A 115343-nucleotide genomic window follows, 5' to 3' on the forward strand; every position below is an offset into this window, starting at 1 on the left:
GTGAATGACAATCAGATTTCTGTTCACTGGTCAGATCTACCGAAAGATGAGCTAACCCGTTTCTGCCAGGATGTCGATGCCGGCACTCAGGGTAATTTCCTCATTGCACCGGTCAAAAAACTGACCCGCCGCAAACGCGGTGAGCATTCCACAAAAGCCAAATGTGAGAACCCGGCCTGGTATCGCCCGGAGCATTATAAAAAGCTCTCCGGACAGCTCGGTCATGCCTACAATCGCCTGGTGAAAAAAGACAAAGAAACCGGGCAGGTCAGCCTGCGCATGCATGTTTCTCGTCACCCTCTCTATGTCGCCGGCCGCCGTAAGGCGGGACGTAAATATGGCTTCCGTCCGGAACGTCAGCGCCTGCTCGATGCGCTCTGGCCAGTGCTCATCAGCTTCTGTGATGCCGGCAAGCATACCGTCGGCATGTGTATCTCCCGTCTTGCAAAAGAACTCAGTGCAAAGGACCCAAAAGGCAATGTCATTCCTGAAACGGAGGTGACGGTGTCACGCCTTTCACGGCTTATTGAGGAACAGGTACGGTTTGGCGTTCTGGGCCTCGCAGAAGAACGCGCCTGGGATCGTGAATCCCGCACCTGGTTGCCAACGTATGTCTATATAACCCCCTTGGGATTCCAGATGCTGGGCGTCGATATGGACAAGCTGTTTAAAGAGCAGGAGAAGAAGCTCCGTCAGAGCGCCGAGCGTGAGCAGCTGATCCGGGAAGTAGTGATGAGCGAACATGATGATGTTCAGGCCCACTCTGCGCGGAAATGCTGGTCTGACCGTAAGCGTCGGGAGGCACTCGTTTACCGCCGCAAAAAAGGCGCGGAGCGTAAACGTGCCAACAATCTGATTAAGCTGCCGGCAGATGAACGACTCCATGCAATGTCTGAATGGATTTACCGCACCCTCCCGCCTGACGAAGCGTACTGGTGCACATCTGAGCGCCTGAAGGCTCTGGCCATCCAGCATCTTTACCAGCTGGATCTGGCGCTTTCTCCCCCGGACTAGTCACAGACGACACAACAGTCTTCTTGTTTACGGGCCCCTCACCGGGGCTTTTCGTGCTGGTTTTTTTCGGCCACCCTGCTCATTTTTCAACCTTCACTCCGTTCTCCTTCCGGTCACCATGACGTTCTGGGGGTCTGAGGGCCAATGGAACGAAAACGTACGCTAAGGAAATAACCAATTGTTATAATTGATATTATTCATTCTTCTCTATGAACTGAAAGCCCGCACTAAGCAATGTTTTAGCCTCAAATGACTTTTTTACCTACCCAACTAACGTAACGATCGCACATCAGGTCGTTTTTCAACCGCATAGTGACACCTGCACTCACATGCGAGAAAACACATATGATTTTGACTTCTTGTTTTGGTGGAGAGACAATACCCATTCATAGCAGGAGTACATAATGCCAGAAATTGCATCCCTACAACTTTTCAAAATACTATCTGATGAAACCCGCCTGGGTATCGTGCTACTGCTCAGGGAGATGGGGGAGCTGTGCGTATGCGATCTCTGCACAGCGCTGGAACAATCACAACCCAAGACCTCCCGCCATCTGGCGATGCTTCGGGAAAGTGGCCTGTTGCTGGATCGCAAGCAGGGGAAATGGGTTCATTATCGCTTATCCCCGCATATTCCTTCCTGGGCTGCCCTGGTGATTGAGCAGGCCTGGTTAAGTCAACAGGACGACGTACAGGCCATCGCCCGTAAGCTGGCATCGGCCAACTGCTCTGGCAGCGGTAAGGCTGTTTGTATCTAAAAATTTTGCCTGTACATATATGTTTTTACGAATATGAGGTGTTAAAGATGAAAATGTTAACGGTGTTTGATCCGGCGATGTGCTGCAGTACCGGCGTTTGTGGTTCAGATGTCGATCAGGTTTTGGTCAATTTTTCTGCTGATGTGCAATGGCTGAAAGGGCGTGGGGTTCAGATCGAACGTTATAACCTGGCGCAGCAGCCTATGAGCTTCGTTGAGAACGAAAAAGCGAAAGCATTCCTTGAGGCTTCTGGAGCTGAAGGGCTTCCGCTGCTGTTGCTTGATGGTGAAACGGTGATGGCCGGGCGATACCCAAAACGCGCTGAACTGGCTCGCTGGTTTGGTATACCGCTGGAAAAGGTGGGTTTAGCTTCCACCAGTTGCTGTGGTGGTAAAACTTCCTGTTGTTGAGTATGTCAGGAGGACATATGAAATTCTTAGAGAATATCCCGTCTTACCTGTTTTTCACCGGTAAGGGAGGTGTAGGCAAAACTTCGATTTCCTGCGCAACGGCTATACGTCTGGCTGAACTGGGAAAGCGTGTTCTGCTTGTCAGTACCGACCCGGCTTCCAATGTCGGTCAGGTATTCGATCAGACTATCGGTAACACTATCCAGCCCGTGACTGCTGTGTCTGGTCTTTCGGCTCTGGAGATTGACCCGCAGGACGCCGCCCAGCAATACCGCGCCAGAATCGTTGACCCTATTAAAGGTCTTTTGCCTGATGACGTTGTTAACAGCATCAGTGAACAGCTTTCAGGAGCTTGTACGACAGAGATCGCTGCATTCGACGAGTTTACTGGCTTACTGACTGACGCTTCTCTGCTGACCCGCTTTGATCACATCATTTTTGATACTGCCCCAACTGGCCACACTATTCGCCTTCTTCAGCTTCCCGGAGCCTGGAGCAGCTTCATCGAAAGTAACCCGGATGGTGCTTCCTGTCTTGGTCCAATGGCTGGGCTGGAAAAACAACGCGAGCAATATGCTCATGCGGTTGAGGCATTATCCGATCCTGAACGAACTCGCCTTGTGCTGGTCGCGCGATTGCAAAAATCAACACTGCAGGAAGTCGCTCGTACTCATGACGAATTATCAGCTATTGGCCTTAAAAATCAGTATTTAGTCATTAACGGTGTCCTGCCTGCGAGCGAAGCAGAACGTGATGCACTGGCCGCTGCAATATGGCAACGGGAGCAAGAGGCGCTGGCAAATCTTCCTGCCGGGTTATCTGATTTGCCGACAGACAACTTATACCTGCAGCCGCTGAACATGGTTGGTGTATCCGCATTGAAAGGCCTGCTCAACGAACACGCTGAGATAACATCGCTTCCTGAACAAAGCCCACAGAACAAGCCAGAGAATATGTCGTTGTCTGTCCTGGTTGATGATATCGCCCGCAGTGAACACGGTTTGATTATGCTGATGGGCAAAGGTGGTGTGGGCAAAACCACAATGGCTGCGGCTATCGCCGTCAGTCTGGCGGATAAGGGTTTTGATGTGCATCTCACCACCTCAGATCCTGCTGCACATCTCAGTACAACGCTCAATGGCAGCCTCAAAAATCTGCAGGTCAGCCGAATCAACCCTCACGATGAAACTGAACGCTATCGTCAGCATGTTCTTGAGACGAAAGGCAGGGATCTGGATGAGGCTGGGAAACGGCTGCTCGAAGAGGATTTACGTTCTCCTTGCACAGAAGAGATTGCGGTGTTCCAGGCGTTTTCACGCGTAATTCGTGAAGCTGGCAAACGGTTTGTGGTCATGGATACGGCACCTACCGGGCATACGCTATTACTGCTTGATGCTACCGGGGCTTATCACCGTGAGATTGCCAGGAAGATGGGGGATAAAGGTCATTTTACCACTCCGATGATGCAGCTTCAGGACCAGAAACGTACCAAAGTTTTGCTGGTCACTCTGCCTGAAACCACACCTGTACTGGAAGCGGCAAACCTGCAGTCCGATCTTGAACGTGCGGGGATTCATCCCTGGGGCTGGATTATCAATAACAGCCTTTCGATTGCACAGACGCAATCGCCGCTGCTTTGCCAGCGCGCCCTACAAGAGCGTCCTCAAATCGAGGTTGTGAAAAACCAGCATGCAAGCCGCATAGCGTTAGTACCGGTAATGGCTGCAGAGCCCACTGGCATCGAGAAACTCAGAGAGCTGGTTGTTTAATTTTTTTTGTATATACAGGGCGGCAAAGCCGTCCTGTCTGGAGGATTTATGTTACTGGCAGGCGCTATTTTTGTCCTGACCATCGTTTTGGTTATCTGGCAACCGAAGGGATTAGGGATCGGCTGGAGTGCGACGCTGGGCGCGGTACTGGCGCTGATCTCTGGCGTAGTCCATTTTGGTGATATCCCTGTAGTGTGGAATATTGTCTGGAATGCGACGGCGACCTTTATTGCCGTGATTATTATCAGCCTTCTGCTCGATGAATCGGGCTTTTTCGAATGGGCGGCGCTGCACGTTTCACGTTGGGGTAACGGTCGCGGGCGTTTGCTGTTTACCTATATCGTTTTGCTCGGCGCAGCGGTGGCGGCACTGTTTGCCAACGATGGTGCGGCATTGATTCTGACGCCAATTGTTATCGCCATGCTGCTTGCATTAGGTTTCAGCAAAGGCACTACGCTGGCATTTGTCATGGCCGCCGGGTTTATTGCCGATACGGCCAGTCTGCCGCTTATCGTGTCCAACCTGGTTAACATCGTTTCTGCAGACTTCTTTGGGCTGGGTTTCACTGAGTATGCGTCGGTAATGGTGCCGGTGGATATCGCAGCCATTATCGCCACGCTGGTGATGCTGCATCTGTTCTTCCGCAAAGATATTCCGCCAACTTACGACCTGGCTCTCCTGAAAGCACCGGCAAAAGCGATTAAAGATCTGGCAACCTTCAGAACCGGCTGGATAGTGTTGATCCTTCTTCTGGTTGGCTTTTTCGTCCTTGAGCCGTTGGGTATCCCGGTCAGTGCGATTGCTGCTGTAGGGGCTGTCATTCTGTTTGCGGTGGCGAAGCGAGGCCATGCCATTAACACTGGCAAAGTGCTTCGCGGTGCGCCATGGCAGATCGTCATATTCTCTCTGGGAATGTATCTGGTGGTCTATGGTCTGCGTAATGCCGGACTAACAGAATACCTCTCCGGTGTGTTGAACGTGCTGGCAGATAAAGGACTTTGGGCCGCGACGTTTGGTACTGGCTTCCTGACGGCTTTCCTCTCTTCCATCATGAACAATATGCCTACCGTGCTGGTTGGTGCTCTCTCTATTGATGGCAGCACTGCAACAGGCGTTATCAAAGAGGCGATGATTTTTGCCAACGTGATTGGCTGCGATCTTGGACCGAAAATTACACCTATTGGTAGCCTGGCAACGTTGCTCTGGCTGCATGTCCTTTCACAGAAGAACATGACCATCACATGGGGATACTATTTCCGCACCGGGATCGTCATGACTCTGCCTGTGCTGTTTGTAACGCTGGCCGCGCTGGCGCTACGTCTCTCTTTCACTTTGTAATGAGATACTGATATGAGCAACATCACCATTTATCACAACCCAGCCTGCGGCACGTCGCGTAATACGCTGGAGATGATCCGCAACAGCGGTATCGAGCCGACCGTTATTCTTTACCTTGAGACTCCACCTTCACGCGATGAGCTGCTCAAACTCATTGCGGATATGGGCATTTCCGTCCGGGCTTTGCTGCGTAAGAACGTCGAGCCGTATGAGGAACTGGGTCTTGCAGAAGATAAATTTACTGACGACCAGCTCATCGACTTTATGCTACAGCATCCGATTCTGATCAACCGTCCGATCGTAGTGACGCCACTGGGAACTAAACTTTGCCGTCCTTCAGAGGTTGTTCTCGATATCCTTCCAGATGCCCAGAAAACGGCTTTCACCAAGGAAGACGGTGAAAAAGTCGTTGATGATTCAGGTAAAAGACTGAAATAAAGACGAAGGGGGCATTTGCCCCCTTCATTATTACTTCGCCATTTCTTCCAGCAGGTCAATACCAACCGGCTCTTCGCTCTGTAGCGCTGTTAATGCAATACGCTTTGCATACTGCTCTTCCACATCAGAGATGAGAGGCAGCTCGCGGTTCGCCCTGATCTTCAGGAAAGGCGAAGACGGTTGAGCAGCTGCCAGGCTGTTATTAACGACCCATGCCCACGGCTCGATGCCAGCTCGGCGTAGATCCCGCTGCAGGTTAGCGGCTTCCAGTACAGGTGTCGTTTCGGCAAGCGTCACGATAATCACCTTCGTCTTCTCCGGGTCTGCTGCTTTTTCGCTATCACCTGTCTTCGATGTCAGAAAGCGAGAGAATTCGGCTTCATGCTGTCGCCAGAACACACTCATGCAATTGTTGAATGCCTTTACATCACTCATGTTCGTCCTCAAATTTTGCTCAGATTAACCCGGCTCTCATCTTCCAGAATTTTATAAACAGTGGAACGGGCAATACTGAGCCGGCGGGCAATATCTGTTGCACCAGTTCCCTGCTGATGAAGTGCCAGTACACTATTTCTGTCGATGATGCGCTTTCGGCCAAACCGGATACCTTTCAGCCTGGCCTCCTGCCGTCCTTCGTTCGTACGCTCCAGAATCCTCCTGCGTTCGGCCTGGGCTACAGCTGAAAGAATGGTCACAACCATTTTCCCCATTTCACCGTCGGTGCTGATCCCGTCGTCTATGAATCGGACCGCGACTCCCTGAGCGTCGAATTCTTTTATCAGTTGGATCATATCGGCAGTGTCGCGGCCAAGCCGGTCGAGTTTCTTCACCAGGATGACGTCACCTTCCTCCACCTTCATTCGCAGCAGATCCAGTCCTTTCCTGTCGGTAGAACTGCCGGATGCTTTGTCGGTAAATATGCGACTGGCTTTCACCCCCGCCTCTTTAAGCCCCTTGATCTGAATATCGAGGGACTGCTGGCTTGTTGATACCCGTGCGTAACCAAAAAGTCGCATAAAAATGTATCCTAAATCAAATATCGGACAGTGGGTGTCTGTTATAACAAAAAATCGATTTAATAGACACCTAGACAACACCATTTTAGTGTGTCCGAGAATTTATAATATTTCGGACGGTTGCGAAATTGTTAATTCATGACCATCAGGCAGGGAGGCCGGTATGCCCGTCGATTTTCTGACCACTGAGCAGGAACTGAATTATGGTCGCTATGTTGCAGAACCCAATGACGTGCAGCTGGCGCGCTATTTTCATCTTGATGAGCGGGATCTTGCCTTCATTAACCAGCGGCGGGGAAGGCATAACCGGCTGGGAATTGCGCTTCAGCTCACCACCGCCCGTTTTCTGGGCACCTTTCTGACAGACTTAACCCGGGTTCTGCCAGGTGTTCAGCAATTTGTCGCGGTGCAGCTTAATATTCGCCGTCCAGAAGTCCTTACCCGCTACGCAGAACGGGTTACCACCCTCAGAGAGCATACTGCGCTGATTAAGGAATATTACGGTTACCATGAATTTGGCGATTTCCCCTGGTCTTTCCGCCTGAAGCGCCTGCTGTACACCCGCGCATGGCTCAGTAATGAGCGACCCGGCCTTATGTTTGATTTTGCCACCGCGTGGCTGCTTCAGAATAAGGTCCTGCTGCCCGGAGCAACCACACTTGTACGTCTCGTCAGTGAAATACGCGAACGGGCAAATCAGCGGCTGTGGAAGAAACTGGCCGCGTTGCCGGACAGCTGGCAGACCGCCCGCGTGACGGAGCTTCTGGACATTCCTGAGGGGCAGCGTACTTCACCGCTGGAGCAACTGAAAAAGGGACCGGTCACCGTCAGCGGCCCGGCATTTACCGAAGCGCTGGAGCGGTATATCCGGCTGCGAAACCTGGAATTTTCCCGACTGAATTTTACCGGTCTGCCTGCTATACAACTGCGTAATTTGGCCCGTTACGCAGGCATGGCGTCGGTAAAATATATCGCGCGAATGCCACAGCAGAGAAAACTGGCCGTACTCACAGCATTCGTTAAAGCGCAGGAGACTGCGGCGCTGGATGAGGCCGTTGATGTGCTCGATATGCTGATACTGGATATCACTCGTGCGGCGAAGAAAACGGGGCAGAAAAAACGGCTCAGGACGCTTAAAGATCTTGATCGTGCTGCGCTAATATTGGCGCGGGCATGTTCATTGTTGCTGGATGAACAGGCTGACGATGCTGAACTGAGGGAGACCATATTCAACAGCATACCGAAAAGCAGGCTGGCAGAATCCGTCTGCAAGGTAAATGAGCTGGCCCGGCCTCAGAACAACAATTTCCATGACGAAATGGTGGAGCAGTACGGGCGGGTAAAGCGCTTTCTTCCGGCGGTATTGCGCGACCTGCATTTCCAGGCAGCGCCAGCCGGAGAACATACGTTGTCCGCCATTCATTATCTGACCGAACTGAACTGCTCGAAAAAGCGCATCCTGGACAATGCGCCTGAACATATTATTACCGGCCCCTGGAAACGCCTGGTATACGATGCGGAGGGCCGGATACAGCGTGCCGGTTACTCGCTTTGTCTGCTGGAGCGCCTTCAGGATGCACTACGTCGAAGGGACATCTGGCTCGAAAACAGCGATCGCTGGGGAAATCCCCGCGAGAAGCTGTTGCAGGGGGAAGAATGGCAGGCTCAGCGGGTCCCCGTTTGCCGGGCGCTGGGACATCCCACTGATGGACATAAAGGCGTGCAACAGTTGGCGGTCCAGCTAGATGAAACCTGGAAAACCGTCGCATCCCGCTTTGAAGGAAATGCGGAGGTTCATATTTGCCATGACGGTAAACATCCTTCCCTGACTATCAGCAGCCTGGAGAAACTGGAGGAGCCAACATCGTTGCATCGTCTCAACAGTCGGGTAAGGCTGCTACTCCCGCCAGTAGATTTGACGGAACTGTTGCTTGAAATAGATGCCAGAACGGGATTTACACGTGAGTTTACGCATGTCAGTGAATCCGGGGCCCGGGCACAGGATCTGCACATCAGCCTGTGCGCGGTCCTGATGGCAGAGGCCTGCAATATCGGGCTGGAACCGCTGATAAAGCACAATATACCGGCGCTGACGCGCCACCGGCTTAGCTGGGTAAAACAGAATTACCTCCGGGCAGAAACGCTGGTCAGCGCCAATGCCCGCCTGGTTGATTTTCAGTCCACACTGGAGCTTGCTGGCCGCTGGGGTGGTGGCGAAGTGGCTTCAGCTGATGGCATGCGCTTTGTCACGCCGGTGAAAACCGTCAATTCAGGACCTAACAGAAAATATTTTGGTTCCGGACGTGGCATCACCTGGTACAACTTCGTCTCTGATCAGTACTCTGGATTCCACGGCATCGTTGTCCCCGGCACATTACGAGATTCCATTTTTGTGCTGGAAGGCCTTCTGGAGCAGCAGACAGGGCTGAATCCGGTTGAGATCATGACAGACACAGCCGGTACCAGCGACATTATTTTTGGCCTCTTCTGGCTGCTGGGATACCAGTTTTCCCCCCGGCTTGCCGATGCCGGTGAAGCGGTATTCTGGCGAGTGGATAAATCGGCAAATTACGGTGCACTGGACGAACTGGCACGTGGTTGTGCCGATCTGTCGAAAGCCGAGGATCAGTGGGATGAGATGATGCGAACCGCCGGTTCGCTGAAACTGGGCACCATTCATGCTTCAGAACTCATTCGCTCTTTGCTGAAAAGCTCGCGCCCATCAGGGCTGGCACAGGCGATCATGGAAGTGGGGCGCGTCAACAAGACGCTGTACCTTCTTAATTATATTGATGATGAGGATTATCGTCGGCGGATCCTGACGCAGCTAAACCGGGGGGAAGGCCGCCATGCTGTGGCGAGGGCGATCTGCTACGGGCAGCGCGGTGAGATCAGAAAGCGCTATCGTGAAGGTCAGGAAGATCAGCTGGGGGCACTGGGCCTGGTCACTAACGCAGTGGTACTGTGGAACACACTTTATATGCAGGAAGCCCTGAGCTGGATACGCAGTAATGGAGAAGAAATCGGGGTTGAAGATATCGCCCGGTTGTCCCCACTGATGCACGGGCATATCAATATGCTGGGGCATTATACGTTTACGCTACCGGAGGATATTTTGAAGGGGGAACTGAGAGAACTAAATTTCAATTTAAACAATGAATTAACTTCTTAGCGTACGTTTTCGTTCCATTGGCTCTCAAACCCCTTCTGCTTGTCGTTATGGCCCCCAGTGGCCACTGTCTCTTTTTTTTACACAGAAATCCGCAAACGAATAAGTGAAGTAACCCGGAAACGAATAAAAGACATTCCGCAAAACAGTCTTACTTCACCGTTTTTATCTCTCTGTTCATTTCATTCCAGAGTAGATCTTTGTCTGCAGTCACTCTGTGGATAACGAAAAATGCCTTCGCATGCAGCGGCCTCACGGCCTCGCGCTCAGAACAAAATCAAAAGTACCTCCCGTCGCAAGCGCCGGGCCCCTTTCTGGCCAGAACCCGGCACCGCATACATACCTAACCCCTGCTAAACCGACGCCGCCCCGGCCCAAAGGGCCGGAACAACTTCGCTTTAAGAGGGATGTTGTAACTAGAAATAGCTATGGCTGTAAGTCGATTCGCGGTAAGTTCGCGGTACACGCTCGTAAGCGCCTCACGGCGCTAACGCGGAGATACAGCCCGTCAGCGGCCTCTGGCCTTGACGGACTCACTCCGACCGCGCACATTAGCAATCAGAAAGTTTTAAGCGGGTATGGCTTTGCAGGGAAAGGGATGGGATTGGCAGAACCTATCAATCCGTAACGGCTGATGCCGGTTACGACGCCCCTCACCAGAATCACCCGGTTCAGCTCCGGCTGGCGTCTCCATGCCGCTTCGCGGCATATATGTACCCTTTAAAGCAGGGTTGCCTAAATCCGGGAGCGCGATAAGCTTTAACGGGTGATTTTCAATCAGGATGAGAAAAATGGATATAATTCTTCCGGGAAACAAAAGCCAGGCTCGAGTCTGGGCAGAAACCATGATTAATCTGGAGGCCCGCAAACTCGTCAATACCGCTAATATTGTTGGCGCCCGACATCTGGGGGATGGATTGACGCGTCTCAAATTCATCGATGAAATTAAATCTGTCATTAATGGCGAATTTGAGCGTGCCCGGCGGGCAAAGTCTGACGAAGAGTGCATGACCTGCCTGCGTAACCTGCAGGCAGAAAACAGCAGTCTGCTTGAGCAGAGCCGGCAGCTCCAGACCGGTTATGCGAAACTATATGCCCAGATCAAATACGTCAGGGATGAAGACCGGATGGTCGGTTATGTCATCTCAGGAATTAAAGTGGTGCTGGCAGGTATGCAGGGCGTATTTGGCTTCGTGCTGACTTCCTCAATGACCCCCGTAGGCGTTCTTGCCGGGGCTATTCTGATTGTCGACTCGGCCAACACGATAACCCGTGAAGTTGGTCGTCAGTTCCTGAATGAACCTGACACGCAGGGTATGTTTGGTGATGGTGCTATGAACATCGCTAAATTCATGGGATTTGAACGATCAACAGGGTTAGGGATATACAACGGGATCGCGCTTGCAGGCAATATCTACAGTGTCTATGGATTAATGGCCAGACCAGGGACATGGCGTCTGTTTAACTATATCAGCACCGATTTTTACCGGAAAATCGACACCATGTCCCGGGGTAAACTGACAATGAAAATTGTGGGATGGGGGGTAAAGGCTAAGGTTGTTTTCGATCTGATCACTTCTGATGACGCTGGGAAATGAGATTCCGGCGGTAATGCCATGATTTATAGGCCAGCTTCAAAGGCATGGTAATCGTAAACAGAGTGCCAAGAACAAGAATAGCCACGCCAAAGGAAATTGCATGCACCCTCGAGCCAGCCAAAAGTGTGGCCACAAGAATCAGTAACATGACTGACAGCACCCATATCAGGGCCTTAAAACGGTTTGCCAGATCGTTCAGCAGAGTATCCATTTCCGTACCCGTTTTAGCTGAACTGGCCCGCAGTCGGACAATGTCCTCTTCACTGAAGCCGTGGTTCATCAGATCACTTTCATGGTTCATGCTTCTCTCCTTTTCCCTGCGGGAAGTTTAACATGCCCTGCGCTAATAACCAGTTAAGCCCGACCGATAACCTGACAGGTGGTTACGGCTATCAGCTCTTTCTCACTGATAGCCATCACGTCATTCTAAATCAGCCAAAAGTAGACTGTACCAGACCAATAATCCCCAGGTGGCCGGCGTAAGCATAATAAAAGAAATTACGCGGCATGAAACGCCTACGGCCCTCCGGACAGATTTGCCTGCAGAATGAAACCACTGCCAGGGGGAATGCCAGAGTAGGCAGCGTGGCCAGTAATAATGTTTCTGCGGGCATATCCAGGAGATGCGATAACCCGTTTAAACAAATCAGTGACAGCACGGCAGTGATGGCTGCCAGCCGCTGCACTCCGGGTGTATCGCTGCCAGAAACCGTTGCCATACTGATGGCCAGCGTTATTCCTGCCAGCCCGTAACTTGCCGGCTGCAGGGGCCAAATCATAAGGGCCAGGAGCAGATACCCGGCAAGCATTCCTTTCCGGCCGTGCCGGTACTGCAGGGCAAGCAACTGCGTGACGCCTGCAAACACGAACAGAATGTTCAGGGCCCACCAGGGCTGTTGATTCTGGAAGGCCAGGCTGAACACCGGCTGCGTTATGATTGCCCAGATCCACAGACGATTGGCTCTCTTCTGCAGTCGTTCCGGGGGGCGCTGTACGTTCATCGCCCATATAAGCGTGAACAGGGGGAAGGCCATCCGGCCAAGCGCATACATCACCGGCAAGGCAGACGACAGAAACACCGTATTGGTGTGGTCGATAATCATGGCCAGAAGTGCGAGAAGTTTGACCATATCGAGTGCAGCGGGACTGAGCTGGCTGGCGTTCCGGATAGTGGGAAGAATGTCGGGTAATGAATGATTCATGCTGTATATTCCCCTGGCGACACGCGGTTAACAGCCAGCCCTGAACATAATGCCAGAATGCCCTGCCGGTTTGCGTTGTGACCCTGACTCTGAGTTTCTCCAGAATCTTGCGCACCGCAAATTCTGATTTATCACGCAGCACGCGCATTGCACCTGCCACATCCTTATTCTGAATACAGATACTTAAAATATTAAAATCGTTCATGACACTCCCTTCCTTACTATATATATCGGCAAAAATATTGATATATTTAGATTAAGGAGTGTAATTGTTTATTATTTTACCATATTTTGCATGGAAAGATTTTTATAATTATAAAACATGTTGCTGCAAAATAACTTAATATACATCTCAACCTAAAACCGATTATTCCTGGCTGATATCCGAAGATTGAGCAGGATGAAGCTTTGCATAATCTTCTCGAAGCGATTTTGCCGCGGGTTTCCAGGCTTTCGCCCACTCATCATCCATTCTTCCTACACCAACAATCTTCAGTGCGACAGCATAGGGGGTGCGCCCTTGCTGTTTTGAAAGCCACAGGATGTGATCATCAATTCTGTCATCAGGTATATCGTCGATAATGGAATGGATAACATCGAGATCCTCTGGCAGCCACGGCTTTCCAGTACGGGGAAACACCAGGTCCGGTTCGCGCGGTTTCTTTACCTGCTCGTTTTTAGCGATCTGTCTGGCTTCTTTCTCCGCAGAAATGAGCCGTAGTCGCTCCTTAAGCCCACCCAGTGTGGCAACCGTTTTAATTAAATTTTCTCGCTGTTCGCGAGTAATGCTTTGCTCATCGCAGATCAGGTCGTTCAGGGTATCGATGAGTGTATCTACCCGATTTTCTGTTAATTTCATTTCCAGTTCTCGCTTAAGGCTACAACTCAGCATTCTATTAGATATCTATTTGATTTCGCATCCCTGTTGATCTCATAAATGCAGTCCATAGTCTCGATCACTGAGCATGGAAGCCTGATGCTAAAATGATATACTGATGTAAGAACAAATCTTACATAATGAAACGGAGGGGTTATGGCCCGTACAATGACGGTGGACGTGGGTGATGAGCTGCGTGAATTTATCGATTCCCTGGTTAAGGCCGGTGATTACCGAACCCAGAGCGAAGTCATGCGTGACGCGCTGCGGCTGCTGCGCGAGAAGCAAGCTGAATCACGCCTTCAGGAACTGCGCGATCTGCTGGCCGAAGGCATCAGCAGCGGCGAGGCGAAACCATGGAACAAGGATGCATTCCTGAATAATGTCAGGGCCAGGATGGCAAATGAAAGAGATTGAGCTGACACCAAAAGCAGAAGAAGATCTGGAGGCTATCTGGGACTACAGCTTCAGACAGTTCGGGGTTGTTCAGGCGGATGCGTATATCGGGCGTATAGCCGCAGTGTTTGATGTGCTGGCCATGCATGACATCGGCACGCATCGCGCAGAGCTGGGAGAAGATATCTGCTCGTTGCCGGTGGAACAGCACATGATCTATTTTGTGCCATCGCATTCGGTGGTTACGGTCATACGTATTCTCAGCCAGTCTCAGGATACGGCACGGCATGAACCCTGGATATAATCGGGCAAGAAACTTTAAATACATAAAAATCAATTACTTAGTTCGTGTAATCTATCTTATGTTAAATTTAGTCCGTCGTTCATTTAGTTCATAACAGGCCGCAGACTACGATTAATCGTAAGCGTCGTCTCAGCACCGTCTGGCAGATCCTGATATTCCTGAGAGGATAGTGGACACCAAATATGGTGGACGCTATCCATGAAATCATTAACCGCAGTGCGTAAAAAAAGCCCTAATTATCCCGTTGAGTTCAAAATCAAAATGGTTGAACTCTCGCATCGACCAGAGATCTCCGTAGCGCAACTCGCTCGTGAGCATGGGATCAACGATAATTTGCTGTTCAAGTGGCGCCAGTACTGGCGCGAAGGAAAACTACGTCCTCCTTCAACAACAGAAAACAACGTGCCTGAGCTGCTCCCGATAACACTTGATACCGAAGATGTTGTCCCTGCAACCTCCCCCCGGTCACAACCTGTAGCTGCTGCGGCACCTGAATCACTCAATATCAGCTGTGAAGTGACGTTCCGGCACGGATCACTCCGTCTGAATGGTGCCATCAGCGAAAATATCCTGAACCTGCTGATACGGGAGCTCAAACGTTGATCCCATTACCATCAGGGACAAAGATCTGGCTGGTCGCTGGCATCACCGATATGAGAAACGGCTTCAACGGCCTGGCGGCAAAGGTGCAGACGACGCTGAAAGACGATCCGATGTCAGGTCACGTTTTTATCTTCCGTGGGCGTAATGGCAGTCAGGTAAAGCTCCTCTGGTCTACCGGCGATGGACTGTGTCTGCTGACCAAACGGCTGGAGCGCGGCCGCTTCGCCTGGCCGTCAGCCCGGGATGGCAAAGTGTTCCTCACACCGGCACAGCTGGCGATGCTCCTTGAAGGTATCGACTGGCGGCAGCCTAAAAGACTGCTTACGTCACTGACTATGTTGTAGGCCTCTTTATCCTGGTCGACGCTGAATGAGCCTGGTAATATACCCGGTATGAACAGCTTACTTCCTGACGATATCGATGAACTGGAACGTCTCCTTGCCGAACAGGAGGCGCTGAACCGTGCCCTTCTGGAAAAGCTGAACGAGCGTGAACGCGAAATAGATCACCTGCAGGCGCAACTGGATAAGCTGCGCCGGATGAACTTCGGCAGCCGCTCCGAAAAAGTCTCCCGCCGTATCGCGCAGATGGAAGCCGACCTTAAGCAGTTGCAGAAAGAAAGCGATACCCTTACCGGCCGGGTGGATGACCCGGCCGTGCAGCGCCCGCTGCGGCAGACCCGTACCCGCAAACCGTTCCCTGAATCACTTCCCCGTGACGAAAAACGGCTGCTGCCGGCAGCGTCATGCTGCCCGGAATGTGGTGGTGCGCTGAGTTACCTGGGTGAAGATGCCGCCGAACAGCTGGAGCTGATGCGCAGCGCCTTCCGGGTTATCCGGACAGTACGTGAAAAGCATGCCTGTACTCAGTGCGATGCCATCGTGCAGGCCCCCGCGCCTTCACGTCCCATCGAGCGGGGTATCGCCGGACCGGGGCTGCTGGCCCGCGTGCTGAGTTCAAAGTATGCAGAACATACCCCGCTGTACCGGCAGTCAGAAATATACAGCCGCCAGGGTGTGGAGCTGAGCCGCTCACTGCTGTCGGGCTGGGTGGATGCATGCTGCCGGCTGCTGTCACCGCTGGAAGAGGCGCTTCAGGGCTATGTCCTGACCGACGGTAAACTCCATGCCGATGACACCCCGGTCCAGGTGCTGCTGCCGGGCAATAAGAAGACGAAGACCGGGCGGTTGTGGACGTATGTTCGTGATGACCGCAACGCTGGATCAGCAGTCGCGCCGGCGGTGTGGTTCGCTTACAGCCCGGACAGAAAAGGCATCCACCCTCAGACCCATCTTGCAGGGTTCAGTGGTGTGCTGCAGGCCGATGCGTACGCCGGGTTCAACGAGCTGTACCGCGATGGCCAGATAACGGAAGCCGCCTGCTGGGCTCACGCCCGCCGTAAAATCCACGATGTGCACGTCCGCACACCGTCGGCGCTGACGGATGAAGCCCTGAAGCGTATCGGCGAGCTGTATGCCGTTGAAGCGGAGATAAGGGGAATGCCGGCGAAGCGACGCCTTGCAGAACGTCAGCAAAAAGCTAAACCGCGGCTGAAATCCCTGGAAAGCTGGCTGCGTGAAAAGGTGAAAACGCTGTCGCGACACTCAGAACTGGCGAAAGCGTTCACGTACGTACTGAACCAGTGGCCGGCGCTGGCTTACTATACTGACGACGGCTGGGCCGAGGCAGATAACAACATAGCTGAGAATGCGCTACGGATGGTCAGCCTGGGCCGCAAAAACTACCTGTTCTTCGGTTCGGATCATGGAGGAGAGCGGGGAGCGCTGCTGTACAGCCTGATCGGGACATGCAAACTGAACGGAGTGGAGCCAGAAAGCTACCTCCGTCACGTCCTTAACGTCATAGCGGACTGGCCGATAAACCGGGTCAGCGAACTACTCCCCTGGCGCGTAGCACTGCCAACTGAATAACACATCCCCGTCAATACGGTTCTCGCTGCACGCTTACGATTAATCATACACAGATATAATCTTTCATTTGGTTTAAAAAAAACGCTCCCGATCGGGAGCGTAAGCCAGTGACTTCGGCGTCAAATGAGGGTCTGACAAGTGGAGCTGCGGGTTAATTCTGGGTGATCTGGCTGCGATGCTTTTCAGCCTGCTGCTGATGAATAACGGAAGATTGACCATTATTCGCCTTCTCATGCACAACAGCGGCTTTCTCATGCTCGTTCATTTCGGAAAATGATTTTGCTGTTTCGTTAGAAGCTGCTGGCTTGGATTTCATCATTTTTTTATGCATTTCAGCCATGTCCTGATGGGCAGCAGAATTGCCGTTTTGCATCATTTCATGGGACATTGCGGCCTGATCGTGACCGCTCATATCCATCATTTTCATGCTCTCCCCCTGAACTGCACTTTTTTCAGCGGATGATTGCATCTGATGGGCAGGCGCCTGGGCATTATTTACCTGGTCATGCATGTTCATTGTCTCTGCAGCCCAGGCAGATGAAGCGACAGCCATCATAGCAATAAAGGATACAAGGATCTTTTTCATGGTTGGGTCTCCGGTGTTTTCATACCCGAACAATCAATGCTTATAACAGAGAAAGCATTTGATCTCAGGGCTGGTTGATCATCACGCCAGGAACCGGGCGATTGAATTATCACGCTGTCCTGATTTATGGCTGATTATAAAAAACCGCCTCTGTTTATCGCGTGACTGAACGATGACATTTTTGTCACCTTCCGGGTTTCTCCTGAATAACGGTATTAATCCATTAACAGACGCACACTGAACACAATTTCCCGCCCCTGCTGTTCTGCTGACAGCTCGCCGCCGTGAGCATGAATGATCGACCTTGTAATTGATAATCCCAGCCCCGCGCCTTCCGTGTTGTAGAACCTTGATGAGTCTGCGCGATAGAACCGGTCAAACAAACGTTCCAGATTAGCGGGAACCTGGCCGGACATCGTATTCGTAATCATCACGTTCACACAGTCACTGTCACGCTCAAGGTGTATCGCTGTACAGGTGTTATCGGGAGAATACTTGATTGCATTGGAAAGCAGGTTACTGAAAGCACGTCGGAGCATATCGCTGTCTCCGGCAACAACGCCCTCTCCTTCAACCGTGATTGTCTTTCCTGTTTCGTCTGCCAGGGGCTCGAACAACTCACGTAATTCATTCAGTTCGGCTGCCAGATCCACATCATGTTTATCCAGCCGCAGCAGACCATGCTCTGAACGTGCCAGAAAAAGCATGTCACTGGTCATTCGTGACAACCTTTTCAGTTCTTCCAGGTTAGCGAATAAAATTTCGCGGTAATGCGAAACATCCCTTTCCTTAGCCAGTGCAAACTGCGTCTGCATCATCAGATTACTGACTGGTGTGCGCAGCTCATGCGCGATGTCAGACGAGAAATCTGACAGTTTCCGGAATGCCCCCTCCAGGCGATCAAACATATTATTGAACTCCTGCATGGTCTCAGAGATTTCCGGCGGAGCCAGATCGGGATTTAGACGCTGATCCAGGCTGTGTACAGTCATGGAGGAAGCCAGACTGGTCATTTCCCGTAACGGTTTCAGACCAATACGTGTGGTCAGCCAGCCCAGAAAAACAGAAATAAAGACCAGACCGATATTGAACCAGAACAGCCAGGTACTGAGTTTGTCCATAAACAGGGTGTGATACCCAGTATCCGTGGCAACCGTAATGATGACATGTTTGCTTTTACCCTGTTCCGGCGTCATGGCAACCCGCCGCGAGATACTGCGGTACACGGTGTTATTTTCTTCCGTCTGGATCATATAGTCGAGAATATCACCCGACTTATTAAGCAGGACCGCTGGAACAACAGAATTTTTGGCATAGAGTTCAACAATTTTTTCATTTTCCATGTTTTTTATAGAAATGAATAAACCATTGTGCCCTACCATCGCATCGTTTATTTTTTCTGATAATGACTTAATATCCGTTTTGTTCCGGAACGTCTCTGTTTTAAGAAACTCTTCGGTGAGCTGAAGTTTACCTGTCAGAAAATCGCGGTCCTGATTATCGAAATAGCCATTAAGGGTGCTAATCAGGATAAAACTTGATAACCACCATACCGTAAGCATCACCGCAGAAAAAATCAGGCTCAGGCGTGTGGTCAGGGAAATTTTGAACCTCACTCTTCTCTGATCTCCAGGACATATCCGGCACCGCGAACGGTATGGATCAGTTTTGGCTCAAAGTCATCATCAATTTTACTTCTCAGACGTCTCACGGCGACATCAATCACATTCGTATCACTGTCAAAATTCATGTTCCAGACCAGGGACGAGATAAGACTCCTGGGTAACACTTCTCCGGTGCGTTGCAGCAGCAACTCAAGCAGAACGTATTCTTTACCGGTGAGATGGATCTTCTTCCCCGAACGGATCACGGTCCGGCGCACCATATCAACGGTCATATCGGCGATGGTGCAGACTGTTGCGGCCTGCGAGCGTGCCCGGCGCAGTAGGGTTCTTACACGTGCAACCAGCTCCGTAAAATCAAAGGGCTTAATCAGGTAGTCATCTGCGCCAAGCTCCAGTCCTTTCACTTTGTCCCGCACGTTGTCCTTTGCGGTTAAAAACAGGACCGGTTCTTCGTGCCCGGACTCCCTCAGTGCGCTGATGATTTGCCACCCGTCGAGGAAAGGCAGCATCACGTCCAGTATTATCAAATCATACTGTCCCTTCGACGCGGCCCCGAGACCATCGCGGCCATTATTAAAGAGATCGGCCTGATAGCCTTCCTCAACCAGTCCCTGCTGCAGGTAACGACCTGTTTTTTGTTCGTCTTCAACGATTAAAATACGCTGCATGGTCAACTCGCTGATATGAAAGTAAAAATCTCACGCATGAGCTTTGGCTGTCCCCTAGCTGACCTGAGACGGAGCAAGCATTCCGAGCCACGCTACGGCGCCCAGAATGATAATCGCAACAACGAATTCTGTCAGGATGCTGTTTCGCATCAGGGCAACGCTGCGATCATAATTCCCTTCCCTGACCATAACTTCAAGCCGGGGACCCAGGTGAAACCGGTTTGCTGCAGCCAGAAGAAGCATCAGAACAAACAGAGCCGTCTTGGCAAGCAATATCCTCCCCCAGGAACTGTTGAATAAGGGAGTTAAGTTACCCTCAGCAATATACAGATAGTTGACCAGCGCACTCAGGATCAGGGCTACAACAATCACCGTTCCTGCCGTGGCAAATTTTGCCAGGGAGTCAGATATCACAATGACGCTCTGTGCATTATGCTCGTTTCTGCGCATCAGCAGGATAGCAAATGCAACCAGAGCACCTGTCCAGGCACCTGCAGCGCCGAGATGGGTCAGATCGCTCAGTAAATGGAGATAGTAATGCAGACCGTCATGCATAACGGCGTGTCCTCCCCAGGCAAGTGTAGCCAGCGCCACGCCCCCACTCATCGTCATCAGCAGGCAGGACAATACTCTCTTATTAGTGTAAAGGAACAAAGCACCGAGTGTGGTAAACAGGGCACAGAGCCTGACAATCCAGCTAATACCCACATCAGTTTCTTCTATCACCATCTCGATAACATGGATGGATAATTCTCTGAGGTCAGTTACTCCACTCATGGCATTAGATACCAGGAGCATATTAATGCCAGTAAGAATGATGCCTGTAACAACAGCAAAGGTTATAAACGACCTGAAATTAGTCAGGTTATAGGTTTCATGTCTGACACCGCTTATTCCATATATCTGAAAAAATGGCAATCCAAATATTACCATCAAATCCAGATAAAGAAGAAAACGAATAACAATCATAATCAGGTCGTTCATAATATTACTTCACTGTAAAGGTGTAATTACCGGTAATAGGGTGCGTATCTGAAGAAACCGCGCGCCAGTCAACACGATAAGTGCCAGCGGGTAAAGGCTCTCGCGGAATAATGACCATCGATTTAGGGTCAGCGCCTGGCGTCACTTTTGCCGCGACCGGCATCGGAGAATGTGATGACATGCCTTTCATACCCGTCATCGTTAATTTTGCACCTGAGAATTTCACGGTCAGATTTTCCGAGAAATTAAGCTGAATCTTTTCCGGGGCCGCTACGGCTGAATCAGCCTGTGGCACAGAGCTTTTTAATTCCGGATGGGCCATAGCAGAGAAAGCAACGCCCATAACGAGGCCACCTGTAAGAATGGCTTTATTTAAAATCGACATTTTATTTACCTGTTTAGTTGAGTGTTTTATATCAGTGCGTTAAAACCAGATTCTGGCTCCCGCCAGGAATACTACCTGATGGTCTTTCTCACCTTCTCTTTTCGCCATATCGGATGTTTTCCCGTAAAGTTGATTCCAGGAAACGCCTATATAGGGTGCAAACTCACGGCGTATTTCATAGCGCAGCCGGAGCCCCAGCTCTGTGTCAGTCAGTCCCCTGCCGCGACCCCGCGATTCATCATCCTGACTGTAGAAATTCACCTCATAGGATGGCTGGAGTATGAGCCGGTTAGTCAGTAAAACGTCGTATTCTCCTCCCAGACGAAGGGCTGCTTTTCCGCCATTACTGACAAAACCCGTAATTTCAGACTCAAAATTATAGAGTGCCAGCCCCTGAAAACCGACAGCAGCCCAGGTCCGGGCAGAAGCAGGTCTGAAATCCTGCCTGACACCCGCAACCAAATCCCACCATGGGCCAACCGCATGTCCCCAGAGTAACTGCGCTTCAGCCGCCTCCGTTTCCCCATTGCTTCGTTCACCTTCACTCTTTAGCCAAATCCGATCTGTGTCGCCTCCAATCCAGCTGTTAACACTCCAGCTGAAATTGTTGGTGTTATCCGACCGTTGCCATTCCAGTTGATCCAGCAGAACCAGATAATTAATCGCACTGTCGTGAATCGCATGCCCCTGTAAATTGCCGAATGCAGCCTTCCGGTCGGCATCGGTAACAGGCGGAATTGGCGTTCTGCTCTCAGTTACAATGGGCTCCATTGACGTCATCTCAGTGAAATTCTCATCTGCTGGCATCTGCATGGCAGACATGTCGTGCCCGGCGTGGGGATCTGCAGAGACGGAGCCCGCCGCAATAGAAAGCTGTGAGGTAAACAAACCGGCGACCAGAACAGGTATGGCCTTCAAATTTCTCTTCATTCGCATCATTCCTCCACCCGGACTTCACGAAACATTCCCATTTCCATGTGATAGAGCAAATGGCAGTGATACGCCCAGCGGCCAAGCGCATCTGCTGTCACTCTGTAACTGCGTTTTGTACCAGGGGGAACATCTATTGTGTGTTTACGAACCATGAAATTACCGTTTTCATCTTCCAGATCGCTCCACATACCATGCAGGTGAATGGGGTGAGTCATCATGGTATCGTTGATCAGCGTGATCCTGAGCCGCTCACCGTATTTCAGCAGCACCGGTGCGGCATCTGAAAACTTGATTCCGTTAAATGACCAGGCAAACTTTTCCATGTGGCCGGTTAAATGCAGTTCTATGGTACGGCCAGGTTCACGTCCGTCAGGATCCTCAAAGCGGCTTTTCAAATCCGCGTACGTGAGAACCTTTCTTCCGTTATTTCGAAGACCAATACCCGGATCATTTAATTTCGGAGAGACGCTCATCGCCTGCATATCAACCAGTGGGTTATCCGTTTCTGACGCAGGATGACTTTGCATACCCGGCATTCCGGCCATCCGGGAATGATCCATACCGGCCATGCTGCTGTGATCCATGGGCGCGGAGGATGTCCCGCTATCCGGAAGGTCAGCACCGTCCATAGACATCATCTCTCCGCTGTTATCCATGCCTCCCATCTGGCTGTGGTCCATTCCTGCCATATCATGTCCCATTCCCCCCATACCCATATCTTCCATGGTCAACAGAGGACGGGGATCGAGGGGGGGAACGGCAGCACTTAACCCCTCTCTCGTGGCCAGTGTCCCTCGAGCGTAACCGGTCCTGTCCATGGATTGTGCGAAGATGGTATAGGCCTCACCCTGAGGCTCCACAATGACATCATAGGTTTCGGCAACGGCAATCCTGAATTCGTCAACGGTAACCGGGTTTACATACTGGCCATCTGCAGCCACGACCGTCATTTTCAGCCCGGGGATACGGATATCGAAATAGGTCATTGCCGAGCCGTTGATAAACCGTAAGCGTATCTTTTCACCGGGACGGAACAGTCCGGTCCAGTTTTTCAGCGGGGCCTGCCCGTTCATGAGATAGGTGTAGGTGTAGCCACTGACATCCGCGAGGTCAGTCGGATTCATTTTCATTTCAGCCCACATTTTCCGATCGGCAATGGTGGCTGACAGCCCCCTGGTATTCACGTCGCGGAAAAAAGAGCCAACGGTTGGTTTATTGAAATTGTAGTAATCCGACTGTTTTTTTAATTTTTTCAGCAGGCTGTGAGGATTTTCATCGGTCCAGTCAGACAACATGACCACATGCTCACGATCGTAAGCAAACGGTTCTGGCTCCCTGGCATCGATGATAATGGCACCGTATACCCCCTCCTGTTCCTGCAGACCGGAATGGCTGTGGTACCAGTAAGTCCCGTTCTGCTTAACCTTAAAGGTGTAAACGTAGGTATCATCAGGCTCTATGCCCATAAAACTCAGCCCCGGAACACCATCCATATTGGCCGGAAGAATAATGCCGTGCCAGTGAATGGACGTCTGTTCATTAAGACGGTTTTTGACCTTCAGGGTAATGGTGTCACCTTCTTTCCAGCGAAGAACGGGCCCCGGCAGGCCTCCATTGATTGTTTTGGCCTGACGCTCACTGCCCGTGATATTGACGGCCGTTTCACCAATGGTCAGGTCAAACTGAGTACCCTGCAGGGATGCGGCAACTGGCAGGCTCAGACTGGAACGCGCATTGAAACTCCATACGCCAAGACTTCCGGCTACGCCAGAGAGGGTTAACCCCTTCAGGAAAGTTCGTCGAGACGTTTTCAACAGCATGCGCATTCCCTTATTTAAAGTATGGTTACTGACAGAATTCGAGAACCGATTTAAATTAAATTACTGGTTCATCCACTTACAATGAAATGAATCTAGCACACCTTAAGAAACAAATTCATTACAATCGTGTAATGTACATAGCTGTATTACATTTACGTCATCTTCCCCACAGGTTGATTATTTTTATATATGATCATAAGGACATCTTTTATGTACCTCAGAAGGTAATTACACATGAATATATTAATCACGACCACTGCGTTTACAGCTTTATTTTGTGGGGCAGCTTTTGCTCAGTCCAGTGATATTGCCCATGAAGCACATCGATTTGTTAATAATGCCTCAGCCGTCAGTCATGTGAATTCCTCGACGCATGAAAACTTACCGGACAGGGTTAATAAAAACAACACGCCCTCATTCTCTGAAATGAATGAACATGAAAGGGCCATTGTTGCTCATTCATTTATGAACAACAGCGCGTCCTATGCGCATCAGAAAATGATTGAGGAACATAAAAAAATGCTGTCCGGCAGTGATGCAAATTCAAAGACCTCGTCTTCTTCTTTTAACGAACTGAATGCCGGAGAAAAAGCCGCTCTCGTGCATGAGCAGGTCAATAATGCCGGTGCGGAAGCACATCAGACGCAGGCAAGAAAGCTTCGCGGGCTGTATTCGACCAGGTAACTGCAGGCGGGTTAGTGCTTAGCGTCAGGTGCGCAGCAGGGCTTTACTGACGGGTTACGTAGCAGGACATGAGCCCCATATTGCTCTGCCGTAACCTGTTTCAGTCCCGTTAATCATCACCGTCGGGCTGGTCATACAGTTCCCAGAGCTTCCGGAGCAAACGGGAAACAAGATATGTTACAAAAATGACGACCATCAACGGTGCTCCCGATTAACTGACAGATGACACGCCTCCTGAAAACCCCTAGCATACGCCGCAGTGTTCATGCTAACGGCGAATTCCAGTAAATGTATTCTACCGATGTCGTAAAAGAAAATGCCTACCTTTCAGCCACCCGCTCGGGGCTGGAATCGAACGAGATCGCTACTCTTCAGCGCTGCTTGCCTTCCCGGTTTAATCTGCGGCATTTGAAAAAAAATGAATCATTAAAACTCGTACTGCAAAAGAAAGCGGGAAAATCACGTGTCGTGGCCTATAAATTTACGTCCGGTTCATTTAATTACACGGCGTATCGTATATCAGATAAAAAGTTCTATAACCTTTCCGATACTTCCGGGAAAGGCAGTCTCGATTATCCGTTACCGGCCACAGCAAGACTCAGTTCGCCTTTCAATCCTGCAAGACTTAACCCGGTATCGGGAAAAGTGAGTCCCCATAATGGCATTGATTATTCCATGCCCATGAACACGAAAATAGTCAGCGTCATCGACGGAAAAATCACCCGGGCCGAATACAACAGTACCATGGGATATTTTGTTGAAGTAACGGGAAAAGCCGGTGTTAAAACTCGCTATCTCCACCTCAATAAAATACTCGTTACTAAAGGGGCCAGGGTTACCCGGGGAGACGCTATTGCGTTATCCGGTAACAGCGGACGTTCATCCGGTCCTCATCTGCATTACGAGCTGTTCATCAATAACAATCCTGTTAACTCACTGGCGTTCCGGACGGCGGCACCCGCTGATAACAAACTCGAACAGCATGCCTTTGCGCATGCCAGAGACTACGAACGATACCTGGACTGATAACGGGACCGCGACGCGGTCCCGTCTGCCGGATTAATTTTTTTTATCGTTTTCACTTCCGTGATGTTGATGATCTCCATGCCCCCCGTGACCGTGGAAAAGATGCATGAGCGGACAAAGCAGCAGTAACAGATATGGCCAGTAGCCTGCCACATGTGACCAGTGTTCGCGCAGGAGAGCAAATGCCGCAATCGCGGCGACAGCAATAAGCGCATAGGTTGTACTTTTCATACCGGACTCCTTCTGTTCGTAACAGCCCCTTCACTCAGTGTTATTTCCCGAGCCTGACACTTTTCAGACGCAACGCATTTGCAATGACGCTAACGGAGGAAAGGGCCATGGCCGCCGCCGCAATAACTGGCGACAGCAGTATTCCATACACAGGATAAAGCAGACCTGCAGCTACAGGCACCCCAAGAGCATTGTAGATAAACGCAAAAAACAGATTCTGCCGGATATTTTTCATGGTGATCTCTGACAGATGACGGGCCCTGTTGAGTATCATCAAATCGCCTTTGAGAAGGGTAACGCCAGCACTTTCTATTGCCACATCTGTACCCGTTCCCATGGCTATACCCACGTCAGCCGCTGCCAGCGCCGGGGCATCATTCACACCGTCTCCGGCCATCGCAACCACATGGCCAGACTCTTTCAGTCGGGTTATCACTGCTTTTTTGCCATCCGGCAGAATCCCGGCTTCAACCTCATCTATTCCCAGTTTCCGTGCGACTGCTTCAGCAGTAAGCTGGTTATCCCCGGTGAGCATAACAATGCGGATCCCCGCCTGACGCAAAGCTTTAAGCGCATCCGGCGTGGTTGCTTTCACGGGATCCGAGATAGCTATCAGGCCTGCAAGGTTCCCGTCTGTGGCCACATAGATAACGGTAGCGCCTTCCATCCGCAACGTATCCGCAACGGCCTTTTGATTATCAATAACGATACTGTTTTCCTGCATAGCCAGTTCATTACCAATAACAACCCGTTGACCTTCGACATCGCCTGAGACACCTTTCCCCGACGGGGCATTGAAATTACTGACGGCAGGTATCACGATCCCCTTTTCATGCGCGGCTCTGACAACAGCCATACCCAACGGATGCTGCGAACCTTTTTCCACTGCAGCTGTTACACGTAAAAGAGATATTTCCCCACCCGGACTGAGACTGATAATCCCTGTCACCGTAGGCGAACCTTCCGTGAGCGTGCCTGTTTTGTCGACAACCAGCGTGTCCACTTTTTCAAGACGCTCAAGGGCTTCGGCATTCTTGATTAACACCCCGGCCTGGGCGCCTTTGCCCACCCCCACCATTATCGACATCGGCGTGGCCAGTCCCAGCGCGCAGGGACAGGCAATAATCAGGACCGACACAGCCGCAATGAGACCGTGCGCCATCCTGGGCTCGGGCCCCCAGACAGACCAGATCAAGAAAGCAACAACCGCGATAAGTATCACCAGAGGAACAAACCAGCCTGAAACGCTGTCTGCCATTCTCTGGATGGGGGCACGCGAACGCTGTGCATCAGCGACCATCTGAACAATTCGTGAGAGCATCGTTTCATCACCGACTTTCTCTGCACGGATGATAAGACTACCTGTCTGATTAATCGTCCCCCCAATGACAGGGTCACCCTTCGTTTTGGTAACCGGCATAGACTCCCCGGTCACCATCGATTCATCCACAGTTGTTTTGCCTTCGATCACGATACCGTCGACCGGAATACTCTCTCCAGGTCTGATGCGGAGCTTATCGCCAGGCAGGACATCTTCCGCATTAATATCCGTTTCATGACCGTCATGATCCAGCCGTCTGGCGGTTTTGGGGGCAAGGTTCAGAAGCGCAGTAATGGCGCCTGAGGTTTGTTCCCGTGCCCGCAGCTCAAGAACCTGTCCCAGCAGAACAAGCACCGTAATAACTGCTGCGGCTTCAAAATAAACGGCCACCAGGCCATCCATGTTTCTGAACGATGCAGGAAACCAGGAGGGGAAGACGGTTGCAATGACGCTGTAAACCCAGGCTACGCCGGTCCCCATTGCAACAAGGGTAAACATATTCAGGGAGCGGTTACGTAACGACATTCCGGCCCGGGCGAAGAATGGCCAGCCACACCACAACACGACAGGGGAGGCCAGAAGCAACTGCAGCCATGTGTTGTACTGTGGCGGTACTGTATTCCTCAAGTCGGGAAACAGATGAGATCCCATTTCGAGTACCAGAACCGGAAACGCCAGCAACAACCCCAGCCAGAAGCGTCTTGTCATGTCGTGAAGTTCATCACTCGGCCCCGTGGATGCCGTGGCTACGAGCGGCTCCAGTGCCATTCCACAGACAGGACAGCTTCCGGGACCACTGCGGCGTATCTCCGGGTGCATCGGACATGTCCACACACCTTCAGAATTCTCTTTTTCCGCCTGGTTGTGAGGCTGTTTTATCTGATCAGGGCTGACTTCGTGATGATCGTGGTGATGGTGATGGGAATGTTCACTGGCATCTTCGGTAAAATAATGATCGGAATGGGCTTTAAATTTGCTCTCACAGCTGGCGGAGCAGAAATAAAGCTGATGGTCCTGGTATCGAATGCTGCTGTGCGCCTTGTCAGGCAGGATGACCATCCCGCACACGGGATCTCTCACCTTATGCAATACGTGGCCCTCGTCCGGGGATAATGTCTGCTCAGAAGCAGTCTGGTTGTTGTGTTGCACTGCATTGTCATTTTTCACAGTAACTCTCCTTATGCATACCGAAGCATCTTCTGTCTTCAGGGTATGTCATGGATGCGATTACCACGAATATCGCCGGCACAGGAGTGCCTGCTACCGGCGTCCCGTTATCAGCCGTTCCGCTGACTATTCGATTCGCTGGAAGACTTTTTTACTTCCATCCGGTGAGAATGCGATAACATCGTAAGCCTCTTTTCGGGCTCCCATCTCCATTCCAGGACTTCCTGCTGGCATACCGGGGGTGGCGAGACCGTATATACCCGAACCAGACTGCATTGCCTTATGTATCGTTGTCGCAGGCACATGGCCTTCAATGATCAAATTACCGGCAACCGCGGTATGACAACTTCGTAGTCCTGCAGGAACAGCATGCTTTTCTTTCAGGGCTGACAGCGCCTGATCATTCATGACGTGAGTTCGTACTTCGAACCCGTCTTTTTCCATCGCTTTGCCCCACAGGGAACAACAGCCACAGTTTTCAGATTTGTACATATCAATCACTTTTTCACTCGCCATCGCGGGTAGTGAAAGGCCGAGAGCCAGCGCCATTAGAACCACTTTTTTCATACTCACCTCTGTATATTATCGATATAAACCCTGACGTCAGGGTGAATCAGTAAAGAAGGACACCCACAGGGGGTGCCCTTTCAGGTTCAGGACACGCTTTTTTTATGTCTGCGCAGCCAGATTAATTTGTAGGCGGCAGGAATAATGAACAGGGACAGCAGCGGAGCCGTGATCATCCCACCAATCATGGGTGCCGCAATACGGCTCATGACTTCTGAACCTGCGCCGGTTCCCCAGAGTATTGGCAGCAGACCCGCAATGATCACCGCCACGGTCATGGCTTTCGGCCGGACACGCAGTACGGCACCATGATAGAGGGCTTCATCAAGACCTTCCGGTGTGAACGTCTCTTTACGGGACAATTCCGGGTGCGCTTCAATGGCATGACGCAGATACATCAGCATGACCACGCCAAACTCTGCTGCCACCCCGGCCAGGGCGATAAACCCGGTTCCGGTCGCCACTGACATATGGAAGCCCTGCCAGTACAGGAACCATATTCCGCCAACCAGGGCGAACGGCAGGCTCATCAGGATCAGCAGGGCTTCGTCAACCCGGCGGAATGCCAGATACAACAGGATGAAAATGATCATCACCGTCATCGGCACCATCAGCTTCAGTTTCTTGTTGGCATGCTCAAGCAGTTCAAACTGTCCGGAGAATGCCACACTGGTTCCCGGTCTCAGTTTCACTTTCTCGCTGATGGCCGTCTTAATGTCGTTAACCACCGACACCATGTCCCTGCCGCGGGCATCAACATAAATCCAGCTGGCTGGCCGGGCATTTTCGGTTTTCAGCATGGTTGGTCCAGAAACGACGTTAATATCCGCGACATCGCCCAGCGTGATCTGCTGCTTCATCGGGGTCAGGATCGGCATCTGTTTCAGCGCCTGCGGACTGTTCCGGTAATCCTGCGGGTAGCGAATGTTAATAGGGTACCGGGCCACCCCTTCAACCGTCTCACCCACCATAGCACCTCCGATTGCTGAAGAGACGAACAGCTGGACATCACCTACCGTCATCCCGTAGCGGGAGGCTTTCTCCCGGTTGATATCGATATCGATGTAGCGCCCGCCCTCAAGTCGCTCAGCCAGGACAGACACCACGCCAGGCACGGTTTTGGCTACCGCCTCGATACTCTGCGCCGTCGCGTCGATATCGGACAGAACAGTCCCGGACACTTTGATACCTATCGGGCTTTTGATCCCGGTTGAGAGCATATCAATACGGTTACGGATAGGCGGCACCCAGAGGTTTGCCAGACCCGGTAAACGGACTGTCCTGTCGAGTTCATCAATAATCTTGTCAATTGTCATGCCGGGACGCCACTGATCCTCAGGTTTGAGCTGGATCGTGGTTTCCACCATTTCGAGCGGCGCGGAATCCGTTGCGGTCTCTGCTTTACCGGTCTTGCCAAATACAGAAGCCACTTCAGGAACGCTTTTGATTAACTTGTCTGTTGTCTGCAGGAGCGCTGCAGCTTCTGCCGGAGAGACGCCAGGCAAGGTCGACGGCATATACAGCAGATCGCCCTCGTTAATCTTCGGCAGAAATTCACCGCCCACCTGACTCAGTGGCCAGATAACCGTGAAAATGGACAAGGCCGCAACCAGCAGGGTTGTTTTTGGCCAGTGGAGGACCCGCAGCAGCAAAGGATGATACGCTTTGATCAGCACCCGGTTCAGGGGGTTACTTGTCTCGGCAGGAATTTTCCCCCGGATCCAGAATCCCATCAGAATAGGAATGACGATGATGGCCAGTGCGGCCGCTCCCGCCATGGAGTACGTTTTCGTGAATGCCAGCGGGCCAAACAGACGACCTTCCTGCCCTTCCAGGGTAAAGATAGGAATAAAGGACAGGGTGATGATCAGCAAGCTAATGAACAACGCGGGTCCCACTTCCACGGAGGCGTCGGTAATCACCTTCCAGCGGGTGGCGTTGTCAATCTGCTCACCCGGATGCTGATGATCCCACTCCTCAAGCCGTTTGTGCGCATTTTCAATCATCACAATGGCGGCATCCACCATCGCACCGACGGCAATCGCTATCCCTCCCAGCGACATGATATTGGCGTTCAGTCCCTGGAAGTGCATGACGATAAAGGCGATACACAGGCCAAGCGGCAGAGAGATAATCGCCACCAGGGCAGAACGTACGTGCCACAGGAACAGAGCACAGACGATGGCCACCACGATAAACTCTTCCAGAAGTTTGGAACTGAGGTTATCAATCGCCCGGTCGATTAACTGGCTGCGATCGTAGGTGGTCACGATTTCAACGCCTTCCGGCAGGCTGGCCTTCAGCGTCTCCAGTTTATCCCTCACTGCCGTGATAACGTCGCGCGCATTTTTACCCGACCGCAGGATCACCACGCCGCCAGCGACTTCTCCCTGGCCGTTCAGCTCGGCAATACCACGCCTCATTTCGGGCCCGGTCTGCACGCGGGCAACATCCCGCAGATAAACCGGCACGCCGTTCTCACCTGTTTTCAGGACGATGTTATTAAAATCATCAATGCTCTGAAGATAACCGCTGGCACGGACCATATACTCCGCTTCGGCCATTTCAACGGATGAGCCACCGGCCTCCTGGTTAGACGATTCAAGTGCCTGTTTCACTTCGGGCAGGCTGATACCGTACTGGGACAGTTTTACCGGATTGACCTGAATCTGGTACTGTTTCACCACGCCGCCAACCGAAGCGACCTCAGCCACGTTCGGGATGGTTTTCAGCTCAAATTTCAGGAACCAGTCCTGCAGAGAGCGCAGTTCTGAAAGGTCGTGTTTTCCGTTGCGATCGACAAGGGCATATTCAAATATCCAGCCCACTCCCGTGGCGTCCGGGCCGATTTCAGAGCTCACACCCGCAGGCAGTTTGCCCTGAACCTGATTCAGGTATTCCAGCACGCGCGAACGGGCCCAGTACAGATCGGTGCCGTCTTCAAAAATGACATACACATACGAATCACCGAACTGTGAAAAGCCACGCACGGTTTTTGCGCCAGGTACGGACAGCATGGTGGTGGTAAGCGGATAGGTGACCTGGTTTTCTACAATCTGCGGGGCCTGTCCGGGATAGCTGGTTTTAATAATGACCTGCACATCTGACAGGTCAGGCAGCGCATCGACCGGCGTGTTAATTATCGTCCATGTGCCCCAGATGCTGAGAAACAGTGCGCCCATCATGACCAGGAAACGGTTGGCGACAGAGCGCCGGATAATCCATTCAATCATCGTCGTCTCCTCAGTGCCCTGAATGCATATTTACAGGCTGCTCAGACATTGCTGGCATACTGTTTTCTGTTTTTTCAGGGTGGCGCATACGTTCCAGCGCGCCCGTAATATTGGCTTCGGAGTCAATGAGGAACAGGCCACTGACCACCACGGTATCGCCTTCATTCAGGCCGGAGCCAATGCCGGACTGTTGCTGTGATTCATGCAGAACGTGGATCTGTTTCGGCACAAACTTGCCTTCATCATCAACAGTAATCACGCGCTGTTCTTTGCCGGTATCGATAACGGCCTGGCTTGGTATCAGCAGCATCTCCTGGCTCTTGGTATTCAGTTTCAGATAGGCATTCATGCCCGGCTTGAGAAACTCATCCTTATTAGAAACCTGGAGACGGACCTGAAGCGTACGGGTTGTCTGATCCACGCTGGGAAGAATGTTCCATTTTTCGACATGGAATGTTTTATCCGGATAAGCCGGTACCGAAATTTCAAACTGCGACGTATCTTTCAGCAGATAGGCGATAGATTCTGGCACTGCAGCGCTGATCCAGACCGGGTCCATCCCCTGAATCTGAGCCACTACTTTATCTTTCGAAATATTCATTCCGGTGCGCAGGTCAAACGCAGTAATGACACCATCAATAGGTGCTTTAATGGTAAAACGGGTCTGGATTGTGCGGGTTGAACGCAGCCTTTGAATATCCTCTTCCGGCATACCAGCCAGACGAAGTCGCTCCAGAACCCCTTTTATCTGGGTTGACGTACCGCCTGTACCGGATAACAGCAGGAACTCACTTTGTGCCTCAACCCATTCAGGAATGGTGATATCGATAAGCGGAGTGCCTTTCTTCACATGATCGCCAATCGTCAGGGGATACACTTTTTCGACGAAACCGTCAGAACGCGCCTGCACAATGACAAACTGATACTCGTTGTAACTGACATTAGCCGGGATTGTCTGGGAATAATTCAGCATTCCTCGCGTAACTTTTTGCGTTTTTAATCCCAGATTCTGAACCTGGGTTGGATCGATACGGATCCCGCCACTGCTTTTATCGCCACTTTCATCAGCATATTTCGGCACCAGGTCCATATCCATAAAGGGAGATTTTCCGGGTTTATCAAATTTGGTATCCGGTTTCATCGGGTCATACCAGAAAAGTACCTTTCGCTCCGGTGCCTTTTGTTCGGTTTGTACTGTTTTTTGTGATGAGTTTACATACTGCCAGGCAGTAACCGATATCAGCCCCCCTGCTATGAGGCTGCTGATAATTATTGCAGCATATTTTATCTTTAAAGAAGCCATACAATTTCTCGCTGAAAAATCAAAACACCTGGCATATGCGCCCGATCATTCATTCACAGTAATCCCTTAATGAATGTTCAGGCGCACTGGATGTATTCGCTCCGGACTGATAATCAGGATTGCGTAACGTTAATGCTTTTGAGTAAGGAGATATTGCCCTGCTGAATAAACGAGAAATCGACATGGTTGCCGGTTTTCAGGGCATTGATAGCGTCGTCTGCATTAACAAAAGTGAAGCGCATGGTCATTGCAGGCCAGCCCACAGCAGGGATTGCTTCGTGCGAAATGGTAATCTTTTTACTATTCATATCAATGTCTTTAACGACACCGGTGCCCTTGATAACCTGCTGTACCGAAGCATCACTGGCAGCATTCATATCGCCATGCTGATGTGTTTCAGCATGAAGACCGGCAGAAAACATGACAGAGAAGGCACCAAATAAAACGGCTTTAAGTGAATTACGCATTTTTAATTTCCTGATTAATTAAATAAATTTACTCTACCCAACCGCCACCCAGCGCGGTAAACAGATTAATTTCGTTAACCTGTCGGGAATAGGTAAGATCGAGAATGGTTTGCTGCGTAGCGAAGAGGGAACGTTCTGCATCCAGCACTTCGATGTAACTGACAGCACCACTTGCATATAATCCTCTGGCACGCTGGAGAGTTATCTGAAGTGAATCAAGATAACGCTGCTGTGACTCAAGTTGCTGGCTAAGGCTGTCGCGCAGCGCAAGCGTGTCGGAAACATCCTTAAAGGCTGACTGAATTTTTTGTTCGTAATTAACCACCGATTGTTGCTGGCGAATTTCAGCCAGCTTCAGATTGGCTTTATTCCTGCCAGCATTAAAAATAGGAATTTCAATTTTAGGGATAAAATTCCACATTCCACTTCCTGACGTAAACAGGCTTGACAGCTCCGTACTGCTTGCGGAAAGACCACTGGTCAGGGTAATGGAGGGGAAAAAGGCCGCTCGCGCTGCGCCAATATTGGCATCAGCCGCTTTCAGCTGATATTCCGCTTCCATAATATCCGGTCGCTGCAGCAAAATTTGTGAAGATAGATTTGGTGGCAATTTTACTGGTGCGATCTCCCCGCCTTTCATCCCTTTTTCTGACGGAAGTGCGCGGTACGTTCCCAGCACCAGTTGCAGGGCATTGTTTGCCTGAGCCAGATCGCCTTCTCGTTTGGCTATTTCGGCGCGGGTACTTTCGATTTGTCCTCTCGCCTGTTCAAGTGCCAGAACGTTCGTACTCCCGGTCACGAGCTGTTGCTCAACGAAAGCATAGGACTGTTCATAATTTTTCAGCGTTTCCCGCGCAATACGGAGTTGTTCGTACGCCAGTTGCTGGCTGAAATAGCTCTGTGAAACGTTGGAGACCAGCAGGATGTGTACGGCACGACGGGCTTCTTCGCTGGCAAAGTAGTTCTGGCGATCAGCCTCACTCATGTTCTTAAGTTTGCCAAAAAAATCGAGCTCATAGCTGAGCTCCAGACCCGCGTCGTACTCCTGTGTGGTCGGCTTGTCACCTTTCAGACCACCGTTGTATGTGATCCCGGATGAGGCATTCAGTTGGGGATAACGATCTGCATCCGTGACGTTGAACTGGGCCCGGGCCTCTTCAACCTTCAGGGCAGCCATTCTCAAATCACGGTTATTATTCAGGGCTTCACCGATCAGCCTGCTGACCTGGGGATCGACAAAAAAGTTTCGCCAGCCCGTATCCTGATAGCTGTTTACCGCAGGCGTCAGACTGTTTTTAGACAATGAAAACTGCTGGGGAACCGGAGCTGGCGGACGCTGATATTCAGGTGCCAGAGAAACACAACCAGCCAGGATGAATATGGTACTGATGCTGAGTAATTTTAATTTGAACATAACGCTTCTCGTACAGGCAGACCTGGTAAATGGTTCAAACGAAGTCCAGAGTATTGATAGGGATACTTTACCGAACGCTCTCTGTTTGCCGGGTGACAGGATAATGACAATGTTGTCATTTTTGCTGTAATCCGTTGATAACGATCGTGGGCGCAATAAAATGACATTAGCAGCCAGCCGGGGAGCATGATGAAAATATTAATCGTTGAAGACGAAATTAAAACAGGTGAATATCTCAGCAAGGGGCTGACAGAGGCGGGGTTCGTCGTGGATCACGCTGATAATGGTCTGACCGGATATCATCTTGCCATGACAGCCGAGTATGATTTAGTCATCCTGGATATCATGCTGCCTGATGTAAACGGCTGGGATATCATCCGTATGCTGCGCAGTGCCGGAAAGGGGATGCCGGTATTACTGCTGACGGCCCTTGGCACGATTGAACACAGGGTCAAAGGACTTGAGCTGGGTGCGGACGATTATCTGGTGAAGCCCTTTGCGTTTGCTGAACTGCTCGCCCGGGTAAGAACCCTCCTCAGGCGGGGAAACACGATGATCACGGAAAGCCAGCTTAAAGTGGCTGACCTCTCGGTTGATCTCGTATCCAGAAAAGTCAGCCGCGCCGGGAACCGCATTGTGCTCACCAGTAAAGAGTTCAGCTTGCTGGAATTCTTCATTCGCCATCAGGGAGAAGTTCTTCCCCGCTCCCTGATTGCCTCTCAGGTCTGGGACATGAATTTTGACAGCGACACTAACGCGATTGATGTCGCAGTAAAGCGACTCCGCGCTAAAATAGACAACGATTACGGGACAAAACTGATCCAGACAGTGCGGGGCGTGGGCTACATGCTGGAGATCCCGGATGCATAGCAAACCGTCCAGACGACCTTTCTCACTCGCTCTGCGGCTGACCTTTTTTATCAGCCTGTCCACAATACTGGCGTTTATCGCCTTCACCTGGTTTATGCTGCATTCTGTTGAAAAGCATTTTGCCGAGCAGGATGTCAGCGATCTGCAACAAATCAGCACCACACTGAGCCGTATACTCCAGTCCCCGGCAGATCCGGATGAAAAAAAAGTAAGCAAAATAAAGGAATCAATTGCCAGCTACCGCAACGTTGCCCTTTTGCTCCTCAATCCCAGGGGTGAAGTGCTCTTGAGCTCAGCTCAGGGGGCGGCACTACGCCCGGCAGTGAATTCAGCAGATTTTAGCGAGCACAGCCGCGCACGGGATGTCTTTCTCTGGACGGTGGAGGATCCTGCGGGACCGATGGATACCGGGTCCGGAATGAAGATGGAAACATACCGGATTATCGCCTCCTCTGGCCAGGCGATATTTCAGGGCAAACAGCAGAACTATGTCATGCTGACTGGCCTCTCCATTAATTTCCATCTCCATTACCTTGATGCGCTGAAAAAAAATCTGATTGCAATCGCTGTTGTGATAAGCCTGCTGATTGTTCTGATCATTCGCATCGCTGTCCGTCAGGGGCATCTGCCCCTTCGTAATGTCAGCAATGCCATTAAAAGCATCACCTCCGAGAATCTTGATGCGCGGCTGGAACCGACACGGGTTCCCATTGAGCTGGAGCAACTGGTTATCTCGTTCAATCATATGATTGGAAAGATTGAGGATGTCTTTACCCGCCAGGCCAATTTCTCTGCCGATATCGCGCACGAGATCAGAACGCCCATCACCAATCTGGTGACACAGACTGAAATCGCGCTGAGTCAGGATCGAACCCAGAAGGAACTTGAGGATGTCCTCTACTCCAGCCTGGAAGAGTATAACCGGATGACCAAAATGGTCAGCGACATGCTGTTCCTGGCGCAGGCAGACAATAATCAGCTGATACCTGACAGGGTCATGTTTGACCTCAGAGCGGAAGTCATGAAAGTCTTCGAGTTTTTCGAAGCCTGGGCCGAAGAACGCAATATCACGCTCAAATTTGACGGGATGCCCTGCCTGGTTGAGGGAGATCCACAAATGTTCAGAAGGGCGATCAATAATCTGTTATCCAATGCCCTGCGTTATACCCCGGAGGGACAGGCAATCACCGTCTCAATAAGAGAGCAGGAGAGCTTTTTTGACCTTGTGATTGAAAATCCGGGGAAACCGATCCCTGAAGAACATTTATCAAGGCTGTTTGACCGTTTTTATCGGGTGGATCCATCCAGACAACGAAAAGGAGAAGGCAGCGGCATCGGCCTTGCGATTGTGAAGTCAATCGTGGAAGCACATCACGGAAGAGTGCAGGTGGAATCAGACGTACGCTCCACGCGTTTTATCTTATCCGTGCCCAGACTGGAGAAAATGATCCCGGAAACCCAATGCTGAAAATAAAGATGTAAATGACAAAGATGTCATTAGCCTGTCATGCAGCAAACAGAAGCCATTCGATATAATTAGTGCAACTTATCAGGAAGGCTGGATTGCTTCATCAATACCCGGCGTCAGAGTACGCCAGGAAATGAATATCCAGCCCTCTTCCGGAGAAATAAACGCTGCCGAACTTGTTTCAGTTATGGAACTGAAAACACCGGTTGTACTTCCCCGGACATCACTAATTCAGAAATGGAGAGTTATCATGAAAAATATCGTATTAGCATCCTTGCTGGGCTTTGGTTTAATTTCATCGGCCTGGGCCACTGAAACCGTGAATATCCATGATCGCGTCAACAATGCACAGGCTCCTGCTCACCAGATGCAGTCTGCTGCGGCTCCTGTCGGGATCCAGGGGACTGCTCCTCGTATGACCGGTATGGACCAGCATGAACAGGCCATTATTGCTCATGAAACCATGACGAACGGCTCGGCGGATGCGCACCAGAAAATGGTGGAAAGTCATCAGAAGATGATGGGAAATAACACGGTATCCACGACCGTCCCGTCAACGTCTTACGCGGCGATGAATGAGCATGAAAGAGCAGCGGTTGCCCATGAATTCATGAATAACGGGCAATCCGGCCCACATCAGGCCATGGCCGAAGCGCACCGCCGCATGATCAATGCAGGCTGAATGCGACGGTAGTATCCGTGCTGTTACCTTTTCCCTGATAGATTTTCCTGAAACAACGTTGCTACATTTTTGCCCCCCGTCAGGGGGCTTTTTTGTCTGACTCAGCTACACTTAACCGGTACCTGTCTGAAAGGAATTATTATATGAAAATCAAAAACACCCTTTTTGTAATATTAATGTTATCCCTGCCAGCCATTTCTGCTGAACATTCGGAAATGAAAATGTCAGATATGCACTCATCGGCATCATCACAGGAATATATGGCTGGCATGAAAAATATGCATGAAAAAATGATGGCCGCCGTTAATGAATCCAATCCCGATAAGGCCTTTGCAAAAGGTATGATCGCACACCATGAAGGGGCAATCGCAATGGCTGAGACCGAGCTCAAATACGGAAAAGATCCGGAAATGAGAAAGCTCGCGCAGGACATCATTAAAGCTCAAAAAGGTGAAATTGAGCAGATGAATAAATGGCTTGACAGTCATAAATAATGAACACTGGAGTGTTGTCTTGCGCACCCTCTTAGGGTACCCTCGGACACGAAAACATATAGTACTTAACTAATTAAAAACCCGAATAATTTCGGGTTTTTAATGTAACTTTCTTTTCTGAACGGAAATAATAGTCATACAATTTAATTTTTTTGTAATTATTCCTACTTTTGATCAGGTACTGGACGATGGATAACGACTCCCGCCTGAGAGGGAAAATCCGTCTGGTTACCTGGCGCTATACTTAACCGATTGATCGACATGCCATGCTGGTAAAATATTAAAATCCTCCCCCATAAATCTGAACCACATGACAGGATTGATAGTCAGGCAGTATTTCACATTCATTGCTAAAAATAAAAATAAGCATGCATCTTCTCGAAGATTAATTACCTTCCATCTTGTAAAAAAGAATCAAATCCTCTAATAATATCTCGATTCCCGCTTTTTTTAATACATCTTTCCGCTCGGCATATATTTTCCTCAACATATCTTCAAACCCCTTGCCAAGATGAATTTGTTTATGGCAGTTGCAACATAGTGATATGATATTCTCTTCCACATCCAGTGAATTCTCAAAATAGTCTTGCTTTGACATCGGGACAATGTGATGAGGTTCTGTGTAATTTAGGGGAGAGTTTCGCCTTCTGAACGTTGGATGGTCGCAATTAATTTCACATTTATAATCAGCTTTGTTAAGCGCATTTTTTGAAACAGATTTACTTCTTGGGTATGAGAGTCCATTTTTGACTTCTATTGCAGCTTTCTTAGGTTTCGCTTTTTCGCTATACTCAAATGTCTGAGTAACGTCAAAGTGATTACTTTCTTCTAGAGCAGTGATCAAATCATTATCTGAGTAAAAATCAATGCTTGAGCTTTCGTTCGTACTAAAAAAATCTAGTTCTTTTATTGCCTGAACAAGTTCTTCACGGATAGTCCATAAATTTCGCTTTGGGTTTCCTTTAATTTCTCTACTTTTCATGACTGTAATGAATTTTGTCCCGGAAGCAATCTTTCCGACTCCTTTAACCTCGAATCGGCCAAGCTGCTTCTGAACTCTTCCACCCAACCCATTGATTACACCATTAGCACTCATACTGTGCAGGTCGTACTTCTTGCCGATATCGAAACATGTACAGGAATGGTCTGGCTCAATGAACCATTTTTTTAACGCTGCAATACTTTTGTCATCAAAAACTTTTTTATCCCTTAATAAAATCTTCCATTCTTCAACGCTAATATCTATATCACAGACGTATTCACCATCAATTACTTCACATATTTTTTCAATCATGTCCATAACTCTCTTGTAACACAGGCTTTGTAATAATGTAAAATCCGTTACACGGCGTTGTATGTAATGTCATTGTCTCTTGGACTCCTACAGTCCAAAACAACTTTGTGTTTTGTTGTCCAAAAACTTTTTGTTGCCGTGAGTTCTCACTGAGATAAATCCCGCCTTGAGCGTATCACATCAGCAGACTTCCTCTCAACCTTATGGACTTAACCCGGTCATTCTTCACGACAAAGAAAGTACGGCATTTTACATGACGAAGAGACGGTCTCAGCTTCACATGACCGGATAACATTTTTAATGTACTTCATTATTACGGCACGGGTGTTCAACGAGTATTTTTAAATATTAATCATTTTGTTTAACGGGTGGATACCTACAAATTTTAACATTTACTAATCAAGATAGCAGTTATACGTACTTTCCCGGCAAAAATCCTGAGGTTTACAGATTCCCTCACCGTAACAGACCCGGTCATTCCCCTGGTCCTCCGGAGAGTCTAGTACGAGTGATAAACGTGAATTCCTGTACCTGAAGTTCAGCCGCTGGCAGATAAGTCGTGAACTATAATTACACTCAGTCAGATCCAAACACCTTTTCATCTGCATATATACTTTGTACATACCAGGAGATTACATGCAGGCACCCGGTATACCGGAGAATGAAGAACAGAGGCTGAAGTCCCTGTATATTACCGGCCTTCTTGATACCCGTGACGATGAGCGTTTTGAACGCCTGACGCGGCTGGCCCGCAAAGCCTTTCAGGTCCCGGTGGCCCTGATAAGCCTGCTGGATCGCGAGCGCCAGTGGCTCCTCGCCTGCCAGGGCGTCGGCGTGCGCGAAACTCCACGTGATATTTCGTTCTGCGGGCACGCCATTCTGCAGGAAGGGCCTTTTATCATTCACGATGCGGCTGCCGATGCGCGATTTCACGATAATCCCCTGGTTACCGGTGAGCCACACATCCGGTTCTACGCCGGCCAGCCGGTGAGCCTGCCGGACGGCACGGTGGCCGGCACGCTGTGCCTGATCCACACCGTTCCCCGCGCCTTCACGGATGAGGACATTGCGTCCCTCCGGGACCTGGCCTGTATCGTGGAGGACGAATTCGAGGCCATCAGCATGGCCATGACGGACAGCCTGACGGGCATTCCCAACCGGCGCGGGTTTTACCGCGCCGGCGAAAAACTCTTCCGCGCAATGAACCGGCAGGATGCGTCGTTCAGCCTCATCTATTTCGATCTGGACAGGTTCAAACCGGTTAACGATCTCTGGGGACACGCGGAAGGTGACGAGGTGCTGAAGATCTTTGCCGGCTTTTTACATCAGCACCTTGAACCGGGTGAAATAGCAGGCCGCCTCGGCGGGGATGAGTTTGCCGCCCTGATCCGGCGAAACGCTAACACTCAGTCTTATCTGCACGCGCTGAGTGCCAGTCTCGATCATTACAATGACACCTCGGGCAAGCCCTACAACATCAATTATTCCTTTGGCGAACTGATCAATAACGCAGACCATTATACGACGCTGGCGGAGATGATCGGTAAATGTGACGAAGTGATGTACCTGAAGAAAAAAAGAAAGACCCTGTCGCGGAAAACAGAACCGTGACGTTCTCCTTCCCGGCTGATCCCCTGACCCGGGGTTCAGCCGGACGGCATGAACAATATATTTAACCGCAGGACGCATAAAGTCATTTATATTTGCTCATGGTGCAATAGTCCACTCATCGCAACAATTACTCGTTTTTTGTGTCCATGCTGCAATAATTCCTCTTCTCCACTTCTGAGATCCGAAAAAAGGTAGTTCCGGATCACGGCGATTTTCTGCGCTGATTTGTGAAACGAAAATTAAAAATGTGCTACACTTTAAGTAGTTAGATAACTTTCACCCTCTCCGCATCAGACCGACCTGACGAGTAAATCCTGTTAATCTGTTCATCATCGCTTCCGAAAACTTTGCTATTATGAATTTTTCGGAAGTCAAAAAGAGTGAGATCCGGTAATTGCGGGCGGTGACTGTTATTCTGCTAATCAATGCAGGCGGGCAACGGAATGTTCTGCTGGCGATGATAAATAAATAGAACTAATAGATATTAAATAATAAGGAAGTTGATTATGAATATGAAAATTACACTGAGTGTTTTATTTGAGGCTCTCATAATCCTTGGGCATGACAGAGTCTGGATGGAAGAATCGGAGTTTGAGCACATATACGGATACGGCTGCTACCTTGAGATACACACTTGGGACGATCGCACAGTTGCCTGGTGGGATGATGCTGATGACACATGGTATCTGTCCACAGAAGTCGATGTGATAACTCCTTTCCTTGGCCCTCTCCCAAAGAAAGAAGGAGAGCTCTCCGAGGAAAAATGCTTCCAGTTAATGACTCTTGGTCGCTACTGATAGCCGACAGCAGCATTTAATGAGTGGTCGGCTGGACACCCTCTGGCGGCCACATGTCACTCGATAGTGTAGTCCGGCGGGATTTCTCCCTGAAGATGATCCAGACATTAACGTAAAGGATACAGGAACGATGTGTAAACTGACCGGTTTTATAATGGGGCTGACGATCCTGCTGGGTGTGACTGCACGGGATGCAGGGGCGGCAACGCTCAGTGAAATGCGGATGGTTAATGCCAGTCAGAAACCCGGGATGGTGATTATCTGCAGCCGGACCTCGGAGATTCCGCAGAAAGGTGAATCCCCCGTTCGTATAGAAAGTCTCCTCAGGGGCGTGGTACTGCAGAACGACGGTGATCGCATGATGTTTGACGTGACCTATACACAGCGAAACGCTGAAGAGAGTATTCCTTTTCGTACGGAAAAATACCAGCTGACCACTGAGCTGGAAGCCACCCGCCAGAAAATGGCCATCGATCCTGAGACGATAGAACTATCGCTTCCGCGTGCCCGCGGTCTTGAAGAAACTTTTCTCTCGGGGATGAAAGCAAGCCCGGTTTCGTTTGAAGATTACACCAATTATCGTGTCAAATCTGCTACCGAGTATCTGATCCTGCCGGGTCCGGCATCCCCGGATGCACCGGTGATGCACTGCACACTCTAATGACAATGGTGACATAACATGATGCCAGCACTGCCAGGCCATAGCGGGGCTTTTTCCTCTGCTCAGCTGCCGGTGGCCATCGATTACCCGGCCGCGCTGGCACTGCGCCAGATGGCGCTCGTTCAGGACGAACTGCCGAAATACCTGCTGGCGCCGGAAGTGAGCGCCCTGCTCCACTACGTGCCCGATCTTCACCGTAAGATGCTGCTGACCACCCTGTGGAACACCGGCGCCCGTATTAACGAAGCACTGGCCCTGACCCGGAGTGATTTTTCCCTGGCCCCGCCCTACCCGTTCGTGCAACTGGCAACCCTCAAACAGCGGGTGGAGAAAGCGGCCCGAACGGCCGGCCGTGCTCCGGCCGGCAGCCAGCCTCATCGTAACGTTCCGCTTTCCGATCCGCAGTATGCCCGCCAGCTGGAAATGATGGTGGCCACCCTGAAAATACCGCTGGAACGCCGGAATAAGCGCACCGGCAGAACGGAAAAGGTGCGCATCTGGGAGATCACCGACCGTACCGTTCGCACCTGGCTGGGCGAAGCTGTTGAAGCGGCAGCCGCCGACGGGGTGACGTTCTCCGTGCCGGTGACGCCACACACGTTCCGCCACTCCTACGCCATGCACATGCTGTATGCCGGAATTCCGCTGAAGGTGCTGCAGAGCCTGATGGGGCACAAGTCGATCAGCTCGACGGAAGTCTATACAAAGGTATTTGCGCTCGATGTTGCTGCAAGGCATCGTGTGCAATTTTCAATGGCAGAGGCTGATGCTGTTGCCATGCTGAAAAAAAGATAACTAAATTTGTCAAAATTTACAGACAGTTGTAATGACATCCACTTATTCGATAATAAATTAATCTTGCGTTACGTGAAAACTGACAGGGGTCCAGGCTGTACCAGGCCGGAATTCACGTAACGCACTTTACGTCTTCTTCATTACTTACCTTTTCGTTCCGATCCTGTTCATCCCTGCATTGCCCCCTTTTCTTCATAACGCATTTCACTGTTGCCGAAAGCCCATGGGGTCGACTTTGCGACCGCGGCCGCACTCAGAAGGATGGCCACTTTAACCGGCGCCACCCTGGCGTACCTACTCGTCCCCGAAGTGAGAGCCCTACTCTTCTATATGCCGGATCTTCACCATTAAATGCTGTTCTCTACTTTCTGGAACACGGGAGTGCGGATCAGTGAATCCCGGACGCTGCCCCCGGAATCCTTTGATCTCGGTGGGTTAAGACCCTTTGTGAAAGTACTGGGCTAAGGGCATCCGCCCTGACGAACAATATTGACTAAGTGATGAAAGTAAACATATCGCAGTGAAGATGTTGAGCAGACTGCCCGCTCTTCCACACACCGCAGTCAATATCAATACTCCGGTAGGCCTATCCGCATATCGCAGTCAAGGCAAGCAAAACCTAAACGGAATGATGAATCAGTATAAATTGACTGTGGTATGCGCTCTGCATACCACAGTCAACAAACTCTAAAACGGCATTCCTCAGTCATTTCCCGGTTTCACGCTGGCGAGCGCTTTTGCTAGTTTCTGAGGATCAATACCTGCAGCCTTCAGGGCTTTAATAACTTCGTCATAGTTCTGCTCAGGTACTTCCTCTTCCGGCTCACGGGGAACAACGACCTTGCTACTGATGAGTTTCGGATTACGGTAATGCACGCTGAAGTAGGTGGCCCGGCCGCGTTTGAATTCGGTGTAATCCAGATAGCCGATATCCTTCAGCTGCGCCATGGCTTTGCGCACCGTGTGGTTCTGCGTGTAGAGGTTAGACGTCAGGTTGAGTCTGTCTCGCATACGCTTCATGGAGATGGGGGCCGGATTCTGTGGCAGACTTTCAATGTAGGTATAGAGTGCCTGTGCGGACTCCTTGCGCTGCAGGGCATCAATGGCTTTCAGACGCAACAGGACCCGCCTGTCCATCTGATAAAGCTCAAAGAGCTTGGGCTCTGCCCTGATCTCCACGACATCGGCAGTGATGTCGTAATAGGCAGACTGAACCAGGTGCGTAGTCCACCCTTTCGTTTCACTCTGAAACTTGAGGGTTACGGATGCCAGCTTGAACAGGGAGTTGCTTATCCTGTCACGCATTTTCTTGTTAGAGCGCCGGGAGTCAAAGCCACACATTTTAACAAACTCAACAAAAGACAGCTTGAGCGTGTCATCCTTAACGCCAAAATCATACATTGAACGGATGATTCCAAGCCAGACTTTGAAGTCCGTATCCATATCGAGGCGCGATCCGGTGATCCTGACATCGGTATACCCTTCACTCCGGGCAATGGACAGCTGTACGAGCTCCTCAGTCGCATCCGTGACGTTTTTGCGGTTCGTCTTACTCCTAGAGGTCGATTTGAGGGTAGGAACGAACAGACCAAGCCTCATGAGCGCAACAGGCTGAACAGTACTGGCGCTGTTGACATCCAGCTTAACAACTTCACCCGTTGTCTTATTGACCTCCTGAAGATTCAGGGGTAACTCATTATTTTCCATAGCCATTTTATTAACCCGCGGTTATCCACAAACGAAAGTATATACGCATATCACAGTCAACGGAAATACATACCCCAGTTAATACAATTGCATACCGCAATAGTTGATCTCGCACACAACAGTCAACATACCACACACCACAGTTAATGAAGATAGTCTCCAGGCTCAGGCGTAGCGGGGCGCTAAACGATCCGGGGATCTCTTTTTGATCTCAACATGATCTCCTTAAGGATCAATTACTGGATCGAAATATGGAATAACAGCCAGCATCCAATACATATGGACCACTGACATGACACAATGTGAATCTTGGTACAACAACCCAGTAATACAACACCAGGAAAGGCAATAGTCTTGACTGTGATATGCAGAAAAATGCATGTCATTACTCTTCCCTATTCCTATTCAGCTTCATACCGCAGTCAATAATCTGCATACTATAGTCAATTCCTTACCATTCAGTTCCTTCCAGTGGAGCTTCGTTAGCTTCAGAGCGTCAGCCACACCTTGTTAGTACGGAGTAATTCCGCTTCCTCGACGCATGCGCCTACGCGCGCATACTTTCTGCGGCGAGCGGATGATATTGACTGAAGCATGCGGCAGCCTTTCAGGCGGATGCTGAACTGAACAAGACTATATTTTGATCGGCTTTGCAATATTTAAGACGGTTTGCAACTTTAATGTTGCTTTGCGCCTTTTACCAAGATTTAATAGATTAATGCAAAGATAATAATAAGGAACAAAGAATGGGACTGATGGAAACGCTTGACCAGTGCATTACGGCCGGTCATGAAATGACGAAAGCTATCGCGATTGCACAGTTTAACGATGATAGCCCGGAAGCCAGGAAAATTACCCGTCGCTGGCGTGTGGGTGAGGCCGCCGATCTGATTGGCGTTTCTTCTCAGGCAATCCGTGATGCAGAAAAAGCAGGACGCCTTCCCCATCCTGATATGGAAATGCGTGGACGTGTAGAGCAGCGGGTGGGCTACACCATTGAACAAATCAACCATATGCGGGATGTATTTGGCACCCGTCTGCGCCGTCCTGATGACAGCGTTCCGCCCGTCATCGCGGTGGCAGCACATAAAGGGGGTGTCTATAAGACATCTGTATCTGTACATTTGGCACAGGACCTGGCGCTGAAAGGGCTGCGAGTACTGCTTGTCGAAGGGAACGATCCTCAAGGCACAGCCTCCATGTACCACGGCTGGGTCCCTGATTTGCATATCCATGCCGAAGACACACTGCTGCCTTTTTATCTTGGTGAGCGCGATGATGCAGCCTATGCCGTCAAAGCCACCTGCTGGCCGGGTCTCGACATCATACCTTCATGCCTGGCTCTGCACCGCATTGAGACAGAACTAATGGGAAGGTTTGACAACGGGAAACTGCCGACAGAACCTCATATGATGCTTCGCCTGGCCATCGAAACAGTGGCCCATGATTATGATGTCATTGTTATCGACAGTGCACCGAACCTCGGTATTGGTACCATCAATGTCGTCTGTGCTGCAGATGTACTCATCGTGCCAACGCCAGCAGAGTTATTTGATTACACCTCTGCCCTTCAGTTTTTTGACATGCTGCGCGACCTGTTAAAAAACGTGGACCTGCAGGGTTTTGAACCTGACGTTAGAATTCTTCTGACCAAGTACAGCAATAACAATGGCTCACAGTCACCCTGGATGGAAGAACAGATCCGCGATGCCTGGGGAAGCATGGTACTGAAAAACGTTGTTCGCGAGACCGACGAAGTCGGTAAAGGTCAGATCCGTATGAGAACGGTGTTTGAGCAGGCTATCGATCAGCGCTCATCTACAGGAGCCTGGCGAAATGCGCTGTCTATCTGGGAGCCTGTCTGTAATGAAATTTTTGATCGCCTGATTAAACCTCGCTGGGAGATCAGATAATGAAACGTGCACCAGTCATTCCAAAACATACCGTAAAAGATATCCGCCCCGAAACTGAACCTTCAGCGGCACCCGCTGCACCGATGGTTGATTCATTAATTGCACGGGTTGGAGCCATGGCCCGCGGGAATACCATTCTGCTTCCGGTTTGTGGCCGGGAAGTGAAATTTATTCTGGAAGCGATCCCGGGCGAGAGTGTTGAGACGGCATCAAGAGTCTGGTCAGGTAATGAACGTGACCAGGAACTACTGACCGAAGACGCGCTTGATGATCTGATTCCCTCTTTTATGCTGAGTGGTCAACAGACGCCTGCGTTCGGACGAAGGGTAGAAGGTGTCATTGAAATTGCTGATGGTAGTCGCCGTCGTAAAGCCGCCATACTGACATCATCAGATTATCGTGTTCTCGTCGGGGATCTCGATGACGAACAGATGATGGCTTTATCACGGCTGGGTAATGATTATCGTCCTGTCAGCGCTTATGAACGGGGCAACCGTTATGCACAGCGGTTGGAAAATGATTTTAACGGCAATATCTCTGCTCTGGCTGAAGCTGAGAATATTTCCCGTAAAATCATCACGCGTTGCATCAACACGGCCCATTTGCCAAAATCAGTGGTTGCCCTGTTTACTCATCCTGGTGAACTTTCCGCCCGCTCTGGGGAGACGCTGTACAAAGCATTTTCGGGAAAAGAAGCTTTATTGTTGCAACGGACACAACAGCTTCATGAGCAAAAGAAAGCGGGAGTTATCTTTGAATCCGAGGAAGTTATTGGTTTACTGACGGATGTTCTGAAAGAGCCATCAGGTAAAAAAGTAAACCTTAATACCCGTCATCAATTTGTACCTGGTGCGACAGCCCTATACAAAGGCGATAAGGTGATTTTTAATCTCGATAAATCTCGTTTGCCTGCCGAGTGTATCGAGAAGATAGAAAGCATACTGCGCGACTTACAAAAAGTTTAGCCTGTTTAATGATACACGCGAGAGTCTTCATTAATTTCCAATATCCTTAATGCGTTACATGCTGCTTCGGAATATATACATCCGAAGCAGTTATTTTCTGCACTATAGCCCAGTGTTGTTAAAAAGATCTGTTTACTTCTCCCAACCTGATTGTTACCACAATCTAAAGATCCAGTTTTTTCTAGTTTTCCTTAACTAGTTCCGCAGTTCACCCCTCAACCTGCATATCAGAACTCAGACGGTAACCCATCCCGGAATACTGATTTCATACACCAGATTAACTGGGACCACGGTCCCACTTCCTACTTGCGTGTCAGAACTCACCCGTCAAGCCCGCTTGGAATATCGATTCCACACGCCGGATTTAACTGGGACCACGGTCCCACCTCCTACTTGCGTGTCAGAACTCATCCTTCAACCCCGCCTGGAATATCGATTCCACACGCCGGATTTAACTGGGACCACGGTCCCACCTCCTACTTGCGTGTCAGAACTCATCCTTCAACCCCGCCTGGAATATCGATTCCACACGCCGGATTTAACTGGGACCATGGTCCCACTCTATTCAGCTGTTTCTATCACAATACAGATTTTGAGATTGTTACTGTGATTCCTGTATTAGGTGCGTAAGAAGATTATGTTCGTTTTGTTCCCTGGTGCTTCCTGGCTCACTCGCGGGCTTCGCCCTGTCGTTCGGCTGCGGCGAGCACTACTGGCTCTCTCAGAAAAGCAGAATTTATCTGATCCTCGCAACGGGAATATCTTTCCAGCGGGTGGTGTACGCAGGGGAGAGCATATCGCGTTTCATTTGCCATGATGGCGCTATCCCTCGCCCGGAAAACCAGATCTGTCCCAGACCGGAATGATTAATGCCATCGAGAACCTTCATCAGCTCAGAGCTGTGAGGACGTGGCGGACGTTCGTCGAACAGCTGCAGCTGCGAAACTCCGGAGCCGGTGAAGTCATTCAGCATCACACCGGCTTTGGCATACAGGTGCCCATCCTTCCAGATACGCTCCAGAGCCGTTGTGGCGGCCGCAATAATGTCCCGGGTGTCCTGAGTGGGTGTAAGCAGTTTCTCCGTGGCCACGTTGCCGTAGTAAGGCTCTTTAACGGCGAACGGAGACGTTTTGATGAAAACGGAAATATGCCGGCAGTACTGGCGCTCTTTCCGCAGCTTTTCAGAGGCCCGCTCTGCGTACTGACAGACAGCCTGGCGGAGCGAATCGTACTCCGTGATTTTCTCTCCAAAGCTGCGGCTGCAGACGATCTGCTGTTTCGTCGGTGGTGCTTCCTCAAGCGACATGCAGCTTTCCCCGTTCAGTTCGCGTACTGTTCGCTCGAGAACGACGGAGAAATTTTTGCGTATAAAGGCCGGGTTCGTCAGGGCCAGATCGAGCGCGGTCCTGATACCCAGTACATTAAGTTTGCGTGCAATACGGTTTCCCACGCCCCAGATCTCTTCGACCGGCTGCAGTGAAAGCAGTTTCCGCGTTCGCTGAGGATTCCCCCTGGTCAGGGCGAGCACACCACGAAACTGTTTCCACTCCTTTGAGGCCCACTGGGCTGATTTTGCCAGGGTTTTCGTCGGCCTGGCACCCACGCCGATGGTCAGACGGGTACAGTCATACACGTGCTGGCGCAGCTGCCGGCCGAAGTCCTCCAGGTCCATGCAGTGCTCAACGCCGGTCAGGTCGAGGAACATCTCGTCAATCGAATACTGTTCCACCCTTGGGGCCAGCTCCTCCAGGCAGCTCATCACGCGCGCTGACATCGAGGCATTTATGTGGAATAGAAAATCAATATAAATAATGCATGCTTTAAAAGATTACTATGAACTAAAAACATACGTCCGAAATTGTTACCATATCTCAAGATTCACAACTAATAATTTCGTATATTAATCCTCCAAGGCAGGTAGTCAGCTATGGAAGGTGCGAATAAGCAGGTCATTTCTTCCCAAGCTGACTCGCTGATTAAAATTTCGCGGATCTGGGCCGATTTTTTTCCCGCAAACACATCGAATCAGCCTATTTAGGCTATTTTTTCCACCATTTCTGGCGTTATTTCAGGTTTTTACTGAGATCTCTCCCTCTGACGTATCATTTGGTCCACTCGAAACAGGTTGGCCAGGGTGAATAACATCGCCAGTTGGTTATCGTTTTTCAGCAGCCCCTTGTATCTGGCTTTCACGAAGCCGAACTGCCGCTTGATGATGCGAAACGGGTGCTCCACCCTGGCACGGATGCTGGCTTTCATGTATTCGATGTTGATGGCCGTTTTGTTCTTGCGCGGATGCTGCTTCAAGGTTTTTACCCTGCCGGGACGCTCGGCGATCAGCCAGTCCACATCCACCTCGGCCAGCTCCTCGCGCTGTGGCGCTCCTTGGTAGCCGGCATCGGCTGAGACAAATTGCTCCTCTCCATGAAGCAGATTACCCAGCTGATTGAGGTCATGCTCGTTGGCCGCGGTGGTGACTAGGCTGTGGGTCAGGCCACTCTTGGCATCGACACCAATGTGGGCCTTCATGCCAAAGTGCCACTGATTGCCTTTCTTGGTCTGATGCATCTCCGGATCGCGTTGCTGCTCTTTGTTCTTGGTAGAGCTGGGTGCCTCAATGATGGTGGCATCCACCAAAGTGCCTTGGGTCATCATGACGCCTGCTTCGGCCAGCCAGCGATTGATGGTCTTGAACAATTGACGGGCCAGTTGATGCTGCTCGAGCAGGTGGCGGAAATTCATGATGGTGGTGCGATCCGGCAGGGCGCTATCCAGGGATAATCGGGCAAACAGGCGCATGGAGGCGATTTCGTACAGAGCATCTTCCATCGCGCCATCGCTCAGGTTGTACCAATGCTGCATGCAGTGAATGCGTAGCATGGTTTCCAGCGGATAAGGTCGCCGGCCATTACCAGCCTTGGGGTAAAACGGCTCGATGACTTCCACCATGTTTTGCCATGGCAGAATCTGCTCCATGCGGGACAAGAAAATCTCTTTTCTGGTCTGACGGCGCTTACTGCTGAATTCACTGTCGGCGAAGGTAAGTTGATGACTCATGATGAACCCTGTTCCATGGCTCCAGATGACAAACATGATCTCATATCAGGGACTTGTTCGCACCTTCCCTAAGGAAGCCGAAATGCGTGACGACGAGCGTAATAACAGCCTGCTCAGGAGCATGCGGATACACATTGCTGAATGGGAGGCAGGACGCGCCACTCCGGAAGGAAGCCGGTTCATGTTTATCTGGCTTGTCATGTACCTTGGGACCGCGTGGCCGGTTCTCGCGTACTGCCAACTACTATGGGCGCTGGGTTTCCTGGTTATCTGGTTCTTTTCGAGTCAGTGGATATGCAGGCGAATTGTCCCTCGCTACAACGAAAGCTGGGCGGAGGTATTCGACAGGAAGCTTTCTGCTTATGAACCCCTGAACCTTTCTGCCTGGGAGCACCTGAAGCGTCAGACCGAAACGGAAGGCCTCACGGTAAGCAACGTCAGAAACTGGTATCAGCTGGAAGTGATGAGCGTCTGGCCAGAAAAGAAACCAGGCCTGAAGTTCCTCAGGAAGAAAAACTGCGCCGATAGCAAAAAGGACGAAGTGAATGAAGCATAAAACAGCAATCACACTCTCTCTGGCCCTGTTGTTCAGTACACCTCATCTTGCTGCCGCCGGGATGGTCAGCGCGCTGGACTCTTTATTTGGGCCTGCGACCGGACGCGGTGAAGAAAGCTTCCAGGTGGCAAAGAAAAAGGCCCTCGCTGATAAAGACCCCTGGCATGCCTGGCTGGAATTGTCTGCCAGTGACCCAGGCGATATCTCCAGCGATATTCGTGAACAATACAGCGAACTGGCAGCTTCACTGGTTCTGAGTGCAGCCCGGAAAAATAATCCGGATGCACTGGTCCTGGTGTTCAGCCGGGATGACGCGCCGGGGTTTGTTGGCAGCCGACCCGAGCTCTATGAGCCACTCCTGATGCTCGCAGAAAAAGCAGCAGGAAACCGGAAGGACAAAGAGCTGTTAATGACAGCCGGGGACATACTGCAAAAAGGACAGTGGACAATCAAAGACAGCCAGCGCGCAGCGGGTTACTACTCACGGGCCTGGCTGGCAGGAGAGAACAGCGCACCTGCAAAGATTTACTCCATCTACCAGGAGCTGCAGGACCCTGGCAGCGCTTATCTCTGGCAACTTCGCTGCATCGGCAACTGCCGTATCTGGCAGGATGAAAGCCACTCTCCGGTGACCCAACTCCTGAACCCCCGCCAGATTCAGTGGATTCAGAAACAGGCACGGGATAAGACCGTCATAACCGTTAACGGGCTGGCAGCCCTTAAGGAGCTGCAATGAACATAATGTCCAGACGCCTTATGGCAGCAGGCCTGACCGCAGGACTACTGCTCAGCACCTTAACTGCGCATGCCGGTAAAAGCCCGGGTTCTGGCTCAAGGTCTTTCAGCTCGTCCTCAACCAAAGGCTCTGCTGTACGAAGTTCCCCGCGACCGTCGACGTCAGGACCGGTCACGTATAAAAGCGCTGTACCCGTGACGCCGGTCAACCGCTTCAACTCGCGGACACCTGAAAAAACCGGCAGATACCGTTCTGTTTTGTCTCAATCGCAAACCCTTCCTTCAGAAAAGCTGCAGACAGTTATTCGGGAGAAAGAACGAAGCGGACCGGGCTGGATGGGAACCGCGCTGCTGGTCTGGTTATTGAGTCAGCACGACCTTTCCTCCTCTGATAAGGAGTGGGTAAATCAACAAATTGCGCAGGCGAAAAAAGAGAACCAGCAGATTCCGCCACCGCCTCCAGAACTGTCAGATGTGGCATTCAACTGGAGCTATCCATCTGCGTTTAAACCAGGGGAAAAAGCGCTGATCGCCGTTAGTGCAACACAGGGCATTGCCGGTAAATCAGTCCCTGTTACCTGTGTAATGAAAGGCTCTTACGGCGTTAAGGACGGTGAAATCAAAGGACGGCGTGGTCTGGCAGACCGGTGATGAACCGCCTTCAGCATGGCTGCTTAAGGTAAGCGGTGGGACAAAACAGGATGTGTCGCCGGGTATTGTCTCCACGCTGACGGACGAACAGAACGTACAGCAGCTGCGCGAGCAAATGCTGGCAGACCAGGTTCGCAATGAAGAAGCCGGACGGAGCAGGCAGCCGGAGTCGTTGCTGGCGGAAGTTCCACAGGAAGAGGTGATCAGACTGAAACCGGAAGACATTAACCCGCGTAAACCGGAACCACTCAACCCGGATGCGGATGTGATCGCCAGGGTCAGAGGTGAGGAAAACACCGATGGACAGGAAATAAAAGCCGCTGCAGGCGTCAGAAGCGAGCTGGAAGGTGCTGACAAGACCGCTGGTGAACAGTCGCGGGCATCGCGTGTGATTGCAGATCTGGCAAACGTAGAGCGCGACATGCTCAGGGCGGCAGAAAATACTGAACGCGGCCGCACGCTGGAGCGTGAAGAACAAACCCTCACCCGAACCATTCAGAAAGAACGTTAATCCCCCTTTTAACCATGAGAATCAGACAATGAAAGCAAAAAAATTAGCCGCATTAATAGTTACAACATACATTAGCTTTATTTCAACGGCACACGCTTCAGCACCTCAGCCGGTATTCAGCCCGGAGCAGGAAGCTCGTATCGGCGAAATCGCTGCCGACTATCTGGTATCTCACCCGGAGATTCTGGTGACCGTCAGTAATAAGCTGCAGGAACAGCAGGAAACACGTAAGCAGAAGATGTTTGCACTCAACGTCATGGAGAATCAGGCGAACCTTCTGCATGATCCGGACACCCCGGCTTACGGGCCTGATACTGCAAAGGTCGCGGTGATTGAATTCTTTGATTACCAGTGCGTGTTCTGCAGCCGCTTCGCGCCGGAACTGGAGAAGGTCATGAAAGCGCAGCCGGACGTCCGCTACCTCTTTAAGGAGTGGCCAATATTTGGTGGTCGCTGGGAAGCTTCACTTCAGGCTGCACAGCAGGGGCTGACGGTCTGGCAACAGAAAGGGCCGCAGGCCTATGTCACCTATCACAATGCCATCTACGCCACCGGCCATAATGAAGGCAAGCTGACGGCAGAGGATATACTCGCGGCAGCGTCAAAGGCAGGGCTGGCCGCCTCTGTGCCGGGCGACCATACCGCGTCCCTTGAGAAAAACAGTAACCTGGCAGAGGAACTGGGGCTCACCGGAACGCCGGGGATCGTCGTCATGCCCGTTAGCGGGGCGACTCCCGACACCATCACGGTTTTCCCGGAAGCCGTAACCGCTGACAGACTACAGGCCGCGATAAGAAAAGCCTCCCGGTGACAATGACCCTCACTCGTATTTTCAGCGGAATGGCTTCGTGATGCCGTGTTGAGCGCAGTCAAATCATAAGGGTCAAATTGCAGTTGGACTAAATTTAGGCTATATTAAGTCCTGATTTAACGACAAGGCTCCCACAATGAAAGTTGAAACAATCTCTTTCGTCAAAAAAAATGCAGCATCCCTGGACCTCTCGGAACCGATTCTGGTTACCCAGAATGGTGTACCAGCTTACGTTATTGAGTCCTATGACCAGCAACAGGAGCGGGAAAATGCCATAGCACTTCTTAAACTGCTGACGCTATCTGAACAGGACAGAGCGGAAGGAAAAGTGCTTACCAGAGGTCAGTTGCTTGAGGGATTGTAAGGACGCTTTCCGCTTAAGGTGAAAAAATGGAAAAAAAAGTCGTTAAAATTGAATACACGGAAACAGTGAAAATTTGCCTGTCAGAGATCGCATCTCACCTTACACAGTCAGACGTTGACCCTGCTCCCGTCCTGGCCGAAATACTGGATCAGTATGAGCAGCGCGTGAGTCTCTACCCCTATGGCTGTCAGAGTTGTCCGGAACTGCTTAAAATGGGTGTCTCAAAATATCGTGAATGTAATACGGCAAACGGATACCGCGTCATTTACTCTGCAGAAGATTCTGTCGTCACGACACACGCGATACTTGCGCACAAACAGGATATTAAGCAACTCTTGTTCAGACGCCTTATCAAGGCCTGATAAATAATCAGCATCCCGTATGCAGTCTCTTATTCAAAGTGATGGCCGGCGGATTTGCCAGCAGGCTGACACTGCTTGCCTGGCCGGCCGCAGGGCCTTTCATTATGAGAGTACGAATCGGAGAACCAGCGTAGCCAGATACAGCTGACACAGGAGCTGGAACATTCTCCATCCCCATATGACATATCGCCATTTGCGTTTCTCCCTGGCATCGGCTTCTGCAATAGCCGTGTTGGCGCTGTTTTTTTTCCACCACTCTCTGTACATGCTGCAGAACAACCAGAGCCACAGAGCAAGCAATAATGTCATAATCATTTTTTCAAACACAATGTCCATAACGTTGTGTCCTGTAATTGCATAGCGTCTCCTTTCTCGGCATTCACAGGAAAGACTAGCATAAAGCATTCAGATAACCGGGGCGAAAGGAAAAGGGACGTGGGAAAGGACGGGATACTGCGTGGTGGCTAAACGAGTGCTGACGTATACACGCCGGACGGGTTCAGGAACCACTCAGGATAAGCACTGACGAGGCATGGCCAAACCAGCTTCTGAAAAAGGGCTCCGGACAAACAGAGCTTTCCGGCACTATCTGCGTGACAACAGTAAAACCAGTTCCTGCAAATAATACGCTGCATCGCGGCAGATATCGGGATGCAGCAGGAATGTCAGCACAATCAGGATAATCTCCAGGATCATCATCTTTTTCATTTGTCTTTCAGCAGTCCGGGATCACGGAGACCGGTATGATCTGCCAGGTCCGGCAGACGCTATTTTTCCGACATTTGCATTTTATCGCGGAAAGTCAGATAGCCTACCAGACTGAGAATGGCTAGCAAAAACAGAATACTTGTACCCGTCGCGCCCAGACCAATCCCCCCGTTCCCGGGAGGCTGCGACAGCAAATCACCGCAGGAAGCCCCGAAGGGGCGCGTCAGAATATAGGCAATCCAGAAACAGAGCACGTTGTTTGCCCTGAACAGATAAAAAGCCGCCGCCGTCAGCCCAATCAGAGCGCCGAACAGTGCTGCGGCATTCAGATAGCCAAGATCCATGCCTTCCGCCAGCCAGTCACCCGCGGCGGTACCCAGAGAAAAGGTAAAAAGTATGGCCACCCAGTAGAACATCTCGCGTTTACGGGTGGTGATACTATGAATTGACAGGGTTTTCTCTTCGTTATGCCAGAGTACGAAAGTCAGGATCAGCAGCGAACCAAACACCCCACTGGATAAAGAAAGAGGTACGCTGAAATGGTCTGTCAGGTTGTCCGTCAGCAGCGTGCCGAACACACTGATGAGCAGTACCGTCAGCCAGTAAAGCGCCGGCACATAGCGCGTCGCGCGCATCTGGAATACAAGGACAACCACAAATAAAAAACAGGTCAGCAGGGTGGTGTAAGTCAAGCCCCAGCCGAGATCCATGTTTAAATAATCGGCGAAGGTTTCACCTACGGTGGTGGACATCATTTTGATGAGCCAGAAGAAAAAGGTGACTTCCGGCACCTTACTGAGCCCTGTGGTTCTGGAGTGAGTCATCATTTTGCAGCCCTGTTCAGCAGTGTGATGAGTTCACTCTACGGACGCCAGATTAGCTCTACCTTAGGAAAGCAGCTTATCTTCTTGGATATGACGATCTCCTGACACAGGCCTGACGTGTAGCCAGCCAGGGATGACCGCATCGCTCAGGGTTCACAGCAGCAGGAGAAGGATTACGGACCGGTAAGAGGAGGCTCAGGGAGATGGCCACTCAGGATAATAACGGAGTGAACGGGTGCCCGGATTTATCTGTTCCAGAGCAGATCCAGTATTGCGAGACCTTCGCCCTCATGAAAAAGTGACAGGACAGCCTTCACTATCATGACGGTAATAATTAATACCAGCAACGGATTCATGTGCATATGGTCACCTGCCAGCGGTCCCTGAGCTGACACAATGTATCAGAAAAGAGATCCCCCGATCGGCCAGTAAGCACAACGGGATAATCAGAGTCACATTTTGTCTTCATCGTAAATGCGATGACACCCGTCCGTACTGAACCCGGCAGGTTTATGATGGACGGCTCCATCCGTCAGGATAATGCAGACGGCAGGCATCCGGTATGACGCCAGGTACAGAGATACTACGGGCCCGCGCGCTGGCCGAGAGGCAACCGGTCATTCTGCCGCCCGAAGGTACCAGAAACGGGGATCCGTTTTGTAAGGTTTATCCACAGGAACCGGGGATAAGGGTGTGGGTAAGCGCGGCGATGTATGTCAGACAGGTCGACTCAGGTAAAAAAATGCCTGCTTCGGGAGCAGGCAAACAGGCGCTGACGGCATGCACGCCGTCAGCAAAATTTTATAATTTCCGGCAGCAGGCTGTTTGTTTCCGGAAATCGACCGAGTATGTAGGCTATCCACGACATTCGCGGAACAGGTCGCTTTCCGGAAGATAGGCCCCGGTGGTGATGTCCCAGAGCCCCAGTACGGACGCGAAAAGGTTATCGTGGGAATATGTCCTGTTAACGGCATTATGCTGCAGACACGCGGCGTTAATATTTTTAGCAGCAATGAAGCCTGGCGACATCCAGAGCTGCATCGGGATGTGCGTCTGCTGATCCGGTGCCAGTTTGTAGGGGGTACCGTGCAGATACAGTCCGCTCTCTCCCAGAGATTCGCCGTGATCGGACACATACAGCAGTACGGTGTTGTACTGTTCGCTGTATTGCTTAAGCTTTTCAATCATCTGCGCTAACACATAGTCGGTGTGGCGAATGGTATTGTCGTAGGTATTAACCAGCTGTTCCTGCGTGCAGTTTTCGATATCGCTGCGCGCACATTCCGGCATGAAGTGACGATGCTCTGCCGGATAACGCTGGTAATAGGTCGGTCCATGGCTGCCAATCATATGGAAGGCGATCAGCTTGTCTCCGGCCATTTTGCCGATTTCGGTATCCAGGTTTTCCAGCATAACATCGTCATAGCAGGTTTTACCGTCACACAGTTTTTTACTGATACCGGGATTAATTTCGACAGTCGGGATACGGCTGCATACGCCTTTACACCCGCCATCGTTTTCTTTCCACAACAGCGAAACCCCCGTTTTCTGCACGATGTCGAGGACATTTTCACTGCCGGCAGCCTTTTTACCATCGTAATCCGTCCGGTTCATATCCGAGAACATACAGGGCACCGAGACTGCGGTCGCCGTGCCACAGGAACGCATATTCCTGAACGAAATAACGCCATCGATTTTGCTGGTAAAGGCATTTGTGTCACGCGGGTAGCCGTTCATGGAGAAATTCTGGCTCCGTGCCGTTTCGCCAATTACCAGGAACATCAGCGTGGGTTTACCATTCCGGGTAACGCGCCTTGCATCATCCCCCAGCGTCCGGAAAGGCATTTTCGTCGTAAAATAGGTATCCTTCACGTAATGGAAAGTGCTGTACGCATAGTTTGCCGGGATAATTTCTTTGTTCAGCGTCGGGTTATTGCGCCCGACAGAAGCATAATCCTGGTAATACAGAGCGGCAACACCTGCAATCAGGATCAGCGAAGCGAGCATGGAAAGCAGCCGGTGGGCAACCCCTTTGTACCATTTGTCTGCATATTCAATTTTAATCAAAAACAACAGGATAGCCGGAAGAATGCCCATGAAGACCAGCCACAGCACCAGTGAGCCATTCAGGTAGGAATGCGCTTCCTGTGGGTTTGTTTCCAGTATATTTTCGATCATGGACTGATCAAACATCACTTTATATTTCAGTGTGGCGTAACTCACCACCGAACCGGTGACCAGCAACAGGGCAAAGAAGGGTTTGAGCAGGTAGCGAACCGAGAAGGGCATAAACACAAAGTTAAGCGCTGCAACCAGCACAAACGGAATGGAGATGACGAACCCCGCCCTCACATGTTCAAGACGGCTCAGGATATCGTAGAAATGCAGCAACACCGGCCAGTTAAGTAAGAATGCAAAAACGAGTGCCAGAAGTAAAACCAAGGGGATTACCCTCATCCTGAAAAGTACGGGCATTACGATCTCCATCAATAATATGTCCCCGCCCGGGGTCACAGGTTGCACCAGAAAAAGGGCAACAGGTTATCAGACCCGGCGGTTCCTAAGCGAAACTATTTTTTAATGACTAGTACCCAATCAGTGAGTTATCTCTGGTATCCGGCCTGAGTCGCCGGTAGCGGTATTGGGATACAAAGCGGAGCAGCCAGCTGGCCGTTTACCGAAGGGAAAAGATGAAGACGTCCTTCAGACTGCGCAACAGGGGAAGCAGCGTAGTCCGGAGTTCCGCCTCCTCTGTTCAGACAGTACCGGATATGACAGCAGCACGGCTGCCACCGGCATTACTGTTACGGGTTTCTTGTTAAGTTATTAACTTAATATGATATTAAATGTCAGTCAGATTCAGGCGATCGCGGGCCGTGCGCAGGCGCGCTTCGCCGCGGCGATCGTACTGCTGGGTGGTGGTGACGCTGGCATGCCCCATCGCGTCCTTTACCGTGATGAGATCCTCGCCATTATCGAGCATGGCGGTGGCAAAAGTTCGCCTTAAATCGTGCGGGGCACATTTTGTAACCCCCGCCTGGCGCTGGCGGACCTGCAGGACGTGATACACCGCCTGGTCGGTCAGCCGGTCGTTCGTCAGGGTGTCAAAGCGGCGGATACGGGTGAACAACGGCCCGTCTTTTTCTCCCCGCACGTCATCGATCCACGTCCTTAGCCGCTGCCAGGTGCCCGCCGGCATATAGGCCAACCGCTCCTTGTTTCCCTTACCCAGCACCCGGAGCGCCCGCTCATCTGTGACAACGTCACGCAAATCCAGCCCTACCGCCTCTGACCGGCGCAGGCCGCAGCCGAGAATGACGGCCAGCATTGCCGCATCGCGTACCCCGATGCTGGAGTCATCGGCCTCGCAGGCACCAAACAGCGCCCGTATCTCCTCCGGCGGCAGGGCCCGGCCGCGCGGCAGGCGGCTGCCCCTAAGGTTACGCACCGCCCGGATGTGCTGGAAGCTCTCGACGTCCATGAGTTTCAGCATCCAGGCTTCCTTCGCCACCCCCTTGAGTGCCGAAAGATAGGTGTTGACGGTCGCCGTGGCCCGGCCGGTGTCGCGCAGGAGCTCGGTCACGGCCATAACGTGATGACGGCGCAGGCTGCCCCAGCTGCAGGACTCCAGGGACGCGGCGCCGAGCATGCCGGCAACAATACCGAGGAACGAGGCCATGGTCTGCCGGCTGCGGGGGGAATTGAGGGAAAGCAGGTAGGCCCGGGCGGGACCGACCGGGCTTTCAGTACCAACCAGCGCCGGCAGGAAATCCACATCAAGCGGAATGACCGCCGGTGGCGGGAGCTGCTCGGGTTCATCGTCAGGCATCAGTGTCATCCGGGGCTCCGTCCGGGCCGGAAAGCGTCCGGCGCGCTGCGTGAAAAATCGGGGAAAAGTATACGCCAGAGCGTACCGCATAGAGTCTACTTTCTCAAACGTACATTTTAATAAGCAGAAAAAACTGAAACCATTCTTCGGTCATTGCAGCTCGAACAGCTGTTGACGGTCAGATTCGGGTAGGTGCCTGTACGCTGTAACGCTGCTAATTTAGGGAAGGTGCGAACAAGTTCCTGATATGAGATCATCATATTCATCCGGAGCGCATCCCAGAGGGACATCATGAGCCATCAACTCACCTTCGCCGATAGTGAATTCAGCACTAAGCGCCGTCAGACCCGAAAAGAGATTTTCCTCTCCCGCATGGAGCAGATTCTGCCATGGCAGAATATGACCGCTGTCATCGAGCCGTTTTATCCCAAGGCGGGCAATGGCCGACGGCCCTATCCGCTGGAGACCATGCTGCGTATTCACTGCATGCAGCATTGGTACAACCTGAGCGACGGTGCCATGGAAGATGCCCTGTACGAAATCGCCTCCATGCGCCTGTTTGCCCGATTATCCCTGGATAGCGCCCTGCCGGATCGCACCACCATCATGAATTTCCGCCACCTGCTCGAGCAGCATCAACTGGCCCGTCAATTGTTCAAGACCATCAATCGCTGGCTGGCCGAAGCAGGCGTCATGATGACCCAAGGCACTTTGGTGGATGCCACCATCATTGAGGCACCCAGCTCTACCAAGAACAAAGAGCAGCAACGCGATCCGGAGATGCATCAGACCAAGAAAGGCAATCAGTGGCACTTTGGCATGAAGGCCCACATTGGTGTCGATGCCAAGAGTGGCCTGACCCACAGCCTAGTCACCACCGCGGCCAACGAGCATGACCTCAATCAGCTGGGTAATCTGCTTCATGGAGAGGAGCAATTTGTCTCAGCCGATGCCGGCTACCAAGGAGCGCCACAGCGCGGCTTTGTTGAATAAATAAGATTTCGTGCGAACGACCCTGTAGCTGGCTGGATTTCCATTCGCCTTCACCAAAGACCTTCAGCCCGGTGGAATCAATCACCAGGTGTGCGATTTCACCCCGGGTGGACGTTTTGAAACTGACATTAACCGACTTTGCCCGCTTACTGACACTGGTGTAATCCGGGCAGCGCAACGGAACGTTCATCAGGGCAAAAATGGAATCAATAAAACCCTGCGCAGCCCGCAGGGTCAGCCGGAATACGCGTTTAATCACCAGAACGGTGGTGATGGCGAGATCAGAATAGCGCTGGGGCCTTCCTCGTGATGAAGGCGTTGCCGACTCATACCAGGCCTGAATCGCCTCATCATCCAGCCAGAAAGTGAGGGAGCCACGGTTGATGAGAGCTTTGTTGTAGGTGGACCAGTTGGTGATTCTGAACTTTTGCTTTGCCACGGAATGGTCTGTGTTGTCGGGAGGATGCGTGATCTGATCCTTCAACTCAGCAAAAGTTCGATTTATTCAACAAAGCCCTTCATAACATTAAAGCAGGGCCTGCCCTGCAAAATGACCAATCCCCAAAGACAAAAGCATAGCCATGGTACTCCAGAACGTAATTCTTATGATCGCCCTGACAGGAGAGGCTTTACTCAAAACCGAAGATATATAGCCAAGGACCGCCAGTGAAAAAAGGGTGGAAAGGATTATCAACAAAAAAGCCAGTTTCAGAGGGGAGAGCCATGCCACGATTAAGGGTAACACCGCACCAGCGGAAAAACTCAGGGCAGAAAAGACAGCTGCCTGTAGGGGCTGTGCAGAATTTATATCCGTCAACCCCAGTTCTTCACGGGCATGAGCATCCAGGGCATCTTTGACCATAAGTTGCTCTGCAACCTGCCGGGCAAGCTCTGGCTCCAGTCCACGTTGCATATAAAGTGAAGTCAGTTCCCGCACCTCTCCCTGATAATCAGTTTCCAGCTCCCTTTTTTCCTGGGCAAGTGCTGCGTTTTCGGTATCCGCCTGAGATGAGACGGAAACATATTCCCCTGTAGCCATTGACATAGCTCCGGCAACCAGTCCTGCAACACCTGCAAGTAAAACACCGGAAGGACTGCTATTTGCAGATGCAACCCCAAGAACAAGGCTCGCTGTCGAAACAATTCCGTCATTTGCCCCCAGTACAGCTGCCCTCAGCCATCCCACTTTTTCGATACTATGTCGTTCAAGATGCATATATTTTTTCCTTCAAATACGCATACTCATCGGAATTACGGATAAATAGAAAATGCATTGACGGATAAATGCGCGGTTATAGTCTGTTTTAGCCAACCATTACAGGGCATCTTATCCATCATAAACCTACAGCACTATTCGGTAACGGGATTTTTCCTTTGGCTACGAACGGTGAGGAAGATATGCAGCAACCCCATCGCACCATGTGCCCAGAAATAGGTTTCAATAAATACAGTCAGAAACTTATGCACATGCAGGACGGTTTCTGTCAGCACAGGTGACGTGCCAAGAGCAGTATTGAGAGCAAACCAGAATCCACCACATAATGCAACGCCCAATAGTGCAAGTACACCAAGCCCCTGAACCAGAGCAGCAATCCCACCAGCATGAGCTTCAGGAAGACGGAATGATATCAGCATTTTGATATCTTCAACCACACCTCGAAAATCAAGGACCACCCAGGCAAAATAGTAACGAAATCCTCGTTGTGTCAGCATCCATGCAAGCATGACAAACCCAAGGACAATCAGTGATAACCCAGTGATTGACCTGCTCCCCGTTGATTAGTACACCCCGATGTTAGTAATGTCTTCATAAGCCACATGAGGACATCCCCATGAAGAAGCGTTTTTCCGACGAACAGATCATCAGTATTCTCCGCGAAGCCGAAGCTGGGGTACCCGCCCGTGAACTCTGCCGCAAGCATGCCATTTCCGATGCCACGTTTTACACCTGGCGTAAGAAGTATGGCGGTATGGCGGTGCCTGAAGTTAAGCGCCTGAAGTCGCTTGAGGAAGAGAACGCCAGACTCAAGAAGCTGCTTGCCGAAGCCATGCTGGATAAAGAGGCGCTTCAGGTGGCTCTTGGGCGAAAGTACTGACGACAGACCAGAAGCGGGAAGCCGTGATGTTGATGTGTGATGCGACCGGTCTGTCGCAACGTCGTGCCTGCAGGCTTACAGGTTTATCCCTGTCGACCTGCCGCTATGAGGCTCACCGTCCGGCTGCTGATGCGCATTTATCAGGGCGCATCACTGAGCTGGCACTGGAGCGCAGGCGTTTTGGCTACCGTCGTATTTGGCAGTTGCTGCGCCGTGAAGGGCTTCATGTTAATCATAAGCGCGTGTACCGGCTTTATCACCTCAGTGGCCTGGGCGTAAAACGCAGAAGACGTCGTAAAGGGCTGGCAACAGAACGTCTGCCGCTGCTCCGTCCGGCGGCGCCCAATCTGACCTGGTCGATGGATTTCGTCATGGACGCACTTTCCACCGGTCGCAGGATCAAGTGTCTTACCTGCGTCGATGATTTCACAAAGGAATGCCTGACGGTCACTGTTGCCTTTGGGATTTCAGGCGTTCAGGTCACGCGTATTCTGGACAGCATTGCACTGTTTCGAGGCTATCCGGCGACGATAAGAACTGACCAGGGGCCGGAGTTCACTTGCCGTGCACTGGATCAATGGGCCTTTGAGCATGGTGTTGAGTTGCGCTTAATCCAGCCGGGCAAGCCAACGCAGAACGGATTTATTGAGAGCTTTAACGGACGATTTCGCGATGAATGTTTGAATGAGCACTGGTTCAGCGATATCGTTCATGCCAGGAAAATTATTAATGACTGGCGGCAGGATTATAACGAATGCCGCCCGCACTCCACGCTGAATTATCAGACACCGTCTGAATTTGCAGCGGGCTGGAGAAAGGGTCATTCTGAGAATGAAGATTCCGACGTTACTAACTGAGTGTTGTATCTAATCGTGGGGGCAGGTCATCACAACTATACACTTACGCCCAGTGTGGATGGGTTCAACAAACTAAAATTGCAAACCCGATTAACTGAGGAATTGAGCGCTCTCGAAGAGGAGTTGCTTTCGGGTAGCTGTCAACCATTGCAAAATGGTAAACAACATCCTTTGGGTCCCCAACTGTGTGGCCACTGTAGTGACTGTGGTGGGTGATAGAACTGGTCACATTGATGCCAGACTTTTTCGTGCCGCATGTATGGCACACTGAATTTGATTAAGACCTGCTGAAATGAAACCGGAGTGCTTCAGCTACAGAAACTGACCAAATCGTATACCCCAAGCAAGATCTGAATACCATCCGAACAATATCTCTTTTAGGTATACCTGATAAAGACCATGATACAAAGTCTCAATAGGGTTCAATTTAACTCTATTGACAACAAAAATCCGCAATGTATCATATGGGTATCAAATTAATACTTAAAAGAGAATTCATAATGAATGTCCGTATCTACTGCCGAGCATCTACTGAAAGCCAGCATGCCGACCGTGCATTGGTAAGTCTGCGCGAATTTGCGCATAGCAAAAAATGGCAGGTAGCCGGAGAATACATTGAAAATGCCAGTGGTGCTAAGCTGGAGCGTGTGGAACTGATGCATCTCCTTGAGGAAGCACAACCCGGCGATCTGCTTCTCATCGAATCGATTGACCGTCTCAGCCGCCTTAAACATGAAGAATGGGCTGAACTCAAAGCTACGCTGAACAGTAAAGGGCTGGTGATAGTATCAATGGACTTACCGACCAGTTGGCAGATGGTTGAAATGTCCGGCAACGACCTTACCAGCGGCATTCTTCGGGCAGTCAATGCTATGCTGATCGATATCCTTGCGACAATGGCACGACAAGATTATGAAACCCGCCGTAAACGCCAGGCACAGGGGATCGAGAGAGCAAAACAGGCAGGTTTGTATACGGGAAAAGAGAAAGATATGGAAGCCCGTGAAGTGGTACGTGAAATGTTGGCACAGAACGTTAAACCAGCTCACATAATGAAAGCTGCTGATATCAGTCGTGCAACGTTCTACCGGATCAAAAAGGAATTGGTAATCTAGTTCAAAATAAGTGTATTAGCTCGAAGTGACAGTTACCGTAGACAAAGTACAATCAAATCTGACTGTCCGCTCTGAGCAAATAGCAGACTGTTACCATGTGCAACTGAATATTTTGCCACTAACATTACATCCCTATTGCGAACCCTGGATCTGATATCTTTAAAACAACAATATACTCCACTTTATAAATCGTAACTCAAGAGATTACTTTGCAGCCAGAACACTCAAGACTTTATCTTCGTCCTGTAAGCGCATTAGATACCTCGCCCATGGTGATGCTGCCAACTTACTGATTTAGTGTATGATGGTGTTTTTGAGGTGCTCCAGTGGCTTCTGTTTCTATCAGCTGTCCCTCCTGTTCAGCTACTGACGGGGTGGTGCGTAACGGCAAAAGCACTGCCGGACATCAGCGCTATCTCTGCTCTCACTGCCGTAAAACATGGCAGCTGCAGTTCACTTACACCGCTTCTCAACCCGGTACGCACCAGAAAATCATTGATATGGCCATGAATGGCGTTGGATGCCGGGCAACCGCCCGCATTATGGGCGTTGGCCTCAACACGATTTTCCGCCATTTAAAAAACTCAGGCCGCAGTCGGTAACCTCGCGCATACAGCCGGGCAGTGACGTCATCGTCTGCGCGGAAATGGACGAACAGTGGGGATACGTCGGGGCTAAATCGCGCCAGCGCTGGCTGTTTTACGCGTATGACAGGCTCCGGAAGACGGTTGTTGCGCACGTATTCGGTGAACGCACTATGGCGACGCTGGGGCGTCTTATGAGCCTGCTGTCACCCTTTGACGTGGTGATATGGATGACGGATGGCTGGCCGCTGTATGAATCCCGCCTGAAGGGAAAGCTGCACGTAATCAGCAAGCGATATACGCAGCGAATTGAGCGGCATAACCTGAATCTGAGGCAGCACCTGGCACGGCTGGGACGGAAGTCGCTGTCGTTCTCAAAATCGGTGGAGCTGCATGACAAAGTCATCGGGCATTATCTGAACATAAAACACTATCAATAAGTTGGAGTCATTACCTGTCTTGTGATAAATATCCTTAACAGACGGCGAGCTCGTCCGCCCATTTTGTTGCGGCCTGCATGGTTTCTATAACAGTGAACTCGCTGATATTGAGGGTATTACATATTTTCGCGGTTTCCTCCCAGTTAAGTTTCTCATAACATAACGACAGGGTCAGTATGTCAAAAAGTTCACCTTTATGTTCACAAAGCGCGGCAGTTACGTTTTGCGGGATTGAAATCTGTTTAATTAAATCGTCCATGGGGAGTTCAAGAATGACATCCAGCAATGAAAACAGACCGCATATAAATGCGTTATAGGATAATGAAACATTATTTATTTTTCCGGCAATTAATTCGCAGAATTTTCCGCGAACCATGCTCAGATGATAAAGTTCACTGATGCCGGAACGCCCCATATTTGAAAGGGCGGCCACCGCAACAAACCGCCGGAGTTCATTGCCCCCCAGATACATCAGCATTTCTTTCAGGGTAAGATTGTCCGCCTGAATTATGCCATGTGATTTAAACAGCATGTTTCTGACGTAGCGCATGATTTTATATGACAGCGTCAGATCGGTTTTAAGCAGACGTTCGACCGCGGCAAAGTCCAGGTTTTCCCTGTTCACCTCCATCATCAGCCTGGAGAGTGGCAGGGGGTTCTGGGAAAGGCATTTATTTCTGAGGATTTCCGGGCGACTGAAGAAAAATCCCTGGAAAAGCGCGAAACCCGCCCGGCTGTAAAGCTCAAACTCGTCCCTTGTTTCCACTTTTTCAGCAAGGAATTTTATGCCCTGCAGAAGCTGACTTTTTCTGTGGATATATTGCCGGATATCTTCATAGTCATTGTCTCTGACATCAAATTTGATGACAGAAATATACTGCATAAAGCGGTCCCATTCATCATCCATCGTGAAATCATCGAGCGCAAGCTGGTAACCCCTGTCGTGCATATCCTTTACGGCACAGAAAAGCGCATCATCCGGGACTGCATTTTCCAGAATTTCGATGACCACTTTTTCATTCGGCAGCGTATTGCCCAGTCCGTTAATGATCATCTGGTGCGGCACATTAATAAAAGAACTGTGATTGTTGGCTATACGGGGAACAGGGATGCATAAAAACTGGTCAGAAATCATTCTGGACGTGGCGTATTCTGGTGAAACATCGGGAAAGGCATTGTTCATTCCGTCCCTGAAAAGCAGCTCATAAGCGACGGTCTGCATTTTTGTGTCAAAAATAGGCTGGCGTGCGATAAATGAATACATATTCCCGGTCCCCAGGTCAGCGTTATAATTTTTAGAAATGTAACCTTTCCAGGCACTGTTGCAAAGTTAGCGATGAGGCAGCCTTTTGTCTTATTCAAAGGCCTTACATTTCAAAAACTCTGCTTACCAGGCGCATTTCGCCCAGGGGATCTCCATAATAAAATGCTGAGGCCTGGCCTTTGCGTAGTGCACGCATCACCTCAATACCTTTGATGGTGGCGTAAGCCGTCTTCATGGATTTAAATCCCAGCGTGGCGCCGATTATCCGTTTCAGTTTGCCATGATCGCATTCAATCACGTTGTTCCGGTACTTAATCTGTCGGTGTTCAACGTCAGACGGGCACCGGCCTTCGCGTTTGAGCAGAGCAAGCGCGCGACCATAGGCGGGCGCTTTATCCGTGTTGATGAATCGCGGGATCTGCCACTTCTTCACGTTGTTGAGGATTTTACCCAGAAACCGGTATGCAGCTTTGCTGTTACGACGGGAGGAGAGATAAAAATCGACAGTGCGGCCCCGGCTGTCGACGGCCCGGTACAGATACGCCCAGCGGCCATTGACCTTCACGTAGGTTTCATCCATGTGCCACGGGCAAAGATCGGAAGGGTTACGCCAGTACCAGCGCAGCCGTTTTTCCATTTCAGGCGCATAACGCTGAACCCAGCGGTAAATCGTGGAGTGATCGACATTCACTCCGCGTTCAGCCAGCATCTCCTGCAGCTCACGGTAACTGATGCCGTATTTGCAGTACCAGCGTACGGCCCACAGAATGATGTCACGCTGAAAATGCCGGCCTTTGAATGGGTTCATGTGCAGCTCCATCAGCAAAAGGGGATGATAAGTTTATCACCACCGACTATTTGCAACAGTGCCCGATGGAGATCGACTCAAGCTCTTGGAGCTTGTATCCAACGATCCTCGCCCATTCCTCATTGAAGACGGTTTCACCGCTCTGGACATTCCACTCCCAGGTGCCGACCCGGGTGCCTTCAAGAATGGCACTCAATCGAGACCTCTCCATAGACAGGTCTTCTGTCATCGCGCGGGCCGCCGCTTCTGCCCGGGACCGACCCGACACCAGCAAAAACATCAGCCCAGCCAGCATGGCACTGAGCAAGACACCGGTTACCGCGATCAAGATCGGTAGCCCTCTGTCCACCCGTTGCAGAAGGCTCGTGCTGCCATGCACGCGAACGGTCCAGGTTTGTCCCATCATGCGCAGCCGATGCACCGATTCAAACCTTGGACGGATATCGGTACGCCCTGAACTGCCAAAGTGAGTTCGTGTCGCTTCAACCATCTCTTCGCCGTCGAAGATGTCGATGATCAGGTCACGCTCCTGCTCTCCGAGGAGACCCTGCAGGAAGTCTGTCATGCGAAACGATGCATAGACCCAGCCGCACAGTTGTTCCCGGCGCTCTGCTACGGTTGCCGCTGGCTGGTCAGTAGCGTAGATCGCCTGGTAGATCAGGAACCCCGACTGCTCCTGAACCCCCGTTTCCTGCTGGAGACGCACACGCCCCGAAAGCGCGATGGCACCCGTATCTACCGAGCGCTGCATGGCCTCGCGCCGCACGGGTTCTGAATACATGTCGAAGCCGAAGGCACGCAGGTTGCGTCCCGAAAACGGCTCCAGATACACGATCGAGGAATACAGGTCTCGTTGGCCTGCTGGTTGCACCGTGTAAGAGGGAAAGCCTTCGGCGCGGACCTGATCGATGTGGGTTTGCAGATCGGCAGGCCGGATGGCCCTGGCGAAGCCCACGCCTTGGATGCCAGGCAGGTACTGGTCCAGAGCCTGGCGATCGGAATACCTTCGGAAATCTTCACGTCCGACATCATCATGCACATCAAAGAACCCGGCCGTGCCCCGCAGGACCTGCTGGTAGGTGGCCATGCGGTTCTCGATGCGCTCAGCAGCCTCCCGGGCGCGGAAGTCGAAGTAGACCTGTTGTCGTTGATCGACGGACTCGACGATGAGTTGGTAAAGCACTACGGTGGAGCACAGGCCGCTCAAAAAAACCACAAGAGGGATTAGCCTCGGCGACAGTCGGCTTGGTTTGCCAGAGGGGATCATTCGCTATGCCGTCTTGTTGATTTCCCAAAGCTTAAACTTAAAATCTACTGGATTTGACCCCATAGGTCCAGACACTTTTTCCCGCTTAGGATTGTGATACCCGACTGCGCAGAAATTCCCGGGGTGAACGGTATCCCAAGGCGCTGTGCGGGTGGTGCTCGTTATAATGCTCAAACGCGATAGCCAAATTGCCTACCGCTGTTCGGCTATCCGGTTTTGGTAATGGTGCCAACTTACTGATTTAGTGTACGATGGTGTTTTTGAGGTGCTCCCGTGGCTTCCATCTCCATCAGTTGTCCCTCCTGCTCAGCTACTGAAGGCGTGGTGCGTAACGGTAAAAGTACTGCCGGACATCAGCGCTATCTCTGCTCTCACTGCCGTAAAACATGGCAGCTACAGTTCACTTACACCGCCTCTCAGCCCGGTACACACCAGAAAATCATTGATATGGCCATGAATGGTGTTGGATGCCGGGCAACCGCCCGCATTATGGGCGTTGGCCTCAACACGATTTTACGTCACTTAAAAAACTCAGGCCGCAGTCGGTAACCTCGCGCATACAGCCGGGCAGTGATGTGATTGTCTGCGCTGAAATGGACGAACAGTGGGGCTACGTCGGTGCTAAATCACGTCAGCGCTGGCTGTTTTACGCGTATGACAGGATACGGAGGACGGTTGTGGCGCACGTCTTCGGTGAACGCACTCTGGCCACACTGGAGCGTCTTCTGAGCCTGCTGTCGGCCTTTGAGGTCGTGGTATGGATGACGGATGGCTGGCCGCTGTATGAATCCCGCCTGAAGGGAAAGCTGCACGTAATCAGCAAGCGTTACACTCAGCGAATTGAGCGGCATAACCTGAATCTGAGACAACATCTGGCAAGGCTGGGACGGAAGTCACTGTCGTTCTCAAAATCGGTGGAGCTGCATGACAAGGTCATCGGGCATTATCTGAACATAAAACACTATCAGTAAGTTGGAGTCATTACCCCGGTTCTAAATGAAATAAGTATTTCTATATATTTCAGTAGGTAACCAATAATTAAATCGCTCACTATTCATACTGGTGTAAAACCCTGCATGCCGTGTATTATTTGGTTTTTTGTGTTAGTTATCCACATTAAGTTGATTCTTAGGTTGATGTTCAACGTAATGAGTTGCTATTAACTACTTTAATGATTTTTAGGGAAAAAAAAGATAGCATGTGTACAGGTGAAATTTATATATTTGCTAGAAATAAACAGCGTGTTAGGGAAGGTGCGAACAAGTCCCTGATATGAGATCATGTTTGTCATCTGGAGCCATGGAACAGGGTTCATCATGAGTCATCAACTTACCTTCGCCGACAGTGAATTCAGCAGTAAGCGCCGTCAGACCAGAAAAGAGATTTTCTTGTCCCGCATGGAGCAGATTCTGCCATGGCAAAACATGGTGGAAGTCATCGAGCCGTTTTACCCCAAGGCTGGTAATGGCCGGCGACCTTATCCGCTGGAAACCATGCTACGCATTCACTGCATGCAGCATTGGTACAACCTGAGCGATGGCGCGATGGAAGATGCTCTGTACGAAATCGCCTCCATGCGTCTGTTTGCCCGGTTATCCCTGGATAGCGCCTTGCCGGACCGCACCACCATCATGAATTTCCGCCACCTGCTGGAGCAGCATCAACTGGCCCGCCAATTGTTCAAGACCATCAATCGCTGGCTGGCCGAAGCAGGCGTCATGATGACTCAAGGCACCTTGGTCGATGCCACCATCATTGAGGCACCCAGCTCGACCAAGAACAAAACGGCCATCAACATCGAATACATGAAAGCCAGCATCCGGGCCAAGGTGGAGCACCCATTTCGCATCATCAAGCGACAGTTCGGCTTCGTGAAAGCCAGATACAAGGGGTTGCTGAAAAACGATAACCAACTGGCGATGTTATTCACGCTGGCCAACCTGTTTCGGGCGGACCAAATGATACGTCAGTGGGAGAGATCTCACTAAAAACTGGGGATAACGCCTTAAATGGCGAAGAAACGGTCTAAATAGGCTGATTCAAGGCATTTACGGGAGAAAAAATCGGCTCAAACATGAAGAAATGAAATGACTGAGTCAGCCGAGAAGAATTTCCCCGCTTATTCGCACCTTCCTTAGCACTGGTGTAATTTAATCACGCGATAATAAGGCGAATTGTTAATAGCCAAAGCATCTACGTACCCACACAACAGGCGAGCAGCCTAATTATAAAACGAATCTACCAATAACTGATCGCTCAGGTTATGTAGGTGGTGGGTATATAGTTTATTTTGTAAATCATGAGTATAGCTATGAACCATTATGATGATTTGCAGAGGTTTAAGGATAAGACCCGCAACCAAAAATACGAATTCAAGGATCTGTCGGCGCAGAACCTCTCTCCTGACCATGGAAGTTGGGCGATCATGAATCAGCTAGCTCCTGCAACAGAGGAGTCTAAACTGGCGATGGGTGGTCACGTTTCGCTGCCGCAACCGCAGGCTGTCGCCCCGGATGTCTTCGCGAGCGACGAACGTCATGAGCGCGTCGAAAGTATCGATACTATCGACAGTATTGAAAGCGCCGAAACCAGCACCGAAACCAGCACCGAAAGCGTTCTTCCTCCTGTCGACACAGACTTACCGGCGGTGACCGCCCCGTCTATTTTCCGTGAAGTTGCCGGACAACTTGCATCGCAATCGGCGGCACCCGTTGCGCCTTCTGCCCAACCGGCGGCTAACCCGGTTGTACCAACGACCACCACCGCACCTGCTCCGTCTGCGACAGCGCCTGCTGATTATTCCCGGCTGTTTGCAACGAAAGCGCCAGAAGCAAAACCCACCGTAGAAAAAAACCAACCTTTACAATCTTTGCTAGAAAGGATCGCTTCATGCCGTTGATTTGTGTTTGTTCACCGAAGGGTGGTGTTGGGAAAACGACGCTCACGGCTAATCTGGCTTACGCCCTTGCGCGTTCTGGCAGTAAGGTCCTGGCGCTGGATTTTGACGTGCAGAACGCACTGCGTCTGCACTTTGGCGTGCCGCTGTCTGACGAGCGCGGTTATGTCGCCAAATCAGCCGAGTCCTCGGACTGGAGTCAGTTCGTATTGACCGCAGGCGGGAATATCTTTGTGTTGCCTTATGGCGAAGCCAGCGAAGATCAACGCCTGGTATTTGAAGAACGTCTGACGAATGACGAACATTTTCTGATTCGTGGCCTCAACACGTTGCTGAATTATCCGGGCCTGATCATTGTGGCCGATTTTCCTCCCGGTCCCTCTGCTGCATTGAAAGCCATGTCGCGCCTGGCCGATCTGCATCTGGTCATCATGCAGGCAGATACCGCCTCTCTTTCCCTGTTGCCTCACGTTGAAAATCACCGTCTGACCGGGGATGTCCTCAATCGAAAAGCGGGCCATTACTTCGTGCTCAACCAGAGCGACAACCGTCGTCAGGTCAGCCGGGATGTCACCGCATTTATGGAACAGAAATTAGGTAATCAACTTTTAGGCGTTATTCATCGTGATGAAAGCGTCATAGAAGCGAATGCCTCGCAGCAGTCGGTTTTCGACTTTAGTCCTGCATCCGCCGCTGCATTCGATATCGAACTCATTGCAAAAAGAGTCGCCGGAATCTTAGGCGTAAAAATCGGAGACGGCACGGTTCACAGTAAACCGAAAATGTCTGGCTTCTAATTCGCGCAGGGCAACCTATGAAAAAGTTCCTTTATGTTTTGCTGGTACTGGCAATGCTACCTGTTGCGCTGCTGGTCATCATTACGCCTATGGACAGCCAGAAACAGTATATTTTTGGTCTGCTCAGTATCGGTGTGCTGTTTTTAATGGGGTTTAGCAAAAAACGCAGTGTGTCTGTCATTATGGTGGTCATGTCGATTTTATTATCGACGCGCTATATGTATTTCCGCCTGACGCAAACCCTGCATTTTAATTCCGAAATTGAAACCATTCTTGGGATGGGGCTGTTTCTGGCGGAGGTCTACGTCTGGGTCATGTTGCTGCTGAGCTATCTGCAGACGGTCTGGCCGTTAAAACGCGAAATTGTGCCGCTGCCGGATGATATGACCCAGTGGCCGACGGTGGATGTCTATATTCCTACCTATAACGAACCACTGGATGTGGTGCGTGATACGGTGCTGGCGGCGCAATGCATTGATTATCCTAGCGATAAGATGAATATCTACCTGCTGGATGACGGCAAACGCCGCGAGTTTGCTGTTTTTGCCGCAGACGTTGGCGTCGGGTACATCACGCGTAACGACAACAATCACGCCAAAGCCGGTAACCTCAACCACGCCATGAAGCTGACGCAGGGTGAGTTGATTACCGTGTTCGACTGCGACCACGTTGCGACACGCATCTTCCTGCAGGCGACGGTGGGTGGTTTCCTGAAAGATCCGAAACTGGCGCTGGTGCAGACACCGCACTATTTCTACTCGCCGGACCCGTTCGAGCGTAACCTCTCCGTTGGACGTAACATCCCTAACGAAGGGTCGCTGTTCTACGGACCGATTCAGCAGGGCAACGACAACTGGAACGCCACCTTTTTTTGCGGCTCCTGTGCGGTGATTCGCCGTAGCGCGCTGGAAGAGATTGGCGGTTTTGCCGTAGAAACCGTTACCGAAGATGCTCACACCGCACTCAAGTTGCAGCGCCGTGGTTGGGGCTCGGCATTCCTGGATATCCCACTGGCTGCCGGTCTGGCGACTGAACGTCTGGTGCTGCACGTTATCCAGCGTACCCGCTGGGCGCGTGGGATGACGCAGATTTTCCGTCTGGATAACCCGCTGTTTGGTCGCGGCCTGACTATCCAACAGCGCCTGTGCTATCTGAGCGCCATGCTTTACTACCAGTTCGCGCTGCCGCGTATTGCGTTTTTGACCGCGCCGCTGGCCTATCTGTTGTTTAACCTGAACATCATTCACTCCTCAGCGAGCCTGGTTTTCGCCTATGCGCTCCCGCATCTGTTCCTCGCGATTTACGTCAACTCGCGCATGAACGGGCGGCATCGCTATAGCTTCTGGGGGGAGATCTACGACCTGGTGCTGGCCTTCCACATTGCATTGCCGACTGTGGTGACGATGTTTTTCCCGAAACGCGGCAAATTCAACGTGACCGACAAGGGTGCGCTGCTGGACGTGGGGTACTTTGATTTTAGCGTGGTGCGCCCGCATTTGATTATCGCCCTGCTGCTGGCGGCCGGAGTGATTGCCGGTATCGTTCGCGCCTGTGCTCATGACTACTTTGGCGTGGATCCGCGCGTTATCGCCCTAAACGTCGGTTGGGGGTTGTACAGTCTGATCTTTCTGTTGGCCGCGATTGCCGTTGCGCGCGAAACCCGACAGACGCGCAAAACCATTCGTATTGATGCGGAAATCCCGGTACTGCTCCACCATGCCAGCGGCGTGGTGTCGCGCAGCCATACCGCTGACCTGTCGATGGGCGGCTGCCGTATTGTGGCACCGGATGATCGCCATCTCGATGATGAGATTGAAGAGATTGAGCTGCTGCTGCAATCCGGCGCGATCCTCATTCCGGTAAAAACCATCGCCACGGATGAAGAATCGATTCGTCTGATGTTTGAAGACATCCCGCTCGCCCGCCGTCGTGAACTGGTGCGCGTGGTGCTCTCCCGTGCGGATGCATGGATTCACCCACCGAAACCTCAGGACAACCCGTTCCGTTCGTTGGGAACCATTATGCGTTGTGTGTTTGACCTCTTCTGGCTGACCTGGAAAGACCGTCGAGAAAATCGCCGTTTGCGCGCCAGCCAGGACCAGGCCGCTTCCCAGGAGGAGGGCAACGCATGAAACGTCTGACAACACTGGCTGTGCTGGTCGGCGCACTTTTTATGATGCCGCTGCATGCCGAAGACACCTCCATCGAGTCGCTACTGAAATTAAACGAGCCGGCGGAGACGCCACCCGTGCCGCCGCCGGGCGCACCGGTATTTATTCCTTCGGTGGTTAACAGCATCAGTCTCGCGCAGATGGGTTTCCCGGAAGGGATTTCCCTGACGGGTGGTCAGTTCCAGGGGGGCGCCTCCTTTACCCTGCCCGTGGACCAGGTGATTACCACGGCGCGCCTTGAACTGAACCTGAAAGTGTCGCCCGCGATGGTGGCGCGCAATGCCACCATGCAGTTGATGCTAAATGGTCAGCCGCTGGGGACGGTACCGCTGACCGTGACCGACAGCGACACCGCGCGTTATCAGTTGGATATTCCCTCCGCACTGATGGTGTCGAGCAACAACCTGAGCTTTAAAATCAACGATGGCGATGCCATGCAGTGCCAGCGCGACCTGAGCGATAAATATCGCGTCACCATCATGGCGGATTCCCGTTTCGAGCTGGAAGGGCAGCAACTGGACATTGGCGCTGATTTAAGCCACTTCCCGCGCCCGTTCTTTGACAGCATGCAAATGACCCCGGCGGCGATCGCCATGGCTTTCCCGGCGAAGCTCAGTGGCGATACCTTAAGCGCCAGTGCGCTGATCTCATCGTGGATGGGGATCCAGGCAGACTACCGTGGCGTGTCGTTTGCCGCCTATCATGACCGCTTGCCGGAAAAGAACGGCATCCTGATTGGTCATCCGGGCGAGCAAATTGGTGGCCTGACGCTGCCGGCTACCGAGCAGCCGCTACTCAAAGTGGTCGATAACCCGGCAAACCCGGTTTATAAGCTGCTGCTGGTGGTGGGTAAAGATGATGCCAGCCTGCGTGCGGCGGCATGGCGTTTAACCCGTGGCAATTTCGCCATGCAGACGCCGTCGGTGGATGTCACCACCCAAACGATCCCGGCGAGTAAACCTTACGATGCGCCGCGCTGGATCCCTACCGATCGTCCGGTAAAACTGTCAGAACTGATCCGTAAAGATCAGAGCCTGACCACCACGGGGCTGTGGCACGATGCGTTGCGCGTAGCATTCCGTGCGGCACCGGATCTGTTCCTGTGGGATGGCGAAACGATTCCTCTGCACATTGGTTACCGTTTCCCGACGGAAAGCTGGATTGATGAAGACCGTTCGTGGCTCAGCATGACCATGAACGATACTTTCCTGCATAACCTGCCGGTGAATAAGCAGGGGGCGCTGGAAACGTTGTGGCATAAGCTTGGCGGTGATGCGCGCCAGGAGAAGTTTGATATGCCGCTGGAGCCGTACATGATCTATGGCGACAACCAGCTCTCGCTGTACTTCAACATTCAACCCAAGGCGAGCGCCCCGTGTAGCGTGCTGCTGAACAATAACATTAAGAGCCGTATCGAAGACGACTCGTGGATTGATCTCAGCCATACGCGTCACTTCGCGCTGTTGCCGAACCTCTCTTATTTTGTGGGCGCGTCCTTCCCGTTCACCCGGCTTGCGGATTATTCGGAAACGGTGCTGATGCTGCCGGAAAAACCGACTGAAACGCAGATTGCCACGCTTTTAGATATGGCGGCACGTTCCGGTAACGCGACGGGAACGGCGCTGGGCCGCAACCGCGTGTTGCTCGGCGTACCCACTGGCGGGGCGGGTGTTGAACTGCTAAACGACCGCGATGTGCTGGCGGTCACGGGCCTGGATCAGCATGACTTTAACCGCGCGATCCTCAATACCTCGCCGTTTGTGATGCACGACTCGACGTTGGGCGTACGTGAGCCAACGACCTGGGAGCGTATCAAACGCTGGATAGCAGGGGACTGGGCATCAGACGGGCTGGAAGCCGACCGCTACTTCTCCTCCAACGAAGCTTGGCGCGGGTTTGTCAGCTTCCGTTCACCGTGGAATAACGATCGTCTGGTGGTACTGGCTATCGGCAGCAATGACGAGCAGCTCTCACGTCTGCACGGTGACCTCGCCTCAGCGAAAATTAACGCCGGGATCCGTGGCGACGCAGCGGTGATCACCAATGAGAACGGCGTGCGCAGCTTCCGCGTGGGTGAGCAGTTCCCGAGTGGCGAGATGCCAACGCAAATGCGGGTGATTTGGTATGCAAATCAGCACTCGGCGCTGCTGGCGATTTTAGGGCTGCTATTTGGTTGTATCGTTGGCTCGGTGCTCTTTGTCTGGCTGAGAAACCGCGCGAAACGACGTCTGGATTTGGACAACCGCAAATAAGAGGGTGACAAGAATGATGATAAAAACCGCCCGCCGTTTGACGACGCTGTGCCTGTCCAGCGCGCTCACTTTCGGTATACCAGGGCTGGCCCATGCCGCCGCGAATGATGCCGCGCTTAAAGCCTTATTTGACCAGGCGAATTACTGGCATGAGAAATCCCACGATGACCTGGCGATGGAGTCGCTGCGTAAAGTGTTGATGGTGGATGCCAATAACACCCAGGCGATGTACCTGATGGCGTTATGGGCGCAGCAAAATGGCGATCTGCAAGTCTCGTCCCAGTGGCGTTCGCGGCTGGCGCAGGTTTCTCCTGACGATCCGGGGTTGCAGGCGCTGGATAATGCCAAACAACTGACGCAGGTTCCGCAGGGGCAATTGAGCCTTGCCCGCCAGCAGGCGCGCAGCGGTAACGTACCGGCGGCGCTGGCGACCTGGCGCAGCATGTTTAACGGCGATACGCCGCCACCCAGCCTCGCCCCTGAGTACTACCAGACGATGGCGGGAGATAAAACTCTTTATCCGCAGGCCGTGTCGCAACTGAAAAATTTCGTGATGCATAACCCGCAGGATACCTCGGCGCGCATTGCACTCGGCAAAATCCTGACCTGGCGTGAAGAGACACGCCGCGACGGCATTTTGTTGCTCGAACCGATGGCCAGCGGCAGTAAAGAGGCCGATGACGGGTTGCGTCAGGCGCTGTTATGGCTGGGGCCGCAGGCAGGCGATGAGCGCTTCTACGACACCTGGCTACAGCGGCATCCGCAGGATACTGATGTCCAAAACTATTACCGTAAAAATGTCGGCGGCGCGGCGAAAGGCGCGGGCTATACCGCGCTGAACAGCGGTGATAACAGTGCGGCAAAAAACAAATTTGAGCAGGTGCTGCAAACCAACCCTAACGATGCTGACGCCCTTGCCGGGATGGGCTACATCGCCCAGCGTAGCGGTGATTACAAAGCGGCGGCACAGTATCTGAATCGGGCAGCCAGTCAGGGCGGGGATGCTTCTGATGAGCGTAAAAATCAGGCCGCAGACGCGGCGTTTTACGGTCAGCTCGCCCAGGCTCAGCAGGCATTGAAAGAGGGTAATATTAGCCAGGCGCTGGCGCTTTCGGCCCCGCTGGCACAAGAGAGCGGGGAGCGTGGCACGGCAGGAAAACTGTTCCGTGCTTCTGTACTGCGGCAGAACAAAGACTTTTCGCAGGCCGAACAGACCCTGCGAGGTCTTCTCAACGAGCAGCCGCAGAACGCCCCGGCAAGGGAAAACCTCTATTACGTCCTGCGCGACCAGAATAAAACGGAAGAAGCGCAGGCGATGCTGCGCACTTTACCCGCCAGCCTGCAGGAAAAACTGCAGCCGCGTGTGGTCGCGGGGGCGCCTGGCGATCCGATTCGCCGTCAGGCACAGCAACTGGTCCAGGCCGGTAATACTGACCAGGCGATTTCGGTACTGCGCCAGGGCGTTGCCCGCGTGCCGGATGATCCGTGGTTGCGTCTTGACCTTGCCCGCCTGCTGCAAAAATCCGGGCAGGAAGGTGAAGCGGCCACGGTGATGATCCCGGCGGGTCGCGATGGTGCTAACAGCAATTCACTGTACGCCGCTGCGCTCTATGCCAGCGAAAGCGGGGCCTGGCAGCAGGCCAACTCTCTGCTGGCGCGTATTCCGCCGTCCAGCCGTAATAGCCAGATGCGCGATCTGGCGGAAAGTGTGAATTACAACCTGCAAATGGCGACGGCAGAACGTTACCTTTCACAAGGGAACATGACCGCGGCGTCCAATACGCTGAAAGCGCTGGCCAGTCAGCCGCCGAAAAGCCCGGTCGATGCAGGGAAACTGGCGCGGATGCTTGCCCGTTCGGGTGACATCACCACCGCCGTATCGCTGGTGCGCAACAGTATTAAAGATGGCGTAGAAGGCAACGCCGGGGATTATGCCGATCAGATAGCGGTACTGAACCAGGCGGGGCTTACTCAGGAAGCGCAAACCCTGATGTCGAACCCGGAGCTACAGGCGCGCAGTACGCCTGCTCAGCTTGCGGGGATCCGCAATGGCTACGTGATTAATGAAGCCGACAAACTGCGTGAAGAGGGCAACTACGCCGCGGCGTATGACAAGCTGATCCGTGCGCTGCAAAGCGACCCGCAAAACACCGATTTGATGTTCGCCATGGGCCGTCTGTACCAGACAGGCAAAATGAACAAAGAAGCGGGCGTGCTCTATGACTACCTGATGACCCGTGATACCGAGGATCAGGCGGCACGTGTGGGGGCTATCGACGTTGCGCTGTCCGAGAATAACGTGCAGAAAGCTACTACCCTTGCCAGCGGTCTGCGTAGCGACAGCTCACCGGAACGCATGCTGTTGCTGGCGCGTCTGGAAGAGGCAAAAGGCAACCACCAGCAGGCGATGACCTACTTACGTAGCGCACGCGGCAAGCTGGTGGGGCTGGAGTCGTCTAATAGCGCCGCTACGCCGACGATTGGCGGCATACTGTTGGCAGATAATCCGTTTACTACCACCAGTAAAACGCCGCCGCAGTCGAGTTCTCCACAGGCGTTGTACGGCACTATTCTGCCGTGGCAGGTCGCGCAAGTGGCTCGTGAGCCGGGGAGCAGTTTACCGGGCACAACCCGTACCGATTTGCCGGTCGAGACCGCGCAAAGCCGCACGCTGCGTCAGGTTGATAACATGATGCAGGAGCTTGATGAGAAGAAAGGGATGTGGTTGCAGGGCGAGGTCGATATCCGTGGCCGTGACGGTGAGTCGGGCACCAGTAAACTGACCGAAGCCAAAACGCCGCTGACCTGGTCAAGTTCGCCGTTTGGTGAGTCGCGCTTCGAGTTTACCGCCACGCCGATCACCCTGAGTGCCGGGAGTGCTTCTGGCGATGCCTGGCGACGCTATGGCTCGAACCCGCTGGCGAATGCGGCATCAAATTTAGCATCGACAATCAATAATGAGATCAATTCGCTGGCGAGCATGACAGCAGATCAGAAAGCGCAATATTTGGTGTTGCATCCGGCTGCCGCTGCATTGGATGGGCTTAGCGAGGTCTCTTCGGCCGATTTTGGTCAATTCACATCGAGAGGTTTGACGAACCTTGCCGCGCTAAATGCCGCAGAGGGGGGGGCGCTACGAAACTATCTGAACCGTTCCTCACTAAAGGCTGACGTCTCGCAGCCAGGCGATGTTTCAACAGACTCGCAAAATGGGAACGGTGTAGAGCTTAATATGGCGCTTAGCGGTGACAGCTATCGCCTGGATATTGGCAGCACGCCGCTGGGCCAGGATCTGAATACACTGGTCGGTGGGGTGAAATGGTCACCTAAGTTATCTAACTACCTCTCATTGATCTTCACCGGCGAGCGCCGCGCCGTGACTGATAGTTTGCTCTCGTATGTTGGTTTGAAAGACGCTTACTCAGGCAAAACCTGGGGCCAGGTGACTAAAAACGGCGGTACCGTGCAATTAAGCTATGACGACGGTGACGCAGGCTTCTTCGTTGGCGGTGGTGGTTACAGTTACATTGGTGAAAATGTGGCGAGCAACACCAGTATGAACGCAGACGCCGGAGTCTATCTGCGCCCATGGCATGATGATTTCCGTCAACTGCAAACAGGTTTAAGCGTCAGTTGGATGGATTTCTCGAAAAACCTCAGTTACTTCACTTTCGGGCAGGGCGGCTATTTTAGCCCCCAAAATTATGTCAGCGTGTCATTGCCAGTTGATTTTTCACAGAAAATTGACAACTGGAAGCTTAGCCTTGGAGGCTCTGTGGGGTATCAATCCTACACCCAGGATGCTAGCAATTACTTCCCGACAGACTCCGCAATGCAAAGCGCTTTAACAGATTACGTGAAAACTGGTTTTGCAAAAGAAGCGCAGTACGGCAGCAAATCGCAAAACGGGATTGGCTATACCTTCCGGGCAGGGATTGATTACAACCTGAACAAGAACATGACCGTCGGCGGTAGGGTCGGTTACGACACCTTTGGCGACTATAACGAAAGTACTGCCGGGATCTGGTTCCGCTATATGTTGGGAGATAAATAATGACGTCGAGTACGGCTAATCCTTTACTGCTGTCTTATTTTCAACGGCAGCAAACGCCGGCCGGTTGGTTTGACCTGCTGTCGGTAATGGTTGATGGCATGGTGAGAAACGTGGGGGAAGCGGAAAGCCAACCCTTCTTGCGCCAGATGGGGGCATCGCTGGCGGAACGTTTTCCTCTGCCTGCCTCACAAACCATCGGCGAACTCGAAACCAACATCAACGCGCTGCTTGCGGAGTTTAATTGGGGCTATATTGATATTGATGCCAGCGAAGAGGGATTATCGTTCCGCCATCAGGGGTTACCGGTCTCCCGGGATGAGAACAGCCAGACGCGTTGGTGTTACGCATTTTGCGCCATACTGGAAGGGCTTTATTCCCGTTGGCTGCAGGGACAGGGCGGGCAATCGCATCTCGCTTTTAGCCGCGAACGGCTTTACTCCGTATCGGACGTTGTGTTCCGCTACGCTAACCCACAATGAGTCTGAGTATGTTTAAACGCGTTTTCGCCATGATGGTGATGATGGTTAGTGTGCTTTTTTCCTCGTTTTCACAGGCGGGACAGGCCTGGGAAGCGTACAAAGCGCGCTTTCTGATGACGGATGGCCGTATTGTTGATACCGGCAATAAAAACGTCTCTCACACGGAAGGCCAGGGTTTCGCCATGCTGATGGCGGTGGCCAGCAATGATAAAGCGGCGTTTGACCGCATCTGGGGATGGACAGATAAGACGCTCAGGAACAAGGACAATGGTCTGTTCTACTGGCGTTTTAATCCCGTCGAGCCGGATCCGATTGCCGATAAGAATGACGCAACGGATGGCGATGCGTTAATTGCATGGGCGTTGTTAAAAGCCAGTCAGCGCTGGAATGATAACAGCTATGCCACCGCATCGGATGCCATTACCCAGGCGATGATTAAACATACGGTGATCAATTATGCGGGTTATCGGGTGATGCTGCCGGGGGCGAAGGGGTTCAATCTCAACAGTTATGTGAACCTGAACCCGTCCTATTTTATCTTCCCGGCATGGAAAGCGTTCGCCAACCGTAGCCATCTGGTGGTCTGGAATGATCTGATCCGTGATAGCACTACACTGCTTGGCAAAATGGGCTGGGGTCAATCGCATTTGCCTACCGACTGGGTATCACTGTCGGCGGATGGCAAACTGAGCCCTGCTAAAGAGTGGCCGCCGCGCATGAGTTTCGACGCCATTCGTATTCCGTTGTATCTCTCATGGTGGAACCCGCAAAGTTCGCTGCTGACGCCGTGGCGCAACTGGTGGCAGGGTTATGATCGTAGCCGCACCCCGGCCTGGGTGAACGTTACAACCAACGATACCGCCCCGTACAATATGAATGGCGGTTTGCTGGCGGTACGTGATTTGACGATGGGTCAAACGTCTGGCGAGCCGCAAATCAACGCACAGGATGATTATTATTCTGCCAGTCTGAAAATGTTGGTCTGGCTGGCACAGCAGCAACAGTAATTTTCCGCTTTTCCTGGTGATATCTCCTCACCCTCTCCCTTGAGGGGTGAGGAATCCCCACAAAAATGCGAGCACGAACGGTCCCCTCTCCTCTTTGGGGAGAGGGCCAGGGCGAGGGGAAATAACCTACTGCGGATAGGGCACCCAGTCGCCGCCGTTCAGCCGAACATACGGCTTATTCTGGTACTGAATCACCACGGCGTTAGCATTTTCTGAAATCCCCCTTTTAACCATGAGAATCAGACAATGAAAGCAAAAAAATTAGCCGCATTAATAGTTACAACATACATTAGCTTTATTTCAACGGCACACGCTTCAGCACCTCAGCCGGTATTCAGCCCGGAGCAGGAAGCTCGTATCGGCGAAATCGCTGCCGACTATCTGGTATCTCACCCGGAGATTCTGGTGACCGTCAGTAATAAGCTGCAGGAACAGCAGGAAACACGTAAGCAGAAGATGTTTGCACTCAACGTCATGGAGAATCAGGCGAACCTTCTGCATGATCCGGACACCCCGGCTTGCCATTGTGGCGATGCTTCTTGCTCCGGCAGAGCCGTGGCTGATGCCATGCAGTTCAAGTACCTGGCTGCGTAATACAGCCCGTCTGCCGTCTGGCTTTTCAGGACGGTTTTTCCAGTATTTGTAGCTGCTGCGATGAACCCCGAACACATGGCAGAGAGTGGCCACAGGATAACGCGCCCTGAGTTTCCCGATTATCGAGAACTGTTCAGGGAGTCTGACATCAAGAGCGCGGTTGTAGATTCAATTGGTCAACGCAACAGTCATGTGAAAACATGTAGTTGCGGAGGATTGTTGGATGAGACGGACATTTACAGCAAAGGAAAAAACATCTGTTTTTGAACTGTGGAAGAACGGAAAAGGCTTCAGTGAGATAGCTAATATCCTGGGTTCGAAACCAGGAACCATCTTCACGATGTTAAGAGATACTGGCGGCATAAAACCCAATGAGCGCAAGCGAGCTGTTGCTCACCTGACGCTGTCTGAGCGCGAGGAAATACGAGCCGGTCTGTCAGCTAAAATGAGCATTCGAGCCATCGCTACAATGCTGAATCGTAGCCCTTCGACAATCTCACGTGAAGTCCAGCGTAATCGTGGCAGGCGCTATTACAAAGCCGTTGATGCGAATAACCGGGCCAACAGGATGGCTAAAAGACCAAAACCGTGCTTACTGGATCAGAATATGCCGTTGCGAGAGCTTGTTCTGGAAAAGCTTGAGATGAAGTGGTCCCCAGAGCAAATATCAGGATGGTTAAGGCGAGCGAAACCGCGTCAAAAAACACTACGAATATCACCTGAGACAATTTATAAGACGCTTTACTTTCGTAGTCGTGAAGCGCTACACCACCTGAACGTACAGCATCTGCGCCGATCGCACAGCCTCCGTCATGGCAGGCGCCATACTCGCAAAGGTGAAAGAGGCACTATCAACATAGTGAACGGAACGCCAATCCACGAACGTTCCCGGCATATCGATAACAGACGCTCTCTGGGACACTGGGAAGGCGATTTAGTCTCGGGTACAAAAAACTCTCATATAGCCACACTTGTAGACCGAAAATCACGTTATACGATCATCCTGAGACTCAGGGGCAAAGACGCTTTATCAGTGAATCAGGCTCTTACAGATAAATTCCTGAGCCTACCACCTGAACTCCGGCGATCACTGACATGGGACAGAGGAATGGAGCTGGCCAGACATCTGGAATTTACTGACAGCACAGGAGTTAAAGTTTACTTCTGCGATCCTCAGAGCCCCTGGCAGCGGGGAACAAACGAGAACACTAATGGGCTAATCCGACAGTACTTTCCCAAAAAGACATGCCTTGCCCAATATACTCAGCATGAGCTGGATCAGGTTGCAGCTCAGCTAAACAACAGACCGAGAAAGACACTGAAGTTCAAAACACCTAAAGAGATAATTGAAAGGGGTGTTGCGTTGACAGATTGAATCTACAGTAGCCTTTTTTAATATTTCATTTTCCATTTCAATACGTTGTAGCTTTTTCCTGAGCTCACGGATTTCAATTTGTTCCGGGGTAATGGGGGAGGCTTTTGGTGTTTTGCCCTGCCGTTCATCACGTAATTGTTTCACCCATCGCGTCATTGTGGAAAGGCCGACATCCATAGCGCTGGCTGCATCTGCCACGGTGTAGTTCTGGTCAACGACCAGTTGAGCGGATTCGCGTTTAAACTCTGCGCTGAAATTTCTTTTTTTCATTATGACACCTGTGTTGTTCTGAGGTGAGCATATCACCTCTGTTCAGGTGGCCAAATTCAGTAAACCACTTCATCTGACGACGGATTGCCTCCCTTTACCTCGGTGCATAGCCCTCTTCCGCCAGTGTTTTCATATGAATGGACTAGGAAATAAATTATGCTGACTCATTATTTCTGGCCATAAAGGTTCTGGCAGTGCCATCTTTCGGGTCAACAAAGGTAATATCTTCAGGATCACGACGAGGGCTGGCCAATGACAGAAATATTACGGGTTCTTCAAGAAGGGTTGGTAATGCATGGACAACATTACGCTCGAAAAAAAGCACGTGGCCGGGGGCAAATTCGGCTTCGTCACGAGGATCTTCCATCCAGAGCGTCCCCATGAATCCCTGAATAACCTGACGCCGGAGGATCACCTGCTGATGGCTGAAAAACCGGAACTCTCAAAAAGTGCGTGGAACTAAAACAGGTGTGCATTACTCCACCTCATGTTGAAGAGACCAGACTGCATCAGAAAATTGCACCATAACTGAGCAAGCCGCATCCCATTGGTGCAAAAGTGTCTCCAAAAATAAATAATCCATTGATTTAACTGTGCTTTAAAAATGGCATGAATTTTTCATGTCGGGTATATGCAAGCAGGGGCAACCCTTAAGCCTTGAATCCATTAAATATCGACAGGTAATGAAGCCTGATTGTCCTAATAAGGACAATCAGGCTTTTTTATTAATGCAGAGAGCAAACATACGTGCAAACTATTGATATTGGAATTTTGCTTTCCACAGAAGGTACCTACAGCCACCTGGCGAACAGCACACTGCTTGGTGCGCGCCATGCCTTAGAGGAAATCAATGCCGATCCTGCTTATCCTTTTCAGCTGCGGGCCCGACATATCAACCCTGCGGGTGAACTCGCAGCCTACAGTGAAGCGGTGAGCACCTTTATCGCTCACGGCATCCGCCATATCTTCGGAACCATTACCTCTGCCAGTCGGAAGGAGATTATCCCGGACCTGGAGCAGCATAACCTGCTGCTGTGGTATGGCTGTCCTTACGAGGGGTTCGAGAGCTGCGAGCAGGTCGTATATCTGGGCGGTTGTCCGAACCAGACTCTGCTGCCACTCCTGCGGCTGGCGCTGGATATGTTCGGAAATCGCTCCTGGCTGATCGGCTCTAACTACGTCTGGGGCTGGGAAAGCAATCGTATCGCCCGTGAGGTAGTGGAAGGTTCCGGCGGTACGGTGGTGGGCGAAAAATATCTGCACCTGAGAAACAGCAACGTGACCGAGTTGATTGAGGCGATTCTCAGCACAGAGGTAGATTTTGTGCTCAATAACCTGGTAGGCGAAACCTCTTATGCGTTTCTGCGCGCACTGGACGAGGCCTGTCTTCGCGATCGGCGGACGTTAGCGGTGCTCAGCTGTAATTTTACCGAAGCCGAAGTCGCCGAAGTCGCGCCACTAAGGGCGGTACGTTTGCTTTCCTGCGGACCGTTTTTTGAGAGCGTCGATCTCGATTTTTGCGCGCGGCAGCACCTGCAACATGGCGTACAGCGCATCTCCCACTACTATATCGGCGGCTGGCGGGCAGTAAGGCTGTTTGCCAATAGCCTGCGCGAGGCCGGAAACAGCGAGCCGGGTGCGGTGCTGGCGGCACTGCATCGTCAGCACGACGTTGATTCTCCGGGCGCTCGCTCAGTAATGGCTCGAAACAACCACGCCTGTTTGCCCTGCTACATCGCTGAGTTGCAACAAACTTGCTTTCAGATACTGCATCGCGAACCGCTGCCGGTTATGCCCGATCCCTATCTCTCCGCGACCGAGCTACGTGAAAGCCGAACGGTTGCAGCCAGACCTGCTCTGAGGATTGTTAAATGAAAACGCTGCTGTCCCCGGATTTAGATGCTCAGCCGCTCCTGCTGGTAGACTGTGAAGCAAGGAGTCGCGAAGCGCTGGAAAAAAACCTGACGCGGATGGGTATCCGCTGGCATCACCTGACCGGAGATGAGGCTTTACCTCCTCTCACCCCCTGTGCAGTACTGGTGGAACTGGAGGCATTCGCCAGCCCGCTAACCCTGAGCCAGATCAATCTGGCGGGAATACCGGTGATCGCGCTGACCTCACATGAGGGACTTTACCAGGTACAGCGCGCGCTGGAGTTAGGGGCAACAGCGCTCCTTACCAAGCCTATTACACAGCGAGCCATCTATACCACCCTGATGATGGCAGTGGGGCTGCGTCAGCAGTTGCATGACATTCAACAGCAACAGATGCTACTGCGCCAGCGTCTGGCAGCAATGCCGCAGATTACCCAAGCTCTGGCGGCCCAGATGCAAGCGGAAAGTATTGATGAACAACAGGCATGGGTTCGCCTGCGCTCGGAATCAATGTGTACGAACCAGTCGGTGGCACAGGTGGCGCAGAAGTGGCTGCTACGAATGTCGTCCGGCAAGCGGGGAGCACAATGAATAGAGTCGGATATTTTCTGCGCCGGCCAGCCCTGCTGCTCTCGCTGCTGTTTATTCTCCTGGTGGTGATGAGCGCGCTGTTTGCCCCCTGGCTCACCCCCTTCGATCCCGATGAACAGTTTGTCGAGGGACTGAGCCTGGAAGGCGCACCGCTTTCTCCCAACAGCACTTACTGGCTGGGAACCGATCTGCTGGGACGCGATCTCTTCTCGCGTTTAATTTACGGAGCTCGTACTTCGTTACTCATCGGTGTTGTCGCCAACGGCACTGCAGTACTGATCGGCGTCCTGGTAGGGCTTAGCGCAGGTTATCTGCAGGGGCGTATCGGAGGGCTGCTGATGCGCTTTACCGATCTGATGATGGCGTTTCCCGCACTGCTGCTGGCGATTGCCCTGGCGGCGATTTTCCAGCCAAGTGTCTGGATCGTGTCCCTGGTGATCGCCATGGTGAACTGGGTGCAGATCGCCAGGGTTATCTACGCCGAAACTAGCGCGCTTAGCGCCCGCGACTTTATCGCCGTGGAACGCACCCTGGGGGCCGGAACGTTGCGTATTCTCGGCGTGCATTTAATTCCACATCTGGCGCCAACGGTGCTGGTCTGGGCCACACTAGGCATCTCCACCACAGTCCTGCTGGAAGCTACTCTATCGTTCCTCGGGGTGGGGGTACAGCCGCCAACGCCGAGTTGGGGCAACATCATCTTTGAAAGCCAGAGCTATTTTACTTCGGCTCCCTGGCTGGTGTTCTTTCCCGGCGCGGCGATTGTGCTGCTGTCGCTCTCTTTCAATATCGCTGGTGACGCCCTGCGCGACGCCCTCGATCCCGGCTTAAAAGGACGAAACTAATGCTATTTCTGGGAAAACGTCTGTTGCATGCCGGGCTGATCCTGCTTGGCGTTACGTTGATCTGCTATTTGCTGCTGTTTATGTTGCCCGCCGATCCAGCGCGCCAAATCGCCGGGCGCAGTGCCACGCCGGAAGTAGTCGAAAACATCCGCCATCAGTTGGGGTTGGATCTGCCGTTTTATCAGCAATATTGGCGTTATCTGCAGGGGCTGCTGCACGGCGATCTGGGACGCTCGTTTATTCAGCGCAGCGAAGTGAGTGAACTGGTTTCCGCCCGTATCGGGCCGTCACTGCAGCTGATGGCGGCGGGTATTCTCTGCGAGTTGGTACTGGGGATCGCCCTCGGCACCCTGGCGGCGTTAAAACGCGGCGGGCTGGCGGACCGGCTTCTGATGGCGCTCTCCTTTATCGGTGTTTCGGCGCCGCAGTTCATCGCCGCGATGCTTTTTCTCTATCTTTTCGCCGTGGTACTCAACTGGTTCCCGATGGGAGGCTATGGCGGCTTCAGCCATCTGGCGCTACCGGCGCTAACCCTCGGCCTGCTCGGCAGCGGCTGGTATTCACGCATGTTGCGCTCGTCGATGATTGAGGTGCTGCATCAGGATTTTATCCGTACCGCGCGGGCCAAAGGGCTGGGCCGAACCCGCGTACTGCTGCGTCACGTGCTGCCGAATGCCGTGCTGCCGCTAATTCCGATGATAGGCATTGATATCGGCATTTTTATGGGCGGACTGGTGGTAGTCGAATCGGTCTTTGGCTGGCCGGGTATCGGTCAGCTGGCCTGGCAGGCGATTCAACAGGTGGATATCCCGGTGATTGTCGGGGTAACCACCGTGTCAGCGGTTGCCATTGTTGGCGGCAACCTTATTGCGGATCTGGTGCTGCCGTGGGTCGATCCGCGCATTGATGTCAAAAAGTAGCAGGGGAAGATGATGAAAAATGCGTTATTGACAATGGCGGTGGCCGCGGCCTGTTTCTCTTATGGCGCGCAGGCTGACGAGAAGACCGGCGGCGATATCGTGGTGACCTACCAGAACGACGTGGCGACCCTCGATCCGGCCATTGGCTATGACTGGCAAAACTGGTCGATGATCAAAAGCCTGTTCGACGGCCTGATGGACTATCGTCCCGGCACCACCGAGTTGGTGAACGACCTGGCGGAGAGCTACGCCATTTCCGAGGACGGCAAGGTCTACACCTTTGTGCTACGCAAAGGGGTGAAATTCCACAACGGCCGCGAGGTCACGGCGGCGGACGTGAAATATTCTCTGGAACGCACAGTCAACCCGAAAACCCAAAGTCCGGGCGCCGGGTTCTTCAGTCCCATCGCGGGCTATGACGAGGAGGCCAGCGGTAAAAGCACGACCCTGAGCGGTATCGAGGTCGTCGACGATCATACGGTAAAAATCACTCTGAAAGAGCCCAACGCCACCTTCCTGCATGTGCTGGCGCTGAACTTTGCCTCGGTGGTTCCCCGTGAGGAGGTGGAGAAATGGGGCGCCGACTTCGGCAAGCATCCGGTCGGCAGCGGCGCGTTTGAGCTCCAGGAGTGGAAGCTGGGCCAGGAGCTGATCTTCCGCAAAAACCCGAACTACTTTAAAGCCGGCGTGCCGCGGCTGGATCACATAAAGTTCGAAATGGGACAGGATCCCTCGGTCGCTCTGCTGCGGCTGGAAAAAGGCGAAGTGGATATTGCCGGCGACGGCGTACCGCCCGCACAGTTTCTGTCGTTTAAAAACAACCCGGCCTATAAGGGCCTGATGGTCACCGGCGACCAGTTGCAGACCGGCTACGTGACGATGAAAACCACGCTGCCGCCTTTCGATAATCTCAAAGTCCGCCAGGCGGTGAACATGGCGGTCAACAAAGATCGCATCGTGCGCATCATTAATGGACGCGCGGCGCCGGCCAACCAGCCACTGCCACCCGCCATGCCCGGTTATGACAAGGCATATCAGGGTTTCAGCTACGACCCGGCAAAAGCGAAGCAACTGCTCAGCGAAGCGGGTTTCCCCAACGGTTTTGCTACCGAACTGTACGTGATGAATACCGATCCGCAGCCGCGTATCGCCCAGTCTATCCAGCAGGATCTGGCCAAAGTGGGCATCCACGCCAGCATCAAATCCCTGGCGCAGGCGAATGTGATTGCGGCGGGCGGCTCCGCCAGCCAAGCGCCGATGGTCTGGTCCGGCGGCATGGCGTGGATCGCCGATTTCCCGGATCCCTCCAACTTCTATGGCCCGATCCTCGGCTGCGCCGGGGCGGTAGAGGGCGGCTGGAACTGGGCGCGCTACTGCAACAAAGCGCTGGACGCGCAGGCGGCCGCGGCGGACAGCATGGTGAAACCCGACCAGCAGGACGCGCGCATTGAAGCCTGGCGCAAAATCTTCATCACTGCAATGGATGACGCGCCCTGGGTGCCGGTATTCAACGAGAAGCGCTACACCGTACATTCCGCACGCATGGGGGGCGAGGACGCTCTGTATGTCGATCCAGTGCATGTACCAGTCAACTACGACTATATCGGACTGAAATAATTTGATGGCGCCGGGATGGCGCCGCTGCTTAAAGGAGAGTCAGGATGTGCCAAAATTGTCTGGTGAAGACCATTCATCATGCTCAACATCATTTCGGCTGGGATAACAGCCTGAGCCCGGTCCTGCACGTAGCTTCCGGCAGCCAACTGGAGTTTCACTGCCTGGATGCGGCTAACGGCTGGTTCAACGCCGGTTCTACCGCAGCGGATATCCCAACGCTGCCGTTTGATAAGCTCAACCCGGTCAGTGGCCCGGTCTATGTGGAAGGCGCTCAGCCGGGCGATGCGCTAAAGGTGACGCTGGAATCCTTTCGTCCCAGCGGCTTTGGCTGGACTGCGAATATCCCGGGCTTCGGCCTGCTGGCCGATCAGTTTTCTGATCCGGCGCTGACGCTGTGGCAATATGACCGCCAGGGCTTAACCCCCTGCGCCTTTGGCCGATATGGCCGCGTACCGCTGAAACCCTTCGCCGGTACCCTCGGCGTCGCTCCCGCCGCCGCGGGCCATCATTCGGTGGTGCCGCCGCGCCGCGTGGGCGGCAATCTGGATATTCGCGATCTGGCCGCTGGCTGCACATTATGGCTACCGGTGGAAGTAGAAGGCGCGTTGTTTTCTATTGGTGACACCCACGCCGCGCAGGGCGATGGTGAAGTCTGCGGCACGGCGATTGAAAGCGCGATGGACGTGGTGGTGAAGCTGGAAGTGGTTAAAGATATGCCGCTGAAAACGCCGCGTTTCGCCACCCCTGGCCCAGTGACCCAACATCTGGATCGGCACGGCTACAGCGCCTTCACCGGCATTGGCCCTGACCTGATGACCGCCGCCCGCGACGCGGTAAGCTATACCATCGATGCGCTGTGCCGCGAACAAGGGATGTCGGCGGAAGAGGCCTATATGCTCTGCTCCGTGTGCGGCGATCTGCGCATCAGCGAAATCGTCGATCGGCCTAACTGGGTGGTGTCGTTCTATTTTCCCAACAGCGTGTTTAATTAGGAGCGTTATGTCAGCAGTCCTATTTCCGGCGCCGCTGCTCTCGGTCGAGCGCCTGTCGATCCAGTTTGGTACACAGCGGGTGGTGGATGACGTCAGCTTTGCGCTCTGGCCGGGAAAAACTCTGTGCATTGCCGGCGAGTCGGGCAGCGGTAAATCGCTGACTTCGCTGGCGATCATGGGTTTGCTTCCGGAGGAGGCACAGATTCCAGGCGGCGCGATTATTTTTGATAACCAGGATTTGCTCAGCCTGCCGGAGCGGCAAATGCAGCTGCTGCGCGGCAAGTCGGTTGCCATGATTTTTCAGGAACCGATGACCTCGCTCAATCCGCTGATGACGGTGGGCCAGCAGCTGGAAGAGACGCTGCAACGCCACGAAGTGCTGGGCCGCCGTGAACGGCGCAGCCGGGTCAGCACGATGCTGGACGCGGTCAAAATCAGTCATGTGGAGAAGCGCCTGCAACAGTATCCGCACGAGCTTTCCGGCGGTATGCGCCAGCGGGTGATGATCGCCATGGCAATGCTGTGCCAGCCACAGGTGCTGATTGCCGATGAGCCGACTACGGCCCTCGACGTCACTATTCAGGCGCAGATCCTCGAGTTGATGCGCGAACTGCAGCAGGCGTTTTCCACCAGCCTGCTGTTGATCACCCACGATATGGGAGTGGTGGCAGAAATGGCCGATGATGTGCTGGTCATGAGTCACGGCAAAATCATGGAGCAGGCTCCGGCAAAAACGCTGTTTACCTCGCCGCAGGCGGCTTATACCCGCCAGCTGTTGCAGGCGGTACCGGTGCTGGGCCAGGCGCCCGCGCTGGCGCCGGTCGAGGCGACTCGACCGTTGCTCAGCGTCCGCGACCTCAGCGTGCGCTTTCCGGTGCGCGGCGACGGCCTGCGCGTGCGTCGCGAAGTCCATGCCGTCGATGGCGTCAGCTTCGATCTTTTCCCCGGCGAGACGTTGGGCATTGTCGGTGAAAGCGGCTGCGGTAAATCGACGACGGCAAAAGCGCTGATGAATATGGTGCCATTTAGCGGCAGCGCGCAGCTTAACGGACAGGAGCTGCACGGCCTGAAGGACGAGGCGTTAAGAGCGGTACGCCGCGATTTGCAGATGGTGTTTCAGGATCCCTGGGCGGCGCTCAATCCGCGCAAAACTATTTTCGACCTGGTTGGGGAGCCGCTGCTGATTCATGAGCAGATGCCCGCAGAACAGCGCACGGAGCGGGTGGTGCAGCTATTGCAGCAGGTCGGCCTGCCAGCGGAAGCGATGCGGCGTTATCCGCACCAGTTTTCCGGCGGCCAGCGCCAGCGCATTTGCATTGCCCGCGCGCTGGCGCTGAACCCGAAAGTGATCATCGCCGATGAATCGGTTTCCGCGCTGGATGTTTCAGTACAGGCGCAGGTGCTGACGCTGCTGGAAGATTTGCGTCAGCGCTATCGGCTCAGCTATCTGTTTATTTCCCATGATATGGCGGTGGTGGAGCGCATCTGCCACCGGGTAGCGGTGATGTTTGGCGGCCAGCTCGTGGAGATCGGCCCACGAGATCGAGTGTTGCACCATCCGCAGCATCCTTATACTCAGCACTTGCTCAGCGCCGTTCCTATACCTGACGTTCAGCAAAGACGGCAACCCCGAGCCACCAGCGCAATGCCGATAAGACCAGAACCGATCAAACCCATCGGCTATCAGAGAGTACCGCAGCGCTTTACCGATTTTGGCGACGGGCACCTCGTCGCCTGCTGAACAAAAAAGCATTCAAACCGGCGGATTTCCGCCGGTGGCAACACTGTTGCCACACAACTCGACGAAAGGCCATTAAACTGGAAAAGTTAGCACATAGCAGGACATAGAGCCGGTCTAAAATGCCCTAAATGCAACGTACCGTATCTTTTATTGTTAGACAAAACCGGAGGTAAACATGCTTAAACCGTCTTCTCCCTAGTGGTGTGATCTCACCACGCGGGAATTCAGTAAACTGGATATGGCGAATATCGTCGCCGTACTACCTATTTGCGCCGTAGAACAACACGGAGCTCATCTGCCGGTTCGGGTGTTTGCTGCCATTAATGCCAGCATTATTGAGCGAGCTGTAGAATTACTGCCTGCCAATTTACCGATGCTGGTGTTGGCCACTTTGCCTGTAGGTAAATCTGACGAACACCTAGCTTACCCTGACACACTTTCGTTGCCATATGATGTTCTGGGGAAAGTGTGTTTTGAAATGGCTAAAAGCGCCTGGCGCACAGGTATTCGCAAGATCGTTTTCTGGAATTCACAAGGCGGCCAGCCCTAATTGATGGAAATGGTTTGTCGCCAGCTGCGCATTGAATTGGAGATGTTTGCCGTCGGTGCCAGCTGCTTCCGCCCCAAGACCTCCGAGGTGTAAGGCGCGTTGAATATCGGGAAGAACCGGCCCGAGGCTCGTAATGGGGGCGCGCAGATTAGCGCCAATCAGCACAATGCTGACGTACAAGCCCCAGCGGGAAGTTGTCCTAGTGGGGTTGGAGGGGGAAAGCGCAGAAGACACGGCAACCTCATAACATCAACGAGCCACAAGTGACGTAGCCCTAGTGATGCGTTGGTTGACGTTAACGCTTACGCGAGATTCGGAAGATAGGAGACGGATCCGTATATCACCACATCCCTTAAAACCCGGCGATCAAACCAGCGCCGGACCGGAGTGTCCTTGACTACACCTCGCCCGAAAGGGCGAGATAGCGGGGTAGAGCTAACCAGGACAGGGGGCAAACGGGCAGAATTTATAGTCCGGTAACCGGCTACGTCGGGCTTTCGGCGCCATTTGACTCCACAGACGCATGTAACCTCATCTGGCGCCTCCATGCCGCAAAGCGGCATTCAGAAGACTGGCTGCGCACTGCTCGCCAGTCCGGACCTGATGTTCAGTCCAGGGGCTACGGTTCCGGATGAAACCCGCCTCCGGTTAAGATATATTCAGCTCCCAAAACAAAGGAAAAAACTCCCCAGTGAATCTGACAGAAAAATCAGCACATTTGGCGTGGTGCGCCTTGGTGGCGCTGGCGTTAGCCAGGCAAAACGGTGACGTTGTGTCACCGGTACAGGAAAATCTCTTTCTCACCCGCTGGCTGGCGACAGCACTGAAGCAACGTCGTTTTTCGCGTGACGTGGCCCCTGACATCGAGTGGCTTCTGAAACAGGGCCGACAGCTGGGCGTCAATGCTAAACTGGCCCGTAAGCTGAACTACCTCTGGCGTTCCAGCTCCGGGGAGTTGTCTGCGCAGAATGACCTGTTCCGGTTGACCCATGCTCTGGAAACGGCGAAAGATATGTGCTGGAACTACCGACTATGCAGTTACCCTGAATGACAGCATAAACGGCATTTATCTTTCACGCTCCAGTCTCGATGCTGCTTTTGATGACGATGGTCGACAGATAAATCCTTTGATAGGGGTCCGCTTGGAAAACGGAAAATATCCTACGTTAAGCCTGTTTTTTGAGCTGGCATGACGGGCAGTTGTGAGCGATAAGCAGACCTTCATTAAGCAAACGGAGGTTGATATTTTCCTGTTGAGGAAAAGTGCTTATCACTACTCATACTAAATTTTAGCCTTAGCGCATTTGGCTAAGAATGATACGGTCAAACGGCTTTGTTGAATAAATCGAACTTTTGCTGAGTTGAAGGATCAGATCACGCATCCTCCCGACAACACAGACCGTTCCGTGGCAAAGCAAAAGTTCAAAATCACCAACTGGCCCACCTACAACAAAGCCCTCATCAACCGTGGCTCCCTCCCTTTCTGGCTGGACGATGAAGCGATTCATGCCTGGTATGAGTCGGCAACGCCTTCATCACGGGGAAGACCTCAGCGTTATTCTGACCTTGCCATCACCACCGTCCTGATGATTAAACGCCTGTTCCGGCTGACCCTGCGGGCTGCGCAGGGTTTTATTGATTCCATTTTTGCCCTGATGAACGTTCCGTTGCGCTGCCCGGATTACAGCAGTGTCAGCAAGCGGGCAAAGTCGGTTAATGTCTGTTTCAAAACACCCACCCTGGGTGAAATCGCACACCTGGTGATTGATTCCACCGGACTGAAGGTTTTTGGTGAAGGCAAATGGAAAGTCAAAAATCACGGCAAAGAGCGCCGTCGTACCTGGCGGAAGCTGCATCTGGCCGTTGACAGCAGAACACATGAAGTCATCTGCGCGGACCTGTCTCTGAACAACGTCACGGACTCAGAAGCTTTCCCGGGTCTTATCCGGCAGACACACAGAAAAATCAGGGCAGCCGCAGCAGACGGCGCTTACGACACCCGACTCTGTCACGATGAACTGCGGCGCAAGAAAATCAGTGCCCTCATCCCGCCCCGAAAAGGAGCGGGTTACTGGCCCGTAGAGTACGCAGACCGTAACCGTGCAGTAGCGAATCAGCGGCTGACCGGGAGTAATGCCCGGTGGAAATGGACAACAGATTACAACCGTCGCTCGATAGCGGAGACGGCCATGTACAGGGTAAAGCAACTGTTCGGAGGTTCACTGACGCTGTGTGATTACGATGGTCAGGTAGCAGAGGCTTTGGGCATGGTGCGTGCGCTGAATAAAATAACGAAGGCTGGTATGCCAGAAAGCGTGCGTATTGCCTGAAAACCCGGTCAGCTACAGAGTCACTCGTCCTGAAGCTGATTTATTCAACAAAGCCTCAGATCACGCGTATTCTGGACAGCATTGCACTGTTCCGAGGCTATCCGGCGACGATAAGAACTGACCAGGGGCCGGAGTTCACTTGCCGCGCACTGGATCAATGGGCTTTTGAGCATGGTGTTGAGTTGCGCTTAATTCAGCCGGGTAAGCCAACGCAGAACGGATTTATTGAGAGCTTTAACGGACGATTTCGCGATGAATGCCTGAATGAGCACTGGTTCAGCGATATCGTTCACGCAAGGAAAATCATTAATGACTGGCGGCAGGATTATAACGAGTGTCGTCCACATTCAGCACTGAATTATCAGACGCCATCAGAGTTTGCAGCACGGTGGCGAAATGGAAAATGTGAAGGTAAACAAACCGACCTTACTAACTGACGGTTGTATCTAATCCTGGGGGCAGGTCACTCGCTGTACGCTTACGGAAGAACTTCTCCGGGATGTGCTGTTTCAGGCGCGCCACGATGTCCCTCTGCGTCAGCCTCTCTGTGGCCAGCTCGCCCGTGTTGTGGTCGTGGTAGCGAAAGCTCAGCGTGGCACTTCCGGCGTAGTGCGCCAGCCGGGAGCCCGCTATCGGCGGCTTTTTCAGGTAACGCCCCAGGTATTTCACGGTGTTTTTGCCACCGTCCGTCTTTTTTGACATGTAGACGTGCCAGTAGTCGCCTCCGGCCGTCAGTATCAGACTGCGCCATTGTGATTCGGTGGTGATATGTGACAGGGACGGCGGCAGGGCCACGCCTTCGAACTAGACGCTCAGCAGAAGCTGGCGGATATTCCACATCCAGCGGGCGCGCATGGCATCCTTACGGAAGCTGATTTTCTTCCACTTCCCGTGCTCATCGATACCGCCACAGGTGACGGAGACGTGGACATGAGGGTGCCAGTTCTGCCTGATAAAAATGTCAGGGCAGGTCTGCGCGAATACGCCTCATTGTCGCTACATTTTCTCCCTGGCATATAGCGAATTTATTGCCAACGCTGCCGCTGCGGTGCGATTGTCCACACTCAGCTTTGGAAATACAATTTCAAGGTGTTTATTCACGGTTCTGGGGCTAAGGTTTAAAATATCGCCAATTTCGCGGTTTGTTTTTCCCCTGGCAATCCACAGGAGGACTTCGGCTTCTCGTTGCGTCAGCCCTAGGTTGTTTTTCAGGCGTTTCACCGCTTCGACTTCTTCATGTCCTTTGATCTCTTCAATACGTAGCAAACTTTCTCCTTCAGCGGTCCGGCGTGAAAGATAGAATTTCAGAGCGATGCCTTGCGATGAAAGATCTAAGGGTATTTTTAAACCTTCCGTATTGTTCAGCCAACCGATGATCCGGTTTACTATTTTTTTATTGGGTTCATACCCGGTATCGCTGAAGTTTTTCATCAGTTGCCATGCATTGGGCGTGGCCCAGCGTAGTTGCCCCTCTTTGCTAAAAACACATAAGGTCTGGCCAACGGAATCCATCGCGCTATAGGCACTGACCGTTAATTTTGAGTTCCGCAAGTGGGTACGCATTCTGACAACCAGCTCTTCCGTGCGTATCGGCTTAATTACGTAATCGACCACCCCGGCATCAAATGCATCAACGATATTCTGCGTATCACTCAGGCCTGTCATGAAAATAATCGGGGTATGCCGCAGCCCCGGATTTTGCCGCAGGCGCTTACTGGTTGAAAACCCATCCAGATGCGGCATTACGGCATCAAGCAGAATGATATCCGGGGTTATCTGGCTGGTTATCGAAAGGGCTTGATTACCCTCCAGAGCGACCAGAACGGTAAAACCGGCTTCATCAAGCGTGTCATTCAACATACTTACCGTGTTGATATCATCATCGACGATAAGTACCGTCGGCTTTGCTATTGCCATTTTTCTCTCCCTCCGGGCGTTCAAGACTCTCGACTATCTCTTTGAATCGAAAGCGCCTCAGCAACTCGGCAAATTTTTCGCCCTCGGCTTTGCTGATCTGGTTAGCGGAAATATGTTTGTCCAGCAGTTCACGAAACCCTCTCACATAACCCAATCTGGCCATCTCTTTTAACGACTCAATCTGGACACGGGTAAGCTGCGAGCGTGGTTCATGTATTTCCGGCTGCTTTGGCGGCTGACATTCCGTGCGCCACTGGAGATGCAATATTTCACCGATGTTCTCCAGTAGTAAAGGGAAACGCAGCGGTTTAACCAGGTAGCGAACTTCCCCTTCGCCAGTGAAATGGCGGCATTTACCCTCATCCGCTTCCGCAGAAATCATAATTACCGGCGCTAATTGTCCCTTATTACGTAACTGACGTAGCAGTTCCCACCCCGACATTTCAGGCATTGCAACATCCAGAAGAAGAAGGTCGATATGATTTTGCCGGGCTAAATGTAGCGCGACATGACCATTTTCGGCTGTTAGCAGCGTGAAGCCTATGGGCGTGAGTAAATCCATCATCAGCTGCCGATGGGATTCATCATCGTCAACTACCAGCAGGGTGTGTCGCTTGCCTGGATATCCGGTGATTACCGCAGGCTCGGCGGGTTGGTAGGCATCCCCGCTATAGCTTGGCAGCATCAGGGTGAGTTTAAACGTTGTGCCTTCGCCACGGATGCTTTCCACCTGGAGATCGCCACCCATGATATAAGTCAGAAGCCGGGTAATCGTCAGCCCAAGGCCCGTCCCGATCCGACGACTATCGCCGGATACGCGTTCGAAAGGCTTAAAGATGCGTTCCAGGTTCTCAGGGGCGATGCCGATGCCGGTATCGTGAACCGAGAAAAACGCCACCTCGCTACGATACTGGAAATCGAGGGTTACACTGCCTCTGTCCGTGAATTTAACCGCATTAGAAAGCAGATTGATAAGAATTTGCCGGAGGCGTTTCTCATCCGTCATCACCGCCTCGGGCAGCCAGTGTGGGGCGTTGTAGTGAAATGTCAGTCCTTTATCGCTGGCCTGTTGTTCAAACATGGCGACCAGTTGCTGCACCAAATCGCCAATGCGCACTTCTTCACGATATATTTCTAATTTTCCCGCTTCAATTTTCGAAATATCCAGTAATCCCTCAATTAGATTAGCCAGATGCTCGCCGCTTCTGCGCATAATACCGATACCGCGCTGCCGGGCTGGGGGGATATCATCAGCACGTTCGAGTAATTGCGCATAACCCAGCATCGCATTGAGCGGCGTTCTGAGTTCATGAGTAATGCCGGTGAGATAGCGGCTTTTGGCCTGATTAGCATCGTCGGCATCTTCCTTTGCCTGCTGCAATTGCCGGTCCGTCGCTTCATGGGCAATAATTTCTTTCATCAGACGGTCGCTTTGCAGGCGCAATTCCTCTTGCGCAATCTGGCGACTTTTATTTGTCAGGACAAATAGCCAGGTGGTGACGCCGGTTACGATAAGCAGGATAAAAAAAACTTTCCATAACGCCGCGGCGAGAAGGTCCTGCTCGCTGCCGAATTCATCGCGCATCTGAGCGAAAACCAGCATCAAAAGCAGACCGATGACGGAACTGAATAACAGCAAAATGCTGATAAAACTCCACACTCTGGGATCAATTTTGCGTAATGATTTTTCTTTAATAAATATCCCGATAAGCTTTGAAGCCTGTTCCGTATAGCGCGCATGAGGTTTGCAAGTATCGTTGCACTGGACATCGAGAGAACAACATAGTGAGCAAATACTGCCCTGATAAAAAGGACAATAGCTCATCTCTGGTTTTTCAAAATAATTACCGCAGACACAGCATTCCGTTGCCGTGACCTGCACCGGCGTCCGGGAAAAATAGTAACGTCCGCGAGTCAGCCAGGCGATGAAGGGGGCGGTGATAAACGTCAGACACAACGATAACATTGAGGCAAAAACCTGTAGAGGATGACCAAGCCATCCCATCCAGGCTGAGAGACCGCAGAGCATGGCGAGCGTCATCGAACCGATGCCGACAGGATTGATATCGTAGAGATAGGCCCGGCGAAACTCTATTTCCGCGGGTCGTAATTTAAGCCACTTATTTAACGTGAGATCGGCAACCACGCTGCCAAGCCAGGATGTGGCCGCCACCGCATAAATGCCCAGGATATCCTCAAATACGCGATAAACGCCAAGTTCCATCAATAACAGAGCAATACCGACATTAAAAAACAGCCACACGACGCGCCCTGGATGACGATTGGTCAGGCGCAGGAAAAAATTAGACCATGCGATCGAGCCGGCATATGCATTGGTGACGTTAATTTTGAGCTGGGAGAGCACCACAAAAATACCGGTTAATGCCAGTAGCGTTGATGATGAATGGGTGACATAGCTAAATGCCACCAGATACATATGGGTGGGTTCGCTGGCCACTTCCGCGCCGAGTCCGTAATTAAACGCCAGCACGGCGAGGAAGGAGCCGAGCAGGATCTTGATGGCGCCGATGACAACCCACCCCGGACCTGCGGCAATTACTGCGCCATACCATCTCCAGCGGGCCGGATGTTGTGGCTTTGGTAAAAAACGAACCTGATCGACCTGCTCTCCCACTTGACTTACCAGTGAGAGCAGTACGGAACAGACGGCGCCGAGCTGAAGGAAATCGAAAGAACCATCGCGGGCTGTAATAAAACCAGGGAAGTCGATCCAGTTTTGCAGCACATGATGTTCACGTATTAAAATGAAAATAAAGGGTAATAGCTGTAGCGCCAGCCAGCAAAACTGGGTGAACTGCTGAAAACGGGAAATAAAAGTGAACCCCCAGGTGACGAGGGGAATAACAACAACGGAACCAATCAGATAACCAAAGTGCAATGGCAGGCCAAACAGCATATTAAGCGCCATCGCCATAATAGCGGCTTCCAGGGCGAAAAATATAAAGGTGAAAGAAGCATAGATTAACGAGGTCACCGTGGAACCAAGGTAGCCAAATCCGGCGCCGCGGGTCAGCAAATCAATATCCAGGCCGTTTTTTGCGGCATTAATGGCAATCGGCATTGATAGCGCAAAGATAATAATGCTAACTAAGATAACCGCCACCCCCACATAATTAAATCCATAGGTTAACGTCAGCGCGCCGCCAATGGCTTCAAGCGCCAAAAAGGTAATTGCGCTGAGCGCTGTCATAACAACTCGCTTTGCGCTCCAGCGTCGTGCCGAGACCGGCGTATAGCGGAGCGCAAAATCCTCGAGAGTCTGATTGGTCACCCACTGGTTGTAGCGTCTGCGCGATTTAAACGCCTTTTGCTGAACGGTCATTCACTGCTCCTGAAATGATAAAAATGCTGAACTTAACCACAGGCGCGTCTTAGTATTTTCTTGTTATCGCGCACGTGAGCATGTCTTGATTATGAGAATTAACCAATACGTTAAATGACGTAGCCGCTGCGTTACCTCGCGCATTGTTGGATTGCTGGACTCTCTCGCATGATAGCCCCAGTTGAGATGAACCATAACGATTATGAGGGCTACCATGAACATTCGTGATTTACCCCAGCCACATAGCAATATGAAAATCCCGAGCCCAGGCCGGTTTCACCAGGCGTGCCTCAAAGCGAAACTTTTGGCGATTGCCGGCCTGATGATGGCAGCTAATACGGCCATCGCCGCCCCGGCGACGTCAGTGGTTAATACCACGGGCCTGGCGGTCACCGACAATAGCGTCAAGGTCGGGATACTGCATTCATCCACAGGCACGATGGCCATCAGTGAAACCGGCTCGATTCAGGCTGAAAAGCTGGCTATTGAGCAGATTAACGCTGCCGGAGGGGTACTGGGGAGAAAAATTGAATATGTACAGGAAGACGGGGCCAGCGACTGGCCGACCTTTGCAGAAAAAGCGCGTAAGTTACTGGTCAGTGATAAGGTCGCCGCTATCTTCGGCGGCTGGACTTCGGCTTCCCGCAAAGCCATGCTGCCGGTACTTGAGCAATATAACGGCATGCTCTATTACCCAACCTTTTACGAAGGGCTTGAGCAATCGCCAAACGTTATTTATACCGGACAGGAAGCTACTCAACAGATAATCTCCGGCATTGATTGGGTAGTTAAAAATAAACATGCAAAAACCTTCTACCTGCTTGGCTCTGATTATATTTGGCCGCGTACTGCAAACAAAATCGCCCGTCACCATATTGAAAAGCTGGGGCTGAAAGTCGTTGGCGAAGATTATTACCCACTCGGTAATACGCAGTTCAATTCGGTTATTAACAAAATAAAACTCAAGAAGCCTGATGTTATCTATGCCATTGTTGTCGGCGGTTCGAATGTGGCCTTCTATAAGCAATTGAAGGCGGCGGGGATCGATATGACGCAGGAGAAACCGCTGCTGCTGACCATCTCCGTCACGGAAGATGAGATCCGCGGTATTGGCGGCGAAAATATCGTCGGCGCCTATGCCTCGATGAAGTATTTCCAGAGTATGGATAATCCGGAAAATAAAAGCTTTGTCGCCGCATTTAAAAAGCGCTGGGGTAATGACATGGTTATCGGCGATGTCACTCAGGCGGCCTATCTTGGCCCATGGTTATGGAAAGCGGCGGTTGAGAAAGCTGGCTCGTTCGACGTGGACAAAATTCGTAAGGCCTCGCCCGGTATTGAGTTCAAAGATGCGCCGGAAGGGTATGTACGCATCCATGATAACCATCATCTGTGGTCCAAAACGGTTATCGGTCGCGCTCGTGCGGATGGGCAGTACGACGTGATTTATCAGACGCCAGAACTTATCGAACCGAACCCATTCCCGAAAGACTAACCGACGCTTCCCCCCATATAGCGTGGGGGGTCTTTGACTTCACCGAGGATACTTCCATGTTCAGCGATTATAACTTGGCCGATTTGGCTTCCATTTTTGTCATGCAGGGGTTTTCGGGGCTCAGCCTGTTCGCCGTGTTTGTTCTGATGTCGCTTGGACTCGCTATTATTTTTGGCCAGATGGGCGTGATTAATATGGCTCATGGCGAGTTCATGATCCTGGGTGCTTATGTCACATGGTTGACCGGTAAGTTTTTCAGCGCTTATCTGCCTTCAATCTTCGGCATCTACTTCTTTGTTGCCATTGCCCTTGCTTTCCTGTGTACCGCCTTGCTGGGTACGCTCGTTGAGAAAATCCTGATACGGCATCTGTATAAACGCCCCCTCGACACGCTGCTGGCGACATGGGGTCTGAGCCTGATTCTACAGCAGTGCTATCGTTCGCTATTTGGTCCCCGCGAAGTCGGCGTTGACTTACCTTCATGGCTAATGGGGTCGTATCAGTTTGCCGACAATATTGATATTCCTGTTAATGGGGTATTTGTTCTGCTGCTGACCGTAGTTATTACCGCTTTTACGGCCTGGCTGATTTATTTCTCCGCCTGGGGAATAAAAGTCCGCGCGGTGGTACTTAACCGCCAGATGGCCAGCGCGGTGGGTATTAATACGGCTCAGGTCGATAGTCGAACCTTCGCACTTGGGTGCGGCATCGCCGGGATCGCCGGAAGCGCCTTTACCATGATCGGCTCAACAGGTCCAACGGCTGGCCAGCAGTATATCGTTGACACCTTCCTGGTGGTGGTGTTTGGCGGCGCGCAAAGTTTGCTCGGCACGCTCGCCTCCGCATTTGCCATTTCACAATCGCAATCCACGCTGGAGTTTTTCCTGAGCGGTTCAATGGCGAAGGTGATTACGCTACTGATCGTGGTCGGCATTCTGCTATTGCGTCCGCAAGGTCTTTTCGCCAACCGGGTCCGCCGCTAGGAGTTTATGATGAAACGCATGCAAAATTATCCGCTACTGGGTATTGCCCTGGTGATAGGCCTTATTTTTATCGTCATGCCGCTAACCCTGGATCTTTTCCGTTTAAACCTGATCGGTAAATACCTGACTTATGCATTTGTTGCCGTCGGGCTGGTACTTTGTTGGGGCTACAGCGGTATTCTGAGCCTGGGGCAGGGCATCTTTTTTGGCCTCGGCGGTTATTGTATGGCCATGTTTCTCAAGCTGGAAGCTTCCTCGCCAGCGGAAACAAAAATGCAAACCACCCCGGGCATCCCGGATTTTATGGACTGGAATCAGCTAACCGCTTTGCCCTCGTTCTGGCAGCCATTCCATTCTTTTAGTCTGACAATTCTGGCTATTTTAATCGTGCCCACTATTTGCGCATTGATTCTCGGCAGCGCAATGTTTAAACGCCGCGTTGGCGGTGTGTACTTCGCTATTATCACCCAGGCTATCTCCGCGATCCTGACGATTCTTATTATCGGACAACAGGGTTACACCGGGGGAATTAACGGCATCACGGATTTACGCACGCTTTTAGGTTGGGATATCCGTACTGATTCTGCACGCTATATCCTCTACTTTATTAATGCTGTTTTACTGATGCTGGTTGTGAGCGCGGGCTATTTTATTGTGAATAGCAAGCTCGGCCGACTGATGGTTGCCATTCGCGATAAGGAAGACCGCGTTCGTTTCTCTGGTTATGATGTCGCGAATATCAAAACGGTGGTTTTCTGCATTAGCGCTCTGTTTTCGGCGATCGGTGGCGCGATGTTCACTCTGCAAGTAGGGTTCATGTCGCCAGGGTTTATTGGCACTGTTGCTTCAATTGAAATGGTCGTTTTCTGTGCCGTGGGCGGGCGAGGTTCTTTGCTGGGGGCAGTATATGGCGCCCTTATCGTCAATGCCGCCAAGAGCAGTATTTCCGAGTCTTTTCCTGAACTCTGGACGATTGCCATGGGCCTGCTCTTTATTGCCGTCGTGCTGATTTTCCCGAAAGGACTGGCAGGGCTTTATCAGCAATATATTCACCCGATCGTGATGTCGCTGCTGCGCAAAAAGAGTATGACCAAACCCAGAGTAAACACCGGAGTGCTGAAATGAAAAATCCGATAAAAGAAATAATTTTAGCGGTAGAGGGATTAACCGTTTCATTTAATGGCTTCAAAGCCGTCGATGATTTTTCAATGTACATCGATGAGGGGCAGATTTACGTTATTATTGGCCCAAATGGCGCGGGTAAGACAACAGTGCTTGATCTCATTTGCGGGAAAACAAAGCTAACCAGCGGCAGCATCAAATTTCGCAATAAGGAACTGAGTAAACTTCGGGAAAATAAAATTGTTCATGAAGGGGTTGGGCGTAAATTCCAGAATCCATCAATCTATGAGAACTTAACGGTATTTGAAAATCTCGAGTTATCTTATCCCAAAGCCAGAACCGCGTTGGGCGCCATGTTCTTTCGTCGCACGCCAGAAATAATCGCTGCGGTCGAACAGGTTGCTGGCGAAATTTTCCTTGCCGATTACCTACATACGCAGGCTGACCTTCTCAGCCATGGGCAAAAGCAGTGGTTAGAAATAGGGATGCTACTAATACAAGATCCTAAGCTCATGATGCTGGACGAACCCGTGGCAGGCATGTCTGTCGCCGAACGCCAAAAAACCGCGCAGCTCCTGCGCAAAATTGCCGGGGGACGTTCTGTACTGGTGATTGAACACGACATGCAGTTCGTCGAAGACATTGCCGATCATGTCACCGTCATGCACCAGGGAAAAGTATTGTCGGAAGGTAGCATCAATAAAGTCAAAAACGACCCTCGGGTTATTGACGTTTATCTTGGTCATTAAGGAGACACGGATGCTGAAAATTTCTGATTATGCTGTCGCATATGGTCAGAGCCAGGTCATCAGTGGACTGAATCTGACGTTAGCAGAGGGTGAAATCGTCGCTCTGGTAGGGCGCAATGGTATGGGTAAAACCACGCTGATGAAATCACTGATTGGTATGATACCGTCCTGTGCCGGTGAGTTAGAGTTTGCCGGTACAAATATTACCGGCTTGCTTAGTTACCAGCGCGTTCAGCATGGCATTGGCTTTGTCCCGCAGGGGCGAATGGTATTTTCAACCATGACGGTTGAAGAAAATATAAAAACGGGGATTCGCCAATCCCGTTCGTTACAGGTTCCTGAATACCTGTATGACTATTTCCCTGTGCTGAAAGAAATGCGCAAACGGATGGCGGGAAATCTTTCCGGTGGTCAGCAGCAGCAGCTCGTTATGGCCAGAGCTCTCGCCGGTAAACCCAAATTACTTTTGCTGGATGAACCAACGGAGGGAATTCAACCGTCAATTATTAAAGAAATGGCAAAAATATTACGTAAGATTCGTGATGCAGAAGGGTTGACCATATTAGTTTCCGAGCAGGTTTTAAGCTTTGTACTCGATGTGTCAGATAAAATTGTTGTTATTGAGAAAGGCAATATTGTTCATCAACAGGCGCGTTCTGGTGCTGATGAAGAACAAATTGCGTCATATCTGTCGGTTTAAATTTATATCACCAACTTAACTACGAGAGGTCTGCTATGGGTAGCACCGGAAGTGTAAGCTCCTGGGATGAAGCGTTATTAATTGCCGCCATCCAATACCCCGTTCCCGTTATTAAAGGACCGGAGGATATCCAGATACAGGTCGATAAGATTTGTAAGGCCGTTGACTCCACCAAAGCCGGATATCCGGGACTTGATGTTATCGTCTTCCCGGAATATTCAACCCAGGGACTGAATACTAAAATCTGGACCTATGACGAGATGTTACTCACTCTCGATAGCCCGGAGATTGGTCAGTTCAAAGAGGCCTGTATCCGCAACGGCATCTGGGGGGTATTTTCCTTAATGGAGCGCAATGAAGACCCGTCTCTTCCACCGTACAACACCGCTATTATCATTAACGATCGGGGCGATATCGCTCTGCATTACCGCAAGCTGCAACCATGGGTTCCGATTGAGCCCTGGATGCCGGGAAATATGGGAATGCCGGTATGCGATGGGCCTAAAGGTTCTAAACTCGCCGTCTGCATATGCCATGACGGCATGTTCCCGGAACTGGCGCGTGAGGCTGCTTATAAAGGCTGCAATGTCTATATCCGTATTTCGGGCTATTCCACGCAGGTGAACGATCAGTGGATCTGGACAAACCGGACGAATGCCTGGCAAAACCTGATGTATACCGTTTCGGTGAATCTGGCCGGTTATGACGATGTCTTTTATTACTTCGGCGAGGGTACGGTCTGCAATTATGACGGTAACGTCATTCAGCAGGGGCACCGCAACCCATGGGAAATTGTTACCGCAGAGCTGTTCCCGCGCCTGGTGGATAAAGCGCGTGAAAACTGGGCGTTGGAAAACAATATTTTCAACCTTGGCTGCCGGGGCTATGTCGGCAAACCGGGAGGCGAACGCGAGAATTACCTGACCTGGGTGCGCGATCTTGCCAATGGCGAATACAAACTTCCGTGGGATGAAAATGTCAAAATTCGCGATGGCTGGAAGTATTATCCTGATGGGGTGCAATTAGGCCCGCTACCTAAATAAATTGAGTGTGCCAGGCGCTAAGTCAATCACTTTAAAGACTGAAGTCTGGCGCAGTAGCCCCTGAAAGTTGAATATCCAATTCCAATGAGTAGGGGGCTGAGCCATCCGGTAAGGGCTGAATTTGCCTGCGGGATTGGCTCAGCCCGCCAGACCGGTTTGGTGTTGCGCCGGACAATGTCCGGCGGCAAAGAAGGTAATGACTCCAACTTACTGATAGTGTTTTATGTTCAGATAATGCCCGATGACTTTGTCATGCAGCTCCACCGATTTTGAGAACGACAGTGACTTCCTGCCCAGCCTTGCCAGATGCTGCCTCAGATTCAGGTTATGCCGCTCAATGCGCTGCGTATATCGCTTGCTGATAACGTGCAGTTCTCCCTTCAGGCGTGATTCATAAAGCGGCCAGCCATCCGTCATCCATACCACGACCTCAAAGGCCGACAGCAGGCCCGGAAGACGCTCCAGCGTGGACAACGTGCGTTCACCGAATACGTGCGCCACAACCGTCCTCCGTATCCTGTCATACGCGTAAAACAACCAGCGCTGGCGTGATTTAGCGCCGACATAACCCCACTGTTCGTCCATTTCCGCGCAAACAATGACGTCACTGCCCGGTTGTATGCGTGAGGTTACCGACTGCGGTCTGAGTTTTTTAAGTGACGTAAAATCGTGTTGAGGCCAACGCCCATAATGCGGGCGGTTGCCCGGCATCCAACGCCATTCATGGCCATATCAATGATTTTCTGGTGCGTACCGGGCTGAGAGGCGGTGTAAGTGAACTGTAGTTGCCATGTTTTACGGCAGTGAGAGCAGAGATAGCGCTGATGTCCGGCAGTGCTTTTGCCGTTACGCACCACGCCTTCAGTAGCGGAGCAGGAAGGACATCTGATTGAAATGGAAGCCACCCGCACAGCGCGCTGGGATATCACTCCCCGAGGGAATACCGGCAGCGGACATCGTTAACTTAAGATACAAAAGCTGTTCGGAGATGGAGGGTCAAGATCAGGGTGACCTGCGCCATGATGTTATCCGAGCCCTGTTTCCTAATCACTACACCGGTATTTGATTACCCAGGTCAACTTCAGGCTGTTACAGGGACGGCAACCGTGTCAGCACATCCTTGAGATAGGCATACGGATCGTGCCCATTATTACGGGCCGACTGGATCAAACTCATGATCGCAGCAGCGCGCTTGAGTATGCGAACCCACGCCGAGCATTTGAGAAGGCAACGGGATGAACGCTGGCTGGATAGCCGTGGTTTTCTGGGTAGGCAGCCGAATCCATTTGTGGTCGAGGTTGGCATTGAGGCTGTAGCCCAAGGCGATGTTTGCGATGGAGGCACCGGGTTCAGAACACTCCTGAATGACATGAGCCTTGAAAGATTTGCTGTAGGTACGGCGCTGAGGGCGCATGGAAAATCCGCTTGATGGGCCATGGCCTTCGGCGGCGGTGTCGGGAAGGTGTGTTGGCCGGACGGATACTGTTGAACTACGTTGTCTGGGGCAACGGAAGTGTTTCGGCCCGACTCTGGAACGCGATCCGCAGCGACGACTGGGCAATTCCGCACGTTAGCCTGAGCAGCCTCGGGGAAATCGTCGTCTGGGCGCGCCCAGACGAGTTTCCGCCAAGGAACATGCAGACGAGCAAGGGGCTGCGGGCACTCGGCTACAACGTGAGGATCGGTGTTTGATCGAGGCGCCTGTGGTACACGCAGGCTGACGAGCCAGGCGCTGTCCATTGCCTGATCAGACCGCCCCCCTGTGCCTTGCCTGAGCAGTTGACCTGCATCAATGGGGCGGGAGAACGCTGCACATTGACTCTTGAAGTTATTCATAGTAGGTCTAATATTACAAAGTATTGCAAGGATTTCCTTGGCCGGAACCGCAAAGCGACGCGATTGGAGAGGGTGAGATGAAAGCGCACCTACAGGTGATTTTCACGCTCGATGAATTGGCTGCGTACTTGAAAGTCGGCAAGCGGACGCTTTATCGGCTCGCCGCACACGGGGAAATTCCGGCTTTCAAGGTGGGCGGGACGTGGCGGCTTCGTCAAAGTGAAATCGATCAGTGCATCAATGATCAGACCCGAGCCGGAGCAAAGAAGGAGGTGATGCGCAAGCGTGAACAGCAGAAGTCATCCGAGCAGCCCGTGTCGCCTGGGCGCACTGCCCGTCGCAGCAGGCAAAGGGCTTGAGTAACTCGTTTTCCAATTTTTCTGGAGGTATGACATGGACATCGATTTCAAGAAGTTGGCTCCCTGGAACTGGTTCAAGAACGAGCAGCAAGAGCAGCAGACCGCCTCTTCCCTGCCGGTGCAGCGCAATGACCTGCCAGCGGCGAGCGGGCCAGTCAGCCCGATCCTGCAACTGCATCGGGAAATCGACCGGCTGTTCGATGACGCATTCCGGGGCTTCGGTTTTCCGGCGTTGAACATGCCGCAGTGGCCATCCGATTGGTCGGGCATGCTGAAGCCGGCCCTGGACATCCAGGAAACCGACAAGCAGTACAAGATTACCCTGGAAGTGCCCGGTGTCGAGGAGAAGGACATCCAGATAACTCTCGACAACGACGTGCTGATGGTGCGTGGCGAGAAGCGCCAGGAACAGGAGAAGAAGGAAGGTGGCTTCCACCGTGTGGAGCGCTCCTACGGCAGCTTTCAGCGTGCCTTGAACCTGCCTGACGACGCCAACCAGGATTCGATCAAGGCATCGTTCAAGAACGGGGTGCTCACGGTCACGATCGACAAGCGCGAGGTCAGCGCGCCGAAGCAGGGACGCTCGATCCCGATCAACGGCTGACGTCGCCGGCTCGTTCGTCACAAGAAAAACCCGGCACGAGACGAGGAGTCGCGGCTCGCGATGCCTCGTCTCCTCAACCTTGTCAACCTTCTCAGGAGCATCAGCATGGCCAGAAAACAATGCCAGGTCTGCGGCCAACCCGCCACCGTGCGGGTGGAAGCCAATCTCAACGGTCGTAACAGCACCATGCTGTTGTGCGACGACCATTACCGGCAATTAGTGCGCCAGCAAAAGCGCACCGTTTCGCCGCTGGAAGCCTTGTTCGGCTCGCGCAGCGGCCTGTTCGAGGACTTCCTCGGCAGTGACTTCTTCCGCATCGGCGAAGACGCGACGCCAGTTGCCGCCGATACCGATGACGTGGTCGATGCCTCGTTTGGCGAGCCCGCCACCGCAGGTTCGGGTGCGCCGCGCCGTCGCGGCAGTGGGCTGGCCAGCCGCATCAGCGAACAGTCGGAAGCCTTGCTGCAGGAGGCCGCCAAACACGCTGCCGAATTTGGCCGCTCCGAGGTGGATACCGAACATCTGCTGCTGGCGCTGGCCGACAGCGACGTGGTCAAGACCATCCTGGGTCAGTTCAAGATCAAGGTCGATGACCTCAAGCGGCAGATCGAGTCTGAGGCCAAGCGCGGGGACAAGCCCTTCGAGGGCGAGATCGGCGTGTCGCCGCGCGTGAAGGATGCGCTCAGCCGCGCCTTCGTGGCCTCCAATGAACTCGGCCATTCTTATGTCGGTCCAGAGCATTTCCTGATCGGTCTGGCCGAGGAAGGCGAAGGGCTGGCCGCCAACCTGCTGCGCCGCTACGGCCTGACGCCGCAGGCGCTGCGCCAACAGGTCAACAAGGTGGTCGGCAAGGGCGCCGAGGATGGCCGCGCTGAGACGCCGACCAACACGCCAGAACTCGACAAGTACTCGCGCGACCTGACCAAGATGGCGCGCGACGGCAAGCTCGACCCGGTGATCGGCCGCGCGCAGGAGATCGAAACCACCATCGAGGTGCTGGCCCGGCGCAAGAAGAACAACCCGGTGCTGATCGGCGAGCCGGGTGTGGGCAAGACCGCCATCGTCGAAGGGCTGGCGCAGCGCATGGTGGCGGGTGAAGTGCCCGAGACCTTGCGCGACAAGCGCCTGGTGGAACTCAACATCAACGCCATGGTGGCCGGCGCCAAATATCGCGGCGAGTTCGAGGAGCGCGTGCAGAAGGTGCTGAAGGAGGTGACCGAGCACCAGGGCGAGCTGATTTTGTTCATCGACGAGGTGCACACCATCGTCGGTGCCGGCCAGGGCGGTGGCGAAGGCGGGCTGGACGTGGCCAACGTGTTCAAACCGATGATGGCGCGCGGTGAACTCAACCTGATCGGCGCCACGACGCTGAACGAGTACCAGAAATACATCGAGAAGGATGCTGCACTGGAGCGGCGCTTCCAGCCGGTGACGGTGCCCGAGCCGACGGTGGCCCAGGCCATCATGATTCTGCGCGGCCTGCGCGACACCTTCGAGGCGCACCACAAGGTCAGCATCTCCGAGGACGCGATCATCGCGGCAGCCGAGTTGTCCGACCGCTACATCACGGCGCGCTTCCTGCCGGACAAGGCGATCGACCTGCTCGACCAGGCGGCCGCGCGCGTGAAGCTGTCGGCCACGGCCCGGCCGGTGGCCGTGCAGGAGCTGGAGTCCGAACTGCACCAGCTACGGCGTGAACAGGATTACGTGGCCGCGCGCAAGCAGTACGACCAGGCCGCCGAGCTCGGCAAGCGCATCGAAGCCAAGGAGGCCGAGCTCAAGAAGCTCGTCGAGGACTGGGAGCGGGAGCGGGCCTCCGGCAGTGCCGAGGTCAAGGCGGAACACGTGGCGCAGGTTGTCTCGCGCCTGACCGGCATCCCGGTCAACGAGTTGACGGTGGAAGAGTGCGAAAAGCTGCTGCACTTGGAACAACGGCTGCACGAGCGCCTGGTGGGACAAGACGAGGCGGTCCGTGCCGTGGCCGATGCCGTGCGGCTATCCCGCGCCGGCCTGCGCGAAGGCAGTAAACCGGTGGCTACCTTCCTGTTTCTGGGCCCGACCGGGGTGGGCAAGACCGAGCTCGCCAAGGCATTGGCCGAATCGATCTACGGCGATGAGCATGCCCTGTTGCGCATCGACATGTCGGAATATGGCGAACGCCATACCGTGGCGCGGCTGGTGGGCGCGCCTCCGGGCTATGTCGGTTACGACGAAGGCGGTCAGCTCACCGAGAAGGTGCGGCGCAAGCCCTACAGCGTGCTGCTGCTCGACGAGATCGAGAAGGCACACCCTGACGTCTACAACATCCTGCTGCAAGTGTTCGACGACGGTCGCCTCACCGACGGCAAGGGCCGGGTGGTGGATTTCACCAACACCATCATCATCGCCACGTCCAACCTGGGTTCGGACATCATCCAGCGACGGCTGAAGGCGCGTGAGGCGGCTGGCGAGGAGTACGAAAAGACCAAGGCCGAGGTCATGGACGTGCTGCGCGGCCACTTCCGGCCCGAGTTCCTCAACCGCATCGACGAGATCATCGTCTTCCATGCGCTGGGCAAGGAGGAGATCCGCCACATCGTCGGCCTGCAGCTCGATCGCGTGGCGCGCAGCGCCGCCAGCCAGGGCGTGACGCTCACTTTCGATCAGACGCTGATCGACCATTTCGCGGAAGAAGGCTACAAGCCCGAGTTCGGTGCGCGTGAACTCAAGCGCCTGATCCGCAGCGAGCTGGAAACTGCGCTGGCGCGCGAGATGCTCGGTGGCGGCATCGGCAAGGGCGATCACGCCAGCGCACGCTGGGACGACAAGGCCGAACGCGTGGTGTTCGAACGCAAAGAGCCACCGCAGACCCCGGCCGAGCCGGAGCAGCCGGATGTCGCGAAGGCGACCGAGACGCCGCACGGCGACGCTGGCAAAGACTCGAGCAAGAAGAAGTCGGCGAGCGACGCATCTTGATGGCGGGCGAGGCTGCCGTGTCCGACTCCATCAGCCTGGCATGGGCAGCCTCCCTGGCATCGATCGCGGTGGCGGTCGTGGCCGCGGGTCACGCGGTCGTCTACAAGCGTGATCCGCGGTCGGCCACGCCGTGGGGGCTGCTCATCAGCGGCGGCACTGCCCTCCCGCTCGCTGGCCATCCGTTTGCGTGACGGTGCGGCCCGTCTGTTCACATGATCCTCTGGCAACTCGACTTTCGAGGAACACGGTCCATGGAAAAAAAGAATCAATGGAATACCGGCTACTGGATCGTTGCCCTCCTGCTGTTGCTGAGTTTGCAGAGCTACTGGCAGACGGCGAAAACCGTCGAGCCGGTGCCCTACAGCGAGTTCGAGAAGGCGCTGGACGAGGGGCGCGTGGCCGAAGTGCTGGTGTCGGATCGTACGGTGACCGGGCGCCTGAAGTCGCCGGACAGCCGGGGCAAGACGACGATCGTGGCAACGAGGGTCGAACCCGATCTTGCCGATCGCCTGTCGAAGTACGACGTACCCTATGCCCGCGTGTTGGAGAGCACCTG

Annotated in this window: 98 protein-coding genes and 18 pseudogenes (1 of these 116 running past the window's edge); 73 read left to right on the forward strand and 43 right to left on the reverse strand. The window is 52.3% G+C overall.

Annotation, left to right across the window (positions count from 1 at the left end):
* The 6 genes from LCD46_22725 to arsC all read left to right on the forward strand — a co-directional run bounded on the left by LCD46_22725 (window position 1) and on the right by arsC (window position 5727).
* A complete protein-coding gene (locus LCD46_22725) occupies window positions 1-1014 on the forward strand; it encodes a replication initiation protein (GenBank protein ID UOY73091.1) in 1014 nt (337 codons plus the stop codon).
* A gap of 404 nt (window positions 1015-1418) precedes the next feature.
* Window positions 1419-1772 (forward strand): As(III)-sensing metalloregulatory transcriptional repressor ArsR, encoded by a 354-nt coding sequence (gene arsR, locus LCD46_22730; GenBank protein UOY73092.1) that lies wholly within the window; start codon window positions 1419-1421, stop codon window positions 1770-1772.
* Between the two features lie 47 nt (window positions 1773-1819).
* Window positions 1820-2182 carry an arsenite efflux transporter metallochaperone ArsD gene (arsD, locus tag LCD46_22735; GenBank protein UOY73093.1) on the forward strand — a complete coding sequence of 121 codons (363 nt, stop codon included), beginning with the start codon at window positions 1820-1822 and terminating at the stop codon, window positions 2180-2182.
* A gap of 17 nt (window positions 2183-2199) precedes the next feature.
* Complete coding sequence (gene arsA, locus LCD46_22740; GenBank protein UOY73094.1) at window positions 2200-3951, forward strand: arsenite efflux transporter ATPase subunit ArsA; 1752 nt, start codon at window positions 2200-2202, stop codon at window positions 3949-3951.
* Between the two features lie 48 nt (window positions 3952-3999).
* Window positions 4000-5289, forward strand: coding sequence for an arsenite efflux transporter membrane subunit ArsB (gene arsB / locus LCD46_22745; protein UOY73095.1), 1290 nt, complete (start codon window positions 4000-4002; stop codon window positions 5287-5289).
* A 12-nt stretch (window positions 5290-5301) separates the two neighbouring features.
* Window positions 5302-5727, forward strand: a complete 426-nt coding sequence (arsC, locus tag LCD46_22750) for a glutaredoxin-dependent arsenate reductase (GenBank protein ID UOY73096.1) — start codon at window positions 5302-5304, stop codon at window positions 5725-5727.
* Window positions 5728-5757: 30 nt separating this feature from the next.
* On the opposite strand, the gene LCD46_22755 is transcribed toward arsC, so the two are convergent.
* Both LCD46_22755 and LCD46_22760 read right to left on the reverse strand, forming a co-directional pair.
* Window positions 5758-6162: an arsenical pump-driving ATPase gene (locus LCD46_22755; protein ID UOY73097.1), complete on the reverse strand. Its 405-nt coding sequence runs from the start codon at window positions 6160-6162 to the stop codon at window positions 5758-5760.
* A gap of 8 nt (window positions 6163-6170) precedes the next feature.
* The gene (locus LCD46_22760) at window positions 6171-6743 is read right to left on the reverse strand and encodes a recombinase family protein (protein UOY73098.1); all 573 of its coding nucleotides are present in this window, start codon (window positions 6741-6743) and stop codon (window positions 6171-6173) included.
* A 163-nt stretch (window positions 6744-6906) separates the two neighbouring features.
* On the opposite strand from LCD46_22760, the gene LCD46_22765 reads away from it, so the two are divergent.
* Together LCD46_22765 and LCD46_22770 are read left to right on the forward strand one after the other, a co-directional pair.
* A complete protein-coding gene (locus tag LCD46_22765) occupies window positions 6907-9915 on the forward strand; it encodes a Tn3 family transposase (GenBank protein UOY73099.1) in 3009 nt (1002 codons plus the stop codon).
* Window positions 9916-10703: 788 nt separating this feature from the next.
* The gene (locus LCD46_22770) at window positions 10704-11510 is read left to right on the forward strand and encodes a DUF4225 domain-containing protein (GenBank protein ID UOY73100.1); all 807 of its coding nucleotides are present in this window, start codon (window positions 10704-10706) and stop codon (window positions 11508-11510) included.
* On the opposite strand, the gene LCD46_22775 is transcribed toward LCD46_22770, so the two are convergent.
* The 3 genes from LCD46_22775 to LCD46_22785 form a co-directional block, all read right to left on the reverse strand.
* A complete protein-coding gene (locus LCD46_22775; GenBank protein UOY73101.1) occupies window positions 11485-11811 on the reverse strand; it encodes a hypothetical protein in 327 nt (108 codons plus the stop codon). The two genes, LCD46_22770 and LCD46_22775, sit on opposite strands and share 26 nt — an antisense overlap.
* Window positions 11812-11941: 130 nt before the next feature.
* Complete coding sequence (locus tag LCD46_22780; protein UOY73102.1) at window positions 11942-12712, reverse strand: conjugal transfer protein TraX; 771 nt, start codon at window positions 12710-12712, stop codon at window positions 11942-11944.
* A 367-nt stretch (window positions 12713-13079) separates the two neighbouring features.
* Window positions 13080-13571: a hypothetical protein gene (locus LCD46_22785; protein ID UOY73103.1), complete on the reverse strand. Its 492-nt coding sequence runs from the start codon at window positions 13569-13571 to the stop codon at window positions 13080-13082.
* 174 nt (window positions 13572-13745) lie between these two features.
* Between LCD46_22785 and LCD46_22790 the strand changes: the two genes are divergently transcribed.
* The 5 genes from LCD46_22790 to LCD46_22810 all read left to right on the forward strand — a co-directional run bounded on the left by LCD46_22790 (window position 13746) and on the right by LCD46_22810 (window position 16823).
* A complete protein-coding gene (locus LCD46_22790) occupies window positions 13746-14006 on the forward strand; it encodes a type II toxin-antitoxin system ParD family antitoxin (GenBank protein UOY73104.1) in 261 nt (86 codons plus the stop codon).
* Window positions 13993-14289, forward strand: a complete 297-nt coding sequence (locus LCD46_22795; protein UOY73105.1) for a type II toxin-antitoxin system RelE/ParE family toxin — start codon at window positions 13993-13995, stop codon at window positions 14287-14289. Before LCD46_22790 ends, LCD46_22795 begins: the two co-directional genes overlap by 14 nt.
* A 198-nt stretch (window positions 14290-14487) precedes the next feature.
* Window positions 14488-14892, forward strand: coding sequence for an IS66 family insertion sequence hypothetical protein (locus LCD46_22800; GenBank protein ID UOY73106.1), 405 nt, complete (start codon window positions 14488-14490; stop codon window positions 14890-14892).
* A complete protein-coding gene (gene tnpB, locus LCD46_22805) occupies window positions 14889-15236 on the forward strand; it encodes an IS66 family insertion sequence element accessory protein TnpB (protein UOY73107.1) in 348 nt (115 codons plus the stop codon). The genes LCD46_22800 and tnpB overlap by 4 nt, the downstream gene beginning before the upstream one ends.
* 48 nt (window positions 15237-15284) lie before the next feature.
* Window positions 15285-16823, forward strand: coding sequence for an IS66 family transposase (locus LCD46_22810; protein ID UOY73108.1), 1539 nt, complete (start codon window positions 15285-15287; stop codon window positions 16821-16823).
* Between the two features lie 151 nt (window positions 16824-16974).
* On the opposite strand, the gene pcoE is transcribed toward LCD46_22810, so the two are convergent.
* From pcoE to pcoA, 7 genes are all read right to left on the reverse strand, one after another.
* Window positions 16975-17409 (reverse strand): copper resistance system metallochaperone PcoE, encoded by a 435-nt coding sequence (gene pcoE / locus LCD46_22815; GenBank protein UOY73109.1) that lies wholly within the window; start codon window positions 17407-17409, stop codon window positions 16975-16977.
* A 215-nt stretch (window positions 17410-17624) separates the two neighbouring features.
* Entirely contained in the window at window positions 17625-19025 is a 1401-nt protein-coding gene (gene pcoS / locus LCD46_22820) for a copper resistance membrane spanning protein PcoS (protein ID UOY73110.1), read from the reverse strand.
* On the reverse strand, window positions 19022-19702 hold the full coding sequence (gene pcoR / locus LCD46_22825) for a copper response regulator transcription factor PcoR (GenBank protein UOY73111.1): 681 nt from the start codon (window positions 19700-19702) through the stop codon (window positions 19022-19024). Before pcoR ends, pcoS begins: the two co-directional genes overlap by 4 nt.
* Window positions 19703-19756: 54 nt before the next feature.
* Window positions 19757-20686, reverse strand: coding sequence for a copper resistance inner membrane protein PcoD (gene pcoD, locus LCD46_22830; protein UOY73112.1), 930 nt, complete (start codon window positions 20684-20686; stop codon window positions 19757-19759).
* 4 nt (window positions 20687-20690) lie between these two features.
* The gene (gene pcoC / locus LCD46_22835) at window positions 20691-21071 is read right to left on the reverse strand and encodes a copper resistance system metallochaperone PcoC (protein UOY73113.1); all 381 of its coding nucleotides are present in this window, start codon (window positions 21069-21071) and stop codon (window positions 20691-20693) included.
* Window positions 21072-21110: 39 nt separating this feature from the next.
* Window positions 21111-22001: a copper resistance outer membrane transporter PcoB gene (gene pcoB, locus LCD46_22840; GenBank protein UOY73148.1), complete on the reverse strand. Its 891-nt coding sequence runs from the start codon at window positions 21999-22001 to the stop codon at window positions 21111-21113.
* Window positions 22002-22006: 5 nt separating this feature from the next.
* Complete coding sequence (pcoA, locus tag LCD46_22845) at window positions 22007-23824, reverse strand: multicopper oxidase PcoA (GenBank protein UOY73114.1); 1818 nt, start codon at window positions 23822-23824, stop codon at window positions 22007-22009.
* A 234-nt stretch (window positions 23825-24058) separates the two neighbouring features.
* Between pcoA and LCD46_22850 the strand changes: the two genes are divergently transcribed.
* Both LCD46_22850 and LCD46_22855 read left to right on the forward strand, forming a co-directional pair.
* Complete coding sequence (locus LCD46_22850) at window positions 24059-24508, forward strand: copper resistance protein (GenBank protein ID UOY73115.1); 450 nt, start codon at window positions 24059-24061, stop codon at window positions 24506-24508.
* 288 nt (window positions 24509-24796) lie between these two features.
* Window positions 24797-25534: a peptidoglycan DD-metalloendopeptidase family protein gene (locus LCD46_22855; GenBank protein ID UOY73116.1), complete on the forward strand. Its 738-nt coding sequence runs from the start codon at window positions 24797-24799 to the stop codon at window positions 25532-25534.
* 33 nt (window positions 25535-25567) lie between these two features.
* On the opposite strand, the gene LCD46_22860 is transcribed toward LCD46_22855, so the two are convergent.
* The 7 genes from LCD46_22860 to silC form a co-directional block, all read right to left on the reverse strand.
* Window positions 25568-25765, reverse strand: coding sequence for a DUF2933 domain-containing protein (locus LCD46_22860; GenBank protein UOY73117.1), 198 nt, complete (start codon window positions 25763-25765; stop codon window positions 25568-25570).
* 40 nt (window positions 25766-25805) lie between these two features.
* On the reverse strand, window positions 25806-28253 hold the full coding sequence (gene silP / locus LCD46_22865) for an Ag(+)-translocating P-type ATPase SilP (GenBank protein ID UOY73118.1): 2448 nt from the start codon (window positions 28251-28253) through the stop codon (window positions 25806-25808).
* Window positions 28254-28379: 126 nt separating this feature from the next.
* On the reverse strand, window positions 28380-28820 hold the full coding sequence (locus LCD46_22870) for a hypothetical protein (protein UOY73119.1): 441 nt from the start codon (window positions 28818-28820) through the stop codon (window positions 28380-28382).
* A gap of 86 nt (window positions 28821-28906) precedes the next feature.
* Complete coding sequence (gene silA / locus LCD46_22875; GenBank protein UOY73120.1) at window positions 28907-32053, reverse strand: Cu(+)/Ag(+) efflux RND transporter permease subunit SilA; 3147 nt, start codon at window positions 32051-32053, stop codon at window positions 28907-28909.
* 10 nt (window positions 32054-32063) lie between these two features.
* Window positions 32064-33356, reverse strand: coding sequence for a Cu(+)/Ag(+) efflux RND transporter periplasmic adaptor subunit SilB (gene silB / locus LCD46_22880; GenBank protein UOY73121.1), 1293 nt, complete (start codon window positions 33354-33356; stop codon window positions 32064-32066).
* Window positions 33357-33469: 113 nt separating this feature from the next.
* On the reverse strand, window positions 33470-33823 hold the full coding sequence (gene cusF / locus LCD46_22885) for a cation efflux system protein CusF (protein UOY73122.1): 354 nt from the start codon (window positions 33821-33823) through the stop codon (window positions 33470-33472).
* Between the two features lie 28 nt (window positions 33824-33851).
* The gene (silC, locus tag LCD46_22890; protein UOY73123.1) at window positions 33852-35237 is read right to left on the reverse strand and encodes a Cu(+)/Ag(+) efflux RND transporter outer membrane channel SilC; all 1386 of its coding nucleotides are present in this window, start codon (window positions 35235-35237) and stop codon (window positions 33852-33854) included.
* Between the two features lie 189 nt (window positions 35238-35426).
* Here silC and silR point away from each other — a divergent pair, with 189 nt between their 5' ends.
* From silR to LCD46_22910, 4 genes are all read left to right on the forward strand, one after another.
* A complete protein-coding gene (silR, locus tag LCD46_22895) occupies window positions 35427-36107 on the forward strand; it encodes a copper/silver response regulator transcription factor SilR (protein ID UOY73149.1) in 681 nt (226 codons plus the stop codon).
* A complete protein-coding gene (gene silS, locus LCD46_22900; GenBank protein ID UOY73124.1) occupies window positions 36100-37575 on the forward strand; it encodes a copper/silver sensor histidine kinase SilS in 1476 nt (491 codons plus the stop codon). The genes silR and silS overlap by 8 nt, the downstream gene beginning before the upstream one ends.
* 250 nt (window positions 37576-37825) lie before the next feature.
* Window positions 37826-38257, forward strand: a complete 432-nt coding sequence (silE, locus tag LCD46_22905; protein ID UOY73125.1) for a silver-binding protein SilE — start codon at window positions 37826-37828, stop codon at window positions 38255-38257.
* Between the two features lie 143 nt (window positions 38258-38400).
* Window positions 38401-38751 carry a DUF305 domain-containing protein gene (locus LCD46_22910; GenBank protein ID UOY73126.1) on the forward strand — a complete coding sequence of 117 codons (351 nt, stop codon included), beginning with the start codon at window positions 38401-38403 and terminating at the stop codon, window positions 38749-38751.
* 385 nt (window positions 38752-39136) lie between these two features.
* Here LCD46_22910 and LCD46_22915 read toward each other — a convergent pair whose 3' ends face one another.
* Window positions 39137-40045, reverse strand: a complete 909-nt coding sequence (locus tag LCD46_22915; GenBank protein UOY73150.1) for an HNH endonuclease — start codon at window positions 40043-40045, stop codon at window positions 39137-39139.
* 636 nt (window positions 40046-40681) lie between these two features.
* Between LCD46_22915 and LCD46_22920 the strand changes: the two genes are divergently transcribed.
* The 5 genes and pseudogenes from LCD46_22920 to LCD46_22940 all read left to right on the forward strand — a co-directional run bounded on the left by LCD46_22920 (window position 40682) and on the right by LCD46_22940 (window position 44368).
* Window positions 40682-41656, forward strand: a complete 975-nt coding sequence (locus LCD46_22920; GenBank protein ID UOY73127.1) for a sensor domain-containing diguanylate cyclase — start codon at window positions 40682-40684, stop codon at window positions 41654-41656.
* Between the two features lie 506 nt (window positions 41657-42162).
* Window positions 42163-42453, forward strand: a complete 291-nt coding sequence (locus tag LCD46_22925) for a hypothetical protein (protein ID UOY73128.1) — start codon at window positions 42163-42165, stop codon at window positions 42451-42453.
* 130 nt (window positions 42454-42583) lie between these two features.
* Window positions 42584-43114, forward strand: coding sequence for a hypothetical protein (locus tag LCD46_22930; protein ID UOY73129.1), 531 nt, complete (start codon window positions 42584-42586; stop codon window positions 43112-43114).
* 18 nt (window positions 43115-43132) lie between these two features.
* Window positions 43133-43909: a site-specific integrase gene (locus tag LCD46_22935; GenBank protein ID UOY73130.1), complete on the forward strand. Its 777-nt coding sequence runs from the start codon at window positions 43133-43135 to the stop codon at window positions 43907-43909.
* Between the two features lie 201 nt (window positions 43910-44110).
* A pseudogene (locus tag LCD46_22940) lies at window positions 44111-44368 on the forward strand (site-specific integrase).
* Between the two features lie 243 nt (window positions 44369-44611).
* On the opposite strand, the gene LCD46_22945 reads toward LCD46_22940, so the two are convergent.
* Entirely contained in the window at window positions 44612-45622 is a 1011-nt protein-coding gene (locus tag LCD46_22945; GenBank protein UOY73131.1) for a replication initiation protein, read from the reverse strand.
* 740 nt (window positions 45623-46362) lie between these two features.
* On the opposite strand from LCD46_22945, the gene sopA reads away from it, so the two are divergent.
* Together sopA and LCD46_22955 are read left to right on the forward strand one after the other, a co-directional pair.
* Window positions 46363-47529 carry a plasmid-partitioning protein SopA gene (gene sopA / locus LCD46_22950; protein ID UOY73132.1) on the forward strand — a complete coding sequence of 389 codons (1167 nt, stop codon included), beginning with the start codon at window positions 46363-46365 and terminating at the stop codon, window positions 47527-47529.
* The gene (locus tag LCD46_22955) at window positions 47529-48494 is read left to right on the forward strand and encodes a ParB/RepB/Spo0J family plasmid partition protein (protein ID UOY73133.1); all 966 of its coding nucleotides are present in this window, start codon (window positions 47529-47531) and stop codon (window positions 48492-48494) included. The genes sopA and LCD46_22955 overlap by 1 nt, the downstream gene beginning before the upstream one ends.
* A gap of 736 nt (window positions 48495-49230) precedes the next feature.
* Here the strand turns inward: LCD46_22955 and umuC are convergent.
* Together umuC and LCD46_22965 are read right to left on the reverse strand one after the other, a co-directional pair.
* Window positions 49231-50274: pseudogene (gene umuC / locus LCD46_22960) on the reverse strand (translesion error-prone DNA polymerase V subunit UmuC).
* A gap of 296 nt (window positions 50275-50570) precedes the next feature.
* Window positions 50571-51551: an IS5 family transposase gene (locus tag LCD46_22965; GenBank protein UOY73134.1), complete on the reverse strand. Its 981-nt coding sequence runs from the start codon at window positions 51549-51551 to the stop codon at window positions 50571-50573.
* A gap of 181 nt (window positions 51552-51732) precedes the next feature.
* Here LCD46_22965 and LCD46_22970 point away from each other — a divergent pair, with 181 nt between their 5' ends.
* The 7 genes from LCD46_22970 (at window position 51733) to LCD46_23000 (ending at window position 55541) form a co-directional block, all read left to right on the forward strand.
* Entirely contained in the window at window positions 51733-52107 is a 375-nt protein-coding gene (locus LCD46_22970; protein UOY73135.1) for a hypothetical protein, read from the forward strand.
* The gene (locus LCD46_22975) at window positions 52097-52843 is read left to right on the forward strand and encodes a hypothetical protein (protein ID UOY73136.1); all 747 of its coding nucleotides are present in this window, start codon (window positions 52097-52099) and stop codon (window positions 52841-52843) included. Before LCD46_22970 ends, LCD46_22975 begins: the two co-directional genes overlap by 11 nt.
* A 5-nt stretch (window positions 52844-52848) precedes the next feature.
* Window positions 52849-53493 (forward strand): hypothetical protein, encoded by a 645-nt coding sequence (locus LCD46_22980; GenBank protein ID UOY73137.1) that lies wholly within the window; start codon window positions 52849-52851, stop codon window positions 53491-53493.
* Window positions 53456-54004, forward strand: a complete 549-nt coding sequence (locus LCD46_22985; GenBank protein ID UOY73138.1) for a hypothetical protein — start codon at window positions 53456-53458, stop codon at window positions 54002-54004. The genes LCD46_22980 and LCD46_22985 overlap by 38 nt, the downstream gene beginning before the upstream one ends.
* Before the next feature lie 28 nt (window positions 54005-54032).
* Window positions 54033-54815, forward strand: a complete 783-nt coding sequence (locus LCD46_22990) for a DsbA family protein (protein ID UOY73139.1) — start codon at window positions 54033-54035, stop codon at window positions 54813-54815.
* Window positions 54816-54951: 136 nt separating this feature from the next.
* Window positions 54952-55179, forward strand: a complete 228-nt coding sequence (locus LCD46_22995; GenBank protein UOY73140.1) for a type II toxin-antitoxin system Phd/YefM family antitoxin — start codon at window positions 54952-54954, stop codon at window positions 55177-55179.
* 26 nt (window positions 55180-55205) lie between these two features.
* Window positions 55206-55541, forward strand: coding sequence for a type II toxin-antitoxin system RelE/ParE family toxin (locus LCD46_23000; protein UOY73141.1), 336 nt, complete (start codon window positions 55206-55208; stop codon window positions 55539-55541).
* A 102-nt stretch (window positions 55542-55643) separates the two neighbouring features.
* Here the strand turns inward: LCD46_23000 and LCD46_23005 are convergent, their stop codons facing one another.
* The 4 genes from LCD46_23005 to LCD46_23020 all read right to left on the reverse strand — a co-directional run bounded on the left by LCD46_23005 (window position 55644) and on the right by LCD46_23020 (window position 60911).
* A complete protein-coding gene (locus tag LCD46_23005; GenBank protein ID UOY73142.1) occupies window positions 55644-55877 on the reverse strand; it encodes a hypothetical protein in 234 nt (77 codons plus the stop codon).
* A 431-nt stretch (window positions 55878-56308) separates the two neighbouring features.
* Window positions 56309-57076: a hypothetical protein gene (locus tag LCD46_23010; protein ID UOY73143.1), complete on the reverse strand. Its 768-nt coding sequence runs from the start codon at window positions 57074-57076 to the stop codon at window positions 56309-56311.
* Window positions 57077-57928: 852 nt separating this feature from the next.
* The gene (locus tag LCD46_23015) at window positions 57929-59548 is read right to left on the reverse strand and encodes an MCR-10 family phosphoethanolamine--lipid A transferase (protein ID UOY73144.1); all 1620 of its coding nucleotides are present in this window, start codon (window positions 59546-59548) and stop codon (window positions 57929-57931) included.
* 367 nt (window positions 59549-59915) lie between these two features.
* Window positions 59916-60911, reverse strand: a complete 996-nt coding sequence (locus LCD46_23020; GenBank protein ID UOY73145.1) for a tyrosine-type recombinase/integrase — start codon at window positions 60909-60911, stop codon at window positions 59916-59918.
* A 282-nt stretch (window positions 60912-61193) separates the two neighbouring features.
* Here LCD46_23020 and LCD46_23025 point away from each other — a divergent pair.
* Window positions 61194-61880 (forward strand): annotated as a pseudogene (locus LCD46_23025) (IS5-like element ISKpn26 family transposase).
* A gap of 52 nt (window positions 61881-61932) precedes the next feature.
* Here the strand turns inward: LCD46_23025 and LCD46_23030 are convergent.
* The 3 genes and pseudogenes from LCD46_23030 to LCD46_23040 form a co-directional block, all read right to left on the reverse strand.
* A pseudogene (locus tag LCD46_23030) lies at window positions 61933-62379 on the reverse strand (IS5 family transposase).
* A 42-nt stretch (window positions 62380-62421) separates the two neighbouring features.
* Window positions 62422-63111, reverse strand: coding sequence for a VIT family protein (locus LCD46_23035; GenBank protein ID UOY73146.1), 690 nt, complete (start codon window positions 63109-63111; stop codon window positions 62422-62424).
* Between the two features lie 134 nt (window positions 63112-63245).
* Window positions 63246-63656: pseudogene (locus LCD46_23040) on the reverse strand (cytochrome b/b6 domain-containing protein).
* A gap of 71 nt (window positions 63657-63727) precedes the next feature.
* Between LCD46_23040 and LCD46_23045 the strand changes: the two are divergent.
* From LCD46_23045 to LCD46_23060, 4 genes and pseudogenes are all read left to right on the forward strand, one after another.
* Window positions 63728-64848, forward strand: a protein-coding gene (locus LCD46_23045) for an IS3-like element ISSen4 family transposase (GenBank protein ID UOY73147.1) whose coding sequence is annotated in 2 segments (ribosomal slippage) — window positions 63728-63986 and window positions 63986-64848 — 1122 coding nt in all. Because the reading frame shifts where the segments join, the coding sequence is not laid out codon by codon here.
* A 45-nt stretch (window positions 64849-64893) separates the two neighbouring features.
* Window positions 64894-64998: pseudogene (locus tag LCD46_23050) on the forward strand (reverse transcriptase).
* Window positions 64999-65348: 350 nt separating this feature from the next.
* On the forward strand, window positions 65349-65963 hold the full coding sequence (locus LCD46_23055; GenBank protein ID UOY73151.1) for a recombinase family protein: 615 nt from the start codon (window positions 65349-65351) through the stop codon (window positions 65961-65963).
* Between the two features lie 326 nt (window positions 65964-66289).
* Window positions 66290-66987, forward strand: a protein-coding gene (locus LCD46_23060) for an IS1-like element IS1B family transposase (protein ID UOY73041.1) whose coding sequence is annotated in 2 segments (ribosomal slippage) — window positions 66290-66539 and window positions 66539-66987 — 699 coding nt in all. Because the reading frame shifts where the segments join, the coding sequence is not laid out codon by codon here.
* A gap of 34 nt (window positions 66988-67021) precedes the next feature.
* Here LCD46_23060 and LCD46_23065 read toward each other — a convergent pair.
* The 4 genes and pseudogenes from LCD46_23065 to LCD46_23080 all read right to left on the reverse strand — a co-directional run bounded on the left by LCD46_23065 (window position 67022) and on the right by LCD46_23080 (window position 70549).
* Window positions 67022-68251 (reverse strand): EAL domain-containing protein, encoded by a 1230-nt coding sequence (locus tag LCD46_23065; GenBank protein ID UOY73042.1) that lies wholly within the window; start codon window positions 68249-68251, stop codon window positions 67022-67024.
* Window positions 68252-68354: 103 nt separating this feature from the next.
* Window positions 68355-69059, reverse strand: a complete 705-nt coding sequence (locus LCD46_23070) for an IS6-like element IS26 family transposase (protein UOY73043.1) — start codon at window positions 69057-69059, stop codon at window positions 68355-68357.
* 46 nt (window positions 69060-69105) lie between these two features.
* Window positions 69106-70266, reverse strand: a complete 1161-nt coding sequence (locus LCD46_23075; GenBank protein ID UOY73044.1) for a CHASE domain-containing protein — start codon at window positions 70264-70266, stop codon at window positions 69106-69108.
* 104 nt (window positions 70267-70370) lie between these two features.
* Window positions 70371-70549: pseudogene (locus LCD46_23080) on the reverse strand (integrase core domain-containing protein).
* A gap of 50 nt (window positions 70550-70599) precedes the next feature.
* Here LCD46_23080 and LCD46_23085 point away from each other — a divergent pair.
* From LCD46_23085 to LCD46_23125, 9 genes are all read left to right on the forward strand, one after another.
* Window positions 70600-71297, forward strand: a protein-coding gene (locus LCD46_23085) for an IS1 family transposase (GenBank protein UOY73045.1) whose coding sequence is annotated in 2 segments (ribosomal slippage) — window positions 70600-70849 and window positions 70849-71297 — 699 coding nt in all. Because the reading frame shifts where the segments join, the coding sequence is not laid out codon by codon here.
* Between the two features lie 345 nt (window positions 71298-71642).
* A complete protein-coding gene (locus LCD46_23090) occupies window positions 71643-72314 on the forward strand; it encodes an IS5 family transposase (protein ID UOY73046.1) in 672 nt (223 codons plus the stop codon).
* 323 nt (window positions 72315-72637) lie between these two features.
* Complete coding sequence (gene bcsO, locus LCD46_23095) at window positions 72638-73225, forward strand: cellulose biosynthesis protein BcsO (protein UOY73047.1); 588 nt, start codon at window positions 72638-72640, stop codon at window positions 73223-73225.
* The gene (yhjQ, locus tag LCD46_23100) at window positions 73216-74019 is read left to right on the forward strand and encodes a cellulose synthase operon protein YhjQ (protein ID UOY73048.1); all 804 of its coding nucleotides are present in this window, start codon (window positions 73216-73218) and stop codon (window positions 74017-74019) included. Before bcsO ends, yhjQ begins: the two co-directional genes overlap by 10 nt.
* Window positions 74020-74036: 17 nt before the next feature.
* Window positions 74037-76151, forward strand: a complete 2115-nt coding sequence (gene bcsA / locus LCD46_23105) for a UDP-forming cellulose synthase catalytic subunit (GenBank protein ID UOY73049.1) — start codon at window positions 74037-74039, stop codon at window positions 76149-76151.
* A complete protein-coding gene (gene bcsB, locus LCD46_23110; GenBank protein UOY73050.1) occupies window positions 76148-78442 on the forward strand; it encodes a cellulose biosynthesis cyclic di-GMP-binding regulatory protein BcsB in 2295 nt (764 codons plus the stop codon). Before bcsA ends, bcsB begins: the two co-directional genes overlap by 4 nt.
* Before the next feature lie 13 nt (window positions 78443-78455).
* On the forward strand, window positions 78456-82496 hold the full coding sequence (locus LCD46_23115) for a BCSC C-terminal domain-containing protein (protein ID UOY73051.1): 4041 nt from the start codon (window positions 78456-78458) through the stop codon (window positions 82494-82496).
* A complete protein-coding gene (locus LCD46_23120) occupies window positions 82496-82975 on the forward strand; it encodes a cellulose synthase (protein ID UOY73052.1) in 480 nt (159 codons plus the stop codon). Before LCD46_23115 ends, LCD46_23120 begins: the two co-directional genes overlap by 1 nt.
* 8 nt (window positions 82976-82983) lie before the next feature.
* Window positions 82984-83982, forward strand: a complete 999-nt coding sequence (locus LCD46_23125; GenBank protein UOY73053.1) for an endoglucanase — start codon at window positions 82984-82986, stop codon at window positions 83980-83982.
* Between the two features lie 126 nt (window positions 83983-84108).
* On the opposite strand, the pseudogene LCD46_23130 reads toward LCD46_23125, so the two are convergent.
* Window positions 84109-84198 (reverse strand): annotated as a pseudogene (locus LCD46_23130) (cellulose biosynthesis protein BcsG).
* Window positions 84199-84228: 30 nt separating this feature from the next.
* On the opposite strand from LCD46_23130, the pseudogene LCD46_23135 reads away from it, so the two are divergent.
* Window positions 84229-84501 (forward strand): annotated as a pseudogene (locus tag LCD46_23135) (DsbA family protein).
* Here the strand turns inward: LCD46_23135 and LCD46_23140 are convergent.
* Window positions 84493-84735 (reverse strand): annotated as a pseudogene (locus LCD46_23140) (IS3 family transposase). The pseudogenes LCD46_23135 and LCD46_23140 overlap by 9 nt on opposite strands.
* A gap of 64 nt (window positions 84736-84799) precedes the next feature.
* Between LCD46_23140 and LCD46_23145 the strand changes: the two are divergent.
* Window positions 84800-85951: an IS30 family transposase gene (locus LCD46_23145; protein UOY73054.1), complete on the forward strand. Its 1152-nt coding sequence runs from the start codon at window positions 84800-84802 to the stop codon at window positions 85949-85951.
* Between the two features lie 12 nt (window positions 85952-85963).
* On the opposite strand, the pseudogene LCD46_23150 reads toward LCD46_23145, so the two are convergent.
* Window positions 85964-86221 (reverse strand): annotated as a pseudogene (locus LCD46_23150) (transposase).
* A gap of 361 nt (window positions 86222-86582) precedes the next feature.
* Here LCD46_23150 and LCD46_23155 point away from each other — a divergent pair.
* From LCD46_23155 to LCD46_23210, 12 genes and pseudogenes are all read left to right on the forward strand, one after another.
* A pseudogene (locus LCD46_23155) lies at window positions 86583-86684 on the forward strand (integrase).
* A gap of 284 nt (window positions 86685-86968) precedes the next feature.
* On the forward strand, window positions 86969-88096 hold the full coding sequence (locus LCD46_23160) for a transporter substrate-binding protein (GenBank protein ID UOY73055.1): 1128 nt from the start codon (window positions 86969-86971) through the stop codon (window positions 88094-88096).
* On the forward strand, window positions 88093-88686 hold the full coding sequence (locus LCD46_23165) for an ANTAR domain-containing protein (GenBank protein UOY73056.1): 594 nt from the start codon (window positions 88093-88095) through the stop codon (window positions 88684-88686). Before LCD46_23160 ends, LCD46_23165 begins: the two co-directional genes overlap by 4 nt.
* On the forward strand, window positions 88683-89531 hold the full coding sequence (locus tag LCD46_23170) for an ABC transporter permease (protein UOY73057.1): 849 nt from the start codon (window positions 88683-88685) through the stop codon (window positions 89529-89531). Before LCD46_23165 ends, LCD46_23170 begins: the two co-directional genes overlap by 4 nt.
* Entirely contained in the window at window positions 89531-90451 is a 921-nt protein-coding gene (locus LCD46_23175) for an ABC transporter permease (GenBank protein UOY73058.1), read from the forward strand. Before LCD46_23170 ends, LCD46_23175 begins: the two co-directional genes overlap by 1 nt.
* A 12-nt stretch (window positions 90452-90463) precedes the next feature.
* On the forward strand, window positions 90464-92068 hold the full coding sequence (locus tag LCD46_23180; GenBank protein ID UOY73152.1) for an ABC transporter substrate-binding protein: 1605 nt from the start codon (window positions 90464-90466) through the stop codon (window positions 92066-92068).
* Between the two features lie 44 nt (window positions 92069-92112).
* Window positions 92113-93060: an acetamidase/formamidase family protein gene (locus LCD46_23185; GenBank protein ID UOY73059.1), complete on the forward strand. Its 948-nt coding sequence runs from the start codon at window positions 92113-92115 to the stop codon at window positions 93058-93060.
* A 7-nt stretch (window positions 93061-93067) separates the two neighbouring features.
* Complete coding sequence (locus LCD46_23190) at window positions 93068-94801, forward strand: ABC transporter ATP-binding protein (protein ID UOY73060.1); 1734 nt, start codon at window positions 93068-93070, stop codon at window positions 94799-94801.
* Window positions 94802-95033: 232 nt separating this feature from the next.
* Window positions 95034-95351: a creatininase family protein gene (locus LCD46_23195; protein UOY73153.1), complete on the forward strand. Its 318-nt coding sequence runs from the start codon at window positions 95034-95036 to the stop codon at window positions 95349-95351.
* 691 nt (window positions 95352-96042) lie between these two features.
* Window positions 96043-96544: pseudogene (locus LCD46_23200) on the forward strand (DUF2913 family protein).
* Between the two features lie 168 nt (window positions 96545-96712).
* On the forward strand, window positions 96713-97681 hold the full coding sequence (locus tag LCD46_23205; GenBank protein ID UOY73061.1) for an IS5 family transposase: 969 nt from the start codon (window positions 96713-96715) through the stop codon (window positions 97679-97681).
* Between the two features lie 56 nt (window positions 97682-97737).
* Window positions 97738-98118, forward strand: a pseudogene (locus LCD46_23210) (integrase core domain-containing protein).
* A 43-nt stretch (window positions 98119-98161) separates the two neighbouring features.
* Here the strand turns inward: LCD46_23210 and LCD46_23215 are convergent.
* From LCD46_23215 to LCD46_23225, 3 genes and pseudogenes are all read right to left on the reverse strand, one after another.
* Window positions 98162-99112: pseudogene (locus LCD46_23215) on the reverse strand (transposase).
* Between the two features lie 132 nt (window positions 99113-99244).
* Window positions 99245-99598: pseudogene (locus LCD46_23220) on the reverse strand (response regulator).
* The gene (locus LCD46_23225) at window positions 99561-102941 is read right to left on the reverse strand and encodes a response regulator (protein ID UOY73062.1); all 3381 of its coding nucleotides are present in this window, start codon (window positions 102939-102941) and stop codon (window positions 99561-99563) included. The pseudogene LCD46_23220 and the gene LCD46_23225 overlap by 38 nt, the downstream one beginning before the upstream one ends.
* 322 nt (window positions 102942-103263) lie before the next feature.
* On the opposite strand from LCD46_23225, the gene urtA reads away from it, so the two are divergent.
* The 6 genes from urtA to LCD46_23255 are packed head-to-tail and all read left to right on the forward strand — an operon-like array spanning window position 103264 to window position 109033.
* Window positions 103264-104436 (forward strand): urea ABC transporter substrate-binding protein, encoded by a 1173-nt coding sequence (urtA, locus tag LCD46_23230; GenBank protein UOY73154.1) that lies wholly within the window; start codon window positions 103264-103266, stop codon window positions 104434-104436.
* 56 nt (window positions 104437-104492) lie between these two features.
* Window positions 104493-105419 carry an urea ABC transporter permease subunit UrtB gene (urtB, locus tag LCD46_23235; protein UOY73063.1) on the forward strand — a complete coding sequence of 309 codons (927 nt, stop codon included), beginning with the start codon at window positions 104493-104495 and terminating at the stop codon, window positions 105417-105419.
* Between the two features lie 9 nt (window positions 105420-105428).
* Window positions 105429-106544 (forward strand): urea ABC transporter permease subunit UrtC, encoded by a 1116-nt coding sequence (urtC, locus tag LCD46_23240; GenBank protein UOY73064.1) that lies wholly within the window; start codon window positions 105429-105431, stop codon window positions 106542-106544.
* Complete coding sequence (gene urtD, locus LCD46_23245; GenBank protein UOY73065.1) at window positions 106541-107290, forward strand: urea ABC transporter ATP-binding protein UrtD; 750 nt, start codon at window positions 106541-106543, stop codon at window positions 107288-107290. The genes urtC and urtD overlap by 4 nt, the downstream gene beginning before the upstream one ends.
* A gap of 10 nt (window positions 107291-107300) precedes the next feature.
* Window positions 107301-107990: an urea ABC transporter ATP-binding subunit UrtE gene (gene urtE, locus LCD46_23250; protein UOY73066.1), complete on the forward strand. Its 690-nt coding sequence runs from the start codon at window positions 107301-107303 to the stop codon at window positions 107988-107990.
* 35 nt (window positions 107991-108025) lie between these two features.
* Complete coding sequence (locus LCD46_23255; protein ID UOY73067.1) at window positions 108026-109033, forward strand: formamidase; 1008 nt, start codon at window positions 108026-108028, stop codon at window positions 109031-109033.
* A gap of 207 nt (window positions 109034-109240) precedes the next feature.
* Here LCD46_23255 and LCD46_23260 read toward each other — a convergent pair.
* From LCD46_23260 to LCD46_23270, 3 genes and pseudogenes are all read right to left on the reverse strand, one after another.
* Window positions 109241-109938 (reverse strand): IS1 family transposase gene (locus LCD46_23260; GenBank protein ID UOY73068.1). Its coding sequence is split into 2 segments (ribosomal slippage): window positions 109241-109689 and window positions 109689-109938, totalling 699 coding nucleotides; the frame shifts between segments, so codons are not numbered across the junction.
* Window positions 109939-110122: 184 nt separating this feature from the next.
* Window positions 110123-110239: pseudogene (locus LCD46_23265) on the reverse strand (transposase domain-containing protein).
* Window positions 110184-110447, reverse strand: coding sequence for a transposase (locus tag LCD46_23270; GenBank protein ID UOY73156.1), 264 nt, complete (start codon window positions 110445-110447; stop codon window positions 110184-110186). Before LCD46_23270 ends, LCD46_23265 begins: the two are co-directional and overlap by 56 nt.
* 14 nt (window positions 110448-110461) lie before the next feature.
* Between LCD46_23270 and LCD46_23275 the strand changes: the two genes are divergently transcribed.
* From LCD46_23275 to LCD46_23300, 6 genes and pseudogenes are all read left to right on the forward strand, one after another.
* Window positions 110462-110725 carry a hypothetical protein gene (locus tag LCD46_23275; protein UOY73069.1) on the forward strand — a complete coding sequence of 88 codons (264 nt, stop codon included), beginning with the start codon at window positions 110462-110464 and terminating at the stop codon, window positions 110723-110725.
* 221 nt (window positions 110726-110946) lie between these two features.
* On the forward strand, window positions 110947-111228 hold the full coding sequence (locus LCD46_23280; GenBank protein UOY73070.1) for a helix-turn-helix domain-containing protein: 282 nt from the start codon (window positions 110947-110949) through the stop codon (window positions 111226-111228).
* 34 nt (window positions 111229-111262) lie between these two features.
* Complete coding sequence (gene hsp20 / locus LCD46_23285) at window positions 111263-111832, forward strand: small heat shock protein sHSP20 (protein ID UOY73071.1); 570 nt, start codon at window positions 111263-111265, stop codon at window positions 111830-111832.
* A gap of 105 nt (window positions 111833-111937) precedes the next feature.
* Entirely contained in the window at window positions 111938-114787 is a 2850-nt protein-coding gene (clpK, locus tag LCD46_23290; protein UOY73072.1) for a heat shock survival AAA family ATPase ClpK, read from the forward strand.
* Entirely contained in the window at window positions 114787-114978 is a 192-nt protein-coding gene (locus tag LCD46_23295) for a hypothetical protein (protein ID UOY73073.1), read from the forward strand. The genes clpK and LCD46_23295 overlap by 1 nt, the downstream gene beginning before the upstream one ends.
* 60 nt (window positions 114979-115038) lie before the next feature.
* Window positions 115039-115343: pseudogene (locus LCD46_23300) on the forward strand (ATP-dependent metallopeptidase FtsH/Yme1/Tma family protein); it runs 434 nt beyond the window's last position.

It is taken from the genome of Enterobacter ludwigii, assembly GCA_023023105.1.
GTDB classification, from domain to species: Bacteria; Pseudomonadota; Gammaproteobacteria; order Enterobacterales; family Enterobacteriaceae; genus Enterobacter; species Enterobacter adelaidei.

Bases quoted from the DNA above. Each gene is read 5' to 3' on its own strand.
- LCD46_22995 (UOY73140.1), top strand. From the start codon at position 54,952: ATGAAAGTTGAAACAATCTCTTTCGTCAAAAAAAATGCAGCATCCCTG.
- LCD46_23170 (UOY73057.1), top strand. From the start codon at position 88,683: ATGAATAGAGTCGGATATTTTCTGCGCCGGCCAGCCCTGCTGCTCTCG.
- LCD46_23065 (UOY73042.1), bottom strand. From the start codon at position 68,251: ATGTATTCATTTATCGCACGCCAGCCTATTTTTGACACAAAAATGCAG.
- LCD46_22800 (UOY73106.1), top strand. From the start codon at position 14,488: ATGAAATCATTAACCGCAGTGCGTAAAAAAAGCCCTAATTATCCCGTT.
- hsp20 (UOY73071.1), top strand. From the start codon at position 111,263: ATGGACATCGATTTCAAGAAGTTGGCTCCCTGGAACTGGTTCAAGAAC.
- silR (UOY73149.1), top strand. From the start codon at position 35,427: ATGAAAATATTAATCGTTGAAGACGAAATTAAAACAGGTGAATATCTC.
- LCD46_23225 (UOY73062.1), bottom strand. From the start codon at position 102,941: ATGACCGTTCAGCAAAAGGCGTTTAAATCGCGCAGACGCTACAACCAG.
- pcoD (UOY73112.1), bottom strand. From the start codon at position 20,686: ATGAACGACCTGATTATGATTGTTATTCGTTTTCTTCTTTATCTGGAT.
- LCD46_22975 (UOY73136.1), top strand. From the start codon at position 52,097: ATGAAGCATAAAACAGCAATCACACTCTCTCTGGCCCTGTTGTTCAGT.
- LCD46_23090 (UOY73046.1), top strand. From the start codon at position 71,643: ATGAGTCATCAACTTACCTTCGCCGACAGTGAATTCAGCAGTAAGCGC.
- silB (UOY73121.1), bottom strand. From the start codon at position 33,356: ATGGCTTCTTTAAAGATAAAATATGCTGCAATAATTATCAGCAGCCTC.
- LCD46_23190 (UOY73060.1), top strand. From the start codon at position 93,068: ATGTCAGCAGTCCTATTTCCGGCGCCGCTGCTCTCGGTCGAGCGCCTG.
- LCD46_22850 (UOY73115.1), top strand. From the start codon at position 24,059: ATGAATATATTAATCACGACCACTGCGTTTACAGCTTTATTTTGTGGG.
- LCD46_23280 (UOY73070.1), top strand. From the start codon at position 110,947: ATGAAAGCGCACCTACAGGTGATTTTCACGCTCGATGAATTGGCTGCG.
- pcoA (UOY73114.1), bottom strand. From the start codon at position 23,824: ATGCTGTTGAAAACGTCTCGACGAACTTTCCTGAAGGGGTTAACCCTC.
- LCD46_23145 (UOY73054.1), top strand. From the start codon at position 84,800: ATGAGACGGACATTTACAGCAAAGGAAAAAACATCTGTTTTTGAACTG.
- LCD46_23165 (UOY73056.1), top strand. From the start codon at position 88,093: ATGAAAACGCTGCTGTCCCCGGATTTAGATGCTCAGCCGCTCCTGCTG.
- LCD46_22870 (UOY73119.1), bottom strand. From the start codon at position 28,820: ATGAAAAAAGTGGTTCTAATGGCGCTGGCTCTCGGCCTTTCACTACCC.
- silS (UOY73124.1), top strand. From the start codon at position 36,100: ATGCATAGCAAACCGTCCAGACGACCTTTCTCACTCGCTCTGCGGCTG.
- LCD46_22780 (UOY73102.1), bottom strand. From the start codon at position 12,712: ATGAATCATTCATTACCCGACATTCTTCCCACTATCCGGAACGCCAGC.
- bcsA (UOY73049.1), top strand. From the start codon at position 74,037: ATGAAAAAGTTCCTTTATGTTTTGCTGGTACTGGCAATGCTACCTGTT.
- urtC (UOY73064.1), top strand. From the start codon at position 105,429: ATGAAACGCATGCAAAATTATCCGCTACTGGGTATTGCCCTGGTGATA.
- LCD46_23175 (UOY73058.1), top strand. From the start codon at position 89,531: ATGCTATTTCTGGGAAAACGTCTGTTGCATGCCGGGCTGATCCTGCTT.
- LCD46_23115 (UOY73051.1), top strand. From the start codon at position 78,456: ATGATGATAAAAACCGCCCGCCGTTTGACGACGCTGTGCCTGTCCAGC.
- urtA (UOY73154.1), top strand. From the start codon at position 103,264: ATGATGGCAGCTAATACGGCCATCGCCGCCCCGGCGACGTCAGTGGTT.
- LCD46_23000 (UOY73141.1), top strand. From the start codon at position 55,206: ATGGAAAAAAAAGTCGTTAAAATTGAATACACGGAAACAGTGAAAATT.
- clpK (UOY73072.1), top strand. From the start codon at position 111,938: ATGGCCAGAAAACAATGCCAGGTCTGCGGCCAACCCGCCACCGTGCGG.
- LCD46_23295 (UOY73073.1), top strand. From the start codon at position 114,787: ATGGCGGGCGAGGCTGCCGTGTCCGACTCCATCAGCCTGGCATGGGCA.
- arsC (UOY73096.1), top strand. From the start codon at position 5,302: ATGAGCAACATCACCATTTATCACAACCCAGCCTGCGGCACGTCGCGT.
- LCD46_23185 (UOY73059.1), top strand. From the start codon at position 92,113: ATGTGCCAAAATTGTCTGGTGAAGACCATTCATCATGCTCAACATCAT.
- LCD46_23010 (UOY73143.1), bottom strand. From the start codon at position 57,076: ATGATGACTCACTCCAGAACCACAGGGCTCAGTAAGGTGCCGGAAGTC.
- LCD46_22910 (UOY73126.1), top strand. From the start codon at position 38,401: ATGAAAATCAAAAACACCCTTTTTGTAATATTAATGTTATCCCTGCCA.
- LCD46_22795 (UOY73105.1), top strand. From the start codon at position 13,993: ATGAAAGAGATTGAGCTGACACCAAAAGCAGAAGAAGATCTGGAGGCT.
- sopA (UOY73132.1), top strand. From the start codon at position 46,363: ATGGGACTGATGGAAACGCTTGACCAGTGCATTACGGCCGGTCATGAA.
- LCD46_23275 (UOY73069.1), top strand. From the start codon at position 110,462: ATGGGCCATGGCCTTCGGCGGCGGTGTCGGGAAGGTGTGTTGGCCGGA.
- LCD46_22945 (UOY73131.1), bottom strand. From the start codon at position 45,622: ATGGCTATGGAAAATAATGAGTTACCCCTGAATCTTCAGGAGGTCAAT.
- LCD46_22955 (UOY73133.1), top strand. From the start codon at position 47,529: ATGAAACGTGCACCAGTCATTCCAAAACATACCGTAAAAGATATCCGC.
- silE (UOY73125.1), top strand. From the start codon at position 37,826: ATGAAAAATATCGTATTAGCATCCTTGCTGGGCTTTGGTTTAATTTCA.
- urtE (UOY73066.1), top strand. From the start codon at position 107,301: ATGCTGAAAATTTCTGATTATGCTGTCGCATATGGTCAGAGCCAGGTC.
- pcoB (UOY73148.1), bottom strand. From the start codon at position 22,001: ATGAAGAGAAATTTGAAGGCCATACCTGTTCTGGTCGCCGGTTTGTTT.
- LCD46_23125 (UOY73053.1), top strand. From the start codon at position 82,984: ATGTTTAAACGCGTTTTCGCCATGATGGTGATGATGGTTAGTGTGCTT.
- pcoC (UOY73113.1), bottom strand. From the start codon at position 21,071: ATGTCGATTTTAAATAAAGCCATTCTTACAGGTGGCCTCGTTATGGGC.
- bcsO (UOY73047.1), top strand. From the start codon at position 72,638: ATGAACCATTATGATGATTTGCAGAGGTTTAAGGATAAGACCCGCAAC.
- LCD46_23180 (UOY73152.1), top strand. From the start codon at position 90,464: ATGAAAAATGCGTTATTGACAATGGCGGTGGCCGCGGCCTGTTTCTCT.
- LCD46_22930 (UOY73129.1), top strand. From the start codon at position 42,584: ATGTGTAAACTGACCGGTTTTATAATGGGGCTGACGATCCTGCTGGGT.
- cusF (UOY73122.1), bottom strand. From the start codon at position 33,823: ATGCGTAATTCACTTAAAGCCGTTTTATTTGGTGCCTTCTCTGTCATG.
- arsA (UOY73094.1), top strand. From the start codon at position 2,200: ATGAAATTCTTAGAGAATATCCCGTCTTACCTGTTTTTCACCGGTAAG.
- pcoR (UOY73111.1), bottom strand. From the start codon at position 19,702: ATGCAGCGTATTTTAATCGTTGAAGACGAACAAAAAACAGGTCGTTAC.
- LCD46_22755 (UOY73097.1), bottom strand. From the start codon at position 6,162: ATGAGTGATGTAAAGGCATTCAACAATTGCATGAGTGTGTTCTGGCGA.
- LCD46_22980 (UOY73137.1), top strand. From the start codon at position 52,849: ATGTCCAGACGCCTTATGGCAGCAGGCCTGACCGCAGGACTACTGCTC.
- arsD (UOY73093.1), top strand. From the start codon at position 1,820: ATGAAAATGTTAACGGTGTTTGATCCGGCGATGTGCTGCAGTACCGGC.
- LCD46_22785 (UOY73103.1), bottom strand. From the start codon at position 13,571: ATGAAATTAACAGAAAATCGGGTAGATACACTCATCGATACCCTGAAC.
- LCD46_22775 (UOY73101.1), bottom strand. From the start codon at position 11,811: ATGAACCATGAAAGTGATCTGATGAACCACGGCTTCAGTGAAGAGGAC.
- arsB (UOY73095.1), top strand. From the start codon at position 4,000: ATGTTACTGGCAGGCGCTATTTTTGTCCTGACCATCGTTTTGGTTATC.
- urtD (UOY73065.1), top strand. From the start codon at position 106,541: ATGAAAAATCCGATAAAAGAAATAATTTTAGCGGTAGAGGGATTAACC.
- pcoE (UOY73109.1), bottom strand. From the start codon at position 17,409: ATGAAAAAGATCCTTGTATCCTTTATTGCTATGATGGCTGTCGCTTCA.
- LCD46_23120 (UOY73052.1), top strand. From the start codon at position 82,496: ATGACGTCGAGTACGGCTAATCCTTTACTGCTGTCTTATTTTCAACGG.
- LCD46_23270 (UOY73156.1), bottom strand. From the start codon at position 110,447: ATGCGCCCTCAGCGCCGTACCTACAGCAAATCTTTCAAGGCTCATGTC.
- LCD46_23005 (UOY73142.1), bottom strand. From the start codon at position 55,877: ATGGACATTGTGTTTGAAAAAATGATTATGACATTATTGCTTGCTCTG.
- urtB (UOY73063.1), top strand. From the start codon at position 104,493: ATGTTCAGCGATTATAACTTGGCCGATTTGGCTTCCATTTTTGTCATG.
- LCD46_22970 (UOY73135.1), top strand. From the start codon at position 51,733: ATGTTTATCTGGCTTGTCATGTACCTTGGGACCGCGTGGCCGGTTCTC.
- silC (UOY73123.1), bottom strand. From the start codon at position 35,237: ATGTTCAAATTAAAATTACTCAGCATCAGTACCATATTCATCCTGGCT.
- LCD46_23055 (UOY73151.1), top strand. From the start codon at position 65,349: ATGAATGTCCGTATCTACTGCCGAGCATCTACTGAAAGCCAGCATGCC.
- LCD46_22855 (UOY73116.1), top strand. From the start codon at position 24,797: ATGTATTCTACCGATGTCGTAAAAGAAAATGCCTACCTTTCAGCCACC.
- LCD46_22965 (UOY73134.1), bottom strand. From the start codon at position 51,551: ATGAGTCATCAACTTACCTTCGCCGACAGTGAATTCAGCAGTAAGCGC.
- LCD46_22860 (UOY73117.1), bottom strand. From the start codon at position 25,765: ATGAAAAGTACAACCTATGCGCTTATTGCTGTCGCCGCGATTGCGGCA.
- LCD46_23255 (UOY73067.1), top strand. From the start codon at position 108,026: ATGGGTAGCACCGGAAGTGTAAGCTCCTGGGATGAAGCGTTATTAATT.
- LCD46_22810 (UOY73108.1), top strand. From the start codon at position 15,285: ATGAACAGCTTACTTCCTGACGATATCGATGAACTGGAACGTCTCCTT.
- LCD46_22790 (UOY73104.1), top strand. From the start codon at position 13,746: ATGGCCCGTACAATGACGGTGGACGTGGGTGATGAGCTGCGTGAATTT.
- silA (UOY73120.1), bottom strand. From the start codon at position 32,053: ATGATTGAATGGATTATCCGGCGCTCTGTCGCCAACCGTTTCCTGGTC.
- LCD46_23020 (UOY73145.1), bottom strand. From the start codon at position 60,911: ATGACACTGATGCCTGACGATGAACCCGAGCAGCTCCCGCCACCGGCG.
- LCD46_22915 (UOY73150.1), bottom strand. From the start codon at position 40,045: ATGATTGAAAAAATATGTGAAGTAATTGATGGTGAATACGTCTGTGAT.
- LCD46_22920 (UOY73127.1), top strand. From the start codon at position 40,682: ATGCAGGCACCCGGTATACCGGAGAATGAAGAACAGAGGCTGAAGTCC.
- LCD46_22925 (UOY73128.1), top strand. From the start codon at position 42,163: ATGAATATGAAAATTACACTGAGTGTTTTATTTGAGGCTCTCATAATC.
- LCD46_22760 (UOY73098.1), bottom strand. From the start codon at position 6,743: ATGCGACTTTTTGGTTACGCACGGGTATCAACAAGCCAGCAGTCCCTC.
- LCD46_23035 (UOY73146.1), bottom strand. From the start codon at position 63,111: ATGCATCTTGAACGACATAGTATCGAAAAAGTGGGATGGCTGAGGGCA.
- arsR (UOY73092.1), top strand. From the start codon at position 1,419: ATGCCAGAAATTGCATCCCTACAACTTTTCAAAATACTATCTGATGAA.
- LCD46_23015 (UOY73144.1), bottom strand. From the start codon at position 59,548: ATGCCCGTACTTTTCAGGATGAGGGTAATCCCCTTGGTTTTACTTCTG.
- yhjQ (UOY73048.1), top strand. From the start codon at position 73,216: ATGCCGTTGATTTGTGTTTGTTCACCGAAGGGTGGTGTTGGGAAAACG.
- LCD46_22770 (UOY73100.1), top strand. From the start codon at position 10,704: ATGGATATAATTCTTCCGGGAAACAAAAGCCAGGCTCGAGTCTGGGCA.
- LCD46_22765 (UOY73099.1), top strand. From the start codon at position 6,907: ATGCCCGTCGATTTTCTGACCACTGAGCAGGAACTGAATTATGGTCGC.
- bcsB (UOY73050.1), top strand. From the start codon at position 76,148: ATGAAACGTCTGACAACACTGGCTGTGCTGGTCGGCGCACTTTTTATG.
- LCD46_22935 (UOY73130.1), top strand. From the start codon at position 43,133: ATGATGCCAGCACTGCCAGGCCATAGCGGGGCTTTTTCCTCTGCTCAG.
- LCD46_23070 (UOY73043.1), bottom strand. From the start codon at position 69,059: ATGAACCCATTCAAAGGCCGGCATTTTCAGCGTGACATCATTCTGTGG.
- LCD46_22990 (UOY73139.1), top strand. From the start codon at position 54,033: ATGAAAGCAAAAAAATTAGCCGCATTAATAGTTACAACATACATTAGC.